Origin of the sequence: Roseofilum acuticapitatum BLCC-M154 (assembly GCF_030068475.1) — a bacterium.
GTDB classification, from domain to species: domain Bacteria; phylum Cyanobacteriota; class Cyanobacteriia; order Cyanobacteriales; family Desertifilaceae; genus Roseofilum; species Roseofilum acuticapitatum.
The window spans coordinates 1-115,343 of sequence record NZ_JAQOSP010000006.1 but is presented as its reverse complement, the minus strand read 5'-3'; the positions used below and the strand labels follow the sequence as shown (position 1 = coordinate 115,343).

The window sequence follows — 115,343 nt, the reverse complement described above, 5'->3', positions numbered from 1 at the left end:
TAACTCCAGCTCCTGCTGCCCAACAAGCCCCTGAACTGACGATAACCCCCAGCAGAGAAACCGAAATTGCGGCCAGTTCACAGCCCCCCAGAGCCTCGGTCACCAAGATTTATCCCCATACCCTGGATGGACAGGCAGCCGCCACATTGTATGTTCAAAATATCCCTGTCCTCACCTTTTTAGGTGAAACCCTCACCCAAGAAAAGACCCAGAGAACGGAAACCCTATCCGCCACTCCAGTGGTAATGGCCAACTTATCCGATACTGAACCGGTTCGAGAAGCGGAAGCCGTGGCCGAAAAACTATCCCAATGGGTGCGAACCCCTGAAGATGCCCAGGCGATCGCCGTAACATGGGATAAAGACTTAGAGGCCTACATCATTCGAGCCTCTGACCAGACCCTAGTCACCATGGGCAAAGATGTCATCTTACCCGATACCACCAACAATTCCACCCAAGATGCCGTCCAAGCCACCAACCGCCTACGCCGTCTGCTAGGGAATGCTCCCCCCATCGAAGAAATCTACGGTAAACCCGTTATCGCTCCCGGCAAAGAACCCCACAATAACACCCCAGCCCAACCCCAATTCGTCGCCGTCCAAGCCTTGAGTGGTTGGGCTTCCTGGTATGGCCCCGGATTCCATGGCAATTTAACCGCCAATGGGGAAGTCTATAATCAATATGGGTTAACGGCTGCTCATCGTAGCTTACCCTTCGGTACAATAGTGCGTGTAACCAACATGGATAACGGCCGTTCGCTGATTGTACGCATTAATGACCGCGGCCCTTATACCCGTAATCGGATTATTGACCTCTCTAAAGGAGCTGCCCAAGAACTGGGATTAATCAGTTCAGGGGTTGCCCCAGTCAGAGTTGAAGTCATGCAACAACAGTAGACTTCTAGCAGAAGCTGAAGCCATAGGCAAAACGAGGAAACTGTGCATCTGTACAAAACGATTGCTGCCCTTCAAACCTATTTACGGCAGCAATCTCCCTCTGAACTTTTAGGGTTTGTGCCCACCATGGGATCGCTCCATGGGGGGCACTTGCGCTTGATTGAGTTAGCGCGGCAACATAACGATCGCGTGGTAGTGAGCATTTTTGTTAATCCTCTGCAATTTGGCCCCAATGAAGATTTAGCCACCTATCCCCGCAATCTAGAGCGCGACTGCCAACTCTGTCAGCAAGCTGGGGCGGATGTGGTCTTTGCCCCAACTCCAGAAGCTATGGGAATTGGAGAGAGCAGTCAAACCCTGGTCATTCCCCCAGAGTCCATGACTTCAGTTCTCTGCGGACAAACTCGTAGCGGCCATTTTCAAGGGGTGGCGACTATTGTCACGAAGTTATTGAATGTGGTGCGCCCCCATCGAGCCTATTTTGGTCAAAAGGATGCCCAACAGTTGGCGATTATTCGCCAGTTGGTGAAAGATCTCAATTTGGGAGTCGAGATTATTGGCGTTCCGACGGTACGGGAACCATCAGGTTTAGCAATGAGTTCCCGAAATCAGTATTTAAGTCAGCAAGAGCGCGAACAAGCCTCGGTGTTATATCGGGGACTTAAAGCGGCTGAACAGAAGTTTAAAAGCGGCGATCGCACCCGCGAAGGCTTAATCGGTGCATTTAAAGCTACGGTATCAGCCATACCAGAGATCGAACTGGAATATGTAGATTTAGTCGATCCTCAAACCCTAGACCCTTTACAGACGATCGCCTTTGAGGGATTATTAAGTATTGCTGCTAGATTGGGTTCTACTCGTTTGATTGATAATATTATCTTGCACAATCGCCGTCCCATTATCGCCATCGACGGGCCGGCCGGAGCCGGAAAATCAACCATTGCTCGCCAAGTGGCCGATAAATTGGGCCTCTTGTATCTTGATACCGGAGCCATGTATCGAGCGGTTACTTGGTTAGTCCAACAAGCCGGAATTGCCTTAAGCGATGAACCGGCGATCGCCGAGTTAGTGAGCCAATGTGAGATTCGCTTTGACTGTTTGCCCAATGGAGCAGACAGTAGGGAGCAACGGCCCTTAACCTCGACATCACCGAAAGACTCCTATCCCGAAACCGCAGCAGAGAGCGGCCGGGTTGCCTATCTGCAAAAAGGCACGAGGAACCCCTGCCAAGTCTTGATTAATAATCACAATGTTACCGAAGCCATTCGGTCTTTGGAAGTGACAGCGAATGTTTCGGCGATCGCCCGTAAGGGAGCCGTGCGCCAGAAATTAGTCGAGCAGCAACGGTTATGGGGTAAACAGGGCGGACTCGTCGCCGAAGGACGGGACATCGGAACTCATGTCTTTCCCGATGCCGAGCTGAAAATTTTCCTCACTGCCTCCGTCGAAGAGCGGGCCAAAAGACGACAACGGGATTATTTAGCTCAATCCGGCGCATCCCTGCCCAGTACAGAACAGTTAGAGCAGGACATTCGCCAACGAGATTATACCGATAGTCACCGGGAAATTTCTCCCTTACAGAAAAGTCCAGAGGCGATCGAGATTATTACTGATAACCTCAGTATCGAAGAAGTAACCCATAAGATCGTTTCTCTCTATGAGTCCACGGTGTTGAGCCTAAATTAAGAATTTCTTAAGCAATTTTTCTCAGGTCAACCTTCCCGGATCACACGACCTAGGGTACTGAGATCACGTACCCCCTCGAATAGGTCATGCATAGTAAAAGAGTAGCCGGGAAATTGACTAAGGAATGAATCACCGTGTTATCTTCATCTAGCTCCGATCGCCTAACCCTCACCCAGGATCTCTACCAACAAGTCCTCGATTCGATTTATCAATCCTGTAGCGAACTTCTGCAAGAATGCCTCGATCGCTGTAACTTTAGTATTACTGCTGACGATCGCGGCCTCAATACCTTCTTAATCATTGCCCCCAATCAAACCCTCGCCCAACAGCTTGTCTCTCATATCACCCATACACAACACTGCACAGGCTCCCTCTTAAGCCGCATCTCCAGCCAAATGCTCGGCATCCATCAAACCGCCATTTGTTTTACACCCATTTCCCCCTCTTCTGGGCCGAACTCCACCCTATCTGAACTTTTAGTCGGTCGTATTTTTCTCCATCAAAGATGAATTCTAATTATGAATGGGTTCACCGGAACCAGGGTGATCGATCAAACGGATCAAGCGCTCTAGACGCTCTTCATTATTTTCCTGAATCCCCTCACCCTCCGGTTGTCCGGTGAGCGTAAAAATAGCATTTCGGTCATCACATACCCCTTCAGCATCCGGAATACAAGCCACCTGAATCTTATTCTCAAAGGTTAAAACTTGCCCAGTTGCAGTGGTTTCGTCAACCTTTTTCTCCAAAGTTGCCACTCTAAACAACTGTTGCGCTCCCATATGAATCAAAGCATCACCGATACTCTCCAAGCGCTCGGAAACACTGGTGCAACGGCCTTGGGCAGATAATTCAGTATTTTCTTCGGCGACTGTGGTCTTCATAACGACCCCTTGACTGGTGGTGTATTCGACCACTGTCCGGTTAAAATCGGGGATCAGAGCCGTCCCCAAGGAATCTTGGGGTAAAAATACGGGATTTCCACTGTCGTTAATATCGAGTACCCTTTGATCGTGCCAGACAATAAGCGGATAGCTTTTCCCTTCTAGATTCATCACCGTTTGCCACTGCCCCCCACTCTGGCGACAAACAAATTTTTTACCCATTTGGTCAATGAGTCTGATGGCCTGATAGGCTGCCAGACCATGGCCTTGTCGCCAATACAAACTCGCGGCTGTGCGTAAATCCGATACTGCGCCCTCCGAGTCTCCCATGGCATCGCGGGCTAAAGCACGACCTTGATAAGCTTGGGCATACTGAGAGTTAATGGAGATTGCCTGATTAAAATAAGTAAGTGCTTGTTCAAAATTTTGCTGCTCTAGGGAAGATTGCCCGGTATTATACATACTTTGGGGCACACTCCGATCCGTTTGAGCGATGTCTATTTTCTCCGTAACATTTGATCTTAGGGTTTCTCCCTGAACCACTTCAGGCAGCATACACCCCAGAGCCACTAGAGTTACCGTGCCAGCAATAACAGAGGAGATCCAGTTGAAGGGAGGGAACTGAGTTGTCATCATACTTTTCCTAGGAATCGAGCAAACAAAGGTAATAAAAAATGCAGTGACCGCCAGACTTAACCAACATGAATTGGCAGAAGATTGTCAACAGATGTGATTCTAGAGTATTACCAATCCAAGAATTCTATCAATTTTCAGTATAAAGTGTGAGAGTAAGTTTGCCAACCCTGCCTTTCCCTAGACAGGGCTGACGTTTGACGGATGATGGTCTAAAATATGCCCACACCTACCAATCCCAATGTCCAAAGTTCAGACCACCTCGCTTGAGGTTCAATGTTCATGGAAGAGTCGGTAGAACTCTCTTCAATTTGAAAAACTCCTCCTTGCCTAACATTTTGCACTCCAGCAGTGAGGGCAAAATCCCCCTGATTCCGATAAGCAGGATTTTTAATCAGTAATACACCATAATTTTCACTATCAACCGTTCGGGGTTTATAAAATGCCCATCCCTGGGTTAATGCACCAAATCCCCCAATAGTGGCAATGCGAGGTGTGGGGTAAGATTCTCCTTCTGGGGCCCATAATAGGGGTTGCTCGCCAGAAACCAAATCCTCTAAAGACCATCGTTGAGATTCAAATGTGGCTTCAAAATTGGAGATGGCAAAATACTCTATATTATGAATCGTTCGATAGGGTTGGGAATCATCATAACTAAATTGCCCTTGTCCAATGACCGTGCGCTTACTACTAAAAAACTTCATCGTCAGGGTAATGGTCTTAGCTTCAGCAACACTCTGCCCTAACATCCAACTCAGTGGAGTCAGAACAAGGGTTAGGGCAAAAATAGAGGAGAGAAAATGAGAGGGTTTTAGTCGTCTGTTCATAGGGATCGTCCAACTTAGAAATGAAATCCTTGAGTCTGGGTTACTTGAGAAATCTCTACCAGGGTAGGGCATAATTGATTACAATAAAGGGAAAATCTTATGGATTAAGAACCGGGAAGATTTTCTCTGGTTATGCAGATGTAACCTTAACCCCAATTGGGTTTATGAGGCAACGGGATCGATTGAGTCAATGGAAAGGATCGGATCGGGTGGTGAGTCTATTGAGGAATAAACTAATGGAAAATTGGCGAATCGCGATTAACTCTGCTCCCTTGCGATCGCTTGCACTCATGTCTCTAGTGCTGACGACGACGGGATGTAAATTTCTCCCCCGTCCTGAGTCGAGTGCTTTTTCGCAACCGATCGCCAATCAGCAAGCCTCCCTTTCTGTGGATGTGGCGACGGCTGCTGTGAGCGATCGGGGCAATAGTTTAATTTATACGGGAACGACGGAACCGATTCAGGAGGTGACGTTGCGATCGCAAAGTGAAGGGCAGCTTCTTTACTTGAATGTAGATGTGGGCGATCGCGTCCGTCGCGGCCAAGTGATTGCTGAAATCGATAAAGCCTTACCCACCGCAGTCATTAACCAAGCTCAGGCTGAACTGTCCGCTCGTCGCGTAGAAGTCGCCCAAAGTGAAAGCCAGATTCGCCAGTTGCAAACCCAAATTGAAATCGCCAAACTCGAATTAAGTCAAGCTGAAGCCGATGCTCAACGCTTAGAAACACTCTATAAAGAAGGAGCTATTTCTAAACAGGATGCAGAATTAGCGCGTACTTCTGCCGAGAGAGCTAAACAAGCTCTGAAAGCAGCCGAAGCTCAGATCCTTACCCAAAATAAAGCGATCGCAGCGGCCGAAGAACGAGTGAGCGTCCAACAAGCCATTGTCAGCCAGGCCCAAGAGCGCCAATCTTACACTCAACTAGAAGTCCCCATTTCGGGAACCATTTTAGAGCGACCCATAGAAGCAGGAACCGTGGTGCGCCCAGGGGATGAATTGCTCAAAATTGGGGATTTTAGCCAGGTAAAAGTGAATGTGGAGGTCTCCGAGTTAGATTTACATCAAATTTATCTGGGGCAATATGTATCGGTGACCTTAGATGCTTTTCCTGACGAAGAATTTGATGGAGAAGTGACCCGGATTTCCCCAGCCGCTGATCCGGTGGCGCGACTGATTCGAGTCGAAGTGACCCTTGCTAACCGGAGTGGGCGTTTGGGGAGTGGATTATTAGCAAGGGCGAACTTTGAAGTGGGCGATCGCCAAATTATTCGCGTTCCTCAAGGGGCCCTTTCTAACCGAGAAGGTGAGGATGCCACCCTATTTCTGATTGATGAAAGCACAGGAAACACCGTGCGCTCGCAACGGGTCATTCTAGGAACAACCCGCGATGGTGAAGTGGAGATCGTCTCCGGTTTAGAAGCTGGGGAACGTTATGTGCTACAAAGTTCTCGGCCCCTTGAGGATGGCGATCGCGTAGAATTAAGTATTCTCTCGTCCCCATAACGGCCCTGTTGTTTCCGTCCAACTCCCTTAATACTCATGACCGACAAAACACCTCCAACCCTGCTGCAAAATCTTTCAGATTCCCAAAAAAAATTGGGGGTACTGGCGATCGCTGGCATCATCATCCTGGGTGCAACCGGTAGCTTGGCCTATTGGCTCTTCATCGGACGGACTCAAGTTCCCAAAAATATGCAACTGGGGGCTAATGTAGTTCCCCAAAATTCCCTGATGACCATTTCCCTATCTACCAATGAACGTCAATGGGAAAATTTACGCTCCTTTGGCACAGCCAATACCCAAGCCGCATTTGACCAAAGTTTAGTCCAACTGCGCGATCAATTCCAAATCCAAACGAAACTGGACTATCTCAAAGATATTCAGCCTTGGGTGGGACAAGAAGTTACCTGGGCCTATTTAGCGCCAGAAATTGCTGAGGAGGAAACCCAATCGGAAGAAGAACGGGTGGTGATGCTTCAAGAACCCTCTTGGGTGATGATTGTCCCGATCGCTAATCCCTTGAAAGCAAAAGAAATTTCTGGGAAATTAGTGAATCAAGAACTGACTAAACGCACCTATAAAGATATTGAAATTCAAGAAACTCCACCCGATGCAGAGGTGGTCTTTTCTTCTACGGTTTTAGAAGGCCGATATTTGGTGATTAGTAGCGCTCCAGAAGCTACAGATCGAGTGATTGATACCTTTAAGGGCAAAGCGTCGGTGGCTTCAACTCCAGGATATAAAAATGCGTTGGAACAGTTGGGAAGCTCTTCCGCTTTGGCTCGTGTGTATGTGAATATTCCTGAAGCCACTAGAGTCGCGGCTGCCAATTCAGTGCGTCCGATCGCCCCAGAAGAGTTGGAAAAAATGGAAACCAATCAGGGATTAGCCGCTACGGTAGAAGTGGTTTCTAATGGTTTGTTGTTTAAGGGGATTACTTGGCTCAGTAACCAAGCCGATCAGAAATTAACAACCGATAGCCTGGGTTTGGATTTGGGAACTTATATGCCCAGTGATACCCTGTTTATGCTCACAGGGAGTAATTTTAATCAAGTCTGGAATCAGTATACAACGGGTGTTGAAGGTAACCCCTTAGCTCCCTTAAATCCACAAGGTTTGAAACAAGGGTTATTAGATACGACGGGACTGAATTTAGAAGAAGATTTACTCAAGTGGATGGATGGTGAATTTGCGATCGCCATGATTCCTGCCAATCAAGCCGGATCTCCAATTCCCTTTGGGTTTGCAGTCATGGTGAATACGGGCGATCGAGAAACAGCCGATCAAACATTTACCACCCTTGATGGGGTGATGAAAGATAAATATCAGATGCAAATTAACTCGGAAACGGTGGGTGAAACAGAAATTACCCAATGGCAATTGCCCTTTGGTATTGTTGACATTAGCCGAGCCTGGTTGAGCGATGATTTGGTCATGATGACCTTTGGCGCGGCGATCGCCAACCGCTTGATTACGCCTCCGGAAACTCCCTTAGCCAGTAGCGAAGCCTTTAAGACCAGCATTCCTACAGGTTTGAGTCCCCAAAGCGGCTATTTTTATGCTGATATGGAGCGCCTGTTTAACCAAAATCTGCCCCTACCGATTATCATGCCTCCCAATCAAGATAATCTATTCAAGGCCTTTGACTCGATTGGTCTTACCTCTGCCATCACCAGCCCCCGTACCACCCGCTATGACCTGCTGGTGCGCCTGAAAAAAGGACAAACACCCGGCCCCCTACCTTCTCCGAGTTTGAACCCCTCACCGACTCCAGAACCCTCTCCAGAGGCTTCCCCAGAATCCTCAGAAGAGTCACCGGAATAGAATCGGGCGATCGCCCGGCGATCGCCTGGTATTTCCTCCGGTTTTGATCTAAAGTGATAATCATTCTACACAGGAGATTGAGCTTGACCGAGACCGTATTGCAAGTAGAAGGACTAATCGTCGATCGCGATCGCACACCAGGAGTCGTGCGCGATGTCTCCTTCTCCCTCGATGCAGGAACAGATACCGCTCTCATCGGCCCCAATGGAGCCGGAAAAAGTACCCTCATTCAAGCCATTTTAGGCATTTTACCTCGGCAATCAGGAACCATTTCCATCCTCGGAAAACCCCTCAGCACCAAAGGTAAACTCCCGACACAAATCCGCCAACAAATCGCCTATTTACCCCAAAACTTTCTCTTCGATCGCCGCCTTCCCATGACTGTCGCCGACCTAGTAGGCTTAGGCTGGGATAAACTCGGCATTGAGTGGCCCTGGTCAGGGTATCGAGAACGCCGTCAAGCCATTCGAGAGAGTCTCTCACGGGTTGATGCTTGGCACTTAAAAAACCAACCCATCAGTCAACTTTCCGGAGGCGAAACCAAGCGCGTATTACTCGCTTATTGTTTGGCTCGGCCGCGAAAATTGCTCATTTTAGATGAAGCTCCAGCAGGGTTAGATATCCGGGGAGAAGCCGAATTTTATCAACTCCTAGAAGAATTGAAAAAAGAATATCATTGGGCAATTTTGCAAATCTCCCATGATTTAGATATGGTCAGAAAACAATGCGATCGCGTCCTGTGTCTCAACCGCACCTTACTCTGTCAAGGAACCCCAGAAACCACCCTCAGTACCGAAAACTTGACGGCTGCCTATGGTTCGGCCTTTGCTCGGTATCATCATAACCATTCCTGCTCATCCTAATATCAGAATCAGGATTAATTAGGCTGTTTCACCAGACTTGATATAACCTTGCAAAACATGACCGACCACTCGATTAAAAGCTTCGGGTTCAACTAAAAAAGCCCAATGGTTGCCGGGAACAGTCTCAATTTTTAAATGATGGAGATAGGTTCGATAGGGTTTTAATTGCCAGTTGGTGCGATTAAGTCCTTTTTCGGGAGTGATTAATAAAGTTGGAACGTCTAGAGCTTGGGTTAGTCCAGCAACTTGCATCACTTCTTTAAAAATTTCATTTCGAGCATCAACAGTAAATTTGCTGCCCCAAGTGCCATCGGCTTTAGATTCGATACTTTCTTGAAAAACTTGTTGTTGTAAATCACTCCATCCCTGATATTGCTTGAGGGTTTTGGCTTTGGTTTCGGCGGCTTCATAACTGCTAAAGGGCCCCATGCCTTGTAAGAAGGGAAGAACGCGATAGAGTAAGGGAAAAGTGACCTCAAAGAAGTTAGGAATTCGATCAATAAAAAAGGGATCGACTAGGGTCATGCTGCGAAAACGTTGGGGATGTTGACTGGCCCATAAGGGAAGAAATTTGGCAGAAAAGGAGTGACCGATAATATGGGCGCTTTCCCATCCGAGATGATTCATTAATGCTTCTAAGTCAGTAATGAGATGATTAAAGGTATATCCTGTTTTGGGTTTATCACTTTCTCCATGGCCGCGCAAGTCGGGGGCAATGCAATGGAAGTTTGGGCCGAGGGAGGAGGCAAAACTTGACCAAACCAGGGCATGATCGGCTAATCCATGTAATAACAGGACGGGTTCTTTACCTGAATACCATTGAAGGTAGGATAGGTGTAGGTGATCTGTGGAGAATGTATGACGGATGGCCATATGAGCTTCTCTGGATTTATGATAAGGTGCGATCGCTATGTTTAATCTTCCCATGGGATTGATTGCTGGAGCAACTTACCCGTTTCGAGCGTTGGCGCTATTGGTGAGTACACCTAAATTGCGCGGTTATGTGATTGTGCCGATTTTAATTAATATCTTGATTGGCATTGCGCTCTATGTGGGTTTGGTTTTTCCGGGTTTGGAACTGGTAGATAGTCTCGTGGAGCAGTTGGCCCTTCGGTGGAATGAGTGGATTAGTGCTTTACCCCCATGGTTAGGATTTTTGACGAGTTTAGCCGTTGTTGTGGATTGGGTTTTGAGTGCTTTACTACTGCTGCTGTTATTCTTGGTGACGGGTTTTTTATTAGTGCAGTTTGGGGCAATTTTAGGGTCTCCCTGGTATGGACAATTATCAGAACAAATTGAGAAAAGCCGCTTGGGACAACTGCCCCAGATTAATACTCATCCTTTGGCGATTGCCCAGGATATTTGGCGAGCGATCCTATTTGAGCTGAAAAAACTGCTGTTGATGGCGATCGCCGCTCTTCCTCTTTTATTATTTAACTTTATTCCGGCGATCGGAACCCTACTGTTTAGTATCGGCAGCTTAACCCTAGCGACCACTATCGTTTGTCTGGATTTCTTTGACTCCCCCCTAGAGCGTCGTAAGCTTCAATTTCGGCAAAAACTAACCCTGGTTTGGCGGGCTTTTCCGGCAAGCGCCACCTTTGGCTTAGTATGCTTTGGATTAGTCAGTGTTCCCTTTATTAATATCCTCACCGTTCCCCTCTGTGTCTCTGGCGGAACACTCTTATTTTGCGATCGCATTTGGCCCCATCACTTTACCCAAGAGCGGATACAGAACTAGGAACATTTTATAACGCCTCTTTACTCTCCTGGAGTAGAGAGCATTTGTCGCCACTCTAAGGCTTCCGTATCTGAACTGTTAGTTGGAGCTTCCATCTGAGGAGATTCCATTGGAGCCATTTTCATCGGTTCTTCCAAGGGAGCATCCTCGACTAAATCAGGCAACTCAATCCCCTCTTGAGCTTCCTCTGTCTCTTCTGGAGTCTCAACTTCTTGTTCTGGCTCTTCTTCTAGAACTTCCGGTTCTGGAGTTTCAATTTCTTCTTCTACGGGTTCAGGTTCAGCCGCAGATTCAATCACTTCTTCACTAACAGGGGATTCAGGAGTGATTTCTGGAGTGATTTCTGGAGTGATTTCTGGCTCTACAGCTTTATTGCCAAAGGGATTAATCGAATCGAAATCCAATTGATTCCATTTGGATTGTAGCTCTAAGTCATTCCATTTGGATTTTAGATCTAAGTCATTCCATTTGGATTTTAGGCGATCGCGCCATTGATTCAGATTCAGTTGCTTACGCCATGCTGGAGTCTCACTCACCACCGGTTCTTCTTCCACTCCTGAAGGTTCCGGAGCAATTTCTTCCAGTTCTTCCGCTTCTATCGGTTCTGACTCTGGAGATTCTAGAACCTCTTCTTCCACATCCACCGGTTCAGAAACCTCTTCCTCTACCTCTGGCATTTCTAGAACTTCTTCTTCCTCTACCTCTGAAGTTTCCGGTAAGGTTTCCTCCACTTCAGGTGCTTCTAGAATCTCTTCTTCTAGAACCTCTTCTTCTAGAACCTCTTCCACCTCTACCGGTTCTTCCTGCGGTTCCGTAACTTCGGGTTCCGGTGCAACAGTAGACGGAGCAACAAAGTCTGGATCGACAATACCTTGGGCAACTTCCGCCCTAATTTCACCCCGGATCAGTTGAGATAGGGCATCTTTAGCTTGAGGATCGTAGGTGAGCAAGCGAGCGGTGGTATTGAAAACATTGTCAATTGGGTTACCCAGCTCGTCTAAGATTTCCAGTTTTACCCAGTTATTGCCTCGGTCAAATCCTTTCAGATAGAGAGGTTGCCACTGATCGAGGATAAACTCTTCACCATTGACCGAGGCCCGAATCCGCCAGTCTAGAATCTCGTCGTCTGGGTTTTCTTGGGCAACCACATGCAGAGGCGCATTGGTGAGATAGAAATCGAGCAGAATGGGTTCTGCACCATATGTGCCAATGGGATTGTTATAGGTGAGTAGGGGAAGCTCTGGATTGGGGATTTGGTCTTCAGTTTGGGTAAAGATGTGAAATGTGGTTTGGGCATAAGCGCCTTCATTTTTGAAGCTCTCTCCCCAAGGAGTGGTCGCGAATACTCTCAGGGTATGACTTCCGGGATTCAGATTTGTGAAAGTCACCGGTTGGGAGAGGTCATAAAGGGTGGTGTAGGGTTGGTTGTCGAGAATGACTTCTAGGTGAGGCCCCAAGTCTAGGTTCGGATCTTTATAGACGGGTAGATCTTGAACGTTCAGTTTTAGGGTAAAGGTGTTCTCTTGCAGGGTTTGGTTGGGTTGGGGATTGAGGATATTGACTTGGGGTTGGTAGGTTTCCAGAATTTGCCGTAGCTTTTGGATCGGTTCTGGGGGCGAGACTTCAACGATTTTGGGGGCAGCTTGTCGTTTGAGGGGATTGGAGATCCTAGATGTAGGATTGGGGAGATCGAGGCGATCGCTTGCCTGATTGCCACAACTAACAATTCCGAGGGACAGGCCCAGCAGCAATACCAGTCCCAAGAGGCTTGACCCGATCCATTGGCCGATTTTTTTACTCCACTGCAACATCCCTAATCCCTTGCCCATTAAAGTACAGCGCTATTTTATCACCAACCTGGAAGTCTCTAAACACTACTCCTCTTTATATATTGAGTTTTGTAAATATTATTGATAGATCATTGACTTTTGTTCTGTTTTTTGAACAAAAAGCCATCTGGGATTTAACCCCAGACTGGATGAAGGCAAATTTGAATTATTGTTAAGGAGCTTCCTCAAACGGAAGACAAGTCCTATAATTCACAATCAGTACACTACTTAAAACCGGTGACCTTCTGGAGCGCTAGATCCTAGCGAAACCTTCGGAGCATCGGGATCAAAGAGACGGTGCTATAGAAATGCGGTGTTCTGAGTGAGGAGATTAAGATTCCTCAAATTCAGTAACAAAGCTTTACATACACCCATATCTTGAAAAAAACTCATCTTGAACATCAAGAAATCTAATCTTGAACATCAAGATAGCTATAGATCCCAACCCCGCTTTGAAGTCCCTCACAGAAATAACCCCATTCAGTAGTGCCTAGCGTTCTGTAATGACGCTACTTGTCTAAAGAGAGGAGAGTCTCAATGACAACTACCCCAAAGGAGCAAAAAGCAAAGGCGAGGGTGGTCGTCGATAAGGACCCAGTACCCACTTCATTTGAAAAATGGGGCAAGCCGGGTCATTTTGACAGAACCCTAGCTAGAGGACCCAAAACCACAACCTGGATTTGGAATCTTCACGCCGATGCTCACGATTTCGATAGTCATACCAGCGATCTAGAAGACGTATCTAGAAAAATCTTTAGTGCCCATTTCGGTCACCTAGCCGTTGTATTTGTCTGGCTAAGTGGCGCTTACTTCCATGGTGCTAAATTCTCGAATTACGAAGCTTGGTTGAGCGACCCCCTAGGGATCAAACCGAGCGCCCAAGTGGTTTGGCCGATTGTTGGCCAAGATATTCTCAATGGTGATGTTGGTGGCGGATTCCACGGAATCCAAATCACCTCCGGGTTATTCCAACTCTGGAGAGCCTCCGGCTTCACGAACTCTTACCAACTTTACTGCACCGCAATTGGTGGGTTGGTGATGGCTGGCTTAATGTTATTTGCCGGTTGGTTCCACTATCACAAAGCAGCTCCCAAACTGGAATGGTTCCAGAATGTGGAGTCGATGATGAACCATCATCTATCGGTACTGCTCGGTTGTGGTTCCCTCGGTTGGGCTGGTCACCAAATCCACGTATCCTTACCGATCAACAAGTTGTTGGATTCGGGAGTAGCCGTCAAGGATATTCCCTTACCCCATGAGTTTATTCTCAATCCCAGCTTGATGACGCAATTATATCCCGGTGTAGAGTGGGGAGGTCTCGGTGGAATCCAGCCTTTCTTTACCCTGAATTGGGGAGCTTTCAGTGACTTCTTAACCTTCAAAGGTGGACTGAATCCGGTTACCGGTGGCTTGTGGTTGTCTGATACAGCCCATCACCACGTGGCGATCGCCGTTCTGTTCATCATTGCCGGCCATATGTACCGCACCAACTGGGGCATTGGTCACAGCATGAAGGAAATCCTCGAAGCTCACAAAGGCCCATTCACGGGAGAAGGCCACAAGGGATTGTACGAAATCTTCACAACCTCTTGGCACGCTCAACTGGCTCTCAACCTCGCGTTGTTGGGGTCATTGAGTATCATTGTGGCTCATCATATGTATGCGATGCCTCCGTATCCATACATCGCTACAGACTATCCGACTCAACTCTCCCTGTTTACACACCATGTTTGGATTGGGGGATTCCTAATTGTCGGAGCGGGCGCTCACGCAGCTATCTTTATGGTTCGTGACTACGACCCTGCGAAAAATGTTGATAACTTGTTAGACCGGGTGATTCGTCATCGGGATGCAATTATCTCCCACCTCAATTGGGTTTGCATATGGCTAGGCTTCCATAGCTTTGGCTTGTATGTTCATAACGACACCATGCGTGCGTTAGGTCGTACCCAAGATATGTTCTCGGATACGGCAATTCAACTCCAGCCAATCTTTGCTCAGTGGGTACAGAATCTTCATAATCTGGCTCCTGGCAACACAGCTCCTAATGCTTTGGCTAGTGTTAGTCCGGCCTTTGGTGGCGATGTCGTAGCGGTTGGTGGAAAAGTGGCTATGATGCCGATCGCGCTGGGAACAGCCGATTTCATGGTTCACCACATCCATGCCTTCACCATCCACGTTACGGTACTGATCCTGCTCAAAGGCGTTCTCTATGCCCGCAGCTCGCGTCTAATTCCTGACAAGGGTAATCTGGGCTTCCGCTTCCCCTGTGATGGTCCGGGTCGGGGCGGTACTTGTCAAGTCTCAGGATGGGATCATGTCTTCCTGGGTCTATTCTGGATGTACAACTCCTTGTCCATTGTGATTTTCCACTTTAGCTGGAAGATGCAATCGGATGTATGGGGCACTGTCTCCTCTGACGGAACCGTTTCCCACATCACCAATGGTAATTTTGCCCAAAGTGCAATTACCATCAATGGCTGGTTACGTGATTTCTTGTGGGCGCAAGCTTCTCAAGTAATTACGTCCTACGGGTCTGCTTTGTCCGCCTATGGCATTATGTTCCTAGCCGGTCACTTCATCTTTGCTTTTAGTCTCATGTTCCTCTTTAGTGGTCGTGGCTACTGGCAAGAGTTGATTGAATCGATTGTTTGGGCCCATAATAAACTCAAAGTCGCACCCGCGATTCAGCCTCGTGCCTTGAGTATTATTCAAGGTCGCGCTGTAGGGGTAGCCCACTACCTCTTGGGAGGAATTGTCACAACTTGGGCATTCTTCCTGGCTCGAATTATTGCAGTAGGATGAGGTCGAGAAGGACTTAAACATGGCAACTAAATTCCCCAAGTTTAGCCAAGACCTCGCACAAGATCCCACAACTCGTCGGATCTGGTACGGGATAGCTACCGCCCACGATTTTGAAACCCATGATGGAATGACGGAAGAAAATCTTTACCAAAAGATTTTTGCTTCCCACTTCGGTCACCTGGCAATCATTTTCCTGTGGACCTCTGGCAACCTGTTCCACGTAGCTTGGCAAGGTAACTTTGAACAGTGGATCAAAGATCCTCTCAATGTCCGTCCCATTGCTCACGCGATTTGGGACCCACAGTTTGGACAAGCGGCGATCGATGCTTACACTCAAGCCGGTGCGTCTAGTCCTGTAAATATTGCTTATTCCGGTGTCTACCACTGGTGGTACACCATTGGGATGCGGACGAATGGCGATCTGTATCAAGGGGCTATTTTCCTGTTGATCTTAGCTTCGTTGATGCTGTTCGCTGGCTGGTTACACCTTCAGCCTAACTTCCGCCCCAGCTTGTCTTGGTTCAAAAATGCTGAATCCCGTCTGAATCACCACTTGGCTGGTTTGTTCGGTGTTAGCTCTTTGGCTTGGACAGGTCACTTAGTTCACGTTGCGATCCCCGAATCTCGCGGACAGCACGTGGGCTGGGATAACTTCCTTAGCACTCTGCCTCACCCGGCTGGTTTGGTTCCTTTCTTCACTGGGAACTGGGGCGTATATGCCCAAAATCCAGATACGGCAGGTCATGTGTTTGGCACATCTGAAGGTGCAGGGACTGCAATTCTAACCTTCTTAGGTGGTTTCCATCCCCAAACTGAGTCCCTGTGGCTCACGGATATGGCTCATCACCATTTGGCGATCGCAGTTCTCTTCATCGTTGCCGGACATATGTACCGCACGAACTGGGGCATTGGCCACAGCATGAAGGAAATCATGGAAGCCCATAATCCTCCCAAAGGAACTCCCTTTGGAGGCATGATCGGTGACGGTCATAAAGGAATGTACGATACCTACAACGAATCGTTACACTTCCAATTGGGATGGCACTTGGCTTGTCTGGGTGTTGTGACTTCCTTAGTCGCCCAACATATGTATTCCATGCCTCCTTATGCTTTCATGGCTAAGGACTACACCACCATGGCAGCTCTATACACCCATCACCAGTACATTGCTGGATTCTTGATGGTAGGGGCTTTTGCTCACGGTGCGATCTTCTTAGTTCGGGACTACGATCCGGAAGCCAACAAAAACAACGTATTGGCTCGGATGCTCGAACATAAAGAAGCTCTCATTTCTCACCTGAGCTGGGTTTCCTTGTTCCTCGGTTTCCATACCCTGGGACTGTATGTTCACAACGATGTTGTGGTTGCCTTTGGTACTCCTGAGAAGCAAATCTTGATTGAACCGGTTTTTGCCCAGTTCATCCAGGCTTCTCACGGTAAGTTAATGTACGGAATGGATATTCTACTGTCCAATCCTGATAGCGTTGCTTATACCGCATTCCCCAATCACGCCAACTTCTGGCTACCCGGATGGTTAGATGCCATCAACAGCACCTCTAACTCTCTGTTCCTACCCATTGGCCCTGGTGATTTCTTGGTTCACCATGCGATCGCCCTCGGCCTGCACACCACCACCTTAATCCTCGTGAAAGGTGCGTTGGATGCACGGGGTTCCAAGCTGATGCCGGACAAAAAAGACTTCGGTTACAGCTTCCCCTGCGATGGCCCCGGTCGTGGCGGTACTTGCGACATCTCTGCTTGGGATGCCTTCTACCTGGCCATGTTCTGGATGCTGAATACCCTAGGCTGGTTAACCTTCTACTGGCACTGGAAGCATCTGGCCATCTGGCAAGGAAATTTGGCTCAGTTCAATGAGTCCTCTACCCACCTGATGGGTTGGTTCCGCGATTACCTGTGGTTGAACTCCTCTCAGTTGATCAATGGATATAATCCCTACGGCATGAATAACCTGGCTGTTTGGGCTTGGATGTTCCTCTTCGGACACCTGGTCTGGGCAACTGGCTTCATGTTCCTGATTAGCTGGCGTGGTTACTGGCAAGAGTTGATTGAAACGATTGTTTGGGCCCACGAGCGCACTCCTCTGGCGAACCTGGTTCGTTGGAAAGATAAGCCCGTTGCTCTGTCTATCGTTCAAGCTCGTGTAGTTGGTCTAGCTCACTTCACCGTTGGCTATGTCCTCACCTACGCAGCCTTCTTAATTGCCTCCACTGCGGGTAAGTTCGGTTAAATCCTGGCTGGACTAATCGTTAAGTGATAAAAAACCCTCACCTTCGGGTGGGGGTTTTTGTGGTTTGATTTCAAGTTGGGTTAAATACCCTCATTAAAAACCTAGGGAGAATTCAAACCTTGGGAGAATTCAAACCTTGGGAGAATTTAAAATCTAGGGAGCGAGACGCTCCCACTCCAGTCCTATGAAGCGATTGGAGGAGTGCGGGCATCTTGCCCGCTTCTCTTTTCCCCTTAAACCGGACTTGATACAGCAGTTTTCGCTGTTATGTGGGACATCTTGATCCCCCTTTCATGTCCGCTTGCGGAAAATCCCCCTTAAAAAGGGGGACTTTCCTATTCCCCCCCTTAAAAAGGGGGGCAAGGGGGGATCTTTTCCTACTGTCCACCGATACAGCGCAAAGCGCTGTATTACTTGATTGATTTGCTGCGGATGGGAGTGGCTACGGCTTGGTCGATCGCCTTGCTTTGATAGCTCGATGGAGGATATTGTTCAACATGGCGGAAAATGGCGATGGGGGAGCTGGTACGGCAAGTAAAAAATTCTACGGCTACTTTGCCATCATCAGCTATACGGATTTTGGGGGATAAGTCTTTGATCGCAGCTTTCCATTGCCATTGGACTTGCTTGGGAGGGGAATCAATGAGGCGGTGCTGACTCCAGTCTCGGTTGGCTTCTGCACAAACAAATTCTTGGATTTCTCGCCGTAGTAAGGTAGCAAGGAGAAAAGAAGAGGGGCTGCGATCGCCCTCAAGGGCTGCCATAAAATCATCGAGTGCCCCTTGGGGATGGGGGGGATGCTGCCGATCTGAGGCATGGGTTAAGGCTTCTTCTAGGGTGGCGATCGCACAATAGTCTTCGGGTACAGCCCAGGTTACCCCGGTTCCTTTCTTGGGTTCATTAGGGTCACGATAGATATAGCTGACCCACCGTAGACCGGCTTTTAAGCGCAGTCCGGGTAATTTTCGTAAGGGAGTTGCCGGATTAACAGCACTAATGAACCAGGAACTAGAAGGCGATCGAGCGATCGGTTCCTCATCTTCTTCTGCTGGCCCCAAATCAAATAATCCTCCTAACTCATCGAGAGATTCAGGTTCTGGAAGATCGTCGGATTCACTAAAAGATAAGGAGCGAGGGCAATTTTCAGATTCTGGAAGCACCAGCAGACTGGTGAGATAGGTACGAATTTTTTGGATAGATGCCAGGGGGATTTTTTGGATACTCATCAGCAGAGGAAGAATCGAACAAGGGGCCGATCGCCCCTTGCCAAAGGCTAGGAGGTTTTTTCGTTCACAAGTTACATAAACCGTTATCCTTCATACTCTGGTTTTTTCAGAGTTTCTGGGATATTCACTTTCGGTAGATCGTAGGGTTCATCCCGATCTTTATCAGCCCAAGCATCCTCTTCGATTTCCCGATAGGAGGGTTCATAGGGAGTCTCTGGGATCTCTTTTATCTCCGGTTGGGGAGCCTCAACTCGATAGCTGGGTTCTCGATAGGTGCGATCTTCATCCCCATCATCTCCCCAATTATCTTCTTCATAGCTTTGCTCATACCGGGGTTCGGGTTGCTCGAATTGTCGCATGGGAGCAGGTTGGGGTTCTTCCCATTGATCGGCATCCCAAGCTTCTTCCATCACTGGCTCCATCTCGCGCATTGGCTCTGGTGTCCGTAGAGGAGTGCCTGTCCCTAACTGATTCTCGGTTTTGATCGTTGGCATCACATAGGGTTCGGCTCCTTCTCTTTCCCATGGTGCTTGGGAAATGCCGAGCTTCTCCAGCACCCCCGTACTTAACTGCACCATCTGCTCTTCTGCACCTTCAAACACAATCAGGCGGTTGGGCCCACTGCTCACAATTTGGTCAATGGTGAGTTCATAGGTGCTGATCACCTGTTCGGGAATCAGGGGTAGGCCAATCGATGCAATAATTAAGGAGGTGACCCGATAATCTTCGGTATCAAAGCGATAACCTCTGACCCGGCCGAGCATTTCCCCAGCTTCGGTAATCACTTCACTCCCAATGAGGCTGCTGTAAACTTCTACGTTGACATCTTCGATTACGTCGTCATCATCCACAAGAATCACATCACCGACTTGGCGAATATTATTCAAGTACATATAGCGGGGAATTCCGGCGAGAACACCTGAGAGCAGATTATCTCGCAAACTTAAGGCAACGACTTCCCGCCGGTCAATATCGACCCACAGTTGGCTGACGACCCCCAAGCGTTTGCCACTACTTCGGGTGATGACTTGGGTTCCAAGAAAGTCAGAGCGTTGGCTAATTTTTTCCGATATCATTATTAGGGGACGAGTCCTCTTCTCTGGCGAATTATTTATTCTCTATTGTAATTGAGCTGACATCTTCCTTACCGGTCGGGTTTCCGTCAGCCTAGATTAAAGGTGAACTGAGGGCAGCCCATGCTTTAATTCTACTCTCTCTGGGGAGTGGGGGCAAGGGTGGGGATGGGGAGATGGGGGGATGGGGGAGATGGGGGGATGGGGAGGAACTGTAGTTGTTAATTGTTAATTGTTAATTGTTAATTGTTCATTGCATGTCTGAGTTATCGATTCGCCAGGCTTATGAAACTTGGGGAGTAGAGGAGTTTTATCAGCAACAGGGTTCAACCTATCGTAATCCCCATGAGGCCAAAATTGGGCAAGTTTTGGCGCAGGGGTTGGTGGATGTGCCGAGGAAAGGTTTACGGGTTTTGGATTTGGCGTGTGGGAGTGGCGAGGTGACGTTGGCTCTCCGTGAGTTGGGATGGGAGGATATTGAGGGAATTGATCCCTATACCCAACAGGCTTATCTAGGGCGCACGGGACAGGTGGCGGAGGGTTTCCGGTTTGAGGAGATTGAGCAGGGGGTCTTATGGGGAAGGGAGTATGGGTTGATTGTGTGTAGTTTTGCCTTGCATTTGGTGGAGCGATCGCGGTTACCGACTTTAGTGTATCAGCTCAGTTGGATTGGCGATCGCCTGATGGTCATCACCCCCCATAAACGCCCGGATATTGATTCTCAATGGGGCTGGACATTAGTTGATGAGTTCTGTTTAGAACGGGTGCGATCGCGCCTCTATCTTTCTACCCATAGAAACTCCATAATTTATTAGATTAACTTTAGGTTAAGTAAGTAAAAAAGGGTTTAAGTTAATCATAAAAATTGACTTAAATCCATAATTATTATAGTCTACTATAGTTTTTATTTCTATAATAGAAGAGGAGTTTTTACAAGATTAAAAATATGGTGGCACAAGTGTCAGAGATGCAAACTGAGGTCGTGGCTCGATCGGGTCTGAAAGCCACTGAAGTAAGCCTAGATTCAAAATTACAAGATCTCTCCTTATGGCAATGTTCTGTAGAGGTGAATCAGCCAGGGCGGATTGTGGCACAAATTTTCAGAGACCATTCCCTTTTACCCGGTGTGATTTTAACTGATAAGGGAAAATTTGCAGGTATGATTTCCCGCAGACGGTTTTTAGAGCAACTCAGTCGTCCCTATGGTTTAGAAGTTTTTATCCGGCGAGAAATTAGGGTTTTAAATCGACTCGCCAATCAAAAAGTCGGTGAACATCTTTCAGTCGATCACTTGATTTTACCCGGTCAAACGCCGATTGTAGAAGCTGCGGTTCAATCCTTAGAGCGTCCTCTGGAAAAACTCTATGAACCCTTGGTGATTGAGTGTTGCCCCCATCAGTATTGCTTGCTTGATGTTCATCAATTACTCCTAGCTCAATCCAAAATTCATGAACTAACCACAAAACTGTTACGAGAAAATACTCAAGCCCATCTCATTCAGACCGAAAAATTGGCCAGTTTAGGGCAAATGGTGGCGGGATTAGCCCATGAAATTAGAAATCCGGTGAATACTCTATGGGGAAATGTAAAGTTCTTGAAAACCTATAGTCAAGATTTACTAGATTTGGTCGATGCTTATGAGCAAGAAGTGGGTGAAGATTCGGAAGGAATTGCAGAGCTAAAAGAAGATATTGACTTTGAGTATTTAGAGAAGGATTTACCGGAACTGATTGACAGTATGCAGGAGAGTGCAGAGCGCTTAAATGAATTAGTTGGTGGAATGCGGAACTTTTCCCATATGGGTGAAAACCATGCCCAACTTGCGAATCTTCATGAATGTTTAGATAGTACCTTGTTGATTTTACGCAATAAACTCAAATATGGGATTAACTTGGTGAAAAATTACGGAGAGTTGCCCTTAGTTGAGTGTTATTCCGGGCAACTGAGTCAAGTGTTTATGAATTTACTCACTAATGCTATTGATGCTTTAAATGAACGGGAAAAATCCGAGCAATGGCAACCGGAAATTACGATTACCAGCCAATGGTTGACGGAATCGGATCAGTCAGAGTGGGTTAAAATCGAGATAGCGGATAATGGAGTGGGCATCCCTCCGGAGATTCAAGATCGAATTTTTGAAACATTTTTTACCACAAAGCCCGTAGGTCAAGGGACGGGATTAGGGTTAGCGATTTCCCATCAGATTGTAACGGAAAAACACCAAGGCTATTTAAAGTTGCGATCGCAACCCGGAAGCGGTACAACCTTTGAAATTGGGTTACCAGTGAGTCGCTCGGCAGATTAATTGAGCGAGGATAGAGGAATAGAGCGCATGGAATAATCGAGTAGTTCGATGGGATGGAAAATCGAAACCGTTTTACCCTGCTGCTGTAGGTGTTTTTTGATCTGCAAACTACAGCCTGGATTCGCGGAGGCAATGATATCTGCTCCCGTATTGAGCAAATTATTCACTTTTTGATCGCCTAAGCTTTCAGCAATTTCTGGTTGCAACATATTATAAACGCCCGCACTACCACAACACAAGGCAGCATCAACCGGTTCTTTTAACTGCACACCCGGAATTTGTTTTAAGAGTTGGCGGGGTTGAACGCTGATTTTTTGTCCATGTAGCAGATGACAAGCATCTTGATACACAATCTTTAACTCTTCATCTGCTAGGGGAGAGAGGGGAGCCGTTAATCCCACCATAGCTAAAAATTCTTGAATATCTTTGACTTGACTGACAAACTGTTTCGCCTTGTCTCGATAGTTAGGATCGTCGGCTAAAATATGGCCATATTCTTTCAGGGTATGTCCACATCCTGCCGCGTTAATGATTACATAATCGAGGTCTAAATCAGCAAAAGAATCAATCATTTGCCGAGCTAAATCTTGGGCGGCTTGGGTTTGCCCTTGATGTTCTGGCAGTGCGCCGCAACAGCCTTGACTTTTGGGAATGACAACTTCGCAACCATTGCCAGTTAAAACGCGAATGGTTGCTGCATTGACAGGATTAAAAAAGAGTCGTTGTACACAACCGAGAATTACCCCCACTCGATAACGTTTTTGCCCTTGGGCAGGAATGACATTAGCAAAGGAGTGACGGAGGGAATCGAGGGAAATCTGGGGTAAAATGGATTCCATGGCAGCCAATCTAGGGGATATTTTTTTGAGCAGATTGGTGCGACGAATCAGCGATTGTAAGCCTGATTTTTGATAAAGATAGAGGGGATAAAGGAGGGGAATTAAGCGATTGGGGTAGGGAAACAGATTGAAGATTAAGGAGCGAATAATCTGATCGCCAATATTGCGGTCAATATTGCGTTCGACTTGGTGGCGAGTGGCAGAGATGAGTTTATCATATTGAACGCCGGAGGGACAGGTGCTGACACAGGCTAAACAGCCTAAACAGGTGTCAAAATGTTGGGAGGTGGCGGGGGCTAAGGGGGCTTCACCTTGGTGAATGGCATCCATGAGGTAAATTCGTCCTCTGGGGGAGTCCATTTCTTGTCCTAAAACGCGATAACTGGGGCAGGTGGAGAGACAAAAGCCGCAATGAACACAGGTATTAATTAATTCTGGTTTGGGGGGATTTTGGGGATCGAATCCAGAGGAAAGATGGGGATTTTGAGATAAGAAATTGCTGTTTTTGGCGGGGGTCATGAAAAGAGGGAATAGGGAATAGGGAATAGGGAATGGGTAATTGTTTTAATTATGCAAAAAAATGTTACTTTTGTGCAAGGTAAACAACATGGTTTATGCTAATCGATACTATAGAATCGAGGGCGTTTATTGAATAAAGCGATCGCCACTGAGTAAGTTATCGGGGTCAAATTGATGCTTGAGATTTTGCATGATTTGCCGGGCGTTTCCGGTATATCCCCATACGTCTAGAGCTGGTTTGAGGGATGGGGGCGCTTCTAAGATGGAGAGAAAGCCGCCATGGGAGTTGAGATAGGATCGCAGTTCTAGGAGTTGGGTTGAGCGTATTTGATTACATCGCAAGATTCCTAACCCGGTGCGAGGGTGAATTATACATTCACTTTGGACTTGCACAAGCTGTTGAATTTTAGACAACAGGTTAACGGCTTGGGTGGGGCGAATGCCGAGTTTGCAAATGACCTTTTGCGGGTGGTTTTCCCAGATCTGATGTTGCCAGGTTTGCCAGTGTTGAGTTTCGTCTTGCTGCTCGTAAATTTGGGCGCTCAGTTCTAAGGCTTGACCGATGTCGAGTACCCGTTGGGCTTGTTCTTGTACACTTAAGGGTATGCTTTGGAACCGAGCAATGAGGAGAATTTGGTCGTTTTGAGGTCTTAAATCTAGGGCGGTGGGGGTTAAACTGGAACTCAGTAGGGTTTGGGTGGCTTGGGCGATCGCCTCTGGATGTCCTGAAAGTACGACTGTAGCGGAACTTTCGGGAATGGGATATAGGCGGAACGTGGCTTGGGAGATGATGCCTAAACTGCCATAACTGCCGGTAAAGAGTTTCATGAGGTCATAACCGGCAACATTTTTGACGACTCTGCCCCCAGCTTTGGCTATTTCGCCATCACTGCGAATAAAGGAGATCCCAATCAGGCGATCGCGCACTCCCCCATACCGATGTCGCCAACTGCCCGTATCGGCAGTCGCAATGATACCACCGATGGTGGCTTGGTTGGGGTAGGCTGGATCGAAGGCTAAAAACTGGTTATGGGGCGCGAGAAATTCATTCACCTGTGCCAAGGTTATCCCGGCTTCTACGGTAATAGTGAGGTCTCCGGCTGCATGTTCTACTACCCGATTAATGCGTTGGGTACTGATGAGGAGATCGACAGGTTTACCGATGCCCCCCCAATGAATTTTACTGCCTGCTCCCCAGGGGAGGACGCGCCATTGCTTGGCTTTGGAGAGTTTCATCACTTCGCCCAGTTGTTCCTGAGTTTCAGGATATACCACAGAGGGAGGGGGCGATCCGGGTTGCCAAGCTTGTTGAAAACGCTGTTGTAGGGAGGGTTCGAGCTGTTCAAAGGGCAACAGGGGGCAGAGTTCGAGGAGGGAGTTGGGGGCGATCGCAGTCACAGTGAGAATGGATAAGGTGAGAGTGTATTTTCTATGATACTGCGCGATCGGCCCTCAGTCGTCGATTAGGGGTCTAGGCGATCGGGATCGATACCTAATTCCCTCAGTTTTTGGGCGAGTTTCTCCGCTTTCTGTTGAGCCGATAATGCCCGTTGTTGAGCTGATAATGCCCGTTGTTCTGTTGATAATAACTGTTGTTCCGTTGATAATAGCTGTTGTTGGGCTGAGATAATTCGCTCTTCCGGTGTTAAATAGCGCTCTCCCCGTTCATCATACCAATAGAGCCATTCTCTCTGGATTCCTTGATAGGTTCCCTGCGCTCTACCGATACCTAAATTTAACTGAGATAACCACACCGGTTCCCCGGATAATAACTCATATTCACCGGCTTTAAGTTCATACACTTCCAACTTCTGTTTCTTTTTCCTTAAGGGGTTGTAAATCGCATAATATAAAATTCCCATTTGGGCATATTCTTCTTTTTTCTGAGTATATTCTCGCCGCCGTTTATGGGAAACCACTTCTAACACTAGGGTGGGCAATTTCTGCTCTTCCCACAGCACATAGGATAACCGTAAATCTGAGTCAATAATTCTCGGTACACCCACACTCAAAAAGCCATCGGGGACAATAGCGGGTTGGTTCGGATCGTAATAGATTCCCATGTCTACTCCAAAAAACCAATCCATCCGTTCTGCCCAAATTAAAGCCAGCATCGCTTTGAGCAAACTGGGAATTAAATCTTGTAGTTCATTATCCACGGGAGTATCATCCGAATCGGGTAAATCTTCAGCAGAGGGTAAGCAAGCTCTGGGGTTATAGTTGAGTAACATAGGCAGGTTATGTATTTACCAACTACAGTATAGTTTAAGCAACACCATACTGGGCATAAGAGCGTTTACAGGGGAATGATCAAAATGGGAATTAATCCGGACGTACTGAGCAATTTTCTCGCCCATAATTCACCTCCTTATTGCCCTGGGGATTAATCCACACACACCAAACACCATCAGCTTGATGAATCCGCCAGCGATGCATTATTTCGGCGTATAGAGTCAAGATCAATAATAAGCCAATACAGCTAAAACCAATAGCGATCAAAATGCGGTCTCTATCCATGGGTAATTAAACATCAGAAACACTTTTTCTATAGGCGGCTAATCGTTTTTTATGGGCAGATTTTAAAAGTTTGAGGCGGTAGGGATCGAGATCTTTTCGCCAACGGACTTTAGATCCGCTAATTTCTACCCCATGTTCTTCTAAACATTTAAGCCATCTGCGACGAGTTTGGATAGCTTGCCAATCCTCGAAGAGTCCCCATTTTTCTTCTTGTAAGCTGAGTTTCTCAAATTGAGTAAACTGGGGATAGGTGCAATCGATAAATTGTTCTTTGCGGTGCAAGATGGGAGGATTGGGATGATCGTCATAGTTTTCATAATAGACTGCTAAATCGCGTAAGTCAATTTGCAGGATGGTTTTTAAGAGGGGATGGGGATTGGTATCAAAATCGGGATAAAAGAGATAAGAAATTTTGGGAAGGTTGAGGTGAAATTTAATCAGGGTGGCTCCTTCGAGTCTGCCAATGGTGCGGTTGGCACAGCCTTCATATAAGCGTAAACGGGGATCGAGGGAGTCGAGATAATGAGCGTGAACGGTAAAGGATTTGGGGGTGAATTTGCCGACGGGGGAGTTTTGGGAGCAGCGAGCAATAAAGTCTAAATCGCCTAAACTAAAGAGCATTTGATCGGCTAAAATACAGGCACTTTTATAACTACCAAATAAGCTTTGAATGTCTTGGCGAATGAGGGGGGAGAGGTGACGAAATTGGGGGCGATCGCTAAAATGAGACAGTGCGAGATAGACCAGGAAATCTTGACGGCGAGAGGTAGCTATTTTTTCCCATTCTTCTTCTTCGGTGACTTGCAGGACGAGTTTGAAGGCGCGGCGAAATGTGCCAAATTCCTCTAGAATCGGAGTTTCTTCAGCTAATTCGCCCCGTTTTGGCAGTCGTCCGCGATCGGTAAAAAAGACCATCAGGGGAGCGAGTAATTCCTGATAGTCTTCAAAGCGCCGCACTTCGATACGAATGCGAGGAGTAGAGAGACGGGAATGGAAACGGGAAGCGCGGAAAATCTCCGCTTGGGTGCGATCGCGAAATACAAAGTAAATCCCCAAATCTACAGGCACAGCATCCACCTCTAAGACTTGATCGATATAGGTTTTCAGCTCCTCCTGCTCGTAGTATTTCTGGAACGTATTGCGCTGGGTAATCACGCCATCAGCATAGGCCATCAGGCGATCGCTCGCCGCACTAATCAACACCTGAGCCGACACCACCAACACCTTTTGGGTTAACTCCCACGCCTTAATCAGCGCCTCCCGGCGTTCTCCCTGGTCTTCAATCACATTAATCACATAACCCAGATTAACAACATCAGCCTCATGGAGCGGTGTATCTGGGCGATAATAGGGGTCCCATCCACCACTGGTATACCCCTTTCTCGCCACTTGTTTAATATCTTCCCCATACCCACATCCATAATCAAAAAACGTCGTTTCTGGGGTAAATAACTCCGCCTCCAACGCCAAACGAACCGGCCGCGATAACTCCTTTCGCACCATAGCCGCTTTATAGCGCTCAATCACCGGTGCATAGGTCGTATTTACGGTGTGTTCCATCGCAACCACCCGATGATCCTCAATGTTCACCCGATGCACCGATAACCATTTTTGCCAATGCTTCAATGTGCCAATAGAAAACCCACTGCGCTTATTTAAAAGTCCCCATTCTTCTTCCTGTCGGGTTAACTGAGCAAACTTTTCATACTGGGGATAGTCAGGCATAACAAAAGTTTCCTTTCGATGCAAAATAGGAGGATTTTCGCTGTTGCGGTAGTCGCGATAAACCGCTTTTTCCTCAGTCAAATCTACTTGTAAACTGGCGTGCAGAGAGGGATGGGGGTCATGGTCAAAATCTGGATAATAAAGATAGGAAATTTTTGCTTGATCGAGATGAAATTTAATTAACGTCGGTGGTTCTATCTCTCCCGCTATTTGACGGCCGAGAGTTTCATACTCTTGCAGTTGAGCATCAAGAGCATCTAGAGCCGTCAGATGAACATAGAGCGCATTAGGCAGATGTTTACCGATCGCACTCTGTTGGCACAGACTTAAAATATCAGCATGAGAGACCATCGCTTCGCAAAGACATCGGAGTTTTTCCTAGTGTACCCGCATACAGCGCTGCTGTATTGGGGGAATGGGGGAGTGGGGGAGTGGGGGAATGGGGGAGTGGGGGAATGGGGGAGTGGGGGAGTGGGGGAATGGGGGAGTGGGGGAATGGGGGAATGGGGGAGCGAGACGCTCCCACTCCAGTAATATCAAAGAATTGAGGGAGTGCGGGCATCTTGCCCGCTTCTCTTTTCCAATTAACCGGATTGGATATCAACTGACCCCCAACAAAATCCCCCCTAGATCAGACGATCTAGGGGGGAAAATTGCACATTACCCTAGGGTATAGGGCAACCGAAACTGTTCGTTTACTTACTTCGTTTCCGAGAATTCGGCATCAATCACATCATCATCCGGGCCACCAGAACCTGCATTACCTCCAGGAGGGGGAGCATCAGCACCCGGTGCGCCTTCCGCATCACCGCCAGCTTGTTGATAAACACTGCTACCAATGCTGTAGAGGGTTTGTTGCAGTTCAGTCGTCAGAGATTGAATACCCTCATCATCCTCTGTACCGATCGCCTCACGCAAGTTTTTAACTAAACCTTCCACCTTAGTTTTATCCTCCGCAGACACCTTATCACCCAGTTCTTCCATCTGCTTCTCAGCTTGATAGCAGAGTTGATCCCCTTGGTTCTTGCGATCGATTTTCTCACGCCGCTCCTTATCCGCATCAGCATTGGCTTCCGCCTCTTTCACCATGCGGTCAACTTCCCGCTCATCCAGGGTAGAAGCGCCCGTAATACTAATCGACTGAGCCTTACCCGTTCCCTTATCCTTAGCCGTCACATTCAAGATACCATTAGCATCAATATCGAATGTCACCTCAATTTGGGGAACGCCACGGGGAGCAGCCGGAATACCATCCAAGCGGAAAGTTCCCAAACTCTTGTTATCGGTAGACATTTCCCGTTCCCCTTGCAGCACATGGATTTCCACATTAGTTTGACCATCCACTGCCGTAGAGAAAGTTTCCGACTTCTTAGTAGGAATAGTGGTGTTCCGAGGAATAATCTTAGTCATCACCCCGCCGAGAGTTTCCACCCCAAGGGACAGAGGCGTTACATCTAAGAGGAGAATATCTTTCACTTCCCCAGCCAGTACCCCACCTTGAATAGCAGCACCAACCGCAACCACCTCATCCGGGTTTACCGTTTGGTTCGGTTCTTTGCCCAGGGTTTTCTTGACCACTTCTTTAACCGCAGGCATCCGAGTAGAACCCCCAACCAACACCACTTCATCAATGGCTTCTTTCGAGAGCTTGGCATCCTTGAGCGCATTTTCTACAGGGATGGCACAGCGCTTAATCAAGTCGCCACATAAATCTTCAAATTTACCCCTGGTTAGGGTCAAATCCAGATGTTTGGGGCCTTCTTGGGTAGCCGTAATAAAGGGCAAGTTAATTTCCGCTTGAGTCACGCTGGAAAGTTCAATTTTCGCCTTTTCAGCAGCTTCCGTTAACCGTTGTAGGGCTTGTTTGTCCTTACGCAAGTCAATTCCTTCCGCTTTCTGGAATTCTTCAGCCAGATAATCCACAATTTTCTTATCGAAGTCATCTCCACCCAGGTGAGTATCTCCAGAGGTGGCTAATACTTCAAATACACCGTCACCCACTTCGAGGATGGATACGTCGAAGGTTCCGCCCCCTAGGTCAAATACGAGAATCGTTTCGTTACTCTTTTTGTCTAGTCCGTAAGCCAGAGATGCGGCGGTAGGTTCGTTGATAATCCGTAGCACTTCCACCCCAGCGATTTTACCCGCGTCTTTGGTGGCTTGCCGTTGGGAGTCGTTAAAGTAAGCAGGAACGGTAATTACGGCTTGGGTAACGGTTTCGCCTAGATATTTACTGGCATCATCGACCAGTTTTCGCAGCACTTGGGCAGAAATTTCTTCAGGGGCAAATTTTTTATCAGCCGCCGGACAATTGAGTTTAACGTTATTGCCTTCTTTTACCACTTCGTAGGAGACTTCTGTTGATTCGGTTCCTACTTCGTCGTAGCGCCGTCCGATGAATCGCTTAACGGAATAGAAGGTATTTTGGGCGTTCATCACCGCTTGGCGCTTGGCGATTTGTCCGACTAGGCGATCGCCATTTTTTGCATAAGCTACAACCGAGGGGGTGGTGCGTCCGCCTTCAGCATTAGCAATAACGGTGGGTTTGCCTCCTTCCATTACTGCTACACAAGAGTTTGTGGTTCCTAAGTCAATTCCAACTACTTTAGCCATAAGAGTTTTTGCGTTCCAACTTTACTAACTACTAGGGTTTTCGGCCTGGGTCTGAAGCTATCTATAAATGTTTTGCTTTTTAGGTGGGCCGTTCTCAGTATAAAGACCTCTTCACCTATACTGATGGGGGTTTGCCCTTGCGGTGAAGGGCGGTTTACCGAACCTGGAGAGCTTCCCGGTTGGGTTTAAGCTGCCCAAGGGTCTTCTTCTAAACTCACGGGAGTTTGTAAGGGAGTGGGTTGGGTTTGGGAAGGGGTGGATTTACCCAAGGTGATTTTCAGGGGTTGGGGTTTTTGCTTTTTGGGTAGATTCAGGGTTAAGATGCCATGCTTTAATTGGCTCTGAATGCGATCGCACTCAATCTCAAAAGGTAGAGCTACAGAGCGCCGAAACTGCCCATACTTCACTTCAGAATAGAGAGCAACCGAGCCAGGATGAGGACGGCGAGTCCATTGCACGGTTAGGGTTTTTTCCGTGGCTTCAATATCGAGATCTTCGGCTTGAATTCCCGGTACTTCCACTTGCAGCATCAGACCTTCTGATGTGATTTTCCAGGCGATCGCCGGTTGATAGATTAGGGTTTGTTGGGTAGGGTGGACGCGCATCATCATCAGGGTTGCCCTCCTGTTGATCTTGGGTTCAGTGATTTCTACTGTTCTCATCCTAAAGGCTGGAACCCTTTCAGGCAGGAGGGCAAACCGTATCAGGATTGGGGCATTTTCCGCCAAGTAAGGGATATGGGGGTTCAAACCCTGATTCTTTCCTTAGAGATAAAACAGAGTGACAGAATAGGGCTATGGTGGTCATAGAAGATATCTATGGCTATATTGTGGTTGCTCTAAGCCGATGATGAGATTTGAACTCACGACCTACCGATTACGAATCGGTTGCTCTACCACTGAGCTACATCGGCAATTACCATCCTTGATTATAGTATAGACCTAGGTTTTAGTCTAGAATCGAGAAGGAATACGCAAGAGAAAAGATTCAAACTAAACCTGGGATGACAGAACGTGCGTTTTGGTTGGCCTGGTCGCAATTGCCGAAAGTCGGGCCGGTTTTGCTACAGAGAATGGAGTATCACTTTGGCAGTTTAGCAGCCGCTTGGCAGGCAGAGGCGATCGCCCTCAGTGCAGTAGAAGGAGTCGGAATCCAAACTGCCCAATCCTGGGTACAGCAGCGTCAACGCATCGATCCGATCGCCCTTTTAGAACAGCATTTACACGCTAATCCCCATTTCTGGACTCCGGGCGATGACCTCTATCCACGGTTACTTTTAGAAATCCCCAACCCGCCACCCGTCTTATATTATCGGGGAATCGTCGAACCCCAAGAAAATCAGGGACTCAAGCCAGCCATCGCCATAGTTGGCACTCGTGACGTAACCGACTATGGCAGACGATGGACATATCGCCTCAGCAGACAACTCGCGGAACGGGGATTTACCATTATTTCTGGCATGGCTCAGGGAGTGGATACCCAAGCTCATCGAGGATGTCTAGATGCAGGAGGGCGCACCATTGCCGTTTTCGGAACCGGAGTCGATATTATTTATCCTCCCGGCAATCAGGCGCTCTATAACCAGATTTTAGAACAAGGATTAGTCATCAGCGAATATCCCACCGGAGTGCAACCCAACCGCGCCCATTTTCCTCAGCGCAATCGCATCGTTGCCGGATTAAGTCGAGCCGTCTTAGTCACCGAAGCACCCACCCAATCCGGAGCCTTAATTACCGCCCGACTAGCCAATGAATTTGGCCGGGATATTTATGTCTTACCTGGGCGCATTGACGATCAAAACTCTAAAGGATGCCTGGGTTTAATCAGTAAAGGGGCACAAGTCCTGATTAGTGAAGGCTATCTCTTAGAACTGTTGTCCCAGATTCCCCAACTCGATCCTGTCGTCTCGAAAGAAAGCGCACCCACTCAACAGCTCTCCCTATTCCCCGCTTCTCCTGCACCGGTTCCCCCTTTACCCCCCTTGCAACACCAGGTATTAGAGGCAGTGAGAATGGAGCCTACTTCTGTCGATGCGATCGTACAGCAAACCGGATTAACCTCAGCAGAAGTCTCTTCTACCTTACTGGAATTAGAGCTACTCGGACTCGTGTCCCAACTACCCGGAATGCGATACCAGCGCTAAAACTGTCCTATCTGCAACCCGAATACAAAAATGATCCCGATGAGCATCCCATGAGGCTGAAAGGTAGGCCCGATGGTTATCAGTGAGGAACGAGCAGCCTATGGTCTTCGTCAGCCTCTTCAGCCAAAACCGATACTGTCATTGGTTCCTGAACATTTGGGGATGGAGCTTTTTATAGTTGAGAAAATTCCTAAAACCAGTCTCTTAAGTTTAGATTATGAACACGCGCTCAATTCTTGCTACTCTGCTCACGCTCTCCTCAACCGTGTCGCTCTGTGCTTTACAACCAGCCTATTCCAGCACACCAGAAGAGAGCAGAAATAACCCTCAATCCTATGCACTCGTACAAGAGCCGATGATTTGGCAACGACTCTCCACTCAAGACCAAACGATCACGAGTGTAGATATTAGTCCCACAGGGGATTTTGTCGCCAGTGGTAGTGAAGAGGCGATCGTCAATGTATGGGATTTAAGAGCGCAAAAAGTAGTTCGGAGTCTCCACAGTCATACCGCCAAAATTAATGCTGTGGTATTTAGTCCCAATGGGCGAACGGTTGTCAGTGGCAGCAGGGATAAAACGATCAAAATTTGGAATTTAGCCATGGTAAGGCTGAAAATGACCATCTATACGGATCGTGAAATTCATTCCTTAGCGGTAAGTCCCCATGGACAAACTTTTGCCAGTGGTAATGAAGAGGGTAAGGTTGAGATTTGGAATTTAAATACGGGTAAAAAACACAGAGAATTTAATACCCCCATCCAGGGAAAAGTTGAAGTTACTTATAGTGAAGATGGCAATCTTTTAGCGACTCGCTATGCGGATCGCGAAATCGTCCATTTTTGGAATCCTCTGACTGGAGAGTTTTTAGGATCTAATCTCGATCAAAATTCATTGAGTTTAGACTCAGAATATCAGAGCAGTTGTCACCATTTATCCCAGGGCTTAGATATTGAAGATGTAGCGAACTTTTCTGGACAGTTTTGTGGGGCGATCTCTGCCACATCCCAAGGTAACTTGTGGGCGAAGATTAACTTGAATTCAATTGTACTTTGGCGTTTGCCCGATCCTCTAAAGTGAAGAAAATCGAGCAAAGTTCTCATCAACAGAAGCAATCTGGGTAGATACAGTGCTATATTGTCAAGGGTAAAAAACCGGAGAAGGCAACAGAGGTAACTCAGATTTACTTAGTTCCGAAGAGGCGATCGCCTGCATCCCCTAGACCGGGTAAAATATATCCATGCTCATCTAACCCTTCATCAATAGCCGCCGTATAAATCGGGATATCGGGATGTTCATCTTGGACATGCTCCAACCCTTCAGGAGCGGCTAACAGGCAGACAAACTTAATCGAGTTTGGGTTAAGCTCCTTCAAGCGACTAATGGCAGCCACCGCCGTATTGCCGGTTGCTAACATCGGATCGACAATAAACATATCCCGTTCTTCCACATCATGGGGAACTTTGAGATAATATTCAATGGGAATCAAGGTTCTGGGATCTCGATATAACCCAATATGTCCTACCCGCGCTGAAGGAATAAGTTCCAACATCCCATCTAAAATTCCTTGCCCAGCTCGCATAATGGAAATCACCACCATCTTTTTCTCTGGAGCTAAAACGGGCGCTTGCATCACCCCTAAAGGAGTCTTAATTTCTTCTAATTTTAAGGGTAAATCCCTCGTCACTTCATAGGCAAGTAAGAGGCTAATTTCTTTGAGCAACGAGCGAAATTTAGCCGTACTGGTTTCCTCCCGACGCATGAGGGTTAATTTATGGGCAATGAGGGGATGGTTAATAACGGTAATGTTGGACATTAGAAATGAGTAATGAGTAATGAGTTGACAGTAGATGGTTGATAGTTATAAGCTGTGGCTATTGAGCTATACCCGATCTATGGTTACCGTTCAATCTTTGACTTTAGCAGAATTTCTACAACGCTCTAATTTAGAAGCATCTCCCGCGTGGGAATTTTTCCAGGGGCAAGCGCAGTTAAAACCGATGCCAACCGTTGACCATAGTATTATACAGAAGCGATTGACTGGGGCAATCGATCGCGCAGAAAGTTCCTATGAAGCCTTTCCAGAGTTACGTTGCACTCTCAGGGAGCAGTCTGTTGTTCCCGATATTACCATTATTCGCGGCGAGCGCGTCCCTGTCGAGAATACAGCCATTTCTGGCGCTCCTGACTGGATGATTGAAATTCTTTCTCCCGATCAAAGTACCACCGCTTTAATTAGCAAAATTCAGCTCTGTTTGCAAGCTGGAACCCAACTGGGGTGGTTAGTAGACTCAACGGAAAAAGTGATTATGGTATTTTTTCCAGATGAGCGGATGATTCTCTGTCGCGGTGAGGATGTGCTTCCAGTTTTAGAGGGTATTGAGTTACAGTTAACAGCAAATCAAGTGTTTAGTTGGTTGTTGAGATAACCACTCCAGACACAAAGAAACACAGAGAAGAATTAGAATACTGTGCCATCGCTATCGATGAATAAGGGAGGTACTCCACCGGGGCGCAGTTGGGCGGCAATTTTGCGTCCGGCTGTCCATGTTCCGCCTTGTAAGAGTTTGACTAAGGGGAATTCATCGGCAGTTAAGTTGAGTTTTTCCCGGATAATTTCGGCGAGTCGATCGAGTAAAACTAGGGTTAGGGCACGCCATTCTACTATGAGTTCTGAATCGACTTTATGGGAGATTTGCAACTGGCTATGATCTTTAAGTTCTAATACGCCTAAGTCTAAGAAAAGTCCACCATTTCGATATTCCGGAAGTCCCGTAAGTTGATTTAATTCGGTTATCGTTAAGCCTAAATCTTGCAAGGGTTCCAGGAGCGAGTAGGTTAACCATTGGGAGAGCTTGTGAAAGGGAATGAATTGGGAACCTATGTCGGTATTAGGGAGGGCGGAATGTTGCCAAACATCGCCTAGGTTTATGTTATTGAGGGTTAAGCGTCCGGGCCAAATTTCTCCGAGGCTTTCTAGAATGGTTTGGAAGATGGTGACGGTGGATAGTTGATGAGAGAATTTAGCGCTTTTATCTGCTACGTCCAGATCCCCCCAACCCCCCTTAAAAAGGGGGGCAGTAGTGAAAGTCCCCCTTTTTAACGGGGATTTAGGGGGATCAACTTCAGTTTGTCCTAACCAATGATGGATTAAATCGCTCGGACGGGGGGGAGAACCGGGAAAAAATTGGGGGGAATTGGAGAGGACTTGACCGAGTTTTTGCAGGAGTTTCAGTCTTCCAGAGATGCCGACTAAGGGATTTTGGGCTGTAACTTGAAAGGCGGTTTCTAGGGCAGGTTGGGTGAGGTTTTGTAGGGCGAAACTATCGACTTGATAAGGATGCTCTGGGTTGCTGGAAAATAGTCCTTGACAAAAGCTGTGAAAGCTGGCAAGGGCTAATCCTTCGGAACGGCTGTAAATGCTGTTGGTATGGGGTTCTTGATAGTGCCAGTTGGCTCCTGCTCCGGCATCTAGGAGGACGCTGACGATCGCTAAATCGAGTTTAGATTTAGCCTGTTCTAGGGCAGAATAGTCAGCGAGAGAGGCTTGAAATTGCTGTAAGCGAGATTTTCCCCCTATTTCAAAGTGTCGCCACCGGGAATGAAAGGGGACATTGAGATCGGGGTATTCGCTGCGGATGACTTCAATGACGTAATCGGCAACATGGGGAAGTTGGGATAAATGGCAGTGAAAGCCGGAGAGTTGGTCAGATTGGGCTAAGTTGAATAGGATTAAGGCGCGATCGCGGATGGTTTGTGGTGTTCTTAATTCTCTGATAACGTCCTGCATCTAATCTATCTTCCTCCTAGAACTCACAATTGGGGTTTTCTTCGGCTTGATTTTCCGGCCAATAATCGAGATCTAGGGTTTCGGTGATGGAAAAGGGACACAGTGCTGGAAAGTCATCAACCTTCATCCCGGTTTCTAGGGCAGCTCGTTGGCGTGCTTTTGCATAACAGCCCTCGAAAATTTGGTTAAAATAGCTTTTCAAGCTGGGGCTATCTCGAAAGGCTTTGTGAATGCGATCGCGGTGTTCGTAAATAGTATAGCGCCAGCTATGGGTCTGTTTTTCCGGTTGATATTGATACTTGAGTAAGTGCATCAGTAGAATTTCCAGGTTACTCTCGATCGCCCGTTTCTCACTTTTTCCCATGTCTTCAAGTTCTTCTGCCAGATGCGCTAGATCGATGCGATCGAGTTGGCGATCGCGCAATAATTGTGATGTAGTTTCTAGCCACAGATAATAGTCGCGATCGTAAAGATCGGGTAAAACAGAGCGATCGACTGCGGTTTCCATAGCCCTTGTGTTGTTGCATTTTTCGCTACTCTAGCACAGGTTTGGCGATCGAACTGTGCCATCCATAATGACATAATCGGCAACATCGGGTAGTTTGGATAGGTGGCAATGAAAGCCGGAGAGTTGGTTAGATTGGGCTAAGTTGAATAGGATTAGGGCGCGATCGCGAATCGTCTGCGGTGTTCTTAACTCTCTGATAACGTCTTGCATCTATACTTCCTCCTTGAAATGACTATAAAGTTTGGCTCTTCCCCAGCATCTAATTCCAGTATCGCTGAACGGGATAGGAATCAAAAGCTTTGTCTTTACTCAAGATAGGAATATTCTGGTTAATTGCTTGTGCAATGAGCAGTCTATCAAATGGATCGCGATGATGAAAGGGAAGAGTATAAAGGACATTGAAGTGATTGAGATCAATCGGTAACAAGTCAAAATCGGCCCATTGAATTTTCTCCTGAATATAATCCGCAGCAGTCATGGGCAATGTCAATTTTTGCTGGCTTTGCTTAATTGTTATTTCCCAAGCACTCGCGACACTGATCAGCTTCTGATGTTGAGAATCTTCCATCCAGTTACGGACGCGATCGCTTAAATTGGCATTTCCGGTAAAAAACCACAGTAAGGCATGAGTATCCACAAGGAACTGCATTAGCTATAATCCTGAAAATCATCTAGGGGCACATCAAAATCATCAGATAGGATAACCCGCTCTCGATCGCAGCCAAACCGAGGAGGACGAGATGCAGACAGAGGCGCGATTTTAATCTGTTGATCCTTGTGGTTCGTGATCACAACCTCTTGTCCTGAAAACGCCATTTCTAGCAGCTCGGCAATTTTAGGTAAGGCTTGATTAATATCAATGTTCTCCATATATCATCACCTCAACATGCGCCTAAACTGGCTAAGACTTCCCGCAAAATGTCCTCGGACACCTCATCGGTAATTTTAGCTTCTGTGTATTCTGTGGGTAAGATAAACCGAACGCGACCCGATTTTACCTTTTTGTCGGTTTGCAAGCTGTCTAAAATGCTGTCAATCGTGACTTCAGAGGGAATGCGTGTAGGTAAGCCAGTTTTTTCGATTAAGGCCAACTGACGCTGATCCCAGTCTTGCCCCCAGTATCCCATTTTCAAGGCTATCTTACTCGCTGCCACCATGCCGATCGCCACTGCTTCCCCATGAATCACCTGCTCGTAACCCGTTAAAGCCTCGATCGCATGGCCAATCGTATGCCCATAATTGAGAATCGCCCGTAACCCCGCTTCCTTCTCATCCTCACTCACCACCTGAGCCTTCGCTTCACAGGAGCGCGTTAAAATCAAGTTCAATAACTGGGGGGGAACAGACTCAAACCGATCCAGCCTAGTTTGCTTTTCCAGTAGCCCAAACAGCTCTAAATCCCAAATCACCCCATACTTAATCACTTCCGCCATTCCTGCCCGAAATTCGCGCTCTGGGAGGGTCTTCAGCACCTGACGGTCAACCAAAACTAAGCGCGGTTGATGAAATGCCCCGATCAGGTTTTTGCCTAGGGGATGATTCACCCCCGTTTTGCCCCCAATAGATGCATCCACCATCGCTAAGAGGGAGGTGGGGACTTGAACAAAATTAATGCCTCTGAGCCAAGTAGCAGCAGCAAACCCAGTCATATCCCCAATCACCCCCCCACCCAGAGCAACCAGGGTAGAGGAGCGCTCTAGGCGATGTTCCAGGGCACAATCATAGATGGTTTGAATGGAGTCCAGGGTTTTGTATTGCTCTCCGGCGGGGAGGAGATGGGAAAAGACCGTAAAACCAGCGTTCGTTAAAGAGGCGATCGCCCGTTCTGCATAATGGTCAGCGATCTCCGGATTAGACACCACCAGCACCTTATTCCCCAAATTCAACTGAGCCATACGGTAGCCCAATTCGTCAAGGCTGCCTGGGGCGATCGCAATCTCATAGGACTTATCCCCCAACTCCACCCGCACCATAGACCCTGAAACCAATCCATCCATCATCGCTTTGTGCTTCAACTCTTCGTCAATCAGTTGTATTCTAGTTTACGGAATGTTGCGATTAATCTCAAGACTGAATCAATAGAGTTAACAAAAGGAGAAAAAAACATGAGCATTGGTGGAGCCATTACCTACTTTGCTTTCCTCGGAGGCATGATCGGAGTAGCCCTTACCCTCTGGTTTGGACTACGGGCGATTAAATTGATCTAAATCTAAGATTACCACTCCCACGGGATTCTTGACTTTTTCCCCCTTCTCCTGCGGGAGAAGGGGGTAGGGGGATGAGGGGCAGCCATTAAACAACTCATTTAGGTTTGCTATAAGGTATCTTCCTCAGAAAAAGGTTGCTCAACTTTAGCTTCAGGTAAAGCGTCTTGCTCATGGTAATCTGTCTCTTCCTCAGAACCTTGGAGAACTGTAGCTAAATAAGAATTGGGATTTTCTAATACCCATTGGTCAAGAATATCTTCAATCAGCAATCGTTTAACCCACACCTGGGCAATCACGGCTAAAGGAAGGGCTAAGAACAGGCCAATAATGCCAAAAAGTTGCAAGCAAATAATTTGTGCCAGTAGCGTGGCTGCGGGTAAAAGGGAGACTTGTTTCGCCATTACTGTAGGGGTTAACCAATAGCTTTCCACCTGCTGCACAACCACATATAAAATCAGAACCAAACCCGCTTTTAGAAACCCGCCAGTATCTAAAAGGGCTACAGTCATCGGTAAAACAACACTTAAAGTTGGGCCAATATTGGGGATAAAATTAAGTAGTCCTGCCAGGAGTGCATGGGCTAAGACCAAGCGCACGCCAATAATCGATAATCCAATAAAACTGAGCGTCCCAATAAAGAGGGAGTTGATAATAATTCCCCCAAACCAATTATCTAAAGAAATTTCACATTCCGATAAAATCGTATCGGCTCGCCGTCGGTAAAAAGAAGGAAAAAGACGTACCAAAGCTTTACGATAGGAGAGGGGATCGCCTAAAAACATTAAAGTTAAAACGATCACCAGTAGCAATTGACCCACCGCGATGATTGAGTTGGAAAAGAACGAGTAAAAGTTACCAAATGCTTGGGTAAGAAAAGGTTGAATTTGCCGAAAACCACTCGATAAATCTGGGGGTTCGGGTAACCAAGAGGGGGTATCTTGCCGCCATTGATTGAGGAGAATCCGGAGTTTTTCAATACCGGTGGGAATCAGATTAATCAGAATTTGGAATTGTTCAATGAAGGGAGGAACAATAATCCAGTAAAACAGGAGAAAACAAAGAAAAGTCACACTAATAGTGACTAAAACCGATAACCCTCGACTGAGACCAAATTTTTGGACTAGACGCACTCCCCGATTGAGAGCAGTAGCTAATACAATGGCGGTAAAGACGAGTAATAAAATACTGCGGATTGTCCAGAGGATATAAAGGGATGTAATTAAACTGAAAAAGCCCAGTAATTGACCGAGTGTCACGGGGAGTCCTCCTCACCTTGGGTAGGTAATGGGTAATGGGGTAAGGTTATTGTTCGGCTATTTTACTTGAGGGGTGGTCGATCGCGGCAGAAATTGCTTTAAAATCTCTATGGGTTTACGATCCCAGGTATCTACATGATGATAAATGAGTCCTTGGTCATTGAGGGTATAGGTGGAATAGCCATTAAAGTTAATCTCTGCTTTCCAGGGGACGCGCAGTTTACCGCGCACTGTCCAGTCTACACGCAGGGTTTCAGGAGGCAAATACTGGATCTGATGGACATCAAAGTAGAGTTGAGTGAAAAATAATTGACCATGAAAGCGCAGCGTCCAAAAGATGATCCGGTAATTGAATTTTCCCTTAAATTGACTAATGGGGTCTTCAAAGAGGATATCAGCAGTATAAATATCGGTGTTAATATCTTGTTGAAATAAGGTGGGTAAATCTTGTTGCAAGATCTCTATCACCCGTTTAACCTGGGGTGGGAGTGCCTCTGCGTTCGTGGATGGGGCTGATTCTGAGTTCATCGATTGAGTTGTGTAATTTCTTTGCGATCTATTGTAGAGAATAAAGACTCTCCTATTTCCCTATTCCTATTTCACTGAGCGCCTTCATTGACGACAATGCGATCGCGTCCCTGACTTTTAGCTTGATACAATGAAGCATCGGCTGTAGCAATCAGGCTCTCTGGGGAAAGGGCGATACTGGGAACGAGACAAGCTACGCCTAAGCTCAAGGTAACATAGGGTTGGACATCCGAATTGGCATGAGGTAATTGTCGCTGATGCATTCCCTGATGAATGCGTTCGGCAACCCGAAAAGCCCCTAAACTATTGGTATTGGGCAATAAAACCACAAACTCTTCCCCCCCATAGCGAGCGACTAAATCCCTAGAGCGTCTAACCGCTTCTACCATCACCTGAGCCACTTGGCGCAAACAGTCATCCCCGCCTAAATGTCCATAGTAGTCGTTATAGCGTTTAAAATAATCCACGTCCGCCAAAATTAGGGAGAGGGGTTGCACTTGATGTAATAATCGCGACCATTCTTGCTGCAAGATTTGATTAAAATGCCCTCGGTTGGCTACCTGAGTTAAACCATCGAGGGTAGCTAACCGAGTTAATTCTTGGTTGGCTTGGCGTAAATCGGCTTCTGCTTGTTTGCGTCGCATTAGAGAAGCTAACTGATTAGCCACGGATTGGATTAAAGTTAAGGAGCGTTGATGGGGATAATAGGGCGATCGCGAAAAAAACATCAATACGGCTAACACTTGCCTTTGCCAACAAATCGGAACCGCCAAAGCGCCCTTTAACCCCACCTCTTTCGCTTGCTGCATCCGGGGAGAGATCATCCGTGTGGCTTCAGAAATATCCTCAATCCATTCTAATTCTTTCGAGATCCAAACTCGTCCCGGTAAGCCTTCATGGGGGGTAAAGGCGATCGCCTCACTCAAATGACGAAAGCCCTCAAACTCCCGACTATGACTATATCCACCCCGACTTAAGCGTAACTGTGTGCCTCTTTGAGTGGGAATCCAAGCCTCGCCAAAATCCCAATCCATAGTTTGACAAATTTTAGCCAATACCTGCTCTAGGGCAGATTCAATATCAACCGCATCACTGAGGGCTTCCGTCGTATCGAGCAGCAACTGTAACTGGGCATTTTGTTCTTCTAACTCCCGTTGATATTTACGCAACCGGAGCTGATGCTCAATGCGTACCACCACTTCCACCGGTTCAAAGGGCTTGCTAATGTAATCAACTGCCCCCACTTCAAACCCTTTCACTTTATTGGAGGTTTCATCCATACCGCTAATAAACAACACAGGAATATTAGCCCCCAACTCCATCGCTTTTAGATGTTGACAAACCTGATAACCATCCATACCCGGCATCATCACATCCAACAGCACTAAATCCACTGAGCCAGCAAGGATATAGCTTAAGGCATCCTCTCCATTAGAGGCAACTTTGACTTGATATCCTTCTTTGACCAAAATCCGAGTCAGTAAACTCAGATTCCCTGGCGTATCGTCAACCACAAGGATGGTGGGTTTTAATCGCGGTGAGAGTTTTAGACTCATGAATGGGTAATGGGGAATGGGGAATGGGATAAAGGTCGATCGCCTATAAACGAGTAATCATTCCTTGAAAATTAAAAGAAGATGGGCCGATCATACCCAAATCCTGATATATAACCAGTAGAGATTAGTCAAAAAAAATAGGAAGCTTCTATGGAATTAGAATATCCAGATGATCTAAGATACCTCGACAGCCATGAGTATGTCCGGCTCGATGGCGAGATTGCCACCATTGGACTGAGTGCTTTTGCGATCGATCAACTGGGTGATATTGTTCATCTTGAATTACCAGACGTGGGAGATGCCTTAGAAAAAGAGGAATCTTTCGGTTCTATTGAATCGGTGAAAGCGGTTGAAGATCTGTATCCCCCCGTTGCAGGTACAGTAATTGAACGCAATGAAGAGCTGCTGAATGATCCCGAAAATATTGGCGACGATCCTTACGGAGAAGGATGGTTAGTCAAAGTCCGCATTGACGCTAGTGAAGACTTAGAGGGCTTACTCTCGGCCTCAGAATACCGCGCTCAACTCGAAGGGGACGAGGATGAGCATTAAAGGATTTAGGCTCTAAATCAGCGATCGCCACTCTGTTGGCCACCGGCTAAAGTCTTAATCTATTGTGACAAAAGTAGGCTCTTTGTTACACACTAAGTAAAGGAAAGAGTGTCATCAAAATGCTTATGGCACTCGCTCAAGCCTTTGATGTGAGATATGGATCGCCCATGCACAATTCAGACGTAACCCCTAAACCTAACATGAATACCGGATCATCATCCTTCAACTCTTCGTTACCCGCGTCTGAGCCACAGACCCGTTCATTTTGCGATCGCCATTTGGGCCCGAATAGCAAAGATATTCAACAGATGCTCAAACTGTTAGAAATCGATGACCTAGAGACCCTCATTGAGCGTACCATTCCCCCAGCGATCCAGCTCACTCGTTCTCTTAACCTCCCCCCCGCCGAAAGTGAAAATCAAGCCCTGAACACCCTCAAAGCTATCATGGGCAAAAACCAGATTTTCCGCTCTTATATCGGCATGGGCTACTCGAACTGTATTACCCCAGCCGTCATCCAACGAAATATCCTGGAAAATCCCGGCTGGTATACGGCCTATACTCCCTATCAAGCGGAAATTGCCCAAGGTCGCTTGGAAGCCTTACTCAACTTTCAAACTCTGGTCATTGATTTAACCGGCTTAGAAATTGCCAATTCCTCCCTACTCGATGAAGGAACGGCGGCGGCTGAAGCCATGAGCATGAGCTATGGCATCTGTAAAAATAAGAAGGCCAATAGCTTTTTTGTCTCCCAAGAGTGTCATCCCCAAACCCTCGAAGTGGTGCAAACCCGCGCCCAACCTTTAGGTATCGAAGTGATTGTCGGCGATCATCGCACGTTTGATTTTAGTCAACCGATTTTCGGGGCCCTGCTGCAATATCCGGCAACCGATGGCAGAATTTATGACTACAGTGATTTTATTGCTAAAGTCCATGAAGCAGGCGCTCTAGCTACGGTTGCCGCCGATCTTCTCAGCCTCACCCTATTGACTCCTCCAGGAGAAATGGACGCGGATATTGTGGTGGGCAATAGTCAACGATTTGGGGTTCCCCTGGGCTATGGCGGCCCCCATGCCGCCTATTTAGCCACCCGCGAAGCCTATAAACGGCAAGTCCCCGGTCGGATTGTGGGTCGCTCTAAGGATGAGGATGGCCGGCCGGCTCTGCGGTTAGCCCTGCAAACGAGGGAACAGCATATCCGCCGGGATAAGGCAACGAGTAATATTTGTACCGCTCAGGTACTGCTGGCGGTGATTGCGTCGATGTATGCAGTGTATCACGGGCCGGAGGGTTTGAAGGCGATCGCCGAAACCATCCATCAACAGACCCTCTGGTTGGCGGAAGGTCTCAAGCGTTTGGGCTATAGTTTGCCCGATGTTCAAGTTTTTGACACTTTACGGGTAAACCTGGGCGAAACCTCCTTAGAGAAGCTCTTAGCCGCCGCTCAAGAGAAAAAAATCAACCTCCGCACCCTGGATGAAAAGACTGTGGGCATCTCTTTGGATGAAACAACGACGCTTGCAGATGTGGTGGACTTGTGGGAGATTTTCGCCCAGGGGCAAAATGTGCCGTTTACCCCAGAAGAAATTCAGGCTTCTGCACCGGCTCCAGATTTTGGCAACTTCACGCGCCACAGTCCCTACATGACGCACCCCGTTTTCCATCAGTACCACTCGGAAACGGAACTGTTGCGCTATCTGCATCGCTTGGAATCTAAGGATTTGTCCTTGACCACCTCCATGATTCCCCTCGGCTCTTGTACCATGAAACTGAATGCCACAGCCGAGATGATTCCAGTGACTTGGCCGGAAGTGGGACAAATTCATCCCTTTGCACCCCTGGAGCAAACCCAAGGCTATCAGGAAATGTTCCGGCAGTTGGAGGAGTGGTTAGCGGAAATTACCGGATTTGAGGCGGTGTCTCTGCAACCCAATGCCGGGTCTCAGGGGGAATATGCGGGATTATTGGTGATTCGAGCTTATCATCAGCATAATGGAGGGGGCGATCGCCATATTTGTCTGATTCCAGAGTCTGCCCATGGCACGAACCCCGCCAGTGCAGTGATGTGCGGGATGAAAGTAGTGGCGGTAAAATGCGATCGCCAGGGTAATATTGATTTAACCGACCTCAGAGCTAAAGCCGAGAAACACAGCGCTAAACTCTCCGCCCTCATGGTCACCTATCCCTCCACCCACGGCGTATTTGAAGAAGCCATTCAAGAAATCTGCGAAATTATCCATAGCCATGGCGGTCAAGTTTATCTCGATGGCGCGAACATGAACGCCCAAGTCGGTCTCTGTCGTCCCGGAGACTATGGCGCAGATGTTTGTCACCTCAACTTGCACAAAACCTTCTGTATTCCCCATGGTGGCGGCGGCCCAGGCATGGGCCCCATTGGGGTTGCGCCCCACTTGGTTCCCTTCCTCCCCGGTCATAGCGTAATTGATTTAGGTAAGACCGAACAGGGAGCAGTCGCAGCCGCTCCTTGGGGAAGTTCCAGTATCCTGCCCATTTCCTGGATGTATATTGCCATGATGGGGGCACAAGGATTAACCGATGCGACGAAAGTGGCGATTTTGAACGCCAACTATATCGCCCATCGCCTCGACCCCCATTACCCGATTTTATACACCGGTAAGTTTGGCTTAGTGGCCCATGAATGTATCGTAGACTTGCGCCCCCTGAAAAAATCAGCCGGTGTGGAAGCGGAAGATATTGCCAAGCGGTTGATGGACTACGGGTTCCATGCGCCTACCATGTCTTGGCCCGTTGCGGGAACGATCATGGTTGAACCGACGGAGAGCGAGTCTAAGGAAGAGTTAGACCGCTTCTGTGATGCCATGATTGCCATTCGCGAGGAAATTGCGGCCATTGAGCGGGGAGAGATGTCTGCGGAGGATAATGTGCTTAAAAATGCTCCCCATACGGCGGAAATGCTGTTAGCGGATGAGTGGACGCATCCCTATTCGCGCCAGCAAGCAGCCTATCCTGCGCCTTGGACAAGGGAGTTTAAGTATTGGCCTCCGGTAAGACGGATTGATAATGCATTTGGCGATCGTAATTTCGTCTGTTCCTGCGCCCCCATGGAAGCCTATTCCTAGGGGATAGAAAGTCAGTAGAAACTGGGTGATAAGATGGCATGTAGGGGCGAAAAATGTTTCGCCCCTACAGATTTTGGAAACACACCAGCAACGGGTAGAAGGAACTGATGCTTAATGAAACGAACCGAGCCAGACTGACAACAATTAAGGGGATGCTCACTGATTTTCTTGAGGGCGTTGTCGGCGATCGCGATTGCGCTACTGAACTCACCCGCATCTATATCTCAGAGTTAGCCGAAATCATGAGTCGCTATAAACGGGAGCCTCCATCAGAAGACGACAAAGTTACAGCCGTACCTAACATAGACTTATCTTTCCGTGATAGAACCATGACTATCAATCTGAATTGGTCAAACATATACGCAACATTACAAGCAATATCCAGGGGCACTGAACTAGAGATGCTTGTAGGAACCAAGAGAAACGCTCAAGAGCAGGTGGAGCCAATTATGAAGAAGTGCTATTCAATCCCCATCAAGCCAGAACAACTCAAAGGGGAGTACGACTTTTAACGAAGCGTTGTAGGGTGGGCAAGCCGATAAAACTCCGTTTCGCTTCGCGATCGGGGAAAATCATCAATTCTCTGGCTGTAAAAAAGCCCACCCTAGCCTTCTGGTGGAGGTATTGGGTTAGAAACCTGGTTTCTGCGTGTGGGGGGCGATCGCCTACAACGGGACTACCCGTGTTTGAGCTTCTGTGCAAGACTTGGGTTTCACTACGATTTCCACATCCTGACCCAATGTATTTAAAAACCGAAATAACCGGGTTGCAGAAAAACCGGATAGCTTTCCATTAACTAATGCTGACACTTTAGGCTGATCGATCTCTAGCAATGTTGCCACTTCAGCTTGAGTCATATTTTGGCCAGCGATAATACTACTAATTCTGTGCGCTAATTCTGCCTTAACCAGTAATTCCTCAGAGTTTTCTAACTCTAAATCTGCAAATACATTGCTACTTCCGGTTTGCACTTCGATGGGTTGATTCATGGTTTTCCTACTTAGTTCGTGTAATTCTCTGAATAATGTTCTTTAGCGCGTTTAAGCCCTCAAGAGAACTGCCAATCCACTCAACTGGTTTTAGGTGTTGACTCATTCCTCAAGCCCTTGACGAATAGCGTCTTCTAAGTCGTCAAGCGTTTTCGGAATTCCTTCGTATTTGAGACATCCTGCGACTTCATTCAACGTCGTTTCTGGAAAACTCTTTAGTTTTTGTTGCTGTATTGTTCTCAGGTGGCGATCGCTATGAATTGGCTTAAACTGATGATCGGGCTGAAGTTTAGGAAGTTGAGCGATAATCCAAGCTTCAGGAGTTAAGCCTTGTTTTTCTACAACTTCTAGCAGGGAGTGGTAAGTTTTCTCCGATAAAGTAATTGTATAATTTGATATAATTGTACTCAATTCGCTCGATCCTATCTTAACCCCTAGCTTCTGATTCGTCATAGGGTCTAGAAACCTGGTTTCTGCGTGCGGGTGGCGATCGCTGCTTCCCTCACAAACCTGGTTTCTCTGCACGTCATATGATTACGTCCATTGTTCAACCTGAAGATTGGGTACGCGGCTAAATTCGCGCACATTATTCGTGGCGATCGCCACATTTAAACTCAAAGCATGGCTGGCAATCAACAGATCATTGTTGCCAATCATCAAGCCGGTTCTTTTAAGTTCAGTCCTTACTCGTCCATAACAAACTCCTGCTGCTTCATCAAATGGGACAATTTCCAGAGGCAGTAGAAAACGTTCTAATCGGTCAATATTTTCTTGGGCACGGCCACTATTTTCAACCCCAAAGCGCAACTCAGCATAAGTAATGGCTGATATGCCCACTTCTCCAATAGAATAGGCTCGTAACCGTTCCAAGAGTTTTGGGTCTCTACGGTTAATGGTATAAATACAAATATCTGTATCGAGCAAAATTTTCATTTCATTGGCTCTCGTTCCATCGGCAACGAGCGATCGCGCTCAATCTGAAGATCCTCCGGGAACTCCTGAAGAGCATCAAACATCACCTGCCAAGGGTCTTCCGGCTGTGGCTTAGGAAGTTGAGCCACTATCCAAGCTTCAGGAGTTAAGCCTTGTTTTTCGACAACTTCTAGGAGGGAGTGGTAAGTTTTCTCAGATAAAGTAATCGTATAGTTTGACATAATTATACTCAATTCGCTCGATCCTATCTTAACCCCCTAGCTTCTGAGTCGTCATAGGATTTAGAAACCGGGTTTCTCCCTGGGGATGCTGCCTCCTATCGAGGTTGAGCCACAAACCCGGTTTCTCTGCGCGGGTGGCGATCGCTTGAGGGGGATGCTGCCTCCTATCGAGGTCAAACCAGAAACCCGGTTTCTTTGCACGGGTGGCGATCGCCACCCAATGACTAGAGATTTTACGCAATTTTCCGGGGTTAAACTGGAATCAGGCGGTAAAAAGTTTAGCAGCAGAATTTTTAGCCCGTAGCAATTTACTCATTAGGGCAAATTAGCGACTCTTCAAGCAAACCCCACTGGTTGATAGGGCTGTCTCTCTCCTCTCCCTCTCCCCACTCTCCCATTTCCTTGTACGATAGAAGATCGCCCAATAAAAATTTGAGGACAAAACCCCATGGATGACAGCTTAATGTTAATGATTCCCGGCCCTACTCCAGTGCCCGATCCAGTGCTGTTAGCGATGGCTAAACCCATTATTGGTCATCGCAGTGGCGACTTTAGCTTGATTATGAAAGAGGTGACCGAAAACCTCAAGTGGTTACACCAAACCCAGAATGATGTGCTAATCGTCGCGGGTAGCGGAACCTCAGCCATGGAAGCCGGTATTATTAACTTCTTGAGTGCAGGCGATCGCGTTCTGGTCGGAGATAATGGTAAATTTGGCGAACGTTGGGCAAAAGTCGCCAAAGCCTACAACCTAGATGTAGAGGTCATTAGCGCTGAATGGGGACAACCACTCGATCCGGAAGCCTTCCGGGAAAAACTCGAAGCAGATACCCAAAAGCAAATTAAAGCGGTAATTATCACCCATTCTGAAACCTCGACAGGGGTACTCAATGACTTAGAAACCATTAACCGCTATGTGAAAACCCATGGAGAAGCCCTAATCATGGTGGATGCAGTCACCAGTTTAGGCGCAATTAGCGTCCCTATTGATGAATGGGGGTTAGATGTGGTGGCATCCGGTTCCCAGAAAGGGTATATGATTCCTCCCGGTTTAGGATTTGTCTCCGTCAGTTCTAAAGCTTGGGATGCTTATCAGAGTGCCACTTTACCCAAATTCTATTTAGATTTGGGCATGTATCGCAAATCGGCGGCTAAAAATAGTAATCCTTTTACCCCCCCTGTCAATCTATTTTATGGTTTACAAGTAGCTTTGCAGATGCTCAAAGAGGAGGGATTAGAGAATATTTTTAGTCGTCATCAACGCTCGAAATCTGCCATTCGTGCAGCCGTAAAAGCCTTGAATCTGCCCACATTTGCCCCCGATGAAGCGGCAAGTCCCGCAGTCACCGCAGTTGCACCGGATCGGGTAGATACAGAACAAATCCGTTCAACTATGCGGAAACAGTTTAATATTGCTTTAGCGGGTGGACAAGACCATTTGAAGGGTAAAATTTTCCGTATCGGTCATTTAGGATTTGTGGGCGATCGCGATATTCTCACCTGTATTTCTGCCCTAGAAAGTAGTTTGCAAATCTTAGGAGATACCGGTTTCACTCCTGGTGCAGGGGTAACCGCAGCCTGCAAAGTTTTAAGCTAAAGCATGGCAGAGGGTTCAGTAGGGGCGAACGGCCGTTCGCCCCTACAATCAAGTCATATGGTTCAAAAACATTAATTCGGAGCTAACTCCGTATTCAGTTCATTCACCGCTCTGGGAACACGGGGTTGAGTATTTTCTCTGGGAGGAAAATCAAATAAATCCCGTAAAGCATCATCAACTCTTTCAAAGGGGACATTACCCGTCGCTTCAAAGACGACTTGACCTTGGGGATTGAAGAGGACAGTTTGGGGAACTTTGCCTTTATAGTAGTAGGCAGCTTTAGTGGTATCTTTACTCGAATCAAAGATAATTTGATCCACACTCAGGGGCACAAAATCTACAATACGACCATAATAGGCCTGAAGCTGGGAGACGACTGACGCATACTGCTTGCAATCTCGGCTATCATCAAGATAGAACACCAATAAGGTTGCCTGGTCTCGTTTTAGGGAATCTTCAAACTCAACTCTGGGGGGAACAAGGGAACCGTTGCCCCCGTACAGAGCAAAAATATTACCATCAAAGGTATCTTGGTTCATTCCGGCGATCGCCTGTGGTGTCCCTAAACCCAAGAACCAAGTAATACACAGTACCATCAGCAACAAACATCCACTCACGAACGTCTGTTTCCATCGCTCAATCTGATTCAATAGCATTTTATTACGGATTCCCAACACACTCAATGGATAAGGAACTATAGGATTACACAAAGGCTACCATACTTTCGGTCAATTCTCCGAGCCAATTTCTGAGTTACCATTCTCATGGTTTACCCTTTTCCTGTTAATGTATTTGTATTTTCTATGCTAATTATGACTCGCGATCGTATTCAAAAACTTGGCTTGTCTTTAAGACCCATTCGCCAAAATTTATTAAGATTTGACCAAGATCGGGGGATTTTACGCTTTTGGTATCAAGGGGATGAACCTTATTTTGATGTCTTTTTTGACCTTCAGCATCAAGAACTGATTTGGTTTCAGTTTACCTTAAGGGGAAAGTGCTTAACTTGGCATAAAGATCAAGGAATAGAAACGGGGTTTACGGAAGAGGGAAATATCAACCCAGAACGTTATCCTGCGAGTAAATTGATCAAACCTGAATCACAGCTAGACCATTCATTTATTGATTTAGCTCACGAGATTTTACTGACTCGATCGACAGAACATCCCTTTAATTTGGCTTTGCAAATTTTTCAAGATGATAATTATTAATTGAGGCAAGCATTTCTGAAACCAAACAAAATTAGAATCTGCCATGAATCAACAAGCCCAAATACCAGACCCCCAGACGAGGAGGTAGACCTTAATGACCGATCATCCTATAATTATTGTAGGGAGTGTAATTCTAGTAGGTTAATATCGGTCAGCAAAAATATGTTTTTTTAGGTGGAATTGCGGAGAAAAATTACCTATGAATTTAGAGCAAGCAGTTTTAGATAAGTTGCGGACATTGCCCCCAGATAAGCAACAAGAAGTTTTAGATTTTGCTGAGTTTCTTCAACAAAAAATTCTTCCTAAAAAACCGATAAAAAGTGTTAAAGGGATGTGGGATAATTTAGATATCAATATTACGGAAGAAGATATCGCCCAAGCTAGAAAGGAAATGTGGGGAAATTTTCCGAGAGAGGATTTTTAATGACAGCCGTTGTAGCTGACACTCATACAATTATCTGGTATTTGCGCGATCATACTCGATTATCGCCAGCAGCAATGAATGCTTTGGATACTGTATCTACAGGAGGCGATCTGATTTATGTGTCCGCAATTTCTGTGGTAGAAGTAGGCTATCTAGTGGAAAGATATCGATTGCCAGAAGAAGCATTTGGGCAACTAATTAATGCTCTATCCGATTCGGGAACTGGATTAGAAATAGCTCCTCTAAATTTAATAACAGCACAAACTCTGCGTCAGATTCCTCGCAATTTAGTGCCAGATATGCCTGATAGGATTATTGCCGCTACTGCGTTATGTTTGAATCTTCCCTTAGTCACCCGCGACGCGCAAATTCAAGCTTTAACTAATATTCAGACAATTTGGTGATTATAAAACTCTCAAAATGTTGTACATTCTCTATTCTAACTTGTAACTAGGCCAGTGCAAAGCGCTATATTAACTATTTGGAACGATCGCCATTGCCACTTAAGCGACTGTCTGACCAAGAATTACCAATTCCTTGCAGCACTCCCCGTGCAACTAGACCGATTCCTCTGCCAATAATATGGGTTAAAACATAGATTAAAACTTGACCGACTGAACCCACTAAGGCTTGCAATCGGGGAGCGATCGCATCTCGACCTTCAAGGACTAATGTTACCCCTAAAGACCAACCTTTTAGTCGATCTAATTCTTCACGTCTGGGGGCATAAATGGAGACTTTTTGAATCCCTCGCCCCTCTAAAACCAGTAAGGAATATTGGCTTTCAAAAATATCCTTGGGTTCCCCTAACCACTGTTGTTGTCGAGATCTCCAGGATAAATCATTACGAAAACGCTCAATTTTACGACTGGTAATTAGTTGCTGATCGTAAAAGATTTGTTTAACGGCTATAACATCGGCAAAATGATTTAACAGAGGATTAACTACGGCATTTCCGAGCTGAATGATTAAGTTTTGGGTTAACATTTCGGCTCGCTTTTGGGCTTCTGGAGTTCCGGCTGCATATAAGCGGTTATCAATCATTAAGGGTAGTTCATAGACCAGATAATTAATTAACTCTAGGAATAGGGGAATCTTCTCTAAATATTCTGCCTGAATACGGTCTATATCTTGTAATAAAATGGGGACAATTTCCACTTCTTGCCCTTTGACCATAATCCGTGAATATTTTCCGAAAAATTGAGCGATCGCCCCTGACCACAAATCTTGCAGTAAATCTACTTTTTTGCTGACTAATTGAGCATCTTTAATCTGGGAAAATTGCAAATCTTGCAGGAGAACTTCAATTTCTTCTAAAATCACTTGCAAGAGTTCTTGCCGTTTTTCGGCTTTTAAGATATCTAGTTCTAGGGGAGTGTGGGTTAAATTGTTGAGTTGAAATTGTAAATGAGCTGCCGTAGTTTCGAGAACCTGTTGACGGGGGGAAATGGGGATTAAAGATTCATGGGTATCTAAATCTAAGATGGGGTTCTGAGAAGGAACTAGGGATGGATTGGCAGGGGGATAATTTTCTCTAAGGTTCTGAAATTCTACGCTTTTTAAGCGGGGGGCTAACAACCACTGAATACACCATCGGGCGGTTGATAGCTCTCGCAGTCGTCCGCGAATTATCGCTTGTTCGAGTACGGATAAATTCGGTTGCTTAAGTTGTCTTTTTAACTTAGACTCGACTTCCGAGATGGTTTTGAGTCCCCAAAGATACCAGCGATGTTTAACGGTTGTCCACCAGGAAGAGCGATCGCCCTCAAATTCGCCCTCTGATAAGGAAGAATCCACCCTCACCTGATAGGATTCTCCCATGGCCACTTGTTTAAGGGTCGCCACCAATTGGCTCCGATCGGCCGTTTTGGGACAATAACCGTCTATACCCACCTCTTGAGCGGCTTGCCAACTGACTGATCCAGGATCGGTTAACAACACTAACCGATATTGGGGATACCAACGTTTAAGATTTTGACAAAACCTCAGTAGAGCATCTTGGGTTAATGCGGATGCTAGGGCAGAATCGATGACAATGATGCGGACTCCGGGGCGATCGCTAACGGATAACCGTTGAGCCTGCAAATAATTTAGGGCAGCGCTGGGGGTTTCCAGTTCAGCGATCGCCTGAATCTCAGGATACGATCCCAAAGCAGCCTGAAGTCCCAGGCGGAAAATCCGACTGGGAACAATTAGCACTAGGGAAATAGAAGAGGGTTGAGAATTGATCATAGCAAAATTGATGAAGAAACTCAGGGGAGGTTTACCCGTTCAGGGCAAAACCAACACTTTACTCAACCCCTCCTTAGAACTGCGGCTCTGGACTGTAATCTAAAGGTTCAGGTGCAGCTTCATAAACCGGCTCTGGTTCCTGATAAGCTGGCTCTGGCTCTTGATAAACCGGCTCCTGATAAACCGGCTCCTGATAAACCGGCTCTTGATAAACCGGCTCTTGATAAACCGGCTCTTGATAAACCGGCTCTTGATAAACCGGCTCTTGATAAACCGGCTCTTGATATACGGGTTCCGGTTCTCGATAAACCGGTGCAGGAGGAGTGTATAACGCATCCAGTTTAGCCTGCCAACGGGCGATCGCATCTTGAGCCTCATAATAGAGCGGTCTACCCCAACCTACACGAGACGCTGTGCGAATGGCTTCATTGTAACGGCCCAAAGACGCTAAATATTCAGCATCCTTGAGATTGAACTCATCCTCAGCCGTTTGAATTTCCACCTCCCACTTATAAATAATATCTTGGGCTTGACCATACAAAGCGCGATCGGAAGTAATTTTTTCCGCCATTTCAATGGCTTCCCACAAATCTCCAGCCTTCGCCAACGATTTCGCCCGCTCCAGAATCGGCCCATCCTCAATAATCTCAATCCGCTTATTCCACTCAGCGATTAAGGTTTGAGCCTCCAACCGTAGGGGATGGCCCCGCTCAATCTCGGCTGCTAAGGTTCTCGCTTTTTCAAAATCATCCAAGGTTTCCCCAGAGGCCACCTGACGAGCCATAGCCAAAATGGGGCGAGCTTCTAGGCGTTCAACTTCTTTGCGCCAATGGGCAACTTTCGTCTGAGCTTGAATGCGCCGAGGGCGGTCAACAGAGACCATCTGGGCAAAATTTTCTGCCTGTTTGAGCGCCATTGGTTGCCCAATGCTGGCAATCAGATTAGCAAATTGAATTTGCACCTCATCTTGCACTTCCTGTTGCCAATCCTTAATTTTGGCTTGAGCTTCTTCATAGAGGGGGCGATCGGGTTTAATGCGAGCCGCTTGGGTTTGGGCAACTAAAAAGGCTCCTAAATTATCCTGTTGAACCGTATTAATGGCCTCTCCGAGACGGACAAAATCTTGAGCCTCTGCATAGCGAGGGGAATAGGTCGGAATTTTCTGGGCAATGGCGATCGCCCCTTCCAGATCCTCTTCTTCTAACCGCTCTTCTGCCTTAGCCAGAAGCTCACGACTCCAAGTCGCAATTTCCTCATTCGCCGTTTTCCGAGTCAAACTATCAGCCGGAATCTTATTCACCCGCTCCATAGCTTCGAGCAAATCCGCCACTGTGCCATAACTGGCATAACTGCGGGCATCCTGCAACTGTTTGAGGTGTTGTTTTTCCGAGGCAATTAACTGGGACACCTCTAAAAATCGTTCTTGACTCCAGAAGGGGTCATCCAGTTTACCCAAAAGAGCCACCTGTTGATAGGCCAGAGTCCAATTTTGACTTTCTATTGCCTTGAGCGCCTTCTCATAGATATCTTGACCCGTTGCCCAGTCCGCTTGCCATAATTCAATTTTGGTCTGAGCCTCAGAATATAAGGGGCTAGTCTCAGGGACTTTACCAGCCATCTCGATCGCCTTTTCCAGATTCCCCGCCTGCATTTCCCGACGGGCAAACTCTAAAATAGCTTTTGACCAATTGGCCATCAACCTCTGACTTTCGGCATAGAGGGAATGGCTAGAATCCCATTGATCCACAAAAGCGATCGCCGATTCTAGATCCTCCAACTGACCCGAAAGGGCTTGCTGTTCCACACAATAGAGTTGTTCGCCATCAGCCGCTAAGGGGGACAACTCTTGACAATTGGGGGTGGGAGGAACACGAGTTAACAGCCAAGTAGCAACAAACCCAGCACTACCAAAAATAACGATAATCATCAACCACAACAGGGATAAGCCCATGGCATTGAGGGTCGTATTTTGGCTTGATGGACTCGATGGAGTCTCTTGGGGGGGGTTAATGGCAGTTGGGACTTCTTTCATAGACTTTGGGAGAAATGGGGTAATGGATGTACGGGATTAAAGATCGAGATGTAATTCAAGTTATTAAACTGTGTTTCAATCGTTTAGAAAAGAGGTAAATCCTAACCCAGAGCTGGAAATCCGGATCGAGTTAAGGGATATGGCCGGTATTAGAGTTATAGCCCCGTTATAAACTAACCGGAAGCTCTAGAATCTCTGGCCTTGTTCTAAAGTTTAACCGTTGTTTAGTGTAATGGGTTTTAGTCCGTAAAACCTATCTTACTCCTCTATCCTTAACTTACCCTTGTGGCCTCTAGGCTTAGTTCTGTATAGTTTGAGGCATAAAGAAAGCGATGTGGCAGTGCCCCTATCGAGACAGGTTATCTTAACCCTTATCCTCTTCCCCTATTCAGGGGGTTTTGGGGCAATTCAGGCAGCCTCACCTAGATGTCACCCCTATCTTCCGATTGTTAACTTGGGAATGATAAAGGTTAATGAATGCTCTTGTCCCTTACTCTCTCCCCAATTAGCCCTCAGACTATTTGCGATCCGGAACCTGTAGAATGAACTTTAAGATTTATGATTGGCTTCAAACGTCTAATATTGGTCTTGGCTCTTCCCAGCCAAGTCGTTCCCTGGTCAATTCTAGTTCCATACCCGATCGAGTAAGGGACTCTTCTTATCCTGCGCCTATTAACCTCCATGATTTGAGCCAAGCTGATTTAGCGGGTGTAGCGTTTCGATTGGTGCAAAGTCTACATCAGCAACAATTAACCAGTTTCCACACCAATATTCTGGCGGAATTTCTGGAAAGACCCCTTTCTATTGGGCGATCGCATCTTCGTCCCTTAAGTCAACTCACTGGGGCGATGATCCAGGTCGAAAGTCAGTATAAACCCATGCCCCGCAACCATAGCACCTGGTTAGCCTTAGAAATTGCCTATCTCGATGGCTTAGAGAATCTCTTAATTCAAGAAGAAACCCTTTGTAAACCCTGGTTAAATCGCAGTTGGATTACCCAATTTACCGCTTCTCCCTCAACCGAACAGGGCAATACCCCTTGGGTTTCCCAACTGGAAATCATTCACCGGAAACGACTAACCGATTTAGAGACAGAAAAAATTCTTTCTAATTTAGCCCATGCTCCCATTATTGGCCAAATTCATCAAGCCATCCAAGCTTGGTTCGTCGCTAATGGTGCAGAAGAGCGGGAAAGCCAATTATTAGTGCAACGGCTACATCAAGGCTTATTTGGACAATTGCTGAAAACCGTTGCCCAATATCATATTTATTTACCTCAACTGCAAAAATTTGTTCGCATTGGTGATTCGAGTCAGGGATTTTATGGGGTCGGATCGGGAGATTATGAACTCTTAGAACCCGCCTCACCAGGGGCACGAGCGATTATTGATTTACCCAGGGAATTTTATCGAGCAGATTTGCAAATCAATCTGGCGACTCCTTGTTTTGAAGAATCTTTTGCTTGGTCTAAATTGTATATCATTCCTAAAGGATTACTGGCCAATAGCGTAGCGTCGGAAAAAAGTATGTCCTTGCTCGATTGGGCCAATCAACAACTTGCCGATACCTATAGTTTAGCTTTAATTGAAGGGCCATCGGGTTTAGGAAAAACCCGCTTTTGTCAATGGTGGGCGGCAGAAATCGCCCAAACTCTTTATCCTGAATGGATGCCTATTGTCATTTCTCTGGGTTCAATCCGGTTAGGAAACTCTTTAGAAGAAACCCTCGATTCAGCATTTAAAAGAGCTGAATTCACCCGCAATGATGGCTGGTTAAAACCGGGATTACCCCCTTGTTTATTAATTTTAGATAGTTTGGATTCCATGCCCTATGCTTGTGTGGGAGACGATCCTTATCAGAAGTTACTCGAACAAATTGCCCAATTTCAACAACAACATCGCGACCCTAGGGGATGGCCTCGTCATAAAATTGTTTTGACCAGTCGTTCTGATTTTCGCTCTCGTCTAGCTTTAGAACAAAAAATTCAAAATCCGGGAAGTCAGAAACCAGAAGCAGATGTGGGATTACTCAATGGAGTCTTGAAAACAAGATTTCCATTAAAAATATCGAGGTTCAAGCTTGAGTCAATGGATTTGGACGCGGTGCAAGAATGGTTTAAAAATTGGTCAAAATTACAAAGTCGAGAAATTGCTAAATCCTATTTTGATTTTCTCAAGCAAGCGGGATTATTTAGTAGTAAGACAACGGCTAAGGAATTAGCGGCTATGGTACGGCAACCGTTAATGCTGTATTTATTAGGTGTTTTGCACCGGGATGGCTTTTTTGAGCAAGATTTAATTGAAATTCCCTTTCCAGGGGTAAAATTAGAACTCTACGATCGCCTGATGACCTGGCTGTTCGGCGAGATTACCTCTGGACGCTTGCGGGGTAGACAAACGCAAAAACTGATTCGCATCGGTTTGGGCCATGCGGGCAGATCCCAGGAGACTATCTCCCGCTTCCTGAAAGGGCGCTCTCCCTTAAATTTGCGTATCTTGTGCCAAAATGCTGCCCTTACTTTACTCCAAAGTGGACAACAGAGCCTTAGCAGTGCCCACCTGAGAGCCAAGCTGAATATACCCGAATCTGAACCCTTAGATTTACCCTCATTTTTATTTCAGGCAACGGCAAAACCCGATCGGCAAACCATTCAATATCAATTTACCCATCGTAGCTTCGGTGAATACTTAGCAACGGAGGCGATCGCCAAACAACTGCAACCCCTGCTCGATCCCAGTCAAGAAATTGACCTGCAAACGATCGCCCAAATCCTCTATCCTCTGCTGGGATTTGGTCTGCTGCCTTACAACAGCGAAGATATGCTTCTAGAGCGACTGCAACGGGATCAAAAAAACTATCCCCATTCCTTCAATTTAACGATCCTATGCGATCGCCTGGATCGGTTCTGGGCTAGTTACTGCCAAGGCCAATGGATCGATACCCCCATTCCTAAACAAGCTTACGAGCGCTTCCAATCCCTGGGCAATCCCATCAACCTGCTGCAAGTCGATGCTGTCCTCGGAATCAACCTTCTGCTGTTGCTGACCGTCCTAGCCCGCGCCACCTCCACCCCCTTCTACCCCTGTGGCATTCCCGATCATCTCATCCCCTCTGAAGCTTCTACCGCCCTCGATCTCAATTGGCAAATGGATCTCAAACCCCTCGGCCGTTGGCTTCCTTACAACCCCAATCAACTGATCGCCTTAGCCGGCCGAGCATCTATCCTTGCCCCCCTCACCTTTTGGCAACGTCTGGGGCGAGACTTCCATCACCTGGAACTTCCCTGGGTCAACTTACAACATGCCATCTTACCGAAAAGCCATCTGCAAAAGACAAACCTCCAAGGGGCTAACCTCAGTGGCGCAACCCTCAGTGGGGCCCAACTTCAAGAGATCAACCTATCGGGGGCTGATTTGTCTGGTGCTGACTTATCGAATGCTAACCTCTCCGGGGCTAATCTCAGTTTGGCGAATCTCACCGGAGCTAAATTACAAGGTGCAAGTTTAAACTCAGCTAACTTTAGTAATGCCTGTCTTTACCAAGCGCTGATCGATCCCGAACACCAAAATTTCATCCAATCTCAAGGGGTTTTTTCGACTTGGGAACAGTATTGTGCCTATCAAGAAGCGAGTTGGACGGAAAATGCTAGTGAGTCTAATCGCGCTCAATCTGCCCCCGATGCTGACTTCTTTCCTCTGATTGAAATTGCTGAAGATGAAACGGTTGCTTTTGAACCGGGGACTCATTTCAATCGATTAGACCAATCCACGATTGATGATATGGAGATGTCGGAATCGGGTAATGATATGCTGACGGCTGCCTATATGCCCGATCAAATGCCGGATGATGATGGAGATCCCTATGAGGAGGAGGAGGAGAGTGAGACGGTTCTCTATACTTCACCTCCTGGGGAAGATGCAGATGGAGAAGAGGAGGGAAGTGAAACGGTGATTTATCAACCGCCGGGTGAGGGCTAGGATGGTGTTGCTGGTTTCCTATTTTCTAAAGGGGCGATCGCTCTTTTCCCAGCCTCGAATTTCGGCTAGGGTATAGAGGGGACGGCCTTTGACTTGTTCGTAGATACGGCCGATATATTCGCCTAGAATGCCGATGCTGACAAGTTGTACGGCTCCGAGAAAGAAGATGGCGATCAGGATAGTGGCAAACCCGGTGAGGGGGGCAGTGGGGGCGATAATGCGCCAATAGAGGACGAGTAGAGCCATGAAAAGGGCGATCGCCGCAGCCCCTAAACCGAGATAAGTCGAGAGACGCAGGGGCACTTTGGAGAAGGAGACTAGACCGTTAATGGCCAGAGAGAGGGACTTAGTAAAGGTATATTTCACTTCACCGGAAAACCGGGGGCTGCGCTCGTATAAAATAGCTGTTTGCTGGAAGCCAACCCAAGCTCGCAAACCTCGAATGTAGCGATCGCGCTCTGGCATCTGATTTAATAGATCCACCACACACCGATCCATCAAACAAAAATCCCCCGTATCCGTCGGAATCTCCACATCCGCCAAATATCTCAGCATCCGATAAAATAAATAAGCCATCCATCGTTTGCGCCTTTTTTCCTGATGTCGGCGCGTTCTTTGGGCATAAACCACCTGATACCCTTCTCTCCATTTTTGCACCATTTCCGGAATTAACTCCGGCGGATCTTGCAAATCTGCATCCAAGACAACTACCGCTTCACCTCGCGCATAATTCAATCCCGCAGTCACCGCAATTTGATGACCAAAATTCCGTGCTAAACTCAGATAGCAAACCCGCTTATCTCTCTGATACAGTTCCCGCAATAGACGTAAGGAAGCATCTGTACTCCCATCATTAACTAAAATCAATTCTGTTTCTCCCTCTAACTTTTCCATCACTGAATAGAGACGGTTATAGAGTTCAGAAATAGTGTTTTCTTCATTATAGATCGGAACAATGAAGGAATAAACAGGCTTGACAAATGGTTCCATCTTTGTTTATGATGCATTTTCTCCGATGCAGTATAGAATGTAAATTCGGGGCATGATTAAATCTGATTTTATTAAACCATGGTTGTGGCACTTCATTTGTTTCGCACTTCTAGTCATTACTGTTTGCAGTGGCACAATTCTTTATGTGTCGAGCGAGCAATATTTTCACTTCTGGGATTTTGCCGCTTATCAAATGTGGGCCCAAGAAAGTTTTACCGCATTTAGTCAATCTGGGTCAATGGGTTGGCAGGAATTACAAAGCTCATTTTCCCAGTCCTATAATAAGCTGTATACATTACCCTTAATTCCCGGATTTTGGCTATTTGGAGAAACTCGGCTAGGGTATATCCTGAGTTTGGCGATCGCCTATTTAATCCCCTTCACCTTAGCCATGGGCGCGATCGCTACTCAACTTATCCGTATTTATCCGCCCCTCGTTTTCTGGTCAACGGTATTTTTTACTCTCTGTATTCCCGCAACTTGGTTACCCACATTAAGAGGGTATCCAGATACTGGAGCTGCTGTATTTATTGCTCTAGCACTTTGGATTTACTTAAAAAATACACGCTTAAAATACTGGTGGCAAATTCCCTTAATTGGGATTTTATTAACCTTAGCTTTTGTATGGCGCAGGCATTTTGCCTATTCAGGAATTGCCCTCATTTTAACCTTCATCATTCAAGGCATACTTACTTATCTTAAAGAAAAGAATTCCCAGTCCCCTAAAGCCATCAATAATCTGATTGAATATCAAATTAAAATTGCCTTAATTGGCATAACCAGTTTTTTCACGTTAGTGCTTATTGCACGACCCTATTTACTGCTAGCACTCCAAAGAAATCACACGACCCTTTATCAATCCTACGTTAGACCCTATGACGAACTGTTGTACCAATATCTTCATTTTTATGGACTCAGTTTACTTGCTTTAAGTATCCTGGGCTTGGTCATAGCTTGGGGGAAGTTATCGCGCCAACCTTATCGTATCGTATTGATTTTTTATGCTATCTGTGCCATAGAATGGATGGGTATTCTCCGCTATGGGGGTCTTCACCATACCCTGCATTTAACCCCCTTAGTCATTTTAGGTTTAATTTCCTTAGTTTGGGTCATCATCAGAGCCACCAGTATACCCATCAAAACTAGTTTGTTTTGGGTAATTATTGGTTATTTAATCCTCAACTTAACCCTATCATTTACTCCCCTAGGACAACCCTTTAGCCGCCCTCCTCGGAACATCCTATTTTCTTTTTATTCACCTCCTCCCTACCGATCGGATTACCCTGAATTATTGCGACTGGTGCAAGCTTTACGTCGTCTTGCACCGAATCAAGAACCTTTGTATCTTGTTGGCTCATCTTCGAGTTTCAATTACTCCTTAATTGTCTCAGCAGAACAAGAATTATATGGTCAAGATCGCTCTAAACTCTATATCCGGCAAACCCCAATTGTAGATTCTCGCGACTGGTATCCTCTAGAACAGTTTTTACAGGCAAAATATGTAATTATTGCGAAACCGTTTCAACATCATCTTACCCTTGAAGAAACTGATGTGGAGAAAGTCATTTATGATATTTTTGATCAAAATTGGCAAATAGCAGAAGACTTTGAGCAATTGCCCTTAGAATTTGAACTGGAAAATAACACTAAACTGGTTATTTATCAACGACTACAAAATACCTCGGCAGAAATTGCATGGAAAACTTTTATACAAATGCAAGAAGTTATAGGCGATCGCCCCGGAAATCAACCGCCATGGGTTATCTTAAATCCTAACTTTGAAACTGTCATTTTACCCCAATCCGATACCTATACCCTAGCCACCTCTTTTAATGAGCAAAATTATGATCAAATTTTAGATATGCTCTGGATTAATCCTCTCCCTGCTCCCTTCATCTTAACTGGAAAGCCTGTATTTTCGAGTAACGTTTGTCCAGAGTTTAACTTACGCTTGTCTTGGATTAATCCACAAGGTGAATCAAAAATCCTCACCGAAACTAGCTTGCATTTTGAGGATACATCGGTGTTTGAACTGCCCTTACAGCAATCTTCAGAAGGCTATCTCAATCTCAGCTTAAGGGTAACTGATCCGCAGGACTTTACCACGACTTGTCATCTAAGAATCGATCAACTAAACTTAGAATAGATCTCCTAAAACCTGAGCCAATTATGTCAGAAGAAACCTTAAAAAAAGAACGAGAATTTCACGATCAATGGGCAGCCACCATTGATATTGACCAAATTCAGGTAGCTGATTATTTTGAAGCTTGCACAGCGCCGGAAAATCGGTTTATTTTAAATCATTTGGGAGAGGTGAAAGGCAAAACCCTATTAGATGTGGGCTGTGGAGCAGGAGAAAATAGCGTTTATTTTGCCCAAAAAGGCGCTCGTTGTGTAGCTTCTGATTATTCTCCGGGGATGGTGGAGGTGGCGTTAAAATTAGCGGCAAAAAATGGGGTAAACATTGAAGGTCATGTGGGCAATGCCATGGCGTTTGATTTTCCCGACGATAGTTTTGATATTATTTATGTAGCCAATCTTTTGCATCATCTTCCCGATGTACAAGGGGCGCTCAAAGAATGTCATCGGGTGGTGAAACCAGGGGGAAAGGTCTGTTTTTGGGAACCGTTAAAGCATAATCCAGTGATTAATGTTTATCGACAGATGGCGACTGAGGTACGCACGGAAGATGAGCATCCTTTGGATATTAATATCGTGCCGTTTGTAGAGTCTTTATTTTCTCAGACTCAATGGGATACATTTTGGATTGCTACCTTGTGGATTTTCCTACGCTTTTATCTGATTGAACGGGTGAACCCCAATGAAGAGCGCTATTGGAAAAAGATTATCTTAGAAAAGGAGCGATTGGAACCGGAATATAAGCGACTGGAACAGATAGATGGGTGGCTGAAACAGATTCCGGGAATGAGGCGCATGGCGTGGAATTTGGCAGTGGTGGCGACAAAATAGGAAAAGGGAAAAATCTACTCGAATTTCATATCAAGTCCGGTTTCCGCAAGCGGACTTGAAAATTTGTTACAGCGCTTTGCGCTGTATTGGTGGACAGTAGGAAAAGATCCCCCCTTGCCCCCCTTAAAAAGGGGGGAATAGGAAAATCCCCCTTTTTAAGGGGGATTTAGGGGGATCAAGATGTCCCACATAACAGCGAAAACTGCTGTAAGAAGCGGGCAAGATGCCCGCACTCCTCTAATCCCTTGATATTACTGGAGTGGGAGCGTCTCGCTCCCTAAATTTTTAATCATGATATTTCCGCTTCGCGGACATGAACAATCGGACTTGATATCATCGGCAGACGAACAATAAAGGTTGTCCCTTGATTCACCTGACTTTTAACTTGAATGGTTCCTTGTTGCAGTTCAACAAATTGTTTAACAATGCTCAAACCTAAGCCTGTACCGGGAATGTTGCTGACATTTCGTCCTCGATGAAATAACTCGAATAAATGGGGTTTGTCTTCTGGGGGAATGCCAATTCCTTCATCTTCAATGGTGAGGATGATCTGGTTTTGACGCTTGGTTAATTTGAGACGAATGGGTTTATGTTCTGGGGTGTAGCGGAGGGCATTGGAGAGGAGATTATTGAGAATAGAGCGCAGGAGTCGTTCATCGCAATAGGCGATCGCCTGACGAGAGCGGCTGATAAACTGAATGGGAGACTGGGGCCGAGTATACTCCCGCTCGGCTAACAACTGGCGGCAAAATTGGACTAAATCCAGGCGTTGGGGGTTGATTTCTAGCACTTTTGCCTCAATTTTGCCGATGACAAGGATATCATCAATCATCTGAGTCATGCGTTCTACATTACTGTTAATCGCGAGGAGATAATCGGCTTTTTCGGCAACGGTGAGTTGGGAATCATAGCGTTTGAGGGAAGAAATCGACAAGGTGATATTATTGAGTGGATTGCGAAATTCATGACAGAGCATGGCAATAAACCGCGATCGCATTTCGCTCAACTCTTGCAATTGTTGATTCACTTGTCGCAATTTGGCCGTGCGCTCTTGCACCTTAATCTCTAGCTCCTCATGGCTGCGCTGTAGGACTTGCTCCGCCCAACGACGCTGGGAAATATCCCGAAACGTTACCACCGCACCAATCAGCCGGCCATTGTCCTCGCGCATGGGGGTACTAATATACTCTACGGGAAAACTCGTACCATCTTTGCGCCAAAAGACCTCAGTGGTCACCCGATGGGTACTGCCATCTCGTAGAGCAGCATAAATCGGGCAATCTTGCCGACAATAGGGCGTTCCATCCGCATGGGAATGATGCAAGACAGCGTGCATGGACATGCCAATCAACTCATCAATCGGCCAATCAATCATAGCAGCAGCAGCCGGATTAACGAAGGTAACTTTACCCTCAAGATCGAGGCCATAAACCCCTTCTCCCACAGCATTGAGAATCAACTGATGCTGACGCAGTAATTGGCTAAAGTCTTGGGCTACCGATTCATTGAGAGCAGTTGATGGCGCAGTCATAGAAGGGGGAAACCAAGCATATTGAGTCATTTGAATTTGTTCTAAAAAGTGTGAGCTACTACACTATATAAGTGCAGATTTTATCTTAAATAAACTCAAGAAAAAGAATTCTATCGCTATGACCTAGGGATGTAATGAAAACGATCCTCATTATTGAAGATGAATGTCAAACTCGCAATATTTTTTTGAAATCGCTAGAATTTGAAGGATTTTGTGCCTATGGTGCAAGGAATGGTTCTGAAGGCCTGCAATTAGCTCGCCATTATCGGCCAAACTTGGTCGTTTGTGACATCATGATGCCCGATATGGATGGTTATGCGGTTCTATCTCAACTTCGCAGTTCTCCAGAAACGGCAGGAATTCCGCTTATTTTTCTGACGGCTAAAGTGAAGATGGCTGATTTACGTCAAGGGATGGAGTTGGGAGCCGATGATTATTTGACGAAACCTTGTACTGTAGAGCAATTTTTGACGGCGATCGCCACGCGCCTAAAGCGCCAAGATGACCTGCTAAAATTATATGGGCAATTTCCCCAGCGCCCTCTTCAGGAATCTCACCCACAAGTCCCAGAGACTCCATCAAGCATTTTCCCCCATTGTCCCCAATTAACCCAAGTCTTCCGCTTCATTGAAACCTCTTATCACCAACCCATCAATCTCAATGATGTAGCCAACGCGGCTGGATATTCTCCGGCCTATTTAACCCACCTGGTGCAAAAGTACACTGGACACACGATCAAACAGTGGATTATTAAACAGCGAATGGCCAAAGCCTGTCAACTCTTGCGAACCACCCAAAAGAGCATAAAACAAGTTGCCGAACTCTCAGGTTATCCCGATCCTGGATATTTTACCCGCCAGTTTCGCCAGATTCATGGCATTTCCCCTCTACGTTGGAGAAAAAAATTGACCGATCCATCAGGTATTAACCATAGCTAAAACCAATAACTGCCACGGGAGTGGGTACTTTGCTTAAGAATCTAGCTTTTCCTTTTGTTTAGAAAACCTTTGAATTCTTGACTCTATCTCACTGCTAATGCTCCGAATTTCCTCTAAATCAGTCGGTAGTAAATGTTCTGACAAGAGTTGGAAAACCGCTTTCAAATCAATTGAGTAGTTGAGTAATAACAGCAGAATATCATTTTCATAAATACTGACTCGTTCAAAGTTTCCTTGCCGATACAGAGAAGGTAGGGCATAAAACTTGAGAACAACTAAACCCTCAATGGTAACGCAACGAATCTTCTTTTCTCCAAACTGACGAATTGTGGCAAATTGTTGCTTAACTTTATTAAACAATTGGTTTTGTGTCAATAAGATATCAACAGTTAAATCTCCATATTCTCCTCGGATAAAATCATTGTTTTCATTGATAATTTCAATTTCTGGCAAAGACAATAAATCGGGCTTGGCCAAAATCAAATTAATATCTTGAGTGTTTCTTCCTTCCACATAACTTAATAAAGCCACTCCCCCTACTAACAAATAATCAATCTTTCGCTCATTCAAAGTATCAAATATGGTTTCGATAAATTCAATAAGACTCTCAGTGTTAGACATTTCTTTTTGCCAGTTTTTGACATCGAAGACAATTCCATTCTTAACGATCTCACCAATGGCGACCATAATCTATTTAGCTGATTCACGATGCAACTCCAGTTATTATATTGCATTTTGAGTTCAGGATCTAATGTCCCGTCCGTTCAAGCATCTGATTAAAGTACATAGGTGTGTACCCATTATTGCCAAGTGCTATTAATTAGCAAACCCCATAAGAATGATCTGTATCTAAATTAACAGAATTTAAAGAAATTTCCACCCCCAGAAAAATGGCTAAAAAAAATCCCAATTTTTGCCAAATAAAATCCAATGCCTTTCTAGGGAACACCTGATAAATTACTGAAAAATCTTACCACAAATCTTGATAAAATTGCCCATCGGTATTGGGCAGGTTTAGCATTTTGTTCCCTAGAGATGGACATGGATCTATGACTTTGATTTCGGCACAGGAGACATTAAAAAGTTGGCAATCTGCCCAACCCGGTAATCGCAAATGGTCTAATTTACAGCCCTTGTGTCAAGTCTGCGGAAGACAACACTCCAGCTTTGACCATTGGGACTTTATGCAGACCTTGCCCCAAGACCCGGTTGAGTTTGTCGATGACCTGGTAAAAATGGGAGTCTACAAAGAAAATCAACTGCGGGCGGCAGATGCAGTGAATGCCTATGAACTTCGCAAAACCCTATTTCTGAAACGGGTGGGTCGGGGTGACCCCAAACGGGAAAAGCTGATTTTAGCCCTTTGTCAACAAGCGGGGGGTTTAGAAAATGCCTTTGCTGCTGCCTTTGGCCCCCAAGCGGGACAATTTTTTGGGGATGCCATTCGTAATGGCAAATCTACCCGGCGGGAATTTCTACGCAATATGGCGGTAGGGGCAGCCCTGGTTAGTTTAGCCAGTTGTGCTGATGCCGGTTCTGGAGAGTCCGAAGAAGAGGGCGAACCGGTCTCTGCGGCAGATGTGGAAAAAACCGATTTGCAAATTGGTTTTATTCCCATCACCTGTGCCACCCCGATTATCATGTCGGAACCCTTGGGCTTCTACAAAAAATATGGGTTTAATGCCAAAGTGGTGAAAATGCCCAGTTGGGGTGCAGTTCGGGATTCGGCGATCGCCGGAGAACTGGACGCTTACCACATGCTCGCCCCCATGCCCATCGCCATGACCCTCGGCTTAGGCTCGGCCGCCTTCGGAGTCAAACTCGCCAGCATCGAGAACATCAACGGCCAAGCCATCACCATCGCCGAACGGCACAAAGGCAAAGTCAACGGCCCCGCAGACTTCAAAGGCTTCACCATCGGCGTGCCCTTCCCCTACTCCATGCATAACCTGCTCCTGCGCTACTACCTCGCCACAGGAGGAATAGACCCGGATGTAGATGTGCAGATTCGCCCCGTTCCCCCTCCCGATAGCATTGCCCAACTCGTCGCGGGAGATATTGATGCCTACCTGATGCCCGACCCCTTCAACCAACGGGCTGTTTACGAAGAAGCGGGCTTTATCCACATGCTCACCAAAGAGCTATGGCCGGGACATCCCTGTTGCGCCTTTGCCGCCAGCGACCAATGGATCGAAGCCCATCCCAAAACCTTCCGCGCCCTCAATAAATCCATTATTGAAGCGGCTGGTTATGCCAGCAACCCCGCCAACCGTCCAGAAATTGCCGCCGCCATTTCCGAACGAGCTTTCCTCAACCAACCGGTAGAAGTAGTCGAAGCCGTCCTCACCGGCAACTTTGAAGATGGCAATGGCAATACCTTAAGTATCCCCGATCGCATCGACTTCGACCCCTATCCCTGGCAAAGCTTCGCCAACTGGATTTCCTCCCAACTGGTGCGCTGGGATCTGCAAGGGGATGGTTTAGCCCCCAAAGCCATTCCCGACAAAGGCTACGACAGCGTAGGCAAAGACATCTTTTTAACCGATCTGGCTCGCGAACTGGCCCAAGAACTCGGCCAATCTCCCCCCTCAGAAATCTATCGCACGGAAACCTTAAAGTTTGATACCTTCGACCCCGCCGATCCGGCCAGCTATGTGCAAGCACAAATCGATGAATATGGTGTTTAGTTAAACAGAGATTCACCCATGACCGTTAGTCAATCTACCCCAAACCTGACCAAACGAAGAAAACGAAAAAACCCCCTCTTAAACGAGAATGTGCAGGCATTTGCCCTGTTTATCGGCTCCTTAGCGATCTTTCTCCTGTTGTGGGAACTGGGCGCTCGTGCAGAACTCTTTGCCAAAGGAGTGCCCACAGCCTCTAAAACCCTAGCTGAATTGTGGTGGTGGATCACCCATCCCTTTTTCAACAATGGCCCCAATGATTTGGGGATTGGCTGGAATTTGCTGATTAGTTTGCGCCGAGTGGCGATCGGTTATCTTTTGGCTTCCGTCGTTGCCGTTCCGTTAGGCATTTTAATCGGCATTTCTCCCGTAGCCAGAAAAGGCTTTAATGCCTACATTCAACTGCTCAAACCCGTTTCTCCCCTGGCTTGGTTGCCCCTAGGACTTTATCTGCTCCGAGATTCTGAGAATACGGGTATTTTTATTATTTTCATCTCTAGCATTTGGCCCACCCTGATCAATACTTCGTTTGGGGTAGCCAATGTCAACCCGGATTATTTAGATGTCTCTAAAACCCTAGGCGCTTCTCGGCTCCGCACGATTTTTAAGGTGATTATTCCCGCCGCCCTGCCCAATATTATCTCTGGTTTGCGAATCAGTATGGGTATTGCGTGGTTGGTGATTGTTGCCGCAGAAATGTTGTTGGGAACTGGTCTAGGATATTTTATCTGGAATGAGTGGAATAATCTCTATATTCCCAATATCTTGGTCGCGATTTTCATTATCGGTTTAGTCGGCCTGATTCTAGATAGTCTCTTTGCTACTGCTGAGAAATTAGTCACATTTGGTCGCAACTGATGAGTATTAGTCCTTTGAATTCTAACTCGGTGACTCCCACGGATACTTTGCCTTCTGCTCAACTGTCCATTCGGCAGGTGACCAAGGTCTTTGAGGGTAAGCAAGATATCTTTAGTAAGATTTTGCGGAAAACCTCTAGAGACTTTGTGGCGATCGAAAATATTAACCTCGATATTGAACCGAATACTTTCGTGAGTATTATCGGGCCGTCGGGTTGCGGTAAGTCTACCCTACTGAACCTGATCGCGGGTCTTTCTCCCCTTACCAGTGGTGAGATTTTACTCAATGGTTTGCCCATTCAAGGGCCCGGGCCCGATCGCGGTATGGTCTTCCAAAACTATGCTCTCATGCCCTGGATGAGTGTGGAGGAAAATATCTACTTTGCTGTAGAAACGGTTTATCCTCAGCTCCCGAAACGGGAGATCGGACGCATTGTCAAAGAACACATTCAATTAGTGGGTTTGGTGGGTGCAGAAAAGAAACATCCCCATCAAATTTCTGGAGGGATGCGTCAGCGCGTGGGAATTGCTCGCGCTTTGGCTATTAATCCCCAAATTCTGCTGATGGATGAACCCTTTGGCGCTCTTGATGCTCTAACGCGGGGGTTTCTGCAAGATGAGATCGAGCGCATCTGGGAACAGGAGCGCAAGACGGTAATTATGATTACCCATAGCATCGAGGAAGCGCTGTTACTTTCCGATCGCATTGTCATGATGACACGGGGGCCGGCCGCTCACATCGATGAGATTCTGGATGTGCCTTTCCCACGACCTCGGAATCGGGAAAATATCGATCGCCATCCCGCTTATCATGACTTGAAAGCGGAGATGGAAAGTCATCTTTTCCGAGAAACTCGCGCTGTTGAAGAAGCGCGGGTGAGAGGGTAATTAAGTTGAGATCCTGCGCTTTAAGATCCCCCCAACCCCCCTTTTTAAGCAGGGGGTTTTCAAAGTCCCCCTTTTTAAGGGGGATTTAGGGGGATCAAAATCTCTCACATCTGTAATTTGTACACTTAACAACGAGGAATTTAACAATGGCTATTTCTGAAGTGACTCAAAAACTATTAGCAGCTAAAAAAGCTTCTGGTGTCACCTTTGCTGATTTAGAAGCTAAGGTGGGTTGCGATGAAGTTTGGATTGCTTCGGTGATCTATCGTCAGGCTAGTGCTTCTGTAGAAGAAGCGACTAAAATTGTGGAAGCCATTGGCGCGGATGCATCTCTGATTGAACCGTTGACGGAGTGCCCGGTGAAAGGTTCTCTAGAGCCGGTGATTCCTACTGACCCTCTGATTTATCGTTTTTATGAAATCATGCAGGTTTATGGGATGCCGATTAAGGCGGTGGTTCATGAAAAATTTGGGGATGGGATTATGAGCGCCATTGATTTTTCGGTGGATGTGGAGCGGGAACCCGATCCGAAGGGCGATCGCGTCAAAATCATTATGTGCGGTAAGTTTTTACCCTATAAGAAGTGGTAGCTGGTTCCAATCTGGTAGTGGGGTGACCCGATTAAAGTTGATGAGATACATATCGATCTCCCTAAATCCCCCTTGAAAAGGGGGACTTTCTCTACTGCCCCCCCTTAAGCCAGTCCAGTAGGGTGGGCAGTGCCCACCTTACACATTGATTTACATAATGTCTCATTACTATTTGAAATGACTATATTACCGATTTCCCCAAGCATCTAAGAGGGTAATCATGCGCTTGTCTCCGAGTCCTGGAATCCGGTCGATCGCATCACTGAAGGACTTAAATGGCGCTTTTTTGCGGGCTTTCTCGATGCCACTAATAATTTTATCAGCCGTTTTACCGCGTATATTGGCGATCGCCAGTTTTTCCAGCAATTCCACAGAACTCCCCTGGTTCAGTAGCTCCAGTGGTTCGATTTTCGCCGGAATTTGTTCCTGTAAGCCATTAATCTGCTCTTGTAGTGCCTTGATTGCTTGCTGGTGAGTCTGTTTCATGTCTTGCAGTGCCCGATCAAAGCGAGATTCGAGGTTATTTAAACGTTGCTCTACCGCTCCCGTCGATCCAGCATCAGTCGCCCTATTTCCCCCCTGCATCGGGGTCGGATAGAGCGCCGAAACCTGCTCTAGAGCTGCCTCTTGCAACTTCGGCGGAACCACAAACGCATTCACCATTTCCCCAGCACGCAGATTGATTTCCTTCGCTCTGACGGCTGCATAATATTCGCGATCGCCCGCCAACACCTCATAAGATTCCGGCCCCGTTTGCTTTAAAATCAGGGGCATTAACAACCCATCTGACTTCAGAATACTTTGAGCCAAATGTTCCAACTCCTCTACCGCAAACTCTGAGCGAGAAACCTTGGACTGAATACTTTTAACATCCACTAAATAATACTTGCTCATGATTACAGACCGATTTTTTGCATCACTTCAGACGACAGATTTCTAAATTCTTTCACAGAATCCCCATCCCGTTCAAACTCAAACACCGATTTAGGATCGGGAATTTCCATATCACCTCGACTCACCGTTTGATTCACACAATGAGAGAGCGCCACCCTCTCATAGATTACTGTCTTCAACATCGGCAGTTGATACCGTTGCAAAACCGCATCTTTCTGCTTCGGAAACACAAATTCTAAGTATTTACTATTCGTTAAAATCTTAGAAGCCAAAACCCCTAATACTTGTAAAGGTTCTTTACCAATCGTCGATCGAGTTTCATTAATTTCACGAATAAATTTTTTCACATTCGTCAGTCCCTGATTAGAAAAAGGCTTCATATCAGAAGGGATGATCGCATAGTCGGCTGAAATCAGAGCAATTTGAGCATAAAGGTCTCTAGACGGTGGCGCGTCAATAATCACAATATCATAGCGATCTTCGACTTGTTGTAGCTTAGTATTCAGACGAAATGGAACAGCGCTAATACGATTGAGCCTATCTTGTTCATCAATCAGGGTAATATGGGAAGGAATCACATCAATTTCTGGAGTATTAAAGCCCTTAGATTTACGGGCAATTTCCGGAATAAAATCCAACTCTGCCGAACTCAAAATTTGTAAAATATTCCGGTCTTTCAGGTTATCATCTTCTTCAAATTGAAACTTAATTAACCCCGTGGCAAACGTTGAGTTGGCCTGAGCATCAATATCGACGAGCAGGACGCGCTTATTTTTGTTGCTAAAGGCAGCAGCAAGGTTAACAGCCGTAGTGGTTTTGCCAACTCCGCCTTTGTTGTGATAAATGGCAATGGTTTTCATCAGGTGTAGGAGCTATAGTCCGTTTTCGATTTTACACTCATGGGTCATAAGATGTGGAGAAACTTTAAGAAATTTTACGGAGTCGCGCACCTGCATCAAAATCACCCCTAAGCGGTTTTGGGCGCTTCCGTCTTTGCCTCAAGATCAATTAAGCTGCAATTCCTTCCGCGATCAGCTCAGTAATATCTGTTCTCTCACTAGCATGTTCTAAGGTAATCGCGCAAATATTCCCGCGATCGTCAAATTCCAACAATGTTGACTCGTCAAGCTCTTGAGTATCAACAATATTAGAGTTTTTGAATTCTAAATATAGGGTATCGGTGTCTTGGAAGTATTGAATTTTCATGGCTTGAACCTCCGATCAAAAAATGCATTATGAACTGTTTCTTCATCAGGTAATAAAACGACACGCAGATATCTTTCTTCTGCTTCTGTAATTTTTGCCCATCGCCTAACTCTACCATCTGATTGAACCTGAGTCCGTTCAGGGTTTTCCATAACATAGAGAATCCACTCATCCTTAATGAATGAACGGTCGGGACGATTCCTCACTGAGTCAAAGTATTGAGTGGTTTTCATGGAGTTGCTCGCGCACTTGCATCAAAATGACCCCTAACCGATTTTTGCCGCTTCCGTCTTTCCCGCATCCCCAATAATAGTCAATGGGAGAGTTTTCAACAATTTCCTCTTCTCCCGTTTGTAATAAAATTTGCTGTAGCTCGTCATGGGTTGTGAACTTTTGCAACACTCCCTGAAACATGATCTCCTCTTTCACCTGTTCCCAATCTTCTCGTAGGGGATGGGTGCGATCGCGTCCCATTTTTGCCGCATCTTTCGGCGTTTTCGCCCTTTGAATCTGCTCAAACCACGCTAGATCAGTGGTTATAAACTTCTGTGCTTGGAAATAATGCTCGCTAGTGGGCCACCATAACTCATCTAGAGTAAACCCATGGGCCGAAAAATTGGAGAAACAGCCATAAGGCTTTTCACGAGTGGAATAAAAATAAATCGTCATAATCGTTAGTTTACAAATCATTGAGGATGAGTCTCACTTCTATTTTATCCGGTAAACTAGAATCAATGCATTACCACTTACCCATTACCCGCTTATGAAACGCCCCATTTCTCGGCGTAGCATTCCCCCGAAAATTAGTACCATTCCCCGTCAACAGTCGGAATCATCGGATTACCTCAATCTCTATCAACTGGCGGTAGAAAAACAAAGACTGAGCAACGAGTTGCAAACGATTGAGCAACGGGGTCAGCAAATTGAGAGACGCTTGGCGGTGATTAATCGTCAGATGAATCAACTAAAAAAAAACACCCCATCACCCGGTGCTACCAGCGCCTCTAATCCGTCCTTACCGGGACTGAATCCGACTAAAAAATCATCAGGGCGATCGACGAATTATGAGACTTTCCTGTTAGATTACTAGATAAAATTTCCTGTGGTACTGCTTCGGTTTATACAAGCGATACAAAACTTGGCGCGATAATTCTGAATTTTTAATTGATCTGGCACGGGGAATGACAGAATATGGGGATAATGTTTAGTGATGTTGTTAGGGTTGCGTTATGAAGTTGGAGTTTAAGGTTCCGTCGATGGTGTGTGAGGGTTGTGTGGATACGGTGAAGAAGGCGATCGCCAAAGTCGATAGCACCGCCCAAGTTGATGTTGTCCTGGAAACCAAAGCAGTGACGGTGGAAACCGAGTCTTCTGCGGAGTCCATCCAGCAGGCGATCGCCGGTGCAGGTCATACGGTAGCGTAAATTATGGCTTCTCTTAAGTCGGGATGGTTAGCTCGGTTGGTGGGGCGATCGCCGAATCTGTCTATGCGGTTAATGGCGATCGGGATTGCCATTACCCTGTTTTTCGTGATTGTCGCTTTATTTGCCCCGGTTTTCCAGGCTTGGGGATGGTTGCAAGACCCCAGAGAAGCGCTGATGAACCCCCCACAAGCGCCCCCATCTGCCCAATATTGGTTTGGCACAACCCGGTTGGGTTATGATGTCTTTTCTCGTACCTTGTTTGGGGCGCAAGTGGCGGGGCAAGTGGTAATTTTGGCCACGTTCCTGAGTATTCTGGTAGGCGTTCCTCTGGGGTTGGTGAGTGGCTATAAGGGGGGGAAATTCGATCGCCTGGTCTTGTTTGCTATGGATACCCTTTATACGCTGCCGGGCTTGCTGCTGTCGATTACGTTGGCGTTTGTGGTAGGTCGAGGGATCTTCAATGCGGCGATCGCCATCAGTATTGTCTATGTGCCCCAATATTATCGTGTTGTTCGCAACCATACCATCAGCGTTAAAACGGAACTCTATGTGGAAGCAGCACAAGCCATGGGAGCCTCAACTTGGCGGATTTTGACCCGCTATTTATTTCTGAATGTGATTCAAAGTGTGCCGGTTTTATTTACCCTCAATGGAGCCGATGCGATCATGACTCTAGGGGGTTTAGGCTTTCTCGGTTTAGGGTTACCGGAAGATGTTCCGGAATGGGGACACGATCTGAGATTAGCCCTAGAAGTTTTGCCTACAGGCATTTGGTGGACTGCCTTTTTCCCTGGCATGGCGATGACATTGATGGTGGTGGGTTTATCCTTAGTCGGTGAAGGGTTGAATGAGTGGGTGAACCCGAAGTTACGCGGTCAGATGTAAGAAGAATGAACAATGAACAATTAACAATTAACAATGCTCAGAGGGACTTTCTTACTCATTACTCATGACTTACAGCGTTTCGCGCCCTCTGTGGGGGAATGGGGGAATGGGGGAATGTAGGGAATGGGGGAATGTAGGGAATGGGGGAATGTAGGGAATGTAGGGAATGGGGGAATGTAGGGAATGGGGGAATGTAGGGAATGTAGGGAATGTAGGGAATGGGGCAATGTAGGGACTGGGGGACTGTAGGGAATGGGGGAATGTAGGGAATGGGGGAATGTAGGGAGCAAGATGCTCCCACTCCAGTAACACCAAAGGATTGAAGGAGTGCGGGCATCTTGCCCGCTAGTTTAACCAAAGGATTGAAGGAGTGCGGGCATCTTGCCCGCTAGTTTAACCAAAGGATTGAGGGAGTGCGGGCATCTTGCCCGCTAGTTTAACCAAAGGATTGAGGAAGTGCGGGCATCTTGCCCGCTAGTTTAACCAAAGGATTGAGGGAGCTAGTTTAACTCATTTTCATGTCCGCTTGCGGAAACCGGACTTGATGTTACTGGATTTTAAATATCCAAATCAGCGAGGTTTAATTTGGGCCCGTAGGTTTCGATGAACTCGCGACGGGGGGCAACGCGATCGCCCATTAACACCGTAAAAATACGGTCTGCTTCGGCTGCATCCTCAATTTCTACCCGTTTCATCATCCGGGTTTCCGGGTTCATGGTGGTATCCCACAACTGAGCGGGCATCATTTCCCCTAACCCTTTGAACCGTTGGATGTTGTAGTTGGCGTTGTCGGGGAATTGGCGAATTTGTTCTTGTAATTCGCGATCGCTATAACAATAGTAGTGCCGTTTGCCGCGCTCCAACTTATACAAGGGAGGACAGGCAATATAAATATAGCCTTGATCGACCAAATCCCGTTGATAGCGATAGAAGAAGGTTAACAACAGGGTGCGAATATGGGCCCCATCTACGTCAGCATCGGTCATAATCACCACCCGATGGTAGCGCAACTGCTCCGCATTAAACTCTTCTCCCTTAATGCCCAAACCCAAGGCAGTAATCAAGGATTGGATCTCATTATTTTTGTAGATCTTGGCATCATCGGTTTTCTCGATATTCAAGATTTTACCGCGCAAAGGCAAAATCGCTTGAAAGCGGCGATCGCGTCCCTGTTTCGCCGAACCGCCCGCACTATCTCCCTCAACCAAGAAAATCTCCGATTCTGATGGATCTCTGGTACTACAATCTGCCAATTTACCGGGCAATGTGGAGCTTTCCAACACCGACTTCCGGCGCACCAATTCCCTGGCTCGACGCGCTGCTTCTGCCGCATTAAACGCCTGAATTGCCTTTTCTAGAATCGCATCCCCTACGGCTGGGCGAAACTCCAGAAACTCATTCAAATATTCACCCACCAGAGAATCCACAATTCCCCGTACTTCCGTATTTCCCAGTTTCGTTTTCGTCTGTCCTTCAAATTCCGGATCGGGAACCTTCACGGAAACCACACCGGTTAAGCCTTCGCGGATATTTTCCCCAGCGAGATTAGCATTATTTTCCTTCAGTTTATTCCGTTTGCGGGCGATCGCATTCATCGTCCGCGTCAGCACCGTCTTCAACCCCTCCAAATGGGTTCCCCCATCAATGGTGCGAATATTATTAGCAAAACCCAACAAATTATCAGAATAAGCATCCGTACACCACTGAAGCGCCACTTCCACCTGCACATCATTCTTTTCCGCATTCATGTAAATGATTTCTTCGTGCAGAGGCGTTTTTTCCCGATTAATATAGGCGACATATTCCTGAATGCCCCCATCATACTTGTAGCTCTCAATTTTTTCTGGGGTTACGCGATGATCGGAAAACGTAATTTTCACCCCAGCATTCAGATAAGCCAACTCCCGCAAGCGCCGGGCTACCGTATCATATTCAAACTCAATTCCGGTAGTAAAAATCTGTTCATCCGGGCGAAAATTAACGGATGTTCCTGTACGCCCTTCTTCCTGCTGAGTCTTTACCAACTCCGTCACCGGAACCCCCCGTTCATAGCGTTGGGTGTGGCGTTCTTTTTCCCGATAAACCGTCACTTCCACCCATTCAGAGAGGGCATTCACGACGGAAACCCCCACCCCATGCAAGCCTCCAGAGACCTTATAACCGCCGCCACCAAACTTACCACCCGCGTGCAGCACGGTCATTACAGTTTCCAAAGCGGACTTGCCTGTGCGAGGATGGATATCGGTGGGAATGCCGCGCCCATCATCGGCAACCGAGACGGAACCATCGGCATTGAGGTCAACTTCAATGTGGGTACAATACCCCGCTAGAGCCTCATCGATGGAGTTGTCCACCACCTCGTACACTAGATGATGAAGTCCTCTAGGGCCGGTTGAACCAATATACATTCCGGGTCGTTTCCGAACGGGTTCCAATCCTTCGAGGACTTGAATCTGTTCGGCGCTATAACTGCTGGTCATGTGAAGCTATCTCCTGGTGTACGGGCTATAAACGACCCGATGAGCTAGTAAACGACAAAATATTCCAAAATTCTAGCACAAAAGGGTTAGAGACGGGAATAAGGCAGTTTTGTAAGAAATTTCTGAGGGGGATGCACCCAGTGAAACCAGCACTGATTGTGATTTGCGGGCCGACGGCTACGGGAAAATCGGGTTTGGCGATCGCCCTAGCGCAGCATTTACAGACAGTTATTTTGGGGGCTGACTCGCGGCAAATTTACCGGGAGTTTGATATCGGTACAGCCAAACCGTCACCGAGGGAACTGGAGCAGGTTCCCCATTATCTAATTAATATCTGCAATCCACAAGACCTATTTACGGTGGCTGAGTATCAAGAGCAGGCACAGAGACTGATTGAGCAATTTCAGCAGCAAGGCAAAATTCCCCTGTTGGTGGGGGGAACAGGGTTATATCTTCGCTCGATTATTGCGGGAATGAAGATTCCGAGGGTTGCGCCTCAGCTTGAGTTGCGATCGCAACTTCAAGCACTCTCCCAAAGCCAATGCTACGCCATGCTGCAACAAGTCGATCCCCAAGCCACCCAAAAAATCCATCCCAACGACCAAGTGCGTACCCTAAGAGCATTAGAAGTTTACTATGTCACCGGCAGTCCCATTTCCGAGCAACAAGGAGAAAACCCACCCACTTATCCCATCGTGCAAATTGGTTTAGACTGTTTTCAATCTGAACATTTGCAAGCTAGAATTGCCCAACGCACCGCAAAAATGATTCAAGAGGGCTTAGTCGAAGAAGTCAAAACCCTCTGTGAAAAATATGGCACAGACTTACCCTTACTCGACACATTAGGCTATCGAGAAATCAAGCAATATTTAGCCGGAGAAATCAACTTAGAAAAGGCTGAAGAATTAACCATTCTCCATACCCGACAATTTGCCAAACGCCAGCGCACTTGGTTTCGCGCTAACAATCGGATTCAATGGTTCGATTCCGAAGACCCACAGTTAGTCGAAAAAGCGATAGAATTCATTGCTATAGTTGATGCAAATAACAGGGAGACACAAGGGATAGAGTTAATGATTTAACTCACAGAGTGACTATCGGGTTTGAGTAAATCAATATTACCATTTTCTGAGGGCTTAAATCGGATAATTCTTTGAGGTAAAAGTGGAGGAATACCCGCTCGATCGAAAGCTTCTTTAATCATGTCTCGGATAACCCCTTGAATTTCGTCATGGATACCTCTAGGGTTGCTGGTGGGTTTGAGCTTAGTCATAGTGCGAATAACCATATGGGAAGGGGTGAATTCCTCAATCCCATTGAAGTCAATCGGTTCTAAAACTTCGGGGTAATTAGCCTGTAACTCTTCACTAACTTGTTGTAAAACCCCATAGATTTCTTTAACATTTGCTTCATAGGAAATGGGAATATCAACTACAGCGTAGATGTAATCTCTAGAATAGTTTACAACTTCCTCGATATTTCCATTGCGGACAATATAAACTTGACCATTGGGATGGCGAATGCGGGTGGTTCTGAGTTCAATGGCTTCTACGACTCCGGAAGCATCACCTGTCTCAATAAAATCCCCTACTAAATAGTAATTTTCAAATAAGATAAAGAAGCCACTGACCATATCATTGATCAAATTTTGCGCTCCTAAGCCGACAGCTAAACCCAATAAACCGGCTGCGGCTAAGATGGGGGTGGGGTCAATTTCAAAGATATCTAAGATCCAAATCCCAGAGCCAAAGTAGACTAAGTATTTAGATAAGCTTTGCAGCAGGGGAGTAATGGTCATTCTCCTCTGTTTCTGAGTTTCTGATAAGCCTTGATCGGTGAGCATGATTTCTTCGAGGAGAAGTTGAGATAGCTCAATAAAGACCCGACCGAGGAGGATGACAACAATTAAACTGAGCAGTTTTTCGCCAATATTAGCTAACCCAGTAATAGTCTGAATTAATCCGATAATACGGGTGACCATATTGACATAAATCACTGCTTCTAAACATCGCTTGCTAAAGGGAACAAGATGTTTTAAGTTGCTATAGTAGCGATAGACTAAAGTGCCAGGTTTAAAGAATGATTCAATTAAATTATCGAGGCTGTCAATAATCGCGGATGCGGCTTGCAAGATCAGGATGCTTAAGGCGACAATCAGATAGCCAATTAATAGGGTTTGTAGATAGCTTAAGGGTTTGGCTGGGACTTTAAAAAAGTAAGCACTCAGATATAGGGTGAGTAGCCATAGGGTATTGGTGAGATGGAATTTGATATTGGCTAAAAAAGCTTCGGTTTGATCGTAAACGGAAGTTAGATGAGCAAAAACGGCAAATTCTTTAATTCGTTTTCCGGCTTGGTTGAGGAGAGGATCGAGATAACGAACGATTGTTGAAGTCGCGATAATTAGACCGCCTGTTATCAAGAGTCCATAGAGAAGAGTTTGCCAAAGCTGTTTGGGAATGTTTTGAATTAACTCTAAGGTGTAGCGAGGTAAGTTTTGTTCTCCTCGGTACATTAAAATAGCATTGAATAAAATAATCGCAAGGCTAAGTAAAAGCCAAGCGAAAGCTAGAAGTCTTTTCGAGATTTTACGAATCCTATTAATTGGGCTTTTTTTATCTTGAAACCATGATAATTGGGATGATTTTGTAAATAGCCAATTTAAGATCCGTTGAAAGACTATGAAAGTTACTAAAACAATGAGTAACTCAGTAGCAACCACTGCAAGGTTGTAAAAACTAATCATGCTTTTCTCCGCCAGATCGTCAAACAATATTACCAATTTTTGCCCCTTATAGCAGTGAAAATAACGACTAAGTGATGTAGATGAGGATTAGCTATGGGTGAGCCGATCGCATAACCTTAGTTTCTAATTTCCATTTCTGAGTATAAATCAAAAATAGGGATCAAAATGTAAATTTTTTTATCCGGATGAGAATTCTCGTTGAACAAAGCTATCAAAGCATTAATACCAATCTGGTGCTGCACCGGTTTGGGGTAATTGGGTAATCGGTTTTACATTTGATCCGTCTCTATTCATGCTAAAGATCAGATCGGAACCATTACGGGTGGAACGAAAGGCTAATTGGAAGCCATCGGGTGACCAAGTGGGTTCGAGGTCTCGTCCGGGGTTACGGGTTAAGTTAATGATGTTGGTCCCGTCGGCATTCATGATATAAATGTCGGCATCGCGGGTAAGGTAACCGGGTTTGAGTTGAAAGGGTTCAAAACTAAAGGCGATTTGGCGACCGTTGGGAGACCAAATGGGGCTATGGTGAATGCCTTCACGATCGCTTAATTGAATCGGATTTGAGCCATCGGCATTCATGATATAAATCTGGAAACTTTTACCATCAGCGCGGTTTGAGGTAAAAAGGATATGTTGGCCATCGGGTGACCAATCTGGCGATCGCTCTATGGCTGGATGATAGGTAATATTGGTTTGCGCTGTTCCATCGGCATTCATGACATAAATATCCTGATTTCCGTTGCGATCGGAACTAAAGGCGATCTGTTTTCCATCGGGCGACCAAGTGGGGTAAAATTCCCAAGCGGGATTGACGGTTAACCTTTTTTGATCGCCTCCATCGGCATTCATGACATAGATTTCCCGATTCAAATCTCGGTTGGAGACAAAGGCAATTTTACGGCGATCGGGTGACCAAGCGGGTAGGCCATCATCCCGTAAAATATGGGTAAGACGCTTCGGATAGGAACCATCGTCATTCATGACATAAATACCCATATTGTTTTCCCGCAGGGACTGAAAAACAATTTTCGGTTTATCCACCATGAACCCATGGGTGGTGGTTTGGCAAAGAATGACGAACAAAAAGACAAATAAACCTAAGCGAATGGCGATCGCCCCTAACTTTAATCTCCTGCTCACCGCTTACTTACCCCCTTTTGACTCTTCCGCAATCAGAGCGTAAACAATAATCCCAATCAATACTAAACCCAACGTAATCGATAATAATATACTCATCATGCAACTGAAAATTCTCCGCAATCCGAAGTGATGTTGAACTGTTGCACCCTATATGTTATAGCAGTGAGTTGTTAGCCGTGAGAACGGTTATAATATCAAGTCCGGATAAAGGGTGAAGAAGCGGGCAAGATGCCCGCACTCCTCTAATCCGCAAGAGAATTACCAGAAACTACCGATAACGCTGAGTAATTTCCTGTAAATTTTTCGCCCTAAATCCTTCTCCCTTGGCTGCCATTTGCCATTGTCCATCTTGCAAATAGACTTCGGCCATAATCATTCCTGTCATTCCTGCATAATTGGAGCCAGAAAGATTATAACGGGCAATTTCTTGGTTATTCGACCGGTCAATTAAGCGCACAAAAGCATTTTTGACTTGCGAAAAATCCTGCTTGCGGGATAAACACTCATAAATATTGACCACAAAAACCAATTTTTGAATGGCTGGGGGTAGTTGATCTAAAGCGACTAAAATTTGTTCATCATCTCCTTCCCCTTCTCCGGTCAAATTATCCCCCAGATGGGTCACTGCTCCGGAAGAATGGCGCAAATTGCCAAAATAGACCAAATCCGTAATTCCCTTGAGCTTGTCCTGACTATCTAAGCAGATGATAGACGCATCTAGATCCAGATTTGGCCCCAGTTTCAAAAACCCTAATAATCCGTCAGATTGGGCGACATCCCAACCTAATCCACAGAGCAGATTTTTTAGACCTGGAGCAGCTTTTTCTAGGGAAATGCGCTGTCCTTTTTCTAGGTTAATTCCCATGATTTTTATCCTCAGTTATAGATACCGATCTAACAGGGCTTGCAAACCTCCTTGATATCCAGAACCGACTGCATTCATGCGCCACTGACCATCCCGGCGATAGAGTTCTGCCATAATTAGGGCGGTTTCAATGGAATAATCTTCCGCTAAAGGATAGCGGAGTAATTCATTTTTGGTGGAGACATCGACTAAGCGCACATAGGCATTTTCGACTTGGCCAAAATTCTGTTTGCGCTTCTCGGCTTCATGAATGGTTACTGTAAACACAATTTTCTGAACATCAGGGGGAACTTTTTGCAAGTTGACAATAACGACTTCATCATCTCCTTCCCCTTCTCCGGTCAAGTTGTCCCCCATATGCTCAATGGATTTGTTGGGGTCTGGACTGACTTTATTATTATAGAAAATAAAGTGCTTATCGGAAATGAGCTTTTCATTTTCTCCCAACAAAAATACACTAGCATCTAAGTCGAAATCATAACCGGTGTCGGTGGCTTTTACATCCCATCCTAAACCGACAAATACCGCTTGTAAGTTGGGGGCAACTTTATCTAAAGAAATCCGTTGTCCTTTTTGCAGACTAATGCTACTCATTACTGTCTAAATCAAATGTTAAAGTGTACAGTCAATCATTTTGATCTTATCCTAGTGTATCGAGTGCTTTCACGAGCTGACCAGGGTTAAAGCTGATTTAGGATGAAGATTTGTAACAAAATAGAGGGCATGGCTCCATGGATACAGCGCTTCGCGCTGTTGTGGTGTACAGCATTAAAGGCTCAAAGCCATGTACCACAACCCTATTCCCTATTCCCTAGTGCGAAGCGCTATATTGGTCTCCAACTCTATCCCAGTCCAGAAGAACCCACCTTACCCCTAGGATTAGAATTAATCTTACTGGGCGATCGCCAAGATCCCCCTTTATCCCGCTTTTTTAGGGGGATAAAGGGGGATCAAAATGTGCCTTATAGCAGGGAAAACTGCTGGATTCCTGGAGTGGGAGCGTCTCGCTCCCTAGATTTCTAATGATGGTGTTTCCGCTTCGCGGACATGAATAACCGGACTTAATCTCATTTAGCGATCGACCGATCCCATAATGATATCGATACTACCGAGAATCGCCATAATATCGGCAACTTTCATGCCGCGCAACAAGTGAGGCAGAATTTGCAGATTATTAAAATCAGCCGCCCGAATCTTAAAGCGCCAGGGGAAAACATCATCACATCCCTGAATAAATACGCCCAGTTCTCCTTTTCCAGACTCTAGACGAACATAATGTTCTCCAGCAGGAAGTTTGAACGTCGGCGCTAATTTTTTACCCAAAAATTGATAATCAAAGCCATTCCACTCTGATTTTGGCCCCCCTGCCATCCGTTTAGCCTCTAGGTTCTCATAGGGGCCGCCCGGTAATCCTTTCAAGGCTTGGCGAATAATCTTGATCGATTCTCGCATTTCCCGAATCCGCACCAGATAACGAGCAAAGCAGTCGCCAGCCGTTTCCCATTGGACTTCCCAATCGAAGTCATCGTAGCATTCATAGTGGTCTACTTTGCGTAAATCCCACTTCACGCCCGAACCTCGTAACATGGGGCCAGAGAGTCCCCAGTTAATGGCTTCTTCGCGGGAAATCGTGCCAATTCCTTCAATCCGACGGCGGAAAATGGGGTTATTGGTAATCAGCTTTTCATATTCATCTACTTTGGGGTCAAAGTAGTCGCAGAAGTCGATGCATTTATCGACCCAACCATAGGGGAGGTCGGCGGCTACGCCACCCATGCGAAAATAGTTATTGTTAATGAGCCGTTGTCCGGTGGCTGCTTCCCAGAGGTCATAAATCAGTTCTCGCTCGCGAAAGATGTAGAAAAAGGGGGTTTGAGCGCCCACATCAGCGAGGAATGGCCCTAACCATAGCAGATGGTTGGCAATGCGGTTAAGTTCGAGCATAATCACCCGAATATAGCTCGCACGCTTGGGGACTTCGATCCCGGCTAATTGTTCGGGAGCGTTAACGGTGATGGCTTCATTAAACATCCCTGCTGCATAATCCCAACGGCTAACATAGGGGACAAACATGATGTTCGTGCGGTTTTCGGCGATTTTCTCCATACCCCGATGGAGATAACCAATGACTGGTTCGCAGTCAATTACGTCTTCTCCGTCGAGGGTGACGATTAACCGCAAAACTCCATGCATGGAGGGATGATGCGGCCCCATGTTGATAACCATTGGGTCGGTTTTGGTCTCAATCCTGGTCATAGGCCTTGGTATTAGAGGTATGGTTTGGTTACGTCTTTTTAATTCTATGATGAAGTCGCGAAAGAAGAAGATTACGGTTTATTTGACGACCGAGAATGAACAGTTGCTGGATGAGTATCGCCAAAGTGAGGGCAAGATCCAGTATAGTCGGGCGGTCAATGAGATTTTGAGCCAGTTTTTTGAGCAGCAGGATGAGGAGGAGGTAGACGAGCGCTTGTCTGAGGTGGAGGAGCGTTTGGGTGAGTTGGAGGAGGAGTTAACGCAATTAAGGCGTTCTCCAGATGAGAGGAAGGAGATTGAGAAGTTGCGATCGCAGGTTGCCCAATTAACTCAACGATGCGATCGCCTGATCGCCATCAATAACCAGCAAAAACAAGCCCTCTTGAACGCTCAACATCGAGAGCGTCAGTTTTGTCAGCAGTTATCCCAAACCCTGGAAACGGTTCAAACCCAGGGGACAGCGCCCTCTGATGACCCAAAGACTACTGAACCGGAAGATGAAGGTTTTGATATTTTAGATGCGGAACTGGTCGATAACTCGGCAGAGGATCTCTTACACAAGTTATCCCAAGAGCTGGGGTTGATTTGAACCGAGGAGAGGGCAGGACATTTATCCCGTATTTGGCTCTTACCCGATTTTACGAGTATAATTTAAGCGTTAATTCATGATTGTTACCCCCAATTCGGCTGAGTCTCTAAGGGCCAAACTCAAATTAAAGCGCTCATGGATTGATTGAGGGTTAACTGCAATTACTTTGAGCTATTATGTCATCAGAATTTAATCAGGAGCAAGAACGAATAGCTGCCCTTGAGTCTCAAAACCAAGAGCTACAAGCTGCTCTTGCTCAAGTGACTCAATGTTGGCAAGACACCGTTGAGGAACTACAAACGGTTAAAGCCGATTTAGAGCGTCTACACAGATATCAATCTGAGTCCGAAAAGTTTTTACATTTAGCGATTAACCATATTCCCGAACCCATCTTGTGGAAAGACCGAAATTCTGTATTTCTCGGATGTAATCAATATTTTGCCCAATTTGCTGGTTTAAACTCTCCTTCAGAAGTCATTGGTAAAACAGATTATGATTTACCTTGGCAACGAGAACAAACGGAAAAATATCGAGCCGACGATCGTCGGATCATGGAAGCCGATACCCCAGAACTAAAATTTATTGAAACAATTGAACAACAGGATGGAAAAAATCATTGGGTCGAAACCAATAAAATCCCGTTGCACGATCAAACCGGAAAAGTTGTGGGAATTTTATGCACATTTCTGGATGTTACCGAGCGAGTAGTAGCCGAGCAAAAACTTCAAAAGCTTAATCAAGATCTAGAGCAAGAAGTTAGGGATCGGACGCAAAAATTACAAGCCACCCAAGCCCGATTACAGAGGTTAGCGGATAATCTCCCCGGATTGATTTTCCAATTTCGGATGGAAGCTGATGGGACTCCCTCCTTTCCCTATGTTTCTGAAGGGTGTCGAGATTTGTATGGACTCGATCCAGAAAACTTTATCCAATCCTTTTATTTAGTTCATCCCACAGATTTACCAGGCTTACAAGAAACGATCGAAATATCGAGAGGATCATTAATAGGATTTCAGCATGAACATCGGATTATCACAACCGATGGTGAAGTCAAATGGGTACAAGTGATTTCGCGACCGGAACAACAAGCAGATGGTGCAGTAGTCTGGGATGGGATAATTATTGAAATTACGGATCGCAAGCAAACTGAAGAGCGCTTACGTCAACAGGAAGCCCAATATCGACAAATTTTTGAAACGGTCACTGATGGATTAGCCATTGTCGATCTAGAGGCTGGAAAGCTCGTGCAAATTAATCGGGCATTTCACCAGATGCATGATTATGAGTATGAAGAATTTATGCAATTATCCATGGCTGACTTTATTCACCCCCAGGCTTTGCCTTTATTTGCCAATTTTCTCTCGGAAATTAAAGCTGGGCGCTCTTTTACTTGTCTGGGAATGAATGTCGATCGCCAAGGTCATCTGATTGAAGTCGAAGTTAAAGGGATTCCCTATCCTTACCAAGACAAAACCCATGCTTTAGCTATCCTGCGAGATGTGAGCGATCGCAAGCGTCAAGAACGCGCTCTGCAATCGATTGTGGAAGGAACGGCTTCACAAACGGGAGAAGAATTTTTCCGGTCTTGCGTTAAATTTATTGCCCTATCTCTACAGGTGGCTTATGCTTTTATTGTTGAAGTAACCGATGAAGAGAATCAACTCTCAGGCAATGTCCTAGCGGCTTGGGAGCAATCAGATTTTGGAGAAACCTTTGCATATGAGCTTCAGGGGACTCCCTGTATTAATGTGGTGCAAAATAAAACCATGTGTCGTTATACCCAGGATCTCCAGTCCCGATTTCCTGGCGATCGCTACTTGATAGAGATTGAAGCAGAAAGTTATGTGGGGATACCCATCTTAAATCCCCAAGAAGAATTATTAGGATTTATTGCCGTTTTAGATACTAAACCTATGGAAGAAGATCTAGACTTGCAGGCTTCCATTTTAGAGATTTTTGCCGCACGAGCGGGAGCAGAAATAGAAAGAATGAGAGCGGAAAAAGCGCTACGTCAGAAAGATAGCTTATTACAAATGACCCTAGAAGCCGGAAAAATGGGCTGCTGGAGCTGGAATCGTTACACCAATGATGTCATGTGGTCTGATGGTGTAGAAGGAATTCTAGGGTTACCGCCTGGATCGTTTCAGGGTCGATTTGAAGATTATGTTGCTTTGATTCACCCAGAAGATCGAGATCAGGTATTGTCTATCATTCAACAGACTTTAGATCGCGAAGAAGAATGTAATATTGAACATAGAATTTTATTGCCCAATGGGGAAATTCAATGGTTACGGTCAATTGGTGAAATTTGGCGCAACGATCGCGGGGAGGCGATCGGATTAATGGGATCGGTACTCAATGATACCCGCCGTAAACTGGCTGAAATTGCCCTGACGAAATCCGCTCAACGGATTGAAAAACAGGCCCAGCGAGCAGAATTACTCAATCAAATTGCCAATCAAATTCGTAGATCTCTGGATCTCCATCAGATTTTACATACAACTGTGTATGAAATTCAGCGTTTTTTAGAAGTCGATCGCACTCATTTTGCTTGGTATGTGGAAGAAGAGGATCGAGCGTATTGGGATATAACAGCAGAAGTGGCGATCGAGGGTTTAGCCAATTTGGTGGGTAAACATCCGGTGGCTAACTTTGGGTGGATCTCAGAACTTTTAGTCAGTCAAGAAATTGTAAAAATTGATGATGTAGGGACAGTTGAAGATCGAGTAGTCCGAGAGATTTTAAGGGCTTTAGGTTGTGAGTCGATACTGGTTTTACCTATTGGTAGAGAACTCGATCGGTTGGGGGTTATTTCCTGTATGCAGAGTCAACGAGTGCGCCCATGGCAGGATGATGAAGTAGAGTTTCTGCAAGCTGTAGTCGCTCAAGTGGCGATCGCCCTTCAGCAAGCCGATCTACTTTCCCAAAGTCAAAGCCGTGCCGAAGAGTTAGAAAGACTTTTAGAACAACTGAAATGGACACAAACCCAGTTAATTCAAAGTGAAAAAATGTCAGGTTTAGGGCAGATGGTGGCGGGCGTTGCCCATGAAATTAATAATCCGGTTAATTTTATTCATGGTAATATTATTCATGCTCAAAACTATAGCCGAGATTTAATGGATTTAGTCCGACTTTATCAAGCTTGCTATCCCCAGCCTCATCCAGAAATTCAAGCAGAAATAGAGGCGATTGATTTAGAGTTTATTCAAGAGGATTCTCAGAAAATTTTCCATTCAATGCAAGTGGGAACGAAGCGCATTCGGGATATTGTCCAATCATTACGCACCTTTTCTCGTCTGGATGAATCGGAACTGAAAGCGGTAGATGTACATGAAGGAATTGATAGTACCATCAGTATCTTAAATGCTCGTCTGCGGGCTATGAGTTGGCGATCGGAAATTGAGGTGATTAAAGATTATGGTCAATTGCCTTTGGTGGAATGTTATGGGAGACAACTCAATCAGGTATTTATGAATATTTTGACCAATGCAATCGATGCGTTGGAGGAAAAAGAGTCTAGTCTACAATCAGAGGAACATTCGAGTAGTACGATTTGGATTGAAACTAGAGCCGTTGGGGAAAATGTAGTGATTCGGATTATAGATAATGGACTAGGAATGAGTGAGGAAACTCAAAGAAGATTGTTTGATCCGTTTTACACCACTAAACCAGTGGGAAAAGGAACGGGTTTGGGGTTATCAGTAAGCTATCAAATTATTACGGAAAAACATGGGGGTTCTCTCTCTTGTTTCTCAGTTCCAGGCAAAACAACATTTAGGATTGAAATTCCGATTGAGCATCAGAAATAAGGTCTAAATCGATGCTAAAATTCGTTGAGCTACTCCATCTATAATCGGCATCACGGATAACCGGTTTCCTCGTTTAACCACTAACAGCTCTTCTGGCGAAAATTGCTGTTTTAAGTCTGTAATGGAGATGAGGCGGTGAAAGTGTTGAATAAATTCAATTTCTACGGTTTGCCAACGGGGATGTTCTGATGTCGCTTTGGGATCGTAATGCTTATCCTGGGGATCGAATTGGGTGGGATCGACGACATTTTCCCGAATCACTTTGGCTAGTCCAACAATTCCTGGAGGTTTGGCGTTGGAGTGATAAATAAAGGCGTAATCACCGATTTTCATCTCTCGCAGGAAGTTTCTGGCTTGATAGTTGCGTACTCCATCCCAAAGGGTGGTGCGATCGCGCTCTAAATCCGTAATACTGTAATCTGTGGGTTCTGATTTTAACAACCAATAAGCCATGAAAGATCGCAATTTTAACTCATTCTAGAGCAAGTTTACCATGGTTGATAGGCGATCGCCTTTTCCTTAGACTCCAATTTGACCCATCCCTAAGTTGATTGTCTATAATGAAACCATCAGGACTCTCACCTTAATCCCATGTCAAAATCCCCAGAAAAGCCCAAGGGATGCGGATGCTCCAGCATTCCTATTTCCGTAATTATCCTCTGTTTGGGACTAGGCTATGGGTTATTTACGCAACGTCACCGTTTACCTATCGACCAAGTTTTACCCCACATCAAAACTGCCCTGGTCGCCCTCAATATACCTATCCCAGAAACCCATCCAGAACCCTCTATCAGCCCTTCTACACCCCCTTCTCCTCCCTCCACGACTCCCTCCCCAGAGCCATCGCTTAGTCCCTCTCCGACTCCAGAATTGGTGGCTGCATCTCCCTCCCCTGCCCTAATTCAGAAGTCCGAGCAAACTACTGCTATTCGGGGCATTTACCTGAGTCGATATCTGGCTACGGCAAACGCGAGTGAGCAAACCATCCGCGATCGCGTGCGCTACTATAAAAGCCAAGGCATTAATACCATTATTCATGGGGTTTGGGGCAATGGTTGCACCATGTACAAAAGTGAAGTCATGAAGCAAAAATTAGGATATGAAAGTTGTCCTAACCAATTTCAAGATCAATGGCTGGATTGGATGATTGATGAAGCCCATAAACAAGGAATGGAAGTCCATGCTTATTTCGAGAAAGGGATTAAAATTGATGAAGATAGCCCCATTTTTGATTTAGCCATAGATCGGCGTTGGATTGTGGCAGGAGTGGATAAAACCCATCAGGGAATCGATCATTATGTGCTAGATGTGGCAGTTCCTGAAGTCGCTTCTCTGTTAACTGAGGTTTTAGTGGAGTTTGTGCAGAAATACCCAGAAGTGGATGCCGTGCAATGGGATGATTATCTAGGCTATCATGCCGAACTGCCTGGAAAGAGCGATCGCACACAAAAACTAACTGATTTTGTCCAAAATATGATCGCCCAAATGAAAGAGGCTAATCCTAACGTAAGCTTTGATATTTGTCATCATAATCCCTATTGGGCGAAAACCTATTTTGATGCAGATTGGGAAAATTGGGATGTGGATCGGGTATTTATCCAAGTGTACAATATGGATAACTTCCAAGATGAGATGCAATATGTAACGGCTAATGATGGCATCGCAATTACAGAGCGACAATTTGACTATTTACCCCAATTGCTAAATAATCCAGATATCGATAGTATTTTATTGTTTCCCTTGGAAAAACCGGATAAAATGGCGGCTACTTATCACGAGTTAATCACAGGGAATGGGGAATAGGGAATAGGGAATAGGGAATAGGGGGCCCTGCGCTGTCGCTAACGCACCCTACTCTTCTCCGTTAATTATTGAGATTCCCATCTGACTCTCTTTGAAAATCAACCTTATCATACAAATCAGCTAGAGAAATTTCACAGGGAATGCTATTAAGCTGAATCATGGATTCGGGCTGATTGTATTCTGATAATACCCATTGATTGGGTTCAGCTCGATAATATCGTTCCACATGCATCGTATATTGATCGATTAACAGATATTCTTGTAAGCTGCCGATGGTACGATAGGCTTGGAATTTTTGACCGCGATCGTATCCTTGGGTAGACTTGGATAAAACTTCAGCAATGAAGATGGGATTAGTGAGGGTATCTTTGCGCCCTTCTTGTAGTTCTAATTCTCCCCGAACAACCATCACATCAGGGTAAGTATAAATTCGTTTTTCTGGAATCCACAAGCGCTGATCGCAACTAAAGACAAAGTAGGGTTGACGTTTGAGACAAAAGTTTAACGTTGCCAATAAATTACCCGCGATTAAGTTATGATTTGGCATTGCACCGGTCATAAGAATAATCTCCCCATCAATATATTCATGGCGTTCATCACTGTTTACTTCTTGCTCTAGATACTCTTCGGGAGTATAGGTTTTGATTTTTTCTGCTTGCATCACCATTGTGATTTAACCTTTGAGATTTAGGTTGGTTATCTTGAGATAATTTGTAGATTATAGCAGAATAATCTAAGGATTGGGGGGAAACTGGGATAACCAATCTTCTCCAATTCTTAAGGTTAAATCGGATCTAAGATCTCCCGTAGATGCAGCTTCTAAACTCCCTACTCCTAACTCTTCTAAGAGGATTCTGCCTCCTTTGAGATCGCCTTTTTGGACAACGACTTGAGTGGTTCTGAGGGGATGGGGCCAATCGGGGATAAAGTAGAGGTCATAATAGCCTTTAGATTCTAAATAATCGGCGACTTGATTGGCTAATTGGGGTTGGGTGGTGGCGTTTTGAATGGCAATTTTGAGGGTTTTGGGATCTCGACCGGTGGAGACACTATAATCGGGGGTATCCCAAACGTTTCCCATCCAAAACTGATTAAAATATTCTCGGAGGATGCGATCGCGGCCATCATCATCCATAATCCAATAACTGGTATTCTCGAAGGAAGAGAATTGGGAAGAACCGGGGAGCATGACCATTTTTAGGGCATCTTTGTCCATTTTCAGGGTAAACTGCATGAGGGCAATCCTCTCTTCTGGACTCAAATTGGTATCGATATAGGGTTCCATAATTCTCAGCACTTGCGGAAGTCGGGGAATGACCACAGGATTTTTGAGTCGTTGCTCGATGGCTTTCAGGAGTAATTGTTGACGCTGCACCCTTCCAATATCACCGAGAGCATCCCCCCGAAAGCGAACAAAATCTTCCGCTTGTTGACCGTTTAGGGTTTGCCATCCGGGAAGCAATTCAATGGTTAAATTTTGGGTATAATCGATGTAGGACATGGGTTTGGGGACATAAACTTCTAGTCCTCCGAGGCGATCGACTAATTCGGTTAAGGCTCCTCTTTGAATGCGAATATAGCGATCGATCTCAATTCCCCTGAGCAGGTCTTCAATGGCGTTAATGGTGACTTCTGGGCCCCCTAAAAAGTTGACTTCATTAATTTTGCTTGTTCCGAATTGGGGGACTTGAACTTGGGTATCCCTGGGAATGGAGAGCAGGTTAATGGTTTGGGTTTTGGGGTCAATCCGCAAGAGCAAGAGGGTATCACTGCGACCGCTAAAACCCGGACTCGATCCTTGATCCACTCCCATGATTAACAGATTCATCGATCGCCGCAGACGATATTGAAAAGGATACCCCAAGTTCACCAGAGGTGCTGGTTCCTGCGGTTCTTCCTGCACCATGGTAATCAGTTGTTTCGGCACTAACAAGGCGGCGATCGCCCCCAATGTAGCGGAAATCAATGTAGTGATAATAATCACATAGCACCAGAATAACACCTGATTGGCTTGGATTACCCTAGAGCCATTCCATGAACTTTTGCGAGAAGAATAGTCAATCAGTCCAGACAAGTCCGTGAACCTATACACTCAACGATCAAAGGCTATTGTGACACAGAGCTACACCGAAGCAGAATATTGTTATAAATTCTCTCAAAAGTGAATCTAGATGCAAGTTATGGATCAAAGGTCACTTTTCCAAACTTTGAGCGTTCCATCTTCACTACCACTCAAGAGAACATGCAGTTTAGGATGGGCTAAAAATTGCAGGCTAGTAACTGCTCCATTATGTTCTTTAATCGTCTCTAACAGTTCCCCTGTTTGAGTATGCCATAATTTAATTGCTCTATCTTCACTCCCACTGGCTATTAAGGAGTGATGGGGACTAAAGGCCAGGGATGAAATGGGAGAACCATGATTAGCTGACCAAAGTTTTGTATAATCAGGAACTTGCCAGAAATCGATCTGGTGATTATATCCTGCTGCGGCTAAACTTAACCCATCGGGACTAAATGCCAGGGATGAAATAGCCGATGGACTTTTCAGCGATCGCACTAATTTTCCATCTGCTATCTGTCGAATTCGCACCAACGGTTCTAAAGCACTACTGGCAAAATAATCACCATCCGCAGACAATGCCAGATCCATTAAATGGGCGGAATATCCGATCAAGGTTTTGACCAGTTCACCGGTTTCAAGATTCCAAAGTTTCACTGTTTTATCCTCAGATCCCGTGATTAATAGCTGACCATTAAGGCTAAACTGAAGACAAGTAACGGCAGCGTTATGGGCATTGAGTCTAAGCGATTCTTTCACCTTGCCTTTGCCCAGTTTCCACACTTTGATGCTGCCATTTTCGCAAGCACTCGCGAAGGATTGACCATCGGCAGATAGAGCCACAGCATTGACGCGATCGCTATGAGCTTCAATTGTTTTTAAAAGATCTCCCGTTTTCAAATTCCAGAGTTTCACTGTGCAGTCATAACTACCACTAATCACTAACCCTTGGGCACTCACGGCACAAGTGCTAACGGCATCTTTATGGCCGGAAAGGATGTGAATACACCGCCAATTTGAAGAGCGAATACTGTCTTGATTTGGCGTGGTTTCCGGTTCTGAAATCGGTTCTTCTTCCTCTGGAGGTTCAGCCGGAGCGCTCTCTGAAGGAGGAGTTTCCGGTTCTGAAATTGGCTCTTCCTCTTCTGGAGATTCAGCAGGAGAACTCCCTGAAGAAGGCGTTTCCGGTTCTTTAACCGACTCTTCTGTGGTAGGGGGTTGAGCAGCACAACTCGCTGAAGCAGTTGTTTGTTGTAGCTTGATCTGCCTGACTTTAAGAAAATCCGCTTCTGCTCTATAAGTATACCCTAATTTTTCATAAAGAAATGCTCGATATTGATAAGCTTTCAGATAACTCTCATCCAGTTTAATCGCATGGCTAAAATCTTCAATTGCCTCCTGATAATCCTCCAATTCGGCATTGATTACCCCTCGCTGATAATAAAAATCAGGATTCGTTTTTTCAGTCCTCAATTGTACTTTTCCAGAGGAAGATTCCGATAGTTGCTGTTTGATTAACTCATAAGCTTCATTAATTTCCTTAATTTTGGCTTCCGCCTGTTTTATGGCGCTCTCATCTCCCACAAACTGATCCGGATGCCACTGTTTCGCTAATTGGCGATACGCTTGCTTAATCGTCTTTAGGTCTGCACCCCGCTTGAGTCCGAAAAGTTGCCAGGCCTCTTCTATCGTAATCATCTTGTCCAGATCCTTCTATAGTGATACATAAGATAGATTTTCAATTATCGTGGAGATCGGAAACGGTTTTTTCCCTTGGCTCAATAGCAGAAGCTTCTTTCACTATTTCTTGGCATTGGTTGGCGAAGGCGATGGAAAGTTCATAGAGTTCTCTGGCCGATTGTTCGCATTCTTTCAAAAGTTCCAGATCTTCGAGCAGTTGTGTTTCATTAATCACAGATTTCATTTTAGCGTCTCCAACGATTGACAAGAGTCTCAATTTTTAGTTTAACTTCTATAACTTTACCCAACAGATTACCGAAAGTCTCACCCAATTCTTGAATCATTTCTTCGGATACGGCACTATCGGAGGCAAGCTCAATACCATCATTGATTTGCTTTCTGGATGATTGCACAAAGAATAAGATGGTGTTTAGGTAAGCAAATTGCTGAATCAGGATGGTATTATCGGGAAAGCTAGACATAATCGGTCTAAGTAACCTGAGTCCTTCCGTCCCTTTAGCCTCGATACGATCGAGTTCCACATTTAACTGATTGATGAGAACACTGAGTTCTGATGGGATCGTCATTAGTGTTAACTGGGTTGATATCGTCAGTTTAACGTAAGATCGGTTTCTCTGTGCTTCTGGCGGCGGTTAGAAACCGGGTTTGTGCCCTGTTCATTGTTCATTTAGGAGTTCTGCACCATGTCTCATACCCTTGTGCCTGTGATTTTAGCTGGGGGAAAAGGCGAGCGCTTTTGGCCCCTGAGTCGCAAACATCGGCCTAAGCAGTTTCTCAGCTTAGATGGCACGGGTTCGAGTCTATTGCAGACTACCGCCGATCGCCTGGTTCAACTAGCCCCCGGTTGGGATAAACTGTGGATCTGCACCTCTAGCCAACTCGCAGAAGGCGTGCAAGAACAGTTACCCCAACTGCCTCCAGAGAACCTCCTCGCAGAACCGGAAGGTCGGGATACCGCGCCAGCAGTGGCTTGGACAACCCTGGAAATTGCCAAGCGCTATGGTGAAGATGCGGTGATTGGCTTTTTCCCCGCAGATCATTGGATTGGGGATTATCCGGCCTTTGAGAAAACCATTCAAGCAGCCGTGGAACTCGCCGCCACAGAAGAAGCAATTGTTACCCTAGGCATCAAACCCGCTTACCCCTCCACCGGCTACGGCTATATCGAACAGGGAGAAACCAAAGGCAGCTATCTAGACTTACCGGTGTATCGGGTGCAACGCTTCACCGAAAAACCCGACCTCACTACCGCCGAACAGTTCATCGCTCAGGGTAACTTTAGCTGGAATAGTGGCATGTTCATCTTCCGTGCGGGTGTCGTATTGCGGGAACTCGCCACCCATGCGCCAGAGATTTTAACCCCTCTGCAAAACCAGGGTAAAGCCGCCTATGGAGAATTACCGAAAATTTCCATCGATTATGCCTTAATGGAGAAAACCCAACTGGCCTACATTTTACCGGCTGATTTTGGCTGGGATGACCTGGGAGACTGGAACGCCATGGCCCGTCTGTTGCAAGGAGAGCAGCCGAATTTAGAGCTAGGGAACCATGTTAGCCTGGATACTGAAGGGGCGATCGTTTACGATCAAGATCCAGAGGGTTTAGTCGTCACCATTGGCTTAGAAGATATCGTGATTGTGCGGGATGGAAATGCCACCTTGATTGTTAAGAAAGAGCGCACCCAAGACATTAAGAAAGTGCTGGGACTGCTGAAAGAGAATCCCAAATATCAGAACTTGCTTTAAAACTAGAGGGAGAACCCTTGCGGAAAAGACAAATATCTCGCTCCCTAGAGAAAGGCAGCGAGCAAGATGCTCGCACTCCTTACCCCTTATTTCGCTTTCTTTGCTACTCCAGAAATATGAGGACTCACAATAGGCAATGACAGGCGAAAGTGCTGATAATCGACGGACTCGAATCCAGCATTTTCCAAAGCAGTCCAAGTGCTGCGGTTAGGATGGCAATTATCAAACATTGCCTTCCAGACTGGTGCAATACTATCTTGAATGCGGCGATTCCAAGTACAACAATCAGCAGCAACATGCTCTAAAAAGATGAAACTTCCACCGGGTTTAAGAATGCGCTGAATTTCTTGTAAACTGCGATCGAGACTATCAACAGAACACAGTACATGAGTGCTAACAACGCTATCAATAGTATGGTCTTTGAACGGCAATTTTTCCGCCATTCCTTGACACAATTCAATAGTTTTAATACCCCGATCGCCCGCTTCCTGTTCGAGATACGGGTGCATAAAGGGATTCGGTTCAACCCCTATCCACTCAATCTCTTTAGGATAATAACAAAGATTCGCGCCAGCACCTGGGCCAATTTCTAACACCTTTCCTTGCAGCGATCCCAACAAGGCTTGTTTCAGTTCTGCCAGGGTCGAATAATTCGGATTATCAATCAGAGCGATCGTCTTATTATCCACCGAATTAGCTTTCGACATTCCCCACGCAAACAGACGCTTTTGTACTTGAGATAAACTTGAAATTTGCATCATTACTCCCCTTTAACTCCAACCGCTCATTCTGGCCATCACTGCTGCTAACAGGGGCAAGACAGTAAAACAGGCCAACTCCCCTTTGATGAGCCAAGAAATCCGGTTAACTTTTGGAATTTCTACCTGGGGAATTTCACCCACTTGCAACATTTTAATCCAGGTCAGAAAAGTAAACGTCGGATAGAGAGAAAACAGACTTACTAGCACAAATACTCCCATTTTGGCATAGAAAAACGGATTATCTAAATAGTAATCTGTTCCTTTACCAAAATAGAGAACGCGCAAAACACCTGTAATTAAAACTGCTGTCGCCCCCAGACCATAAGCGGCATCAGCAAAGGCGACTCGTTTGGCTTCATCAAGGGTCATTTCTGGTTTTAAGTTAAACAATTCTACGGTCAAAGCCGCAAAAGCTAACATGAAGCCTAAGTAATGGAAATAAGCAGTAATTGAACTTGCCCACATAATTTTCTGGCTCTCAGTCAGTAACAGGTCGTGGGTATTGCCCACTCAATTATAATAACAGTATGTTGAGAATAAGTGAGGATGGCCATCGTCCTCCCTGCCACTAGAGCTGAGGACAAGCGAGAAAATTGAGTCTATGATAGTATTTTCGATATATGTATGCAGGCGATCGCCATGAAAGTCCAATTGAAACAGCATTTATCTTGGCTCATCTTTGGTTTGTCCTCTAGCTTTGCTCTACTCTATGGTTGCGCCTCCTTATCCCAACCTCAACCCTCCCCAGAAATGTTAATGGATGTGGCCACCAATCTAGTTACCCAAAAATTCGTCAATTCCTCTTGTGAAGACTTAGCACAAATCCAGTCTACCGATCCGAGTCAGGCAAAAGGCCCGGAAGCCGCATTGCAAAAGAAAGCAATAGAAATGCTGAGGGAAAATCCCCAGGTACGCGAAGAATTTATTAATCGTGTTGCTCCACAAATTGCTAATCGGATGTTTGAATGTGAGCTGATTCCCTAGTTGGGATAAAACTAGCAACGATTTTCACAATAATTTGGTCTAATGTATAGCATAATTAGCTCGCGTCAACGGGAAATTTTGGAAGTCGTCTTCCGCAACGGTTGGGATTATATCGAAGGCTTACTCAAAGGGGATCAACCCGGCGAACCTAAGTTACCTTCTCCCACTGTTTTACGCAATATTCTGATTGATTTAGGGCCCGTATTTGTCAAATTAGGACAACTGCTCAGTACCCGACCGGACTTACTACCGGGTCGTTATATCACGGCTCTTTCTGCTTTGCAAGCTAATGTTCCTGCTGTTCCTTGGTCACAAGTTGAGACGCAACTGCGGCAAAGTTTACCGATTCCCTTAGAAGAAGCCTTTCCCAAAATTGACCCAGAGGCGATCGCCGCAGGTTCCCTCGGCCAAGTCCATCGTGCTACCCTCAACACAGGACAAGAAGTCGCCCTAAAAATCCAACGTCCCGGTATTGGTCGCATCGTCGAGCAAGACATTACCCTGATTAAAGGATTAGCCGAACTAGCCTCATTAAGTGACTTTGGTCAAGACTATGATTTAGTCGCCCTCGCAGAAGAATTTACCAAAGCCTTGCGCGATGAATTGGACTTCACCAAAGAAGGTCATTTCACCACTCAAATGCAAGAAAACTTATCCACCAGTCGCTGGTTTGACCCCAAACAGCTCGTCATTCCCCAAGTCTACTGGGACTATACCAGCGAAAAATTACTGGTTTTAGAATGGTTAGAAGGCAAACCCCTACTTTCTGCTGACCTCACCCAGTTTGTCACCCCCACCCTATCCGTAGAGCAAAAACGAGACGAAGTAACCAGCATCTTATTCCGCGCCTTCTTTCAACAAATTTATATTAACGGCTTCTTCCATGCCGACCCCCATCCGGGCAACATTTTCTTACTCAACGATGGTCGCGTTGCCCTACTAGACTGTGGCATGGTTGGACGAATCGATCCCCGTACTCAACAAATTTTAACCGAAATGTTGCTGGCGATCGTTGATATTGATGCCCAACGCTGCGCCCAACTCACCCTCGATTTAGCCGAATCCAATCAACCGGTTAATCTTAGTCGTTTAGAAGCCGACTATACGCGGATGCTTCGCAAATACTATAACATTAATCTGAGCGAAATTAACTTTAGCGAAGTCTTCTATGAAATTCTCGAAATTGCTCGCAGCAACAAAATCCGCCTCCCTGGTAATATGGGACTCTATGCCAAATCCTTAGCCAACTTAGAAGGAGTCGCCAGAGGCTTTAATCCCCAAGTCAATTTACTCGACCAAATCAAACCCCTAATCACCGATATTTTCCAGCGTCAACTGCTCGGAGATAAGCCCATTCAAACCCTACTCAGAACTGCCCTAGATGTCAAAAGTCTCTCCTTACAATCTCCTCGCCTGATCGAATTATTCCTCGATCGTTTAACCTCAGAAACCCTCAATTGGAATATCCAGGTTAAAGACCTAGAACGACTGAGGCGCAGTATTGATGACTCTGCGAATCGTCTTTCCTTTAGCATTCTCGTGGGTTCCCTGATTATGGGAGCAGCCCTGATTTCCAGCAACGCCCAAAGTCCCCAACTCTCTTTACTCAGTGCCGTGCTATTCGGAGCCGCCAGTTTGATTGGATTATGGCTAGTAATTAGTATATTAAGGTCAGGAAGATTGCGGTCATAATATCAAGTCCGGATAAAGGGTGAAGAAGCGGGCAAGATGCCCGCACTCCTCTAATCCTTTGATATTGCTGGAGTGGGAGCATCTTGCTCCCTAAGTTTTTAATTAGGGTATTTCCGCTTCGCGGACATGAACAAACGGACTTGATATAACCCGCTTTTCATCGTTCTACAGTCAATTTGAATAACTCAATGTGTAAGGTGGGCAGTGCCTACCCTACTTGTGAGTGTCTCAACCTTAATTGAATCAACTATAATTGGACAAATTCAGTTGATTTCCCCCAAGATTTCTTGGGGGCCAACAATAGATAAACAACCTGCATTAAGATAGGTTCGGGAAATCTCTTGAGCTTGTTCTATACTCACTTGAGCAATGGCGGCTTGAAATTCGGTATCGAATTCAATTCCTAAACCAATGGTTTCATACCATCCCAGAATTTGGGCAATTTGGGAATTGGTTTGTTTTCCTAATGCATATTGCCCCAATAGTTTATTTTTACTGGTACTCAATTCTTCTAGGGTTAGGGGGATTTGAGTGAGGCGCTCGACTTCTTCTTGTAAAGAAGTAATTGCAATTTCCGTATTTTTGGGAGCAGTCCCCATATACACAACAAACTGGGACAAATCTTGACGAGTGGGATAAAAAGCAGAAACATCATAGGCTAATCCCCGTTTTTCCCGCAATTCTACGAACAAACGACTGGATAAACCATTGCCTAAGTAAGTATTGAGTAATTTTAATACGGGATAGTCAGGACTCTTGACATTAGCTCCTGGATAACCGACCATGACGATTGATTGTTGGGTTTCTTGGGGTTGAATGACAGGAGGGATGCCAAACATCCGATCTAGGTTGTACTGGGGAAAAGGGGCTTTAGGGATGGGTTTTTCGGGTGCTTCCCAATCGCCTAAAATATCCTGTACTAAGGAAATGACTTCTGATAAGGTAATGCGTCCACAGATACTAATGACTAAATTATCGGGACGAAAATAGGCTTGATGGAAGGCTTGCAAATCATTCTGGGTAATGCTTTCTACACTTTCTTGGGTTCCGAGGCTGGATTTGCCATAGGGATGATCCCCATACATGGCTTCCCGTAAACCTTTGAAGGCTAAGGAAAAGGGCTGTTCTTGGGCTTGGCGAATGCTTTGTAAAACCAGACGTTTTTCTAATTGTATTTGCTCTAGGGGAAAAGTGGGCGATCGCATCAATTCAGCCACTAATTTAAACAAGGGCACAAAATCGGCAGAAACCGTTTTCAGGCTCATGAGAAAATAATCGGCGGCTGCATCTGCACCACAACTGGCTCCTACAGACTCAATTTGTTCGGCAATATCTGACCAAGAGAAATTGGGGGTTCCTTTGGTGAGCAAGGAAGCGACTAAATTAGCCATACCCGCTTTTTCCGGGGGGTCGCAACTACTGCCAGAGCGCAAAAACCAACGACTGGAAATGATATCAGCGATGGGATTTTCCACAACTAACAAGACGATACCATTGGTGAGTTGTAAGCGATGGGTCTGATTGGATTCTAATGAGGAGAGAAGACTAGCCGTCATGAGAGTTATGGGTAATTACAGGAGTGTTTGAGCCGCCTAAATTTCCCTTGTGTAAAGGGAGATCAAAGTCTGGAGCTATCTACAAAATAACCGTTGAGTTTGGGTGTTAAACTTTGAGTATATTTTACAGCAGTTTGCGCTTTATGCATTAAAAGTCCTTCAGTGTACTTTTTTAATACGCTGAAGTCTGCCTAAATCTCCCTGTTGCTCTAGGTAAAACTCAGGATGCAATCTTAAGAATTGATCAACCCCTTCCCTAACTTGTTGCCCCCAAAAATCTTCTCCCATATCATGGAGAATAATCACCCCATCGGCAGCAACATGGGATGATAAGAGGAGTAGATCGCTCAGTACCGCTTGAGTGCGGTGATCTGCATCTAGAAAAATGGTTTTAAAGGGCCCATGGGCTTGACACACTTGTGGGCCAATCGTGGGGTAGTGGTTTAAATTAATGCCATAATCTATCACCGTTTGGCGATCGCCAGCATCAGGAAAACAGCAAGAGAAAAATCCCTGATAAATCTGAAAGCGATCGCGAACTCCCACATGCATCAGTGCTGCTTCCACAAACGATAGCATTGTTTCTGGGTAATCGGGGATCTCAAACTTGCGAACACACAACCCATTCATTAAACCAGTCGGTAAGCCAGGATCGACACAAATCACCTCAGAGTCGGGAAAACAAAGGCCTAACACGACAGAAGACACCCCCACAAACGTACCCACTTCTAAGATTTTGCCCCGATCGGAGTTGGGGCAAAAGTTCACTAAGATGTCGGCATCCTCCGGTTTTAAGGAAGCATTTTCTACAAACTCCCGATTGAGTCCTACTTGGGCTAAAAAAGAAAGGGCTAACTGACGAGCATCTTGGGGAGAAAGGGTCTGTTTCATGCTAGTTGCAAGTGTTAATTGATTTTACGACCATTTACCCGTATCCGACTCTTCCGGTTGACTCTCTGGTTGCGTCCCCGTATCCGGTCGTTCCTCCTCAATGTCGTTACTATGGCCATTCTTAGCCAAAGGTTTCTTCAACAAACCCGACAAATTCCCTAGACGGCCTAAACGGCCAGAACCGCCGTTAGATTTAGGGGGTTTTTGCGGTCTTTCTCCTTTAAGCAGGAAGGCTTCCAAGTTTTTGACCGCAATATAAAGGTTCGGCGTAATCAACAAACTGAGGACGGTTCCCACCAGCATTCCTCCAAAGATCGCCGTTCCCAAAGACCACCGACTGCTCGATCCTGCACCAGAGGCCGTGACCAGGGGCCAAAAGCCCACCAAAGTAGAAAAGGCAGTCATTTGAATGGGTCGGAAGCGCTGCTCGGCGGCTTGGGTGGCTGCTCTGGTGAAGTCTAGACCTTTTTCATGGAGTTGGTTGGCAAACTCGACGATCAGAATGGAGTTTTTGGAGGCTAACCCGATGAGCATGACGAGGGCAACTTGGCAGTACACATCATTGTTGACTACCGGCCAAATGCCTCCCGCTTGTACCATATTGGCTCGGAACCAAATGGCGGAGAGGGCCCCTAGTACGGAGAGGGGAACGGACAGCATGATAATGGTGGGGTCAATGTAGCTCTCATACTGGGCAGCTAAGACTAGGAACACCATGATAAAGCCGAGACCGAAGATGATGGGGGCGCTGCCTCCAGAGGCTTTTTCTTCTAGGGCGGTTCCTTGCCAGGAGTAGCCAAAACCGGGGTCTAGGACTTCGCTGGCGGCTTGTTCCATTGCGGCGATCGCCTGTCCAGAACTATAGCCTGGAGCCGGCCCCCCTTGAATTTTAATGGAGCGGAAGACATTAAAGTGTTGGATAATCTCTGGGCCGGTGAACTCAGTCAGCTTAATTAAACTGCCCAAGGGAACCATTGTCCCCTCTCTTGAGCGCACATAGAGTTGATTAATATCTTCAGGATCGGAGCGATATTCGGCATCCGCTTGCACATAAACCCGATATTGCCGTTGTCCGAGGACAAAATCATTAACGTAGCTGGAGCCAAGATAGGTGGCGAGGGTAGCAAAGACTTCATTGACATCTACATTTAGGGCTTTAGCGCGATCGCGCAATACCTCTACTTTTTTCTGGGCTTTATTGGCCGTAAACTGGGTATATGCACCAGCAACCGCCGGATACTTATCTGAGTTAACTGCCCCAATTAAGCGGTTGGCATTATCGAGCAGGTCTTGGATTGTGGCATTACCCGTGCGGTCTTGCAGTTGGAATTCAAAGCCCCCGGTATTCCCCATCCCTTGGACTGGAGGGGCATTCACTGCCAAAGAAAACACTTCTGGAATTGTGCCTAAAGAGCGATTAACCTTTCGCAGAATGCCATAAATGGACTGTTCTGCCGTGGGTCGCTCATCCCAAGATTTTAAGTTGACAAAGAAGATACCCTTACTGGGGTCTTGACCATCAAAGCTATAACCGGTTGCGCCAAAGGTATGGGCGACTTCCGGGACAGCACGGATTTTTTCCTCGACTTTTTTGGCGACTTGGGCAGTATAGTCTAGGGATACACCATCGGGAGCTTGATAAATGACCAGAAAATAGCCTTGGTCTTCTTCTGGCACAAAGCCACTGGGAACGGTGTTATACATCCAAACGGTGGCCACTAAACCGATGATGAATACGCCGATGACTAGGGCATTGATGCGGGTGAGAAATTGGATCAAATTCCCATAGCGAGCCTGCACCCAACCAAACCCTCGGTTAAATTGGTTGAATAGCCAAGCTAGGGGGCCATGGGGTTCTTCTTTGCGCCGCAAGAGCAAGGCGGACATGGTGGGGGAGAAGGTGAGGGCGTTGAAGGTGGAGCAGGCGACGGCAAAGGCAATGGTGAGGGCGAATTGTTTGTAGATAATGCCGGTGGTTCCGGGGAAGAAGGAGACGGGGATAAATACAGCCATGAGTACGGCTGAGGTGGCGATCGTTGCGCCGGTGAGTTCTTCCATGGCATCGAGGGCGGCTTGTCTGGCTTGCATTCCCTCTTCTATTTTGCTCGATACCGCTTCTACAATCACGATCGCATCATCCACCACTAAACCGGAAGCCAGGGTGAAGGCGAATAGGGTGAGGGTATTGATTTCAAAGCCCACAATTTTCAAGCCGGCCGCCGCCCCAATCAGAGCGACGGGAATGGCGATCGCCGGAACCAGAGTCGAGCGCCAGTCCTGGAGAAACACAAACAAAATCAGGATTACCAAACCGATCGCCTGGAACAGGGTAATCACCACTTCTTCCAAAGACTTGTTAATAAATGTCGTTGTATCATAAGCAACGACCATATTCATGCCTGGTGGGAAATTAACCGATAACCGTTCCATCTCTGATTTCACCGCTTGAGCAGTTTCCAAAGCGTTTGATCCCGGCAACTGATAGATAGCAATCCCCACCCCTGGATTAGTATTTAAGAGTACATTTACCGTATAATCCTGTGCCCCTAATTCCACTTGCGCCACATCTTTAAGCTTGACTAAAGTTCCCCCAGAGCCAACCTTGACCACCAGCTCCTCAAATTCGCTAACATCAGCAAATCGACCAGTGGCTTGCAGGGGAATTTCAAACAGTTGTCCATCTGGAGATGGGGCTTGGCCAATTTTCCCGGCTCCCACTTGCAGGTTTTGTTCTCTCAGAGCATTCACCACATCGGAAGCTGCCAGTCCCCGTGCTGCCATTTTATTCGGGTCAAGCCAAATTCGCATGGCATATTTGCGATCGCCGAGTAAAGTCGCTTGTCCTACCCCTGGCAGTCGTTTAAGCTGGTCAAGAATATTGAGATCGATATAGTTACTCATAAAGATCTCATCGTAAAAATAATTTCCCGACTCATCGCGCTCCGATGAAAATCCCAGCACCAAAAGAATATTCGGTGAAGCTTTATCCGTTTTCACCCCCGTTTGCTTCACTTCTGCTGGCAGTTGAGGCTCGGCAATCGACACCCGGTTTTGTACATTCACTTGAGCAATATCCCGGTCTACTTCCTGGGGAAAGGCCACCCGAATAGAGGTCAACCCCCCATTATTGGTGTTGGAGTACATATATTTCATGTTCTCCACCCCATTAATTTCTCGCTCGATAATCGTGGTGGTGGTCGTTTCCGCCGTTTGCACATCTGCGCCAATATAGCTGGCAGTCACCTGTACTTCCGTATTCGCCAACTGAGGCAATTGGGAAATCGGGAGCAAAGGTAAAGATATGCCCCCCACCAGGACGATGAGGATGGAGCAAACGGTGGTTAAGACCGGTCGCTTGATGAAGTTGTCAGCAATACTTAGGAGCATGGGTCATTTTGGGGAATGGGGAATGGGGAATGTTGCATATCAAGTCCGGTTATTCATGTCCACGAGGCGGAAACCCCACAATTCAAAGTCTAGGGAGCGAGACGCTCCCACTCCAGTAATATCAAGGGATTCCAGGAGTGCGGGCATCTTGCCCGCTTGTTTTTTACCATTCAAGGGATTCCAGGAGTGCGGGCATCTTGCCCGCTTGTTTTTTACCATTCACCGGACTTGATATGATTTGTAATCATAGCGGTTTAATCGGACTTGATATAACAGGTTTAGGGTAACCCGACTTCATTAAAAAATCGCTCGTAAATGCCTCCAGTTTATCTTAAGGCTGGATTTTCACAAGAGAAGCCTGTTACATTGCTTAAGATTTCTGGCTTAAGATTGTTCCGCAGAATTGGGCAAGGTGGTGGCATCGACTACAGGCGCTCCATCGACGAGTTTAACCACGCCTTCAGTGACGATGGTTTCTCCTCCCTGTAAACCGTCTTGCACGACAAAGTTTTGCCCGGTGATACTGCCTAGGGTGACGGGGGTTTGGGTCGCGACTTGTTGCCCTTCTGATTCATTGACCACAAATACAAAGGCTTGGCCCCCAATGCGCTTGATAGCAGTGGTGGGAATGGTTAAGCTGGGTCGATCTTCCCAAACGACTTTGGCTTTGACCAATTGATCGGTGCGGAGTTGGTTTTGGGCGTTGGCATAGATGCCTTTAATGGTAATGGTTTGGGTATTGGGATCGGTTTGGGGGGAAATGAAGGAGACGGGAATGGTGGTAATCGGTTGATTATCTTGGGTTTTGAGTTCGATTTTCGTGCCAATACGGACTTGGGCCAACCGGTCAATGGGAATTTGGATCAGGACTTCTAAGGGTTGGGATTGGCTGACGGTGGCTAGAAGGGTTTGGCTATCGACAAAATCGCCGACTTTGATGGGGACATTGCCCACGGTTCCGGAAAAGGGCGCGTTAATTTCATAGAATCCTAACCGGGCTTCTGCTTCGGCGGCTTGTTGCCGGGTGCGTTGCAGGTCTTGTTCGGCACGGGCAATTTCGGCCCTAGCTCCGGCGATGACTTGATCTTGGGCGGCCAGTTGGGCATCGACGGAGGCAATCAGGCGATCGTAGGCTCGGCGGGTACTCTCGACTTGAGATTGAGCGGCTTCGATCACTTTTTCTTGGTTTTTGACATCGGCTTGGGCTTGCAGATAGGAGCGTTTGGTTTGATCTGCGGTTTCTTGGGAAACGGCTCCATTGGCAGCTAGGGATTGATAGCGCTCATTTTCTAGGGTTTGATAGTCGAGTTGGGCTTGCCTGCGAGTGAGTTCGGCTTCTTGGGAGAGGAGGGTGGATTTGGCGTTTTCCCAGTTGGCACGGGCGGAGTTGAGGTCTTTTTCGGCGGCAATGCGGGCCCGTTCGGCGATCGCCGATTGCAGGTTACTTTTGGCGGTTTCTACGGCGGCTGTAGCCGATCCGACTTGCGCCAGTTGGGAATTCACGGCTGCCTGTTGTTCAATGGGATCGATGATAAACATTCGCTGCCCTGCGGTGACGCGATCGCCTAACTCCACATAGCGCTCTAAAATATTTCCACTCACCCTAGGGCGCACGTTGGCTATTTCCCTAGACACTAAAGCCACATTATATTCTGTGCCATCACTAACTCGCCCCAATTCCACCGCTCCAAAAGCCACGGGAACCGCCGGACGACCGGTTGCTGTTGCCTGTATCTGCTCTTTGCCACAAGAGGCTAACACTATAGCACTGGCAATTAGGGGCAGAAGTTTAAGAGTATTATGAATAGGATGATAATTCATGACAGGTTTATGCTAGATCATTCTTGATAACGGCACTTATTCTATCCTCTGCCTAGCCAAGACTCCCAATGACTTAAGCATAATTTGGTAATTAGTAGCAGAGAAAAGGTGTTCTCTACTCTTTTTCCAGAATGCCCTCAATTATAGACAATCTAATGCCGCCAATAGGGTTTGAAGGTCTGCGTTGGGGTGAAGGAAGGAAAAGAGGTGCTTGTAGCGCAAAATTCCCCGCTTATCGAGGACAAATTGGGCGGGGAGAGGTGCGCCCAAGGCTTGACCGACAGCATAGGCACGGAAACTGCTACAGTCGGGATCGGAGAGTAGGGGCATTTTCAAGGCTAAATCTCGCACTACGATTTCGCTCTGTTTGGCATCGGTGCTAGTGATTAATAGCACTTCTGCACCCCGCTCTGTGAACGCTTCATACTGTGCATTGAGTTCTTTAATGTGGGGGAAACACAGGGGACAGTATTGTTTTTCGGTGAAAATGCGGGTAAAAGCGAGAACAACTGGTTTTTGCTCGCGATATTCCGATAGGCGCACTGTTCCCCCCTGGGTAATATTGGGGAGTTGAAAATCAGGGGTTTTTACTCCCACATTCCAGTGACTGGTTGCGGGGATGGGGAAGAAGTTGTTGGCAAAGCGTTGATTGAATAAACCGCTAAAGTCTGTGGAAGTAACCATTTTGGTTAGTCTGTGATGATTCTGAAGGTAGGACTTTTAGTAGTGTAACGTCAGTTTTGGTTATAGCGCTACGCATTAAAGTTAGGACAACTTGAGGTTGGTAAGAGCTTTCCGGCTGTAACTTTTTGTTTAAAATCTAAGTGCGTAGTGCTATAACCTCTAAAATACACTCAGTAAATAGGGTAAAGCAAGGAGTGGGAGCGTCTCGCTCCCTAGAGGTGAGAGCGAGCGTCTCGCTCCCTAGAGGTAACTGCGAGCATCTTGCTCCCTAGAGGTAACTGCGAGCATCTTGCTCCCTAGAGGTAACTGCGAGCAAGATGCTCCCTAGAGGTAACTGCGAGCAAGATGCTCCCTAGAAGGTAACAGCGAGCAAGATGCTCCCTAGAGGTAACAGCGAGCAAGATGCTCGCATTACATCCTGTCTGTCATATCAAGTCGGGTTAAACAGTTGTTATTGCGATCAAAGAAAATCAATCGCCGAGTTTACCGGGATTGCTGAGATTGCTTCACTCCACTGCGTTCCGTTCGCAATGACAACTCATAGATTAATGCTGTACCTCATAACAGCGCAAAGCGCTGTCTCACCTCTAGCGAGCAAGATGCTCGCACTACACCCTGTCTGTCATATCAAGTCAGGTTTCCGCAAGCGGACATGAAAATGGGAAAAGAGAAGCGGGCAAGATGCCCGCACTCCTCCAATCCCTTGATATTACTGGAGTGGGAGCGTCTCGCTCCCTAGAGGTGAGAGCGAGCGTCTCGCTCCCTAGAGTTTTAATTACAGCGCTTCGCGGACATGAATAACCGGACTTGATATTATTCTCCTGCCGTGACAACCCTAAAATGGTGGGTTACGGCGGATTGATAGATTGCTCTCAGAGTCTAGGTTTTAGCCGCCTAACCCACCCTACGCTAATGCACTATTTTAGCTGTGTCACGGCACTACGGTGATTGGCTGTGGTAGCTCGATAAAAAAAGTAGGGGGAATTCATGAATTCCCCCTACAAAATTAGGTTTTAACCGAACTTAAACAACCAGGATAGAGAACCTATACCAGAGCAAAGGACTGAGTAAAGTCAACACTGGCAAACGCGGTTGCACCGACGGCAAATTCTTGACCACCAAGAGTGCCACCGACAAAGAGGCTGCTCATGACGGAGACATTACCGGTTAGATTTACCTGAATATCGGCAGTGGTAAAGGTGAGTTGCTCAGGCGCTACACCACTGACGATACCGAGAACAGAGGTTACGCCATTATTGTTGACTTCGATAATGGTATTGCCGTTTTCTACGGTGAACGTGAGATTATCGGGAGTGATGCCACCGGTTAAGCCGATGGTGTCGCCTTCGCGGTAGTCTAAAATCAGGTCGGCTTCGGCTGCGGTTGCGGCTGCGGTTCCGGTGCGGAGAACGAAGACATCATTGCCTGCACCACCGATAAGGGTGTCTGTACCCGCATCACCACTGATGACATCATCGCCAGCACCACCGTTGATCAGGTCATTGCCTTGACCGCCAAAGATGTTATCGTTATCTGCACCACCGTCGATGGAGTCATTGTTTTCGCCGCCGGTGAGTTGGTCTTGGCCAGCATCACCATTTACGATATCATCGCCGCGATCGCCGGAAGCCATATCATTACCATCGCCACCACTGACAGCATCATTCCCTTGGCCACCGTAACAGATATCATTCCCTTCGCCACCGTTAACCACATCATCGCCTTGGTTACCATTGGCAGTGTCATCACCTGCACCCGCATCAATTTGATCGTTACCCGCCAAACCAAAGATAAGATTAGCTGCGGCTGTACCCATCACCACATCATTACCGATACTGACATTAAACTCAGTGGTGAATTCAACAGAAACATTCGTTCCGGTTGTAGTTGTCGTTGAAGAAGGACTCGGAGGCGCAACGGGGTCAGTAAACGTACCCGAACCCGAAGCTGGGGGTAGGGGATTGGGGAAGGCCGCCAAAATTTCCGCACTGGTTAAATTAGCGACTTTTTCAACAACCCCGGCTCCTCCAGAATTGCTTTCAAAGGAGAAGAAGTCTTCAACCACCAAATCTTTGGTTGCATCAACCTGGCCATCATTATCGAGATCAACAACTAAATTTGTGCCATCGCGTAAGACCTTCGTTCCCGTTGCCGGTGGTGCATTTTCACCTTGGGGAGGTAAGGACAGGGTAACCCCTTCCACTTCAATCACATCACCACTACCGCCACTATCTTTAATCGTGGTTCCCACAGCATTGGCAGCCGTCAACTTATAAGTATCGCTACCGCCGCCTGCTTGCAGATTTAAGCCCGCAACTGCACCACCGGTAATCACATCATCGAACTGAGAACCAATAGCGCCTTCAAATCCGCTAATCTGATTCTCGAATTGGCCAACAACCGTGATACCCGTTTGCAGGTTAATCTCTACACCAACCGAGGCTTCCACATAGGACACGAAGTCAAAGCCATTGCCGCCAACCAAACTATCATTACCTTCTCCACAAGTGAGGGTATCATTCCCATCTCCCCCATCCAGGGTATCGTCACCCGCTCCCCCATTGAGTTCATCGCCATTTTCGCTACCGGTCATCTTGTCATTACCCTTAGACCCGGTAAAGCCTTCAATGCCTTCAAGCTGATTATTCAGTTGCGCTCCTCCGGCTAGGGTTCCGGTAACGGTGGTGGAACCAGTAGCAGAGAGGTTAATTTCTAATCCCACATTGATGGAAATATCCAGCTCTACATTGATAAAGCTGACCATATCAAATCCATCACCCCCATTAATCTTAGATGTGCCTTTGCCGCAGATTAAGACATCATCATCTGCTCCACCATCTAGCACATCACCGCCAATGAGGGTATCTTTACCATTACCACCCACCAGACTATCTGGCCCTTCGCCACCCACGAGGCAATCATTCCCATTGCCGCCAACTAGGGTATCGTTGCCATCTCCACCGAGCAGGGTATCTTTACCGTTATCACCGACTAGAGAATCATCGCCATCGCCACCCACTAAGGAGTCTTCACCGTTGTCACCCACACAGGTGTCATTACCGGCATCGCCCACTAGGGTGTCATCCTGATTTCCTCCGATGAGGGAGTCATCCCCTTCACCGCCTTCGAGGGTATTTTTGCCATTACCGCCCTCTAGGGTGTCGTTGCCATCGTCGCCCATACAGGAGTCATCTCCGTCTCCACCGACTAAGGAATCATCTCCATTGCCACCAATGAGGGTATCTTTACCATCTCCACCGAGACAGGTATCATCGCCATCTCCGCCGTCCATTTCGTCGTCACCGTCAGCACCGGATAGTCCGGAAATTTTGGAGAGTTTACCCGTATCTTTGGCTGTACCGCCAGTATCTTTACCGGTGTCTTTAGCTGTACCGCCACTAGCTTTACCGGTAGATTTTTTGGATTTTCCCGATCCACCAATGAGGATATCGCTACCTTTACCGCCACTGAGTTTATCGCTGCCTCCGCCTCCAATGAGGATTTGACCTTTGTCCAAACCGCCGGATACGCTGCCTTCTCCTTTGCTATCGACGGAAATAATGGCTTTGCCGAGAACGGTGGCGGAAATGTCGAGGGCAAATTCAGAGATTTGAGCATCGCTGAGTTCTGAGATTTCTAGACCAAAGTGGGTCTTGAGTTCGGCTTCGTAGTTGACTTTGACGAAGGTCAGAGCTTCAACGGATAGGGTGGATTCAGCCGTAATAAATGCCATGTTATGATTCTCCTGATTCTTGATGATGTTTAGTTAAGCTGGGCGTTTTAGAGTCCACAGCGTTTAAGTCGCGATCCGAGGTAGGGCCATAAGCGCCCCCGCCTTCCCCATGTGGGAAGATGGCCCTGGGGAGCGCCCAGATTAAAGGTGAGGTCAGCGTAGGCTAACCATGACTGGTCGGGAGATCGCCAACCGACCCGATCGCCGAATTCTTGATAGTTTTTGTCTAAAGAGCGCCATATCCGGTTTTGTACGCTAAACCCAAAGTGACCATTGCTGTATTGTACCCATAACCGGTCTAGGGTTCGCAAGTCTCGACCGGGCAGGTATTTGACTTCCTCTTCGGTGAGGCTACCTTGGGCGGTGCGATCGCTAATTTCGAGTAAAATCTGCTCAGTTTGGCGATCGGCTTCTTGCCAATTTCCGGCAGCTAGGAGTTGCTCTAAGGTGCTGTAGTCCATGCCTACAGCCGAACTCCATTTACGCTCGGTATCGTTGATGGCCGGGGGCGCTTGCCAAGGGGGGGAAATGAGGGCAATTCCCAGCAGATCGAACCAGTGCTGAATGGACTGGGGCCGGTCTTCGGGTTCCAGGGCCATGCCTGCTAAAATGGCGGTGTTGGTGCGATCGCTAATCAGAGGATTCAGTTGCTTTGGTGGAATCAGTGGATCGGGTTGGTTGCGAGCCACTCGGCGATCGCGATTTGTTGCCGACTCTGGCACTTCTTCCGTTAACAGCGCATAGAGGGTAGCCGCTAACCCATAAACATCGGTGTAAGGGCCCCTAAACGATCGCCAATCATACTGTTCTATGGGGGCAAAACCTCGACTCACATAAGCCGTATGACCTTGGACTAAATTCGGCATAAATTTACGAGCCATGCCAAAATCAATCAGTGTGGTGGAGGCTTCACCCTTACGCCGCAGGATATTGAGTGGCTTAATATCCCGATGCAAGAACCCTTGATGATGAACCGTATTCAGAGCATCTCCAATTTGTTGGATATAGTGGAGCGCTTCCCCTTCCGGTAAAGCTCCTTCCGTATCCACTAGAGTCCCAAGATTGGTTCCTTCGATATACTCCAGAACAATGCACCAAAGGTGGTCTTCTTGGATCAACTCTTCCACCCGAACAATATGGGGATGGGAGCATTTGGCGATCCACAGAGCTTCATTGAGAAAGTCTTGTTGGCATTTCTCGAAGTCTTTTTTATTGCGGATCTTCTCATTGAGCGTTTTGATCACCACCTTCTCGCCCGTTTCAGTTTGAGCCAGATAGGTGATCCCAAATCCACCTTCGCCCAGTTTTCCGGCGATCGTATAGTGACTGTCTTGGAGTTCATGTCCCGGTTGCCACACCATATTATTTTGTTCTTCCAGACCAACACAGAGGTTTAATTTTGGGTTTATTTTAGTCCATTGACCCCGGTCATCTGGAGTGGGTAACAAGAGCATAAATTACACCGATCGCAAGTTAATACAGCAGTTTTCGCGCTTTATGTGGGACATCTTGATCCCCCTTTCATGTCCGCTTGCGGAAAATCCCCCTTAAAAAGCAGGGGGTTTTCCTATTCCCCCCTTTTTAAGGGGGGCAAGGGGGGGATCTTTTCCTACTGTCCACCGATACAGCGCTTTGCGCTGTATGCAAGCCAAATCAGATGAAATCTGCAATAGATCGCATCTGCTAGAAAGAATTTCGAGGGTTAGGGAATTTTAGGCGATCCTACAGCAATGCAGAATCCCACTCCCTCAAACTATCAAAACTTTGGGCGAAGCTTCCTCTTCAGAATTTATAATCCTATCCATAGAATTCTACCTAGCTTGTCGTGTTCTACTGGACAGCACTTTAACTGCTATCCACCCATTTCTACATCTTCCCTTTTCCCGATTACGGATTTTCAACTCAAAAAAAAATTTCAGCAGAATTCTTCCCAAGTCGCCCATTTTTGTCCTGCGGATCGTCAGCTTGTAGGAATTGATCTAAATTAATATTCTTTTCTTAAAGAGATTCATGATAAATCTAAAACTTTTAGCACACTCAAGCCAATCCCACATCCACTTCTACAAATACTATTTGGTTATTTAAGACTAAACGGAAGTCTATACCGTATATACCAGCGATTGCTATACCGGTACTGATTTGATCGATTCTGCCTTCAAAATGACCCGTTCTGACCACCCTAACATCATTCACAGCAATTCCAGCTAAACCAATCCTATCCATTTCTTGATAGCCAACAATCAAAGGAATACTTCTAGAATCAGTTGCTAGAGAAGCGCGTAAAATATAAACATCAGCACCTGCATCTCCAGACAAAATCCCGCCACCAATATCGCCACTGAGGGTATCATTTCCATCCCCCCCAGAAATCATATCACGGCCTTGTCCGCCCCAGATAAAATCATTCCCCGCACCGCCAATGAGCGAATCATCTCCCATTCCACCTAAAATCAAATCATCTCCCACTCTACCCTCAATAGTATCGTTCCCCACTCCCCCAAAAAAGTAATCATTCCCTAACTCTCCATAGAGAATATCATTGCCTAAATCTCCATAAAGAAAATCATCCCCATCATTACCATTAATCCAATCATCATTTTGTCCCCCATAGCAAAGATCATTACCCTCTCCACCAATAATCGAATCATTGCCTGTATTGCCACTCAGTAAATCTCGTCCCCCTGCACCCATTAAACAATCATTACCCTCTAACCCAAACAGGTAATCATTCCCCTCTTTACCTAAAATTTCATCATGGTCTACCGTTCCAATGAGAATGGTATCTTGGTTATCTGCGGCAATAATCGCTACCATAGTCTTATCTCCTTATTCTTATATCAAGTCCGCTTAAGTACCCTAATTAAAAATCCAGGGAGCAAGATGCTCCCACTCCAGTCATATCAAAGAATTCGAGGAGTGCGGGCATCTTGCCCGCTTCTTAACAAATTTTCATGTCCGCTTGCGGAAACCGGAC

General features: G+C 46.3%; 101 protein-coding genes, 1 tRNA gene and 1 pseudogene (1 of these 103 running past the window's edge). 41 read left to right on the top strand and 62 right to left on the bottom strand.

Annotated features, from left to right (window positions below; translation table 11 throughout):
- The 3 genes from PMG71_RS01285 to PMG71_RS01275 form a co-directional block, all read left to right on the top strand.
- Window positions 1-896: the 3' portion of a septal ring lytic transglycosylase RlpA family protein gene (locus PMG71_RS01285; protein ID WP_283751823.1), read on the top strand. 148 nt of this gene lie to the left of the window's left edge; the window shows 896 of its 1,044 coding nt (coding positions 149-1,044); its start codon lies off the left edge, out of view; it ends in the stop codon at window positions 894-896.
- Window positions 897-938: 42 nt separating this feature from the next.
- On the top strand, window positions 939-2,582 hold the full coding sequence (locus PMG71_RS01280) for a bifunctional pantoate--beta-alanine ligase/(d)CMP kinase (protein WP_283751822.1): 1,644 nt from the start codon (window positions 939-941) through the stop codon (window positions 2,580-2,582).
- A 134-nt stretch (window positions 2,583-2,716) separates the two neighbouring features.
- Entirely contained in the window at window positions 2,717-3,091 is a 375-nt protein-coding gene (locus PMG71_RS01275) for a hypothetical protein (protein ID WP_283751821.1), read from the top strand.
- Between the two features lie 3 nt (window positions 3,092-3,094).
- On the opposite strand, the gene PMG71_RS01270 is transcribed toward PMG71_RS01275, so the two are convergent.
- Together PMG71_RS01270 and PMG71_RS01265 are read right to left on the bottom strand one after the other, a co-directional pair.
- Window positions 3,095-4,099 (bottom strand): tetratricopeptide repeat protein, encoded by a 1,005-nt coding sequence (locus PMG71_RS01270; protein WP_283751820.1) that lies wholly within the window; start codon window positions 4,097-4,099, stop codon window positions 3,095-3,097.
- A 209-nt stretch (window positions 4,100-4,308) separates the two neighbouring features.
- Window positions 4,309-4,923 carry a hypothetical protein gene (locus PMG71_RS01265; RefSeq protein WP_283751819.1) on the bottom strand — a complete coding sequence of 205 codons (615 nt, stop codon included), beginning with the start codon at window positions 4,921-4,923 and terminating at the stop codon, window positions 4,309-4,311.
- A gap of 236 nt (window positions 4,924-5,159) precedes the next feature.
- Here PMG71_RS01265 and PMG71_RS01260 point away from each other — a divergent pair, with 236 nt between their 5' ends.
- From PMG71_RS01260 to PMG71_RS01250, 3 genes are all read left to right on the top strand, one after another.
- Window positions 5,160-6,428 carry an efflux RND transporter periplasmic adaptor subunit gene (locus tag PMG71_RS01260; protein WP_283751818.1) on the top strand — a complete coding sequence of 423 codons (1,269 nt, stop codon included), beginning with the start codon at window positions 5,160-5,162 and terminating at the stop codon, window positions 6,426-6,428.
- A gap of 36 nt (window positions 6,429-6,464) precedes the next feature.
- Window positions 6,465-8,249, top strand: coding sequence for a DUF3352 domain-containing protein (locus PMG71_RS01255; RefSeq protein WP_283751817.1), 1,785 nt, complete (start codon window positions 6,465-6,467; stop codon window positions 8,247-8,249).
- Between the two features lie 83 nt (window positions 8,250-8,332).
- Window positions 8,333-9,112, top strand: a complete 780-nt coding sequence (locus PMG71_RS01250; protein ID WP_283751816.1) for a metal ABC transporter ATP-binding protein — start codon at window positions 8,333-8,335, stop codon at window positions 9,110-9,112.
- An 18-nt stretch (window positions 9,113-9,130) separates the two neighbouring features.
- Here the strand turns inward: PMG71_RS01250 and PMG71_RS01245 are convergent, their stop codons facing one another.
- Complete coding sequence (locus PMG71_RS01245; protein WP_347179168.1) at window positions 9,131-9,985, bottom strand: alpha/beta fold hydrolase; 855 nt, start codon at window positions 9,983-9,985, stop codon at window positions 9,131-9,133.
- A gap of 37 nt (window positions 9,986-10,022) precedes the next feature.
- Between PMG71_RS01245 and PMG71_RS01240 the strand changes: the two genes are divergently transcribed.
- Complete coding sequence (locus tag PMG71_RS01240; RefSeq protein WP_283751814.1) at window positions 10,023-10,853, top strand: EI24 domain-containing protein; 831 nt, start codon at window positions 10,023-10,025, stop codon at window positions 10,851-10,853.
- Window positions 10,854-10,873: 20 nt separating this feature from the next.
- On the opposite strand, the gene PMG71_RS01235 is transcribed toward PMG71_RS01240, so the two are convergent.
- Window positions 10,874-12,664, bottom strand: coding sequence for a hypothetical protein (locus PMG71_RS01235; RefSeq protein ID WP_283751813.1), 1,791 nt, complete (start codon window positions 12,662-12,664; stop codon window positions 10,874-10,876).
- Between the two features lie 555 nt (window positions 12,665-13,219).
- Between PMG71_RS01235 and psaA the strand changes: the two genes are divergently transcribed.
- Window positions 13,220-15,487: a photosystem I core protein PsaA gene (gene psaA / locus PMG71_RS01230; protein WP_283751812.1), complete on the top strand. Its 2,268-nt coding sequence runs from the start codon at window positions 13,220-13,222 to the stop codon at window positions 15,485-15,487.
- 19 nt (window positions 15,488-15,506) lie between these two features.
- Window positions 15,507-17,735, top strand: coding sequence for a photosystem I core protein PsaB (gene psaB / locus PMG71_RS01225; protein ID WP_283751811.1), 2,229 nt, complete (start codon window positions 15,507-15,509; stop codon window positions 17,733-17,735).
- Window positions 17,736-18,145: 410 nt separating this feature from the next.
- On the opposite strand, the gene PMG71_RS01220 is transcribed toward psaB, so the two are convergent.
- Both PMG71_RS01220 and PMG71_RS01215 read right to left on the bottom strand, forming a co-directional pair.
- Window positions 18,146-18,961 carry a hypothetical protein gene (locus tag PMG71_RS01220; protein ID WP_283751810.1) on the bottom strand — a complete coding sequence of 272 codons (816 nt, stop codon included), beginning with the start codon at window positions 18,959-18,961 and terminating at the stop codon, window positions 18,146-18,148.
- 83 nt (window positions 18,962-19,044) lie between these two features.
- Window positions 19,045-20,037, bottom strand: coding sequence for a PRC-barrel domain-containing protein (locus tag PMG71_RS01215; protein ID WP_283751809.1), 993 nt, complete (start codon window positions 20,035-20,037; stop codon window positions 19,045-19,047).
- 254 nt (window positions 20,038-20,291) lie between these two features.
- Here PMG71_RS01215 and PMG71_RS01210 point away from each other — a divergent pair, with 254 nt between their 5' ends.
- Complete coding sequence (locus tag PMG71_RS01210) at window positions 20,292-20,849, top strand: class I SAM-dependent methyltransferase (RefSeq protein WP_283751808.1); 558 nt, start codon at window positions 20,292-20,294, stop codon at window positions 20,847-20,849.
- Between the two features lie 131 nt (window positions 20,850-20,980).
- Window positions 20,981-22,339, top strand: coding sequence for a sensor histidine kinase (locus tag PMG71_RS01205; RefSeq protein WP_283751807.1), 1,359 nt, complete (start codon window positions 20,981-20,983; stop codon window positions 22,337-22,339).
- Here PMG71_RS01205 and PMG71_RS01200 read toward each other — a convergent pair.
- From PMG71_RS01200 to PMG71_RS01165, 8 genes are all read right to left on the bottom strand, one after another.
- A complete protein-coding gene (locus PMG71_RS01200; protein ID WP_283751806.1) occupies window positions 22,336-23,697 on the bottom strand; it encodes a (Fe-S)-binding protein in 1,362 nt (453 codons plus the stop codon). The genes PMG71_RS01205 and PMG71_RS01200 overlap by 4 nt on opposite strands.
- Window positions 23,698-23,823: 126 nt before the next feature.
- Window positions 23,824-25,095, bottom strand: a complete 1,272-nt coding sequence (locus PMG71_RS01195) for an FAD-binding oxidoreductase (protein ID WP_283751805.1) — start codon at window positions 25,093-25,095, stop codon at window positions 23,824-23,826.
- A gap of 65 nt (window positions 25,096-25,160) precedes the next feature.
- Window positions 25,161-25,928 (bottom strand): Uma2 family endonuclease, encoded by a 768-nt coding sequence (locus PMG71_RS01190; protein WP_283751804.1) that lies wholly within the window; start codon window positions 25,926-25,928, stop codon window positions 25,161-25,163.
- A 91-nt stretch (window positions 25,929-26,019) separates the two neighbouring features.
- Window positions 26,020-26,214 (bottom strand): hypothetical protein, encoded by a 195-nt coding sequence (locus PMG71_RS01185; protein ID WP_283751803.1) that lies wholly within the window; start codon window positions 26,212-26,214, stop codon window positions 26,020-26,022.
- Window positions 26,215-26,220: 6 nt separating this feature from the next.
- A complete protein-coding gene (locus PMG71_RS01180) occupies window positions 26,221-28,290 on the bottom strand; it encodes a DNA phosphorothioation-associated putative methyltransferase (protein ID WP_283751802.1) in 2,070 nt (689 codons plus the stop codon).
- Between the two features lie 348 nt (window positions 28,291-28,638).
- The gene (gene dnaK, locus PMG71_RS01175) at window positions 28,639-30,552 is read right to left on the bottom strand and encodes a molecular chaperone DnaK (protein ID WP_283751801.1); all 1,914 of its coding nucleotides are present in this window, start codon (window positions 30,550-30,552) and stop codon (window positions 28,639-28,641) included.
- Between the two features lie 185 nt (window positions 30,553-30,737).
- Window positions 30,738-31,163: an Hsp20/alpha crystallin family protein gene (locus PMG71_RS01170; RefSeq protein ID WP_283751800.1), complete on the bottom strand. Its 426-nt coding sequence runs from the start codon at window positions 31,161-31,163 to the stop codon at window positions 30,738-30,740.
- Between the two features lie 230 nt (window positions 31,164-31,393).
- Window positions 31,394-31,465, bottom strand: a tRNA-Thr gene (locus PMG71_RS01165).
- Between the two features lie 90 nt (window positions 31,466-31,555).
- Between PMG71_RS01165 and dprA the strand changes: the two genes are divergently transcribed.
- Complete coding sequence (dprA, locus tag PMG71_RS01160; protein ID WP_283751799.1) at window positions 31,556-32,695, top strand: DNA-processing protein DprA; 1,140 nt, start codon at window positions 31,556-31,558, stop codon at window positions 32,693-32,695.
- Between the two features lie 217 nt (window positions 32,696-32,912).
- The gene (locus PMG71_RS01155) at window positions 32,913-33,773 is read left to right on the top strand and encodes a WD40 repeat domain-containing protein (RefSeq protein WP_283751798.1); all 861 of its coding nucleotides are present in this window, start codon (window positions 32,913-32,915) and stop codon (window positions 33,771-33,773) included.
- 103 nt (window positions 33,774-33,876) lie between these two features.
- Here the strand turns inward: PMG71_RS01155 and upp are convergent, their stop codons facing one another.
- A complete protein-coding gene (gene upp / locus PMG71_RS01150) occupies window positions 33,877-34,509 on the bottom strand; it encodes a uracil phosphoribosyltransferase (RefSeq protein ID WP_283751797.1) in 633 nt (210 codons plus the stop codon).
- A gap of 34 nt (window positions 34,510-34,543) precedes the next feature.
- Between upp and PMG71_RS01145 the strand changes: the two genes are divergently transcribed.
- A complete protein-coding gene (locus PMG71_RS01145) occupies window positions 34,544-35,122 on the top strand; it encodes a Uma2 family endonuclease (RefSeq protein ID WP_283751796.1) in 579 nt (192 codons plus the stop codon).
- Window positions 35,123-35,154: 32 nt separating this feature from the next.
- Here PMG71_RS01145 and PMG71_RS01140 read toward each other — a convergent pair whose 3' ends face one another.
- The 6 genes from PMG71_RS01140 to aroB are packed head-to-tail and all read right to left on the bottom strand — an operon-like array spanning window position 35,155 to window position 38,991.
- A complete protein-coding gene (locus PMG71_RS01140; RefSeq protein ID WP_283751795.1) occupies window positions 35,155-36,483 on the bottom strand; it encodes a URC4/urg3 family protein in 1,329 nt (442 codons plus the stop codon).
- Window positions 36,484-36,499: 16 nt separating this feature from the next.
- The gene (locus PMG71_RS01135; protein ID WP_283751794.1) at window positions 36,500-36,991 is read right to left on the bottom strand and encodes a DUF29 domain-containing protein; all 492 of its coding nucleotides are present in this window, start codon (window positions 36,989-36,991) and stop codon (window positions 36,500-36,502) included.
- A 30-nt stretch (window positions 36,992-37,021) separates the two neighbouring features.
- Entirely contained in the window at window positions 37,022-37,201 is a 180-nt protein-coding gene (locus tag PMG71_RS01130) for a DUF1688 family protein (protein WP_283751793.1), read from the bottom strand.
- 49 nt (window positions 37,202-37,250) lie between these two features.
- Window positions 37,251-37,640: a type II toxin-antitoxin system VapC family toxin gene (locus PMG71_RS01125; RefSeq protein ID WP_283751792.1), complete on the bottom strand. Its 390-nt coding sequence runs from the start codon at window positions 37,638-37,640 to the stop codon at window positions 37,251-37,253.
- A complete protein-coding gene (locus PMG71_RS01120) occupies window positions 37,640-37,861 on the bottom strand; it encodes a type II toxin-antitoxin system Phd/YefM family antitoxin (RefSeq protein WP_283751791.1) in 222 nt (73 codons plus the stop codon). The genes PMG71_RS01125 and PMG71_RS01120 overlap by 1 nt, the downstream gene beginning before the upstream one ends.
- Before the next feature lie 11 nt (window positions 37,862-37,872).
- Window positions 37,873-38,991: a 3-dehydroquinate synthase gene (gene aroB, locus PMG71_RS01115; protein WP_283751790.1), complete on the bottom strand. Its 1,119-nt coding sequence runs from the start codon at window positions 38,989-38,991 to the stop codon at window positions 37,873-37,875.
- Between the two features lie 105 nt (window positions 38,992-39,096).
- Here aroB and petL point away from each other — a divergent pair, with 105 nt between their 5' ends.
- Window positions 39,097-39,198 carry a cytochrome b6-f complex subunit PetL gene (gene petL, locus PMG71_RS01110; protein WP_271936917.1) on the top strand — a complete coding sequence of 34 codons (102 nt, stop codon included), beginning with the start codon at window positions 39,097-39,099 and terminating at the stop codon, window positions 39,196-39,198.
- Between the two features lie 107 nt (window positions 39,199-39,305).
- Here petL and PMG71_RS01105 read toward each other — a convergent pair whose 3' ends face one another.
- The 3 genes from PMG71_RS01105 to PMG71_RS01095 form a co-directional block, all read right to left on the bottom strand.
- Complete coding sequence (locus tag PMG71_RS01105; RefSeq protein WP_283751789.1) at window positions 39,306-40,454, bottom strand: AI-2E family transporter; 1,149 nt, start codon at window positions 40,452-40,454, stop codon at window positions 39,306-39,308.
- 57 nt (window positions 40,455-40,511) lie between these two features.
- Window positions 40,512-40,982 (bottom strand): C6orf136 family protein, encoded by a 471-nt coding sequence (locus PMG71_RS01100; protein WP_283751788.1) that lies wholly within the window; start codon window positions 40,980-40,982, stop codon window positions 40,512-40,514.
- Window positions 40,983-41,053: 71 nt separating this feature from the next.
- A complete protein-coding gene (locus tag PMG71_RS01095) occupies window positions 41,054-42,538 on the bottom strand; it encodes a diguanylate cyclase domain-containing protein (RefSeq protein ID WP_283751787.1) in 1,485 nt (494 codons plus the stop codon).
- A 150-nt stretch (window positions 42,539-42,688) separates the two neighbouring features.
- On the opposite strand from PMG71_RS01095, the gene gcvH reads away from it, so the two are divergent.
- The 3 genes from gcvH (at window position 42,689) to PMG71_RS01080 (ending at window position 46,703) form a co-directional block, all read left to right on the top strand.
- Window positions 42,689-43,090, top strand: a complete 402-nt coding sequence (gene gcvH, locus PMG71_RS01090) for a glycine cleavage system protein GcvH (protein WP_283751786.1) — start codon at window positions 42,689-42,691, stop codon at window positions 43,088-43,090.
- 200 nt (window positions 43,091-43,290) lie between these two features.
- Window positions 43,291-46,191, top strand: a complete 2,901-nt coding sequence (gcvP, locus tag PMG71_RS01085) for an aminomethyl-transferring glycine dehydrogenase (RefSeq protein WP_347179167.1) — start codon at window positions 43,291-43,293, stop codon at window positions 46,189-46,191.
- Between the two features lie 107 nt (window positions 46,192-46,298).
- Complete coding sequence (locus tag PMG71_RS01080) at window positions 46,299-46,703, top strand: hypothetical protein (protein WP_283751784.1); 405 nt, start codon at window positions 46,299-46,301, stop codon at window positions 46,701-46,703.
- Between the two features lie 153 nt (window positions 46,704-46,856).
- On the opposite strand, the gene PMG71_RS01075 is transcribed toward PMG71_RS01080, so the two are convergent.
- The 5 genes and pseudogenes from PMG71_RS01075 to PMG71_RS01055 all read right to left on the bottom strand — a co-directional run bounded on the left by PMG71_RS01075 (window position 46,857) and on the right by PMG71_RS01055 (window position 48,575).
- Entirely contained in the window at window positions 46,857-47,180 is a 324-nt protein-coding gene (locus PMG71_RS01075; protein WP_283751783.1) for a helix-turn-helix domain-containing protein, read from the bottom strand.
- A gap of 102 nt (window positions 47,181-47,282) precedes the next feature.
- Window positions 47,283-47,390 (bottom strand): annotated as a pseudogene (locus PMG71_RS24065) (AbrB/MazE/SpoVT family DNA-binding domain-containing protein); the annotation flags it as partial.
- Window positions 47,391-47,714: 324 nt separating this feature from the next.
- Window positions 47,715-48,113: a type II toxin-antitoxin system tRNA(fMet)-specific endonuclease VapC gene (gene vapC / locus PMG71_RS01065; protein WP_283751781.1), complete on the bottom strand. Its 399-nt coding sequence runs from the start codon at window positions 48,111-48,113 to the stop codon at window positions 47,715-47,717.
- Window positions 48,110-48,334 carry an AbrB/MazE/SpoVT family DNA-binding domain-containing protein gene (locus PMG71_RS01060; RefSeq protein WP_283751780.1) on the bottom strand — a complete coding sequence of 75 codons (225 nt, stop codon included), beginning with the start codon at window positions 48,332-48,334 and terminating at the stop codon, window positions 48,110-48,112. The genes vapC and PMG71_RS01060 overlap by 4 nt, the downstream gene beginning before the upstream one ends.
- A 28-nt stretch (window positions 48,335-48,362) precedes the next feature.
- Complete coding sequence (locus PMG71_RS01055; RefSeq protein WP_283751779.1) at window positions 48,363-48,575, bottom strand: hypothetical protein; 213 nt, start codon at window positions 48,573-48,575, stop codon at window positions 48,363-48,365.
- Window positions 48,576-48,782: 207 nt separating this feature from the next.
- On the opposite strand from PMG71_RS01055, the gene PMG71_RS01050 reads away from it, so the two are divergent.
- Complete coding sequence (locus PMG71_RS01050) at window positions 48,783-49,931, top strand: pyridoxal-phosphate-dependent aminotransferase family protein (RefSeq protein ID WP_283751778.1); 1,149 nt, start codon at window positions 48,783-48,785, stop codon at window positions 49,929-49,931.
- 71 nt (window positions 49,932-50,002) lie between these two features.
- Here PMG71_RS01050 and PMG71_RS01045 read toward each other — a convergent pair whose 3' ends face one another.
- Window positions 50,003-50,587: a thylakoid membrane photosystem I accumulation factor gene (locus PMG71_RS01045; RefSeq protein WP_283751777.1), complete on the bottom strand. Its 585-nt coding sequence runs from the start codon at window positions 50,585-50,587 to the stop codon at window positions 50,003-50,005.
- Window positions 50,588-50,734: 147 nt separating this feature from the next.
- Between PMG71_RS01045 and PMG71_RS01040 the strand changes: the two genes are divergently transcribed.
- The 3 genes from PMG71_RS01040 (at window position 50,735) to PMG71_RS01030 (ending at window position 51,970) form a co-directional block, all read left to right on the top strand.
- Window positions 50,735-51,142 (top strand): hypothetical protein, encoded by a 408-nt coding sequence (locus PMG71_RS01040; RefSeq protein ID WP_283751776.1) that lies wholly within the window; start codon window positions 50,735-50,737, stop codon window positions 51,140-51,142.
- Between the two features lie 199 nt (window positions 51,143-51,341).
- Complete coding sequence (locus tag PMG71_RS01035) at window positions 51,342-51,566, top strand: DUF2281 domain-containing protein (protein WP_283751775.1); 225 nt, start codon at window positions 51,342-51,344, stop codon at window positions 51,564-51,566.
- On the top strand, window positions 51,566-51,970 hold the full coding sequence (locus PMG71_RS01030; protein WP_283751774.1) for a type II toxin-antitoxin system VapC family toxin: 405 nt from the start codon (window positions 51,566-51,568) through the stop codon (window positions 51,968-51,970). Before PMG71_RS01035 ends, PMG71_RS01030 begins: the two co-directional genes overlap by 1 nt.
- A gap of 73 nt (window positions 51,971-52,043) precedes the next feature.
- Here PMG71_RS01030 and PMG71_RS01025 read toward each other — a convergent pair whose 3' ends face one another.
- Complete coding sequence (locus PMG71_RS01025) at window positions 52,044-53,798, bottom strand: DUF3685 domain-containing protein (protein WP_283751773.1); 1,755 nt, start codon at window positions 53,796-53,798, stop codon at window positions 52,044-52,046.
- A 73-nt stretch (window positions 53,799-53,871) separates the two neighbouring features.
- Window positions 53,872-55,830: a hypothetical protein gene (locus PMG71_RS01020; protein WP_283751772.1), complete on the bottom strand. Its 1,959-nt coding sequence runs from the start codon at window positions 55,828-55,830 to the stop codon at window positions 53,872-53,874.
- A gap of 542 nt (window positions 55,831-56,372) precedes the next feature.
- Here PMG71_RS01020 and PMG71_RS01015 point away from each other — a divergent pair.
- Entirely contained in the window at window positions 56,373-59,807 is a 3,435-nt protein-coding gene (locus PMG71_RS01015) for a pentapeptide repeat-containing protein (protein WP_283751771.1), read from the top strand.
- Window positions 59,808-59,825: 18 nt separating this feature from the next.
- Here PMG71_RS01015 and PMG71_RS01010 read toward each other — a convergent pair whose 3' ends face one another.
- Complete coding sequence (locus tag PMG71_RS01010) at window positions 59,826-60,797, bottom strand: glycosyltransferase family 2 protein (protein ID WP_283751770.1); 972 nt, start codon at window positions 60,795-60,797, stop codon at window positions 59,826-59,828.
- A 52-nt stretch (window positions 60,798-60,849) separates the two neighbouring features.
- On the opposite strand from PMG71_RS01010, the gene PMG71_RS01005 reads away from it, so the two are divergent.
- Both PMG71_RS01005 and PMG71_RS01000 read left to right on the top strand, forming a co-directional pair.
- Entirely contained in the window at window positions 60,850-62,943 is a 2,094-nt protein-coding gene (locus PMG71_RS01005; protein ID WP_283751769.1) for a hypothetical protein, read from the top strand.
- A gap of 23 nt (window positions 62,944-62,966) precedes the next feature.
- Entirely contained in the window at window positions 62,967-63,767 is an 801-nt protein-coding gene (locus tag PMG71_RS01000) for a class I SAM-dependent methyltransferase (RefSeq protein WP_283751768.1), read from the top strand.
- Window positions 63,768-64,056: 289 nt separating this feature from the next.
- Here the strand turns inward: PMG71_RS01000 and PMG71_RS00995 are convergent, their stop codons facing one another.
- Window positions 64,057-65,328, bottom strand: a complete 1,272-nt coding sequence (locus PMG71_RS00995) for a PAS domain-containing sensor histidine kinase (RefSeq protein WP_283751767.1) — start codon at window positions 65,326-65,328, stop codon at window positions 64,057-64,059.
- Between the two features lie 104 nt (window positions 65,329-65,432).
- Here PMG71_RS00995 and PMG71_RS00990 point away from each other — a divergent pair, with 104 nt between their 5' ends.
- A complete protein-coding gene (locus tag PMG71_RS00990) occupies window positions 65,433-66,236 on the top strand; it encodes a response regulator transcription factor (RefSeq protein WP_283751766.1) in 804 nt (267 codons plus the stop codon).
- A 33-nt stretch (window positions 66,237-66,269) separates the two neighbouring features.
- Here PMG71_RS00990 and PMG71_RS00985 read toward each other — a convergent pair whose 3' ends face one another.
- The gene (locus PMG71_RS00985) at window positions 66,270-66,926 is read right to left on the bottom strand and encodes a hypothetical protein (RefSeq protein ID WP_347179164.1); all 657 of its coding nucleotides are present in this window, start codon (window positions 66,924-66,926) and stop codon (window positions 66,270-66,272) included.
- 359 nt (window positions 66,927-67,285) lie between these two features.
- Here PMG71_RS00985 and PMG71_RS00980 point away from each other — a divergent pair, with 359 nt between their 5' ends.
- From PMG71_RS00980 to cynS, 4 genes are all read left to right on the top strand, one after another.
- A complete protein-coding gene (locus tag PMG71_RS00980) occupies window positions 67,286-68,923 on the top strand; it encodes an ABC transporter substrate-binding protein (RefSeq protein WP_283751764.1) in 1,638 nt (545 codons plus the stop codon).
- 18 nt (window positions 68,924-68,941) lie between these two features.
- Complete coding sequence (gene ntrB, locus PMG71_RS00975; protein WP_283751763.1) at window positions 68,942-69,778, top strand: nitrate ABC transporter permease; 837 nt, start codon at window positions 68,942-68,944, stop codon at window positions 69,776-69,778.
- Window positions 69,778-70,665: an ABC transporter ATP-binding protein gene (locus PMG71_RS00970; RefSeq protein WP_347179162.1), complete on the top strand. Its 888-nt coding sequence runs from the start codon at window positions 69,778-69,780 to the stop codon at window positions 70,663-70,665. The genes ntrB and PMG71_RS00970 overlap by 1 nt, the downstream gene beginning before the upstream one ends.
- 146 nt (window positions 70,666-70,811) lie before the next feature.
- Window positions 70,812-71,255 carry a cyanase gene (gene cynS / locus PMG71_RS00965; protein ID WP_283751761.1) on the top strand — a complete coding sequence of 148 codons (444 nt, stop codon included), beginning with the start codon at window positions 70,812-70,814 and terminating at the stop codon, window positions 71,253-71,255.
- Window positions 71,256-71,441: 186 nt separating this feature from the next.
- Here the strand turns inward: cynS and PMG71_RS00960 are convergent, their stop codons facing one another.
- The 5 genes from PMG71_RS00960 to ybiA form a co-directional block, all read right to left on the bottom strand.
- Window positions 71,442-72,149, bottom strand: coding sequence for a ParB N-terminal domain-containing protein (locus PMG71_RS00960; protein WP_283751760.1), 708 nt, complete (start codon window positions 72,147-72,149; stop codon window positions 71,442-71,444).
- Between the two features lie 2 nt (window positions 72,150-72,151).
- Entirely contained in the window at window positions 72,152-73,009 is an 858-nt protein-coding gene (locus tag PMG71_RS00955; protein WP_283751759.1) for a ParA family protein, read from the bottom strand.
- Window positions 73,010-73,157: 148 nt separating this feature from the next.
- On the bottom strand, window positions 73,158-73,355 hold the full coding sequence (locus PMG71_RS00950) for a DUF2283 domain-containing protein (RefSeq protein ID WP_283751758.1): 198 nt from the start codon (window positions 73,353-73,355) through the stop codon (window positions 73,158-73,160).
- Complete coding sequence (locus tag PMG71_RS00945; protein WP_283751757.1) at window positions 73,352-73,588, bottom strand: hypothetical protein; 237 nt, start codon at window positions 73,586-73,588, stop codon at window positions 73,352-73,354. Before PMG71_RS00945 ends, PMG71_RS00950 begins: the two co-directional genes overlap by 4 nt.
- On the bottom strand, window positions 73,566-74,024 hold the full coding sequence (ybiA, locus tag PMG71_RS00940; protein ID WP_283751756.1) for a riboflavin biosynthesis intermediates N-glycosidase: 459 nt from the start codon (window positions 74,022-74,024) through the stop codon (window positions 73,566-73,568). Before ybiA ends, PMG71_RS00945 begins: the two co-directional genes overlap by 23 nt.
- Before the next feature lie 94 nt (window positions 74,025-74,118).
- On the opposite strand from ybiA, the gene PMG71_RS00935 reads away from it, so the two are divergent.
- The 3 genes from PMG71_RS00935 (at window position 74,119) to PMG71_RS00925 (ending at window position 75,664) form a co-directional block, all read left to right on the top strand.
- On the top strand, window positions 74,119-74,445 hold the full coding sequence (locus tag PMG71_RS00935; RefSeq protein ID WP_283751755.1) for a hypothetical protein: 327 nt from the start codon (window positions 74,119-74,121) through the stop codon (window positions 74,443-74,445).
- Between the two features lie 139 nt (window positions 74,446-74,584).
- Entirely contained in the window at window positions 74,585-74,779 is a 195-nt protein-coding gene (locus PMG71_RS00930; protein WP_283751754.1) for a heavy-metal-associated domain-containing protein, read from the top strand.
- 3 nt (window positions 74,780-74,782) lie between these two features.
- A complete protein-coding gene (locus tag PMG71_RS00925) occupies window positions 74,783-75,664 on the top strand; it encodes an ABC transporter permease (protein WP_283751753.1) in 882 nt (293 codons plus the stop codon).
- Window positions 75,665-76,221: 557 nt separating this feature from the next.
- Here the strand turns inward: PMG71_RS00925 and gyrB are convergent.
- Entirely contained in the window at window positions 76,222-78,144 is a 1,923-nt protein-coding gene (gene gyrB, locus PMG71_RS00920) for a DNA topoisomerase (ATP-hydrolyzing) subunit B (protein WP_283751752.1), read from the bottom strand.
- 131 nt (window positions 78,145-78,275) lie between these two features.
- Here gyrB and miaA point away from each other — a divergent pair, with 131 nt between their 5' ends.
- Window positions 78,276-79,226 (top strand): tRNA (adenosine(37)-N6)-dimethylallyltransferase MiaA, encoded by a 951-nt coding sequence (gene miaA / locus PMG71_RS00915; RefSeq protein WP_430540987.1) that lies wholly within the window; start codon window positions 78,276-78,278, stop codon window positions 79,224-79,226.
- Here the strand turns inward: miaA and PMG71_RS00910 are convergent.
- From PMG71_RS00910 to PMG71_RS00895, 4 genes are all read right to left on the bottom strand, one after another.
- On the bottom strand, window positions 79,223-80,659 hold the full coding sequence (locus PMG71_RS00910; RefSeq protein WP_283751750.1) for a mechanosensitive ion channel family protein: 1,437 nt from the start codon (window positions 80,657-80,659) through the stop codon (window positions 79,223-79,225). The two genes, miaA and PMG71_RS00910, sit on opposite strands and share 4 nt — an antisense overlap.
- Window positions 80,660-81,109: 450 nt before the next feature.
- Window positions 81,110-82,033: a DUF5050 domain-containing protein gene (locus PMG71_RS00905; RefSeq protein ID WP_283751749.1), complete on the bottom strand. Its 924-nt coding sequence runs from the start codon at window positions 82,031-82,033 to the stop codon at window positions 81,110-81,112.
- A gap of 268 nt (window positions 82,034-82,301) precedes the next feature.
- A complete protein-coding gene (locus PMG71_RS00900) occupies window positions 82,302-82,898 on the bottom strand; it encodes a TerD family protein (RefSeq protein ID WP_283751748.1) in 597 nt (198 codons plus the stop codon).
- Between the two features lie 15 nt (window positions 82,899-82,913).
- Window positions 82,914-83,492, bottom strand: a complete 579-nt coding sequence (locus PMG71_RS00895) for a TerD family protein (protein WP_283751747.1) — start codon at window positions 83,490-83,492, stop codon at window positions 82,914-82,916.
- A 102-nt stretch (window positions 83,493-83,594) separates the two neighbouring features.
- On the opposite strand from PMG71_RS00895, the gene PMG71_RS00890 reads away from it, so the two are divergent.
- On the top strand, window positions 83,595-83,921 hold the full coding sequence (locus tag PMG71_RS00890) for a hypothetical protein (RefSeq protein WP_283751746.1): 327 nt from the start codon (window positions 83,595-83,597) through the stop codon (window positions 83,919-83,921).
- A 48-nt stretch (window positions 83,922-83,969) separates the two neighbouring features.
- On the opposite strand, the gene PMG71_RS00885 is transcribed toward PMG71_RS00890, so the two are convergent.
- Window positions 83,970-85,154, bottom strand: a complete 1,185-nt coding sequence (locus tag PMG71_RS00885; RefSeq protein ID WP_283751745.1) for an NAD(P)H-quinone oxidoreductase subunit H — start codon at window positions 85,152-85,154, stop codon at window positions 83,970-83,972.
- A 46-nt stretch (window positions 85,155-85,200) separates the two neighbouring features.
- Between PMG71_RS00885 and PMG71_RS00880 the strand changes: the two genes are divergently transcribed.
- Together PMG71_RS00880 and PMG71_RS00875 are read left to right on the top strand one after the other, a co-directional pair.
- Window positions 85,201-85,743, top strand: a complete 543-nt coding sequence (locus tag PMG71_RS00880; RefSeq protein ID WP_283751744.1) for a hypothetical protein — start codon at window positions 85,201-85,203, stop codon at window positions 85,741-85,743.
- 176 nt (window positions 85,744-85,919) lie between these two features.
- Window positions 85,920-89,552 carry a PAS domain S-box protein gene (locus PMG71_RS00875; RefSeq protein ID WP_283751743.1) on the top strand — a complete coding sequence of 1,211 codons (3,633 nt, stop codon included), beginning with the start codon at window positions 85,920-85,922 and terminating at the stop codon, window positions 89,550-89,552.
- A gap of 3 nt (window positions 89,553-89,555) precedes the next feature.
- Here PMG71_RS00875 and PMG71_RS00870 read toward each other — a convergent pair whose 3' ends face one another.
- Window positions 89,556-90,005, bottom strand: coding sequence for an EVE domain-containing protein (locus tag PMG71_RS00870; RefSeq protein WP_283751742.1), 450 nt, complete (start codon window positions 90,003-90,005; stop codon window positions 89,556-89,558).
- A gap of 138 nt (window positions 90,006-90,143) precedes the next feature.
- On the opposite strand from PMG71_RS00870, the gene PMG71_RS00865 reads away from it, so the two are divergent.
- Window positions 90,144-91,355, top strand: a complete 1,212-nt coding sequence (locus PMG71_RS00865; RefSeq protein WP_283751741.1) for a family 10 glycosylhydrolase — start codon at window positions 90,144-90,146, stop codon at window positions 91,353-91,355.
- 61 nt (window positions 91,356-91,416) lie between these two features.
- On the opposite strand, the gene PMG71_RS00860 is transcribed toward PMG71_RS00865, so the two are convergent.
- The 5 genes from PMG71_RS00860 to PMG71_RS00840 all read right to left on the bottom strand — a co-directional run bounded on the left by PMG71_RS00860 (window position 91,417) and on the right by PMG71_RS00840 (window position 95,681).
- Window positions 91,417-92,022, bottom strand: coding sequence for a Uma2 family endonuclease (locus PMG71_RS00860; protein WP_283751740.1), 606 nt, complete (start codon window positions 92,020-92,022; stop codon window positions 91,417-91,419).
- A 66-nt stretch (window positions 92,023-92,088) separates the two neighbouring features.
- Window positions 92,089-93,447, bottom strand: a complete 1,359-nt coding sequence (locus PMG71_RS00855; RefSeq protein WP_283751739.1) for an LCP family protein — start codon at window positions 93,445-93,447, stop codon at window positions 92,089-92,091.
- A 93-nt stretch (window positions 93,448-93,540) separates the two neighbouring features.
- Window positions 93,541-95,112: a WD40 domain-containing protein gene (locus PMG71_RS00850; RefSeq protein ID WP_283751738.1), complete on the bottom strand. Its 1,572-nt coding sequence runs from the start codon at window positions 95,110-95,112 to the stop codon at window positions 93,541-93,543.
- 40 nt (window positions 95,113-95,152) lie between these two features.
- Window positions 95,153-95,338, bottom strand: a complete 186-nt coding sequence (locus PMG71_RS00845; RefSeq protein WP_283751737.1) for a hypothetical protein — start codon at window positions 95,336-95,338, stop codon at window positions 95,153-95,155.
- 1 nt (window position 95,339) lies between these two features.
- Window positions 95,340-95,681 carry a hypothetical protein gene (locus PMG71_RS00840; RefSeq protein WP_283751736.1) on the bottom strand — a complete coding sequence of 114 codons (342 nt, stop codon included), beginning with the start codon at window positions 95,679-95,681 and terminating at the stop codon, window positions 95,340-95,342.
- Window positions 95,682-95,798: 117 nt separating this feature from the next.
- Here PMG71_RS00840 and PMG71_RS00835 point away from each other — a divergent pair, with 117 nt between their 5' ends.
- Complete coding sequence (locus PMG71_RS00835; RefSeq protein WP_283751735.1) at window positions 95,799-96,860, top strand: mannose-1-phosphate guanylyltransferase; 1,062 nt, start codon at window positions 95,799-95,801, stop codon at window positions 96,858-96,860.
- An 86-nt stretch (window positions 96,861-96,946) separates the two neighbouring features.
- Here the strand turns inward: PMG71_RS00835 and PMG71_RS00830 are convergent, their stop codons facing one another.
- Window positions 96,947-97,618, bottom strand: a complete 672-nt coding sequence (locus tag PMG71_RS00830; protein ID WP_347179163.1) for a class I SAM-dependent methyltransferase — start codon at window positions 97,616-97,618, stop codon at window positions 96,947-96,949.
- A 12-nt stretch (window positions 97,619-97,630) separates the two neighbouring features.
- Window positions 97,631-98,086, bottom strand: coding sequence for a DUF2214 family protein (locus tag PMG71_RS00825; RefSeq protein WP_283751733.1), 456 nt, complete (start codon window positions 98,084-98,086; stop codon window positions 97,631-97,633).
- A 174-nt stretch (window positions 98,087-98,260) separates the two neighbouring features.
- Here PMG71_RS00825 and PMG71_RS00820 point away from each other — a divergent pair, with 174 nt between their 5' ends.
- Both PMG71_RS00820 and PMG71_RS00815 read left to right on the top strand, forming a co-directional pair.
- A complete protein-coding gene (locus PMG71_RS00820) occupies window positions 98,261-98,605 on the top strand; it encodes a hypothetical protein (RefSeq protein ID WP_283751732.1) in 345 nt (114 codons plus the stop codon).
- A 42-nt stretch (window positions 98,606-98,647) separates the two neighbouring features.
- Entirely contained in the window at window positions 98,648-100,297 is a 1,650-nt protein-coding gene (locus PMG71_RS00815; RefSeq protein WP_283751731.1) for an ABC1 kinase family protein, read from the top strand.
- A 263-nt stretch (window positions 100,298-100,560) separates the two neighbouring features.
- On the opposite strand, the gene PMG71_RS00810 is transcribed toward PMG71_RS00815, so the two are convergent.
- The 8 genes from PMG71_RS00810 to PMG71_RS00775 form a co-directional block, all read right to left on the bottom strand.
- On the bottom strand, window positions 100,561-101,853 hold the full coding sequence (locus PMG71_RS00810; protein ID WP_283751730.1) for a M16 family metallopeptidase: 1,293 nt from the start codon (window positions 101,851-101,853) through the stop codon (window positions 100,561-100,563).
- A 159-nt stretch (window positions 101,854-102,012) separates the two neighbouring features.
- On the bottom strand, window positions 102,013-102,744 hold the full coding sequence (locus PMG71_RS00805; protein ID WP_283751729.1) for a class I SAM-dependent methyltransferase: 732 nt from the start codon (window positions 102,742-102,744) through the stop codon (window positions 102,013-102,015).
- A gap of 24 nt (window positions 102,745-102,768) precedes the next feature.
- On the bottom strand, window positions 102,769-106,131 hold the full coding sequence (locus PMG71_RS00800; protein ID WP_283751728.1) for an efflux RND transporter permease subunit: 3,363 nt from the start codon (window positions 106,129-106,131) through the stop codon (window positions 102,769-102,771).
- A 384-nt stretch (window positions 106,132-106,515) separates the two neighbouring features.
- The gene (locus tag PMG71_RS00795; RefSeq protein ID WP_283751727.1) at window positions 106,516-107,952 is read right to left on the bottom strand and encodes an efflux RND transporter periplasmic adaptor subunit; all 1,437 of its coding nucleotides are present in this window, start codon (window positions 107,950-107,952) and stop codon (window positions 106,516-106,518) included.
- A 141-nt stretch (window positions 107,953-108,093) separates the two neighbouring features.
- A complete protein-coding gene (locus PMG71_RS00790; RefSeq protein WP_283751726.1) occupies window positions 108,094-108,636 on the bottom strand; it encodes a peroxiredoxin family protein in 543 nt (180 codons plus the stop codon).
- A gap of 1,045 nt (window positions 108,637-109,681) precedes the next feature.
- A complete protein-coding gene (locus tag PMG71_RS00785) occupies window positions 109,682-112,369 on the bottom strand; it encodes a calcium-binding protein (RefSeq protein WP_283751725.1) in 2,688 nt (895 codons plus the stop codon).
- Between the two features lie 47 nt (window positions 112,370-112,416).
- Window positions 112,417-113,823, bottom strand: a complete 1,407-nt coding sequence (locus tag PMG71_RS00780; protein WP_283751724.1) for a serine/threonine-protein kinase — start codon at window positions 113,821-113,823, stop codon at window positions 112,417-112,419.
- A 583-nt stretch (window positions 113,824-114,406) separates the two neighbouring features.
- On the bottom strand, window positions 114,407-115,183 hold the full coding sequence (locus PMG71_RS00775) for a calcium-binding protein (RefSeq protein ID WP_283751723.1): 777 nt from the start codon (window positions 115,181-115,183) through the stop codon (window positions 114,407-114,409).
- Between the last annotated feature and the right edge of the window lie 160 nt (window positions 115,184-115,343).

What these genes read in the sequence shown, in the direction of transcription:
- PMG71_RS01270 (WP_283751820.1), bottom strand. Translation starts at nt 4,099, where the DNA reads ATGATGACAACTCAGTTCCCTCCCTTCAACTGGATCTCCTCTGTTATT.
- PMG71_RS01265 (WP_283751819.1), bottom strand. Translation starts at nt 4,923, where the DNA reads ATGAACAGACGACTAAAACCCTCTCATTTTCTCTCCTCTATTTTTGCC.
- PMG71_RS01260 (WP_283751818.1), top strand. Translation starts at nt 5,160, where the DNA reads ATGGAAAATTGGCGAATCGCGATTAACTCTGCTCCCTTGCGATCGCTT.
- PMG71_RS01255 (WP_283751817.1), top strand. Translation starts at nt 6,465, where the DNA reads ATGACCGACAAAACACCTCCAACCCTGCTGCAAAATCTTTCAGATTCC.
- PMG71_RS01245 (WP_347179168.1), bottom strand. Translation starts at nt 9,985, where the DNA reads ATGGCCATCCGTCATACATTCTCCACAGATCACCTACACCTATCCTAC.
- PMG71_RS01240 (WP_283751814.1), top strand. Translation starts at nt 10,023, where the DNA reads ATGTTTAATCTTCCCATGGGATTGATTGCTGGAGCAACTTACCCGTTT.
- PMG71_RS01235 (WP_283751813.1), bottom strand. Translation starts at nt 12,664, where the DNA reads ATGTTGCAGTGGAGTAAAAAAATCGGCCAATGGATCGGGTCAAGCCTC.
- psaA (WP_283751812.1), top strand. Translation starts at nt 13,220, where the DNA reads ATGACAACTACCCCAAAGGAGCAAAAAGCAAAGGCGAGGGTGGTCGTC.
- psaB (WP_283751811.1), top strand. Translation starts at nt 15,507, where the DNA reads ATGGCAACTAAATTCCCCAAGTTTAGCCAAGACCTCGCACAAGATCCC.
- PMG71_RS01220 (WP_283751810.1), bottom strand. Translation starts at nt 18,961, where the DNA reads ATGAGTATCCAAAAAATCCCCCTGGCATCTATCCAAAAAATTCGTACC.
- PMG71_RS01215 (WP_283751809.1), bottom strand. Translation starts at nt 20,037, where the DNA reads ATGATATCGGAAAAAATTAGCCAACGCTCTGACTTTCTTGGAACCCAA.
- PMG71_RS01210 (WP_283751808.1), top strand. Translation starts at nt 20,292, where the DNA reads ATGTCTGAGTTATCGATTCGCCAGGCTTATGAAACTTGGGGAGTAGAG.
- PMG71_RS01205 (WP_283751807.1), top strand. Translation starts at nt 20,981, where the DNA reads ATGGTGGCACAAGTGTCAGAGATGCAAACTGAGGTCGTGGCTCGATCG.
- PMG71_RS01200 (WP_283751806.1), bottom strand. Translation starts at nt 23,697, where the DNA reads ATGACCCCCGCCAAAAACAGCAATTTCTTATCTCAAAATCCCCATCTT.
- PMG71_RS01190 (WP_283751804.1), bottom strand. Translation starts at nt 25,928, where the DNA reads ATGTTACTCAACTATAACCCCAGAGCTTGCTTACCCTCTGCTGAAGAT.
- PMG71_RS01185 (WP_283751803.1), bottom strand. Translation starts at nt 26,214, where the DNA reads ATGGATAGAGACCGCATTTTGATCGCTATTGGTTTTAGCTGTATTGGC.
- PMG71_RS01180 (WP_283751802.1), bottom strand. Translation starts at nt 28,290, where the DNA reads ATGGTCTCTCATGCTGATATTTTAAGTCTGTGCCAACAGAGTGCGATC.
- dnaK (WP_283751801.1), bottom strand. Translation starts at nt 30,552, where the DNA reads ATGGCTAAAGTAGTTGGAATTGACTTAGGAACCACAAACTCTTGTGTA.
- PMG71_RS01170 (WP_283751800.1), bottom strand. Translation starts at nt 31,163, where the DNA reads ATGATGATGCGCGTCCACCCTACCCAACAAACCCTAATCTATCAACCG.
- dprA (WP_283751799.1), top strand. Translation starts at nt 31,556, where the DNA reads ATGACAGAACGTGCGTTTTGGTTGGCCTGGTCGCAATTGCCGAAAGTC.
- PMG71_RS01155 (WP_283751798.1), top strand. Translation starts at nt 32,913, where the DNA reads ATGAACACGCGCTCAATTCTTGCTACTCTGCTCACGCTCTCCTCAACC.
- upp (WP_283751797.1), bottom strand. Translation starts at nt 34,509, where the DNA reads ATGTCCAACATTACCGTTATTAACCATCCCCTCATTGCCCATAAATTA.
- PMG71_RS01145 (WP_283751796.1), top strand. Translation starts at nt 34,544, where the DNA reads ATGGTTGATAGTTATAAGCTGTGGCTATTGAGCTATACCCGATCTATG.
- PMG71_RS01140 (WP_283751795.1), bottom strand. Translation starts at nt 36,483, where the DNA reads ATGCAGGACGTTATCAGAGAATTAAGAACACCACAAACCATCCGCGAT.
- PMG71_RS01135 (WP_283751794.1), bottom strand. Translation starts at nt 36,991, where the DNA reads ATGGAAACCGCAGTCGATCGCTCTGTTTTACCCGATCTTTACGATCGC.
- PMG71_RS01130 (WP_283751793.1), bottom strand. Translation starts at nt 37,201, where the DNA reads ATGCAAGACGTTATCAGAGAGTTAAGAACACCGCAGACGATTCGCGAT.
- PMG71_RS01125 (WP_283751792.1), bottom strand. Translation starts at nt 37,640, where the DNA reads ATGCAGTTCCTTGTGGATACTCATGCCTTACTGTGGTTTTTTACCGGA.
- PMG71_RS01120 (WP_283751791.1), bottom strand. Translation starts at nt 37,861, where the DNA reads ATGGAGAACATTGATATTAATCAAGCCTTACCTAAAATTGCCGAGCTG.
- aroB (WP_283751790.1), bottom strand. Translation starts at nt 38,991, where the DNA reads ATGATGGATGGATTGGTTTCAGGGTCTATGGTGCGGGTGGAGTTGGGG.
- petL (WP_271936917.1), top strand. Translation starts at nt 39,097, where the DNA reads ATGAGCATTGGTGGAGCCATTACCTACTTTGCTTTCCTCGGAGGCATG.
- PMG71_RS01100 (WP_283751788.1), bottom strand. Translation starts at nt 40,982, where the DNA reads ATGAACTCAGAATCAGCCCCATCCACGAACGCAGAGGCACTCCCACCC.
- PMG71_RS01095 (WP_283751787.1), bottom strand. Translation starts at nt 42,538, where the DNA reads ATGAGTCTAAAACTCTCACCGCGATTAAAACCCACCATCCTTGTGGTT.
- gcvH (WP_283751786.1), top strand. Translation starts at nt 42,689, where the DNA reads ATGGAATTAGAATATCCAGATGATCTAAGATACCTCGACAGCCATGAG.
- gcvP (WP_347179167.1), top strand. Translation starts at nt 43,291, where the DNA reads ATGAATACCGGATCATCATCCTTCAACTCTTCGTTACCCGCGTCTGAG.
- PMG71_RS01080 (WP_283751784.1), top strand. Translation starts at nt 46,299, where the DNA reads ATGCTTAATGAAACGAACCGAGCCAGACTGACAACAATTAAGGGGATG.
- PMG71_RS01075 (WP_283751783.1), bottom strand. Translation starts at nt 47,180, where the DNA reads ATGAATCAACCCATCGAAGTGCAAACCGGAAGTAGCAATGTATTTGCA.
- vapC (WP_283751781.1), bottom strand. Translation starts at nt 48,113, where the DNA reads ATGAAAATTTTGCTCGATACAGATATTTGTATTTATACCATTAACCGT.
- PMG71_RS01060 (WP_283751780.1), bottom strand. Translation starts at nt 48,334, where the DNA reads ATGTCAAACTATACGATTACTTTATCTGAGAAAACTTACCACTCCCTC.
- PMG71_RS01050 (WP_283751778.1), top strand. Translation starts at nt 48,783, where the DNA reads ATGGATGACAGCTTAATGTTAATGATTCCCGGCCCTACTCCAGTGCCC.
- PMG71_RS01045 (WP_283751777.1), bottom strand. Translation starts at nt 50,587, where the DNA reads ATGCTATTGAATCAGATTGAGCGATGGAAACAGACGTTCGTGAGTGGA.
- PMG71_RS01040 (WP_283751776.1), top strand. Translation starts at nt 50,735, where the DNA reads ATGCTAATTATGACTCGCGATCGTATTCAAAAACTTGGCTTGTCTTTA.
- PMG71_RS01035 (WP_283751775.1), top strand. Translation starts at nt 51,342, where the DNA reads ATGAATTTAGAGCAAGCAGTTTTAGATAAGTTGCGGACATTGCCCCCA.
- PMG71_RS01030 (WP_283751774.1), top strand. Translation starts at nt 51,566, where the DNA reads ATGACAGCCGTTGTAGCTGACACTCATACAATTATCTGGTATTTGCGC.
- PMG71_RS01025 (WP_283751773.1), bottom strand. Translation starts at nt 53,798, where the DNA reads ATGATCAATTCTCAACCCTCTTCTATTTCCCTAGTGCTAATTGTTCCC.
- PMG71_RS01020 (WP_283751772.1), bottom strand. Translation starts at nt 55,830, where the DNA reads ATGAAAGAAGTCCCAACTGCCATTAACCCCCCCCAAGAGACTCCATCG.
- PMG71_RS01015 (WP_283751771.1), top strand. Translation starts at nt 56,373, where the DNA reads ATGAACTTTAAGATTTATGATTGGCTTCAAACGTCTAATATTGGTCTT.
- PMG71_RS01010 (WP_283751770.1), bottom strand. Translation starts at nt 60,797, where the DNA reads ATGGAACCATTTGTCAAGCCTGTTTATTCCTTCATTGTTCCGATCTAT.
- PMG71_RS01005 (WP_283751769.1), top strand. Translation starts at nt 60,850, where the DNA reads ATGATTAAATCTGATTTTATTAAACCATGGTTGTGGCACTTCATTTGT.
- PMG71_RS01000 (WP_283751768.1), top strand. Translation starts at nt 62,967, where the DNA reads ATGTCAGAAGAAACCTTAAAAAAAGAACGAGAATTTCACGATCAATGG.
- PMG71_RS00995 (WP_283751767.1), bottom strand. Translation starts at nt 65,328, where the DNA reads ATGACTCAATATGCTTGGTTTCCCCCTTCTATGACTGCGCCATCAACT.
- PMG71_RS00990 (WP_283751766.1), top strand. Translation starts at nt 65,433, where the DNA reads ATGAAAACGATCCTCATTATTGAAGATGAATGTCAAACTCGCAATATT.
- PMG71_RS00980 (WP_283751764.1), top strand. Translation starts at nt 67,286, where the DNA reads ATGACTTTGATTTCGGCACAGGAGACATTAAAAAGTTGGCAATCTGCC.
- ntrB (WP_283751763.1), top strand. Translation starts at nt 68,942, where the DNA reads ATGACCGTTAGTCAATCTACCCCAAACCTGACCAAACGAAGAAAACGA.
- PMG71_RS00970 (WP_347179162.1), top strand. Translation starts at nt 69,778, where the DNA reads ATGAGTATTAGTCCTTTGAATTCTAACTCGGTGACTCCCACGGATACT.
- cynS (WP_283751761.1), top strand. Translation starts at nt 70,812, where the DNA reads ATGGCTATTTCTGAAGTGACTCAAAAACTATTAGCAGCTAAAAAAGCT.
- PMG71_RS00960 (WP_283751760.1), bottom strand. Translation starts at nt 72,149, where the DNA reads ATGAGCAAGTATTATTTAGTGGATGTTAAAAGTATTCAGTCCAAGGTT.
- PMG71_RS00955 (WP_283751759.1), bottom strand. Translation starts at nt 73,009, where the DNA reads ATGAAAACCATTGCCATTTATCACAACAAAGGCGGAGTTGGCAAAACC.
- PMG71_RS00950 (WP_283751758.1), bottom strand. Translation starts at nt 73,355, where the DNA reads ATGAAAATTCAATACTTCCAAGACACCGATACCCTATATTTAGAATTC.
- PMG71_RS00945 (WP_283751757.1), bottom strand. Translation starts at nt 73,588, where the DNA reads ATGAAAACCACTCAATACTTTGACTCAGTGAGGAATCGTCCCGACCGT.
- ybiA (WP_283751756.1), bottom strand. Translation starts at nt 74,024, where the DNA reads ATGACGATTTATTTTTATTCCACTCGTGAAAAGCCTTATGGCTGTTTC.
- PMG71_RS00935 (WP_283751755.1), top strand. Translation starts at nt 74,119, where the DNA reads ATGAAACGCCCCATTTCTCGGCGTAGCATTCCCCCGAAAATTAGTACC.
- PMG71_RS00930 (WP_283751754.1), top strand. Translation starts at nt 74,585, where the DNA reads ATGAAGTTGGAGTTTAAGGTTCCGTCGATGGTGTGTGAGGGTTGTGTG.
- PMG71_RS00925 (WP_283751753.1), top strand. Translation starts at nt 74,783, where the DNA reads ATGGCTTCTCTTAAGTCGGGATGGTTAGCTCGGTTGGTGGGGCGATCG.
- gyrB (WP_283751752.1), bottom strand. Translation starts at nt 78,144, where the DNA reads ATGACCAGCAGTTATAGCGCCGAACAGATTCAAGTCCTCGAAGGATTG.
- miaA (WP_430540987.1), top strand. Translation starts at nt 78,276, where the DNA reads ATGCACCCAGTGAAACCAGCACTGATTGTGATTTGCGGGCCGACGGCT.
- PMG71_RS00910 (WP_283751750.1), bottom strand. Translation starts at nt 80,659, where the DNA reads ATGTACCGAGGAGAACAAAACTTACCTCGCTACACCTTAGAGTTAATT.
- PMG71_RS00900 (WP_283751748.1), bottom strand. Translation starts at nt 82,898, where the DNA reads ATGGGAATTAACCTAGAAAAAGGACAGCGCATTTCCCTAGAAAAAGCT.
- PMG71_RS00895 (WP_283751747.1), bottom strand. Translation starts at nt 83,492, where the DNA reads ATGAGTAGCATTAGTCTGCAAAAAGGACAACGGATTTCTTTAGATAAA.
- PMG71_RS00890 (WP_283751746.1), top strand. Translation starts at nt 83,595, where the DNA reads ATGAAGATTTGTAACAAAATAGAGGGCATGGCTCCATGGATACAGCGC.
- PMG71_RS00885 (WP_283751745.1), bottom strand. Translation starts at nt 85,154, where the DNA reads ATGACCAGGATTGAGACCAAAACCGACCCAATGGTTATCAACATGGGG.
- PMG71_RS00880 (WP_283751744.1), top strand. Translation starts at nt 85,201, where the DNA reads ATGATGAAGTCGCGAAAGAAGAAGATTACGGTTTATTTGACGACCGAG.
- PMG71_RS00875 (WP_283751743.1), top strand. Translation starts at nt 85,920, where the DNA reads ATGTCATCAGAATTTAATCAGGAGCAAGAACGAATAGCTGCCCTTGAG.
- PMG71_RS00870 (WP_283751742.1), bottom strand. Translation starts at nt 90,005, where the DNA reads ATGGCTTATTGGTTGTTAAAATCAGAACCCACAGATTACAGTATTACG.
- PMG71_RS00865 (WP_283751741.1), top strand. Translation starts at nt 90,144, where the DNA reads ATGTCAAAATCCCCAGAAAAGCCCAAGGGATGCGGATGCTCCAGCATT.
- PMG71_RS00860 (WP_283751740.1), bottom strand. Translation starts at nt 92,022, where the DNA reads ATGGTGATGCAAGCAGAAAAAATCAAAACCTATACTCCCGAAGAGTAT.
- PMG71_RS00850 (WP_283751738.1), bottom strand. Translation starts at nt 95,112, where the DNA reads ATGATTACGATAGAAGAGGCCTGGCAACTTTTCGGACTCAAGCGGGGT.
- PMG71_RS00845 (WP_283751737.1), bottom strand. Translation starts at nt 95,338, where the DNA reads ATGAAATCTGTGATTAATGAAACACAACTGCTCGAAGATCTGGAACTT.
- PMG71_RS00840 (WP_283751736.1), bottom strand. Translation starts at nt 95,681, where the DNA reads ATGACGATCCCATCAGAACTCAGTGTTCTCATCAATCAGTTAAATGTG.
- PMG71_RS00835 (WP_283751735.1), top strand. Translation starts at nt 95,799, where the DNA reads ATGTCTCATACCCTTGTGCCTGTGATTTTAGCTGGGGGAAAAGGCGAG.
- PMG71_RS00830 (WP_347179163.1), bottom strand. Translation starts at nt 97,618, where the DNA reads ATGCAAATTTCAAGTTTATCTCAAGTACAAAAGCGTCTGTTTGCGTGG.
- PMG71_RS00825 (WP_283751733.1), bottom strand. Translation starts at nt 98,086, where the DNA reads ATGTGGGCAAGTTCAATTACTGCTTATTTCCATTACTTAGGCTTCATG.
- PMG71_RS00820 (WP_283751732.1), top strand. Translation starts at nt 98,261, where the DNA reads ATGAAAGTCCAATTGAAACAGCATTTATCTTGGCTCATCTTTGGTTTG.
- PMG71_RS00815 (WP_283751731.1), top strand. Translation starts at nt 98,648, where the DNA reads ATGTATAGCATAATTAGCTCGCGTCAACGGGAAATTTTGGAAGTCGTC.
- PMG71_RS00810 (WP_283751730.1), bottom strand. Translation starts at nt 101,853, where the DNA reads ATGACGGCTAGTCTTCTCTCCTCATTAGAATCCAATCAGACCCATCGC.
- PMG71_RS00805 (WP_283751729.1), bottom strand. Translation starts at nt 102,744, where the DNA reads ATGAAACAGACCCTTTCTCCCCAAGATGCTCGTCAGTTAGCCCTTTCT.
- PMG71_RS00800 (WP_283751728.1), bottom strand. Translation starts at nt 106,131, where the DNA reads ATGCTCCTAAGTATTGCTGACAACTTCATCAAGCGACCGGTCTTAACC.
- PMG71_RS00795 (WP_283751727.1), bottom strand. Translation starts at nt 107,952, where the DNA reads ATGAATTATCATCCTATTCATAATACTCTTAAACTTCTGCCCCTAATT.
- PMG71_RS00790 (WP_283751726.1), bottom strand. Translation starts at nt 108,636, where the DNA reads ATGGTTACTTCCACAGACTTTAGCGGTTTATTCAATCAACGCTTTGCC.
- PMG71_RS00785 (WP_283751725.1), bottom strand. Translation starts at nt 112,369, where the DNA reads ATGGCATTTATTACGGCTGAATCCACCCTATCCGTTGAAGCTCTGACC.
- PMG71_RS00780 (WP_283751724.1), bottom strand. Translation starts at nt 113,823, where the DNA reads ATGCTCTTGTTACCCACTCCAGATGACCGGGGTCAATGGACTAAAATA.
- PMG71_RS00775 (WP_283751723.1), bottom strand. Translation starts at nt 115,183, where the DNA reads ATGGTAGCGATTATTGCCGCAGATAACCAAGATACCATTCTCATTGGA.